The organism is Kitasatospora sp. NPDC004240 (genome assembly GCF_053603215.1).
Genome location: NZ_JBSGFD010000009.1, coordinates 1 through 88,550 on the forward strand (window position 1 = coordinate 1; position 88,550 = coordinate 88,550).

Genomic DNA, 88,550 nt, shown 5'->3' on the forward strand with positions numbered 1-88,550 from the left:
GGGCGGCGTCCCCCGCGGCCGCGGCGGCGCCGCTGAAGCGCTCCAGGCCGACCCGGCTGCGGATCGCGCAGATCGGGGTGGACGCGCCGTTCACCGAGCTGACGCTGGACGCGGCCGGGGCGCTCAACGCCCCGCCGCCGGACGACCGGAACCTGGTGGGCTGGTACCGCGACGGGGTCTCCCCGGGCGAGCGCGGCGCCGCCGTCCTGGCCGGTCACGTGGACACCCGTACGGGCCCGGCGGTGTTCCTGCTGCTGAGCCTGCTGGTGCCGGGGAACCGGGTCGAGGTGGTCCGGGCGGACGGCACGGTCGCGGTGTTCGCCGTGGACTCGGTGCAGACCTTCCGCAAGGACGCCTTCCCCGACCAGCAGGTGTACGGGAAGACCCCCGACGCGCAGCTGCGGCTGATCACCTGCGGCGGCACGTACGACAAGAAGCGCAAGGACTACCCGGACAACGTGGTGGTGTTCGCGCACCTGGAGTCCTCGCGCAAGGCCTGAGGCGTCCGGGAATCACGACAGGACCGCCGGCCCCTCCCGGGAGGGGCCGGCGGTCCTGTCGTGCCGCGGGGCTCAGCGCCGCACGGTGCTCTCGAAGGCGTGCAGGTACGGGTTGACCGGGCGGACGTCCGAGACGTCCAGGCCGGCCTCGGTCATCAGCCGGACCATGCTCTTCTCGGAGTGCTTGGCGCCGCCGACGTTGAGCATCAGCATCAGGTCCATCGCGGTGGTGAACCGCATCGAGGGGCTGTCGTCGACCAGGTTCTCCACGACCACCACGCGGGCGCCGGGGGGCGCGACGCGCACCACGTTGGCCAGGGTGCGGCGGGTGGAGTCGTCGTCCCACTCCAGGATGTTCTTGATGATGTAGAGGTCGGCGCGGACCGGGATGTCCACCCGGCAGTCGCCGGGCACCAGCCGGGCGCGGTCGGCGAAGGCGCCGCCCTCGCGCAGCCGGGGATCGGCGCCGGCGACCACCTTGGGCAGGTCCAGCAGGGTGCCGTGCAGCCCGGGGTGCTTCTCCAGCAGGCTGGCCAGGACGTGGCCCTGGCCGCCGCCGATGTCGACGACCGAGGCCACGCCGGTGAGGTCGAGGTAGTCGGCGAAGTCCCGGGCGGACTGCCGGCTGGAGGTGGTCATCGCCTTGTCGAAGACCTTGGCCGAGTCGCCGCCCTCGCTGTGCAGGTAGTCGAAGAACTCCTTGCCGAACAGCTCGGGGAAGACGTTGCGCCCGGAGCGCACGGCCTCGTCGAGCTTCGGCCAGGCCTCCCAGGTCCACGGCTCGGTGCACCAGAGGGAGATGTAGCGCAGCGAGTTGGGCGCGTCCTCGCGCAGCAGCCGGGACATCTCGGTGTGCTCGAAGCGGTCGCCGTCGAGTTCGTTGAAGATGCCGTAGCAGGTGAGGGCGCGCATCAGGCGGCGCAGTTGCTTGGGCTCGGTGCCGAGGGTGGCGGCGAGTTCGGTGACGTCGGCCGGGGTCTCGCCGAGCGCGTCGGCGACGCCGAGCCTGGCGGCCGCGCGGACGGCGGCGGCGCAGGCGGCGCCGAAGACGAGCTCCCGCAGGCGCATGGCGGCCTGTGGGGTGGTGGCTGGTGCGGTGGTCATGTGCGTCCTTCAGGGGTGGGGTCGCGGGTCGGGTGGGCGGTGGCGTCAGCAGTGGCCGGCCGGCTCGGAGACCGAGCAGTGGTTGCGGGCCCAGGTGTTGGTGGTGCCGGTGTCGCGGTCGGCGAGGTCGGCCGGCAGGTTGCCGTCCAGCTGGTTGCCGGTGACGGAGTTGTTGGCGTTGGGCACGCCGACCACGCTGCGGAAGAGCACGATGCCGCCGGACATCGTGGAGGCGCCGACGTTGTCGCGCACCTGGTTGCCGGTCACCTGGGTGTCCTCGGCGCCGGTGAGGAGGATGCCGGTGCCCTGGATGTGGTCGAGGCGGGGGGTGGGCGGGCAGTACTTGTTGTTGGCGATGACCCGGTTGCGGCTGACCGTGAGGGCGCCGGCCCGGGGCACGCTCTCGTCGCCGACGACGAAGACGCCGCCGCAGTTGCCGCTGATGGCGTTCTGGTCGACGCTCAGGGTGCGGGCGCGCCGGATGGTGACGCCGATCCGGTTCTCGGTGAGCCGGTTGCCGCTGATCACGGTGCCCTCGGTGTCGAGCGCGCCGCCCTCGTGGTTCACGGTGTTGGCGAGGAAGACGCCGGACTGGCCGTTGCGGGTGGCGGTGTTGCCGGTGATCACGGCGCGGACGGACTTCTCCTGGGCGATGCCCTGCTGGCCGTTGTCCCGGACGTGCACCGCGCGGACGGTCATCCCGGTGGTCTCGGTGGCGTCGACGCCGTTCTTGGGGAACCCGGCGACGGTGAGCGCCTCGATCCTGACGTCACTCAGCCGGTGGCCCTCGGTGCCGGCGACGCAGAGGCCGTGGCCGGCGGTGGCGCAGACGGCGTCCTCCTGTCCGGTGCCGTCCGTACGGGGGGTGATCACGGTGGTCGGTCCGGTGCCGCGCAGGGTGACGCCGGAGGTGGTGATGCGGACGCTGCCGGGGTAGGTGCCGGGGAGCAGCTGGACGGTGTCGCCGGGTCGGGCGGCGTCCAGGGCCTGCTGAATCGATTCTCCGGGCTGAACGAGGTGCAGCGTGCCGAGGGCGTGGGCCGCGGGGGCGGCGCCGAGGGTGGACAGGACGGTGGTCAGGGCGGCCGCGGTGGCCGCGGCGAGGTGGTGGACCCGTCGCGTGGACATGAGTGGTTGACCTGCTTTCTCGCCGCGCTCGCGGGGACCCCGGCGCGGTGACACGGTGTGCGCGATGGATGACGGCCCGTGTGGGGGTCGGCCGAACCGACGCTATGGGCGCCTGCCGGGGCCCGCCACCAGGGAGGGCTGCGGGGCTGACGGACCGTCGGCCGGTGGGGGGAACGAGGGGTCGCCGGGGTGTGGACGGGGCGGCCCGCCGGGCGTGGCATGCTCGGGGCATGAACGCCGCGCCGCCGCCCGCCCCCGTCCAACCCGGCATCCCCGCCCAGCCCGGCGTCCCCACCCGGCCCGGCGTCCCCGCCCAGCCCGGCGTCCCCGCCCAGCCCGGCGTCCGCGACCCGCTCGCCCCGCTGGGCAGCCGCGGCCCCGCCCCCGCGCAGGACCCGGCCGCGGCCCGCAACCCGGTGGGCGCGCACGTGCCGGTGGCCGCCCGGGGCCTGGCCGGCACCGGACTGGCGTACGCGCGGCGGGTCGGCGCCGAGGCGGTGCAGGTGTTCGTGGCGAACCCGCGCGGCTGGGCCACTCCCCCGGGCAACCCGGCGCAGGACGAGGCGTTCCGCACCGCCTGCGCGGAGCAGGGCGTCCCGGCGTACGTCCACGCGCCGTACCTGATCAACTTCGGCTCGGACAACCCGGCCACCCGGGAGCGCTCGGCCCTCTCGCTGCGGCACTCGCTGCTGCGCGGGCGGGCGATCGGGGCGCTGGGCGTGGTGCTGCACACCGGTTCGGCGGTGGGCACCGCGGCCGGCGGGGGTTCGCGCCGGGCCGAGGCGATGGCGCAGGTGCGCGAGGACGTCCGTCCCCTGCTGGACGAGCTGGACACGCTGGCGGACCTCGACCCGCTCGGCGGGCCGGCGCCCTGGCTGCTGCTGGAGCCCACGGCCGGTCAGGGCAGCTCGCTCTGCTCGCGGATGGCGGACCTGGCCGAGTACGTCGAGGCGCTGGACGGCCATCCGCGGGTCGGCGTCTGCCTGGACACCTGCCACGCCTTCGCGGCCGGCCACGACCTGGCGGAGCCCGGCGGCGTCCGGGCGGTACTGGACGAGCTGGTCGCGGCGGCCGGTCCCGGACGGCTGCGGCTGATCCACGCCAACGACTCCGAGGACACGGTCGGCGCGCGCAAGGACCGGCACGCCAGCATCGGGGCCGGGCACATCGGCGCGGAGCCGTTCCGCGAGCTGTTCGAGCACCCGGCGACGGCGGGCGTCCCGCTGATCGTGGAGACGCCGGACCGCAAGCACGGCGGTGACGGGACGGGGCACGCGATGGACATCGCCGTCCTCAAGGGGCTGCGCGAGCGCGCCGCCGTACCCGCCTGACCCCGCGCCGCGCCGTACCCGTGGCCGTACCGGGGTGCCCCCGGGCGGCGGTACCCGCGCGGGCCCGGGCTGCCGGGTGCGGCGTGCGGTGGCAGGCTGGGGACGAATCCGTCCCGGGCCCCCTGGGGGTTGATGATGAGTCCGACCCGCCGACTCGCGGCCCTGCCGTGCGGACGCCGCAGCAAGTGGGTGGTGCTGGCGCTCTGGCTGGTGCTGCTGGTGGTGGCCGGCCCGCTCGCCGGGAAGCTCGCCGGGGCCGAGGACAACCAGGCCTCCAGCTGGCTGCCCGGCAGCGCCGAGTCCACCATCGTGCTCAAGGAGCAGCGTGCCTTCCAGCCGGTGGACACCCTGCAGGCCGTGGTGGTGTACGAGCGGCCCGACGGGATCACCGAGGCCGACCGCGCGGAGGCCGCCCGGGACGCGGCCGCGTTCGCCGCCGCCCCGCACGTGCTGGGGCGGGTCATCGGCCCGGTGGTGTCGGAGGACGGCCGGGCGATGCAGACCATCGTGCCGGTCGACATCGGCACCGGCGGCTGGGAGGACCTGCGCCCGGCCGTGGACAGCATGCGCGCCACCGTCGCCGCGGACGACCTCGGCATGTCCACCCACGTCACCGGCCAGGCCGGGATCGGCGCCGACCAGGCGGAGGCCTTCGCCGGCATCGACGACACCCTGCTGTTCGCCACCGTGGCCGTGGTGATCATCCTGCTGCTGCTCACCTACCGCAGCCCGGTGCTGTGGCTGTTCCCGCTGCTGGCGGCGGCGGTCTCGCTGGCCGTCTCGCAGGCGGTGATCTACCTGCTGGCCGAGCACGCCGGGCTGACCGTGAACGCGCAGAGCGCCGGCATCCTGATCGTGCTGGTGCTGGGCGCGGGCACCGACTACGCGCTGCTGATCACGGCCCGCTACCGGGAGGAGCTGCGCCGCCACGAGGACCGGCACGAGGCGATGGCCTTCGCGCTGCACCGCGCCGGCCCGGCGATCCTGGCGAGCTCGGCGACGGTGGTCGCCTCGATGCTCTGCCTGCTGGTCGCCGAGATGAACTCCACCCGGGGCCTCGGCCCGGTCTGCGCGATCGGCGTGCTGGTGGCGCTGGCCGCGATGCTCACCCTGCTGCCGGCGATGCTGGTGATCGTCGGCCGCTGGGTGTTCTGGCCGGTGAAGCCCGGGTATGGGACGCCGGAGCCGACCACCTCCGGTCGCTGGGCCCATGTCGGCTCCTGGATCGGACGGCGTCCGCGCAAGGTCTGGGGGGTCACCACGCTGGCCCTGGCGGCCTGCTGCCTCGGGTTGATCTCGCTCAACGCGACCGGGCTGAGCACCGCCGGCAGCTTCACCGGCAAGCCGGACTCGGTGGACGGCCAGCAGGTGCTGGCCGCGCACTTCCCGGCCGGCACGGGCGCCCCGCTGACCGTCATCAGCACCGCCGCCACGGCCGGCGAGGTACGGGCGGTGGCGCAGTCGACGCCGGGCATCGCCTCGACCACGGTGCCGGTGGAGCACGACGGGCGGGCGCTGTTCCAGGCGACGCCGGCCGACCCGCCGGACAGCCAGGCCGCGGAGGACACCGTGGACCGGCTGCGCGCCGCGGTGCACGCCGTGCCGGACGCGGACGCCAGGGTGGGCGGCGGCACGGCGGTGGCGCTGGACGCCGGACGGGCCGCCGCGGACGACAACCGGGCGATCATCCCGCTGGTGCTCGGGGTGGTGCTGCTGATCCTGGGGCTGCTGCTGCGGGCGGTGACCGCGCCGCTGGTGCTGATCGGGACGGTGGTGCTGTCGTACGCGGCGGCGCTGGGGATCAGCGCCTTCGTGTTCGAGCACGCCTTCGGGTTCGAGGGCCAGGACCACGCGTTCCCGCTGTTCGTGTTCGTCTTCCTGGTGGCGCTGGGCATCGACTACAACATCTTCCTGATGACCCGGGTGCGGGAGGAGTCCGTGCACCGCGGCACGTTCCGGGGTGCGGTGGCCGGACTGGCCGCGACCGGCGGGGTGATCACCTCGGCCGGTCTGATCCTGGCGAGCACCTTCGCGGTGCTGGGCACGCTGCCGGTGGTGGCGTTCACCGAGATCGGCTTCGCGGTGGCGCTGGGGGTGCTGCTGGACACCCTGGTGGTGCGGTCGGTGCTGGTCACCGCGTTGACCATGGACATCGGCCGGCACATGTGGTGGCCGGGGAAGTTGTCCAGGCAGGTCGAACTCCAGGAGGACAAGTTGGCCAGACAGCTTTAAGTTACCTCTGAGTTCATATGGTTATCGTCTGACGTCTTGTCGGACGTGACCGACCCCGCGTTGACTGCGGCCATGTCAAACTCCACCCTCCGTCGGGGCCGCCGCCTCGCCGCGGTCTGCGCCGCCTCGGCCGCCCTGCTCGCCCCGCTGGCCGCCGCGCCCACCGCCGCCGCCGAGACCCCCGGGGCCGCCGCCCCCGCGACCGGCGGGGCCGCCACGGTCACGGTCCCCGCGCTCAAGGTCCTGACGTACAACGTCTTCCTGATGAGCAAGAGCCTCTACCCCAACTGGGGCCAGGACCACCGCGCCCGGGCCATCGCCGCCGCGGACTTCTTCCAGGGCCACGACGTGGTCGTCCTCCAGGAGGCCTTCGACAACGCCGCCTCCGACCTGCTCACCGCCCAGGCCTCCGCCGCGTACCCGTACCACACCCCCGTGGTCGGCCGCTCGACCGGCGGCTGGGACGCCACCGGCGGCAGCTACAGCTCCACCACGCCCGAGGACGGCGGGGTGACGCTGCTCAGCAAGTGGCCGATCCTGCGCAAGGAGCAGTACGTCTTCAAGGACGCCTGCGGGGCCGACTGGTGGTCCAACAAGGGCTTCGTCTACGCGGTGCTCGACGTCGACGGGCTGCGCACGCACGTGGTCGGCACCCACCTGCAGTCCACCGACGGCGGCTGCTCGGCCGGCCAGCCGGCCACCGTACGGGCGGCGCAGCTCAAGGCGATGAAGGCCTTCCTGGACGCCAAGAACATCCCGGCCGCCGAGCCGATCGTGGTCGCCGGCGACCTCAACGTCGACTCGCACGGCTCCGAGTACCCGTCGATGCTGGCCAACGGCGGCCTGGCGCCCGCCGACGGCCGGACCGGGTGGCCGAACTCCTTCGACACCGCCGACAACTCGATCGCCGCCTACCGCTACCCGGGCGAGCCGAACGAGGACCTCGACTACGTGCTCTACCGGGCCGACCACGCCCGCCCGGCCGGCTACGTCAACGATGTCCACCGCTTCCACAGCGCGCCCTGGACGGTGAGCAGTTGGGGCAGCAGCTACACCTACCAGGACCTCTCCGACCACTACCCGGTGACCGGCGGCTGAGCCGTCGGCGACCGCGCCGCCCCGGGCCCGGCCCCGGGGCGGCGCGCCCGTCTCACATACCGGGACCGCACTGGCAGTCCGGCGGCCGCTCCGGGCACGATCACTGCGGCACCGATCAGGGGGATCGGGCCACGGGGATCCCAGGGGGAACCATGAGTGAGACCAAGGACCCGAAGGTCGCGGCGATCGAGGCCTTCTTCGCGGCCTACGGCGCCGGGGACGTCGACGCGATGAGCGAGGTGCTGGCCGAGGGCATCGAGTGGACCATCCCGGGCCGGCACCCGCTGTCCGGCACCAAGCGCGGGGTGGCCGAGGTGCGGGCCTTCTTCGACCAGCTGGGCAAGGCCGGGTTCAAGGCGGAGCCGATCTTCTTCGGCGCCAACGAGGAGTACGTGGTGGACATCCACCGCGGCTGGACCACCGAGGGCACCGGCGGGGTCGACACCACCTGGGCGCTGGTCTGGCACTTCGACGCCGAGGGCAAGGTCGACCGGGTGGTCAACCTCTCCGGCGACCAGCACCAAATGGACACGTTCGTCTGGGCCAACTACGCGCTCGCCCCGCTGCCGGACCGTCTGGCCTGAGCCGGCGGGACGGCACGCGCGCGGCCGGTGCGCAGGACACCGCACCGGCCGCGTGCGCGTTCGGGTTGAGTATCCTTTCCTGACTGTTTGCTTCTGCTGCTTTCGGTCCGTCCGCACCGGGACGACGGGGAGGACGAGGACATGGCCGACACCGGCATGCTGGCCCACCAGCGGCAGGCGATGATCGCCGAGATGGTCCGCCGCGGCGGCGCCGTACGGGTCGCCGAGCTGGTCGAGCAGCTGGGCGTCTCCGACATGACCGTGCGCCGAGACCTGGACGCCCTGGAACGGGCGGGCCTGGTGAAGAAGGTGCACGGCGGCGCCGTCCCGGCCTCGGAGACCGCCATCGACGAGCCCGGCTTCGAGGCGAAGTCCGGGCTGGAGTCCGCCGCCAAGGCCGCCGTCGCGGACGCCGCGGCCGCGCTGGTGGAGCCGGGCAGCGTGATCGCGATCTCGGCGGGGACCACGGCGTACGCGGTCGCCTCGCGACTGCTGCGGGTGCCGCGGCTGACCGTCATCACCAACTCGCTGCCGGTCGCGGACCTCATCCGCTCGGCCGGGCAGGGGCAGGAGCAGGGGGCCCCGTCGCTGCTGCTGACCGGGGGCGCGCCCACCCCGTCCGCCGCGCTGGTCGGGCCGCTGGCCGACCAGTCGATCGGCTCGCTCCACGTCGACCTGCTGGTGCTGGGCGCCCACGGGGTCTCCGAGAAGGCCGGTCTGACCACCCCGAACCTCGCCGAGTCGCAGACCAACCGCACGCTGATCGCCTCCGCCCGCCGGGTCGTGGTGGTGGCCGACCACACCAAGTGGGGCGTGGTCGGGCTCAGCGGCTTCGCCGCGCTCGACGAGATCGACGTGTTCGTCACCGACTCCGGGCTGAACCCGCAGGCCCGGGGCGTCCTCGCGGAGGCGGTCGGGGAACTGGTCGTCGCGCAGGTCCCGGGCGGCTGAGGACCGGGCCCCGCACGTCCCCCGCGCGGGCACCGGGTCAGCCGCAGGGGACGCCCGCCGACCTCCAGCCGGCCGGGTCGACCATGGTGGTCCTCGCGAGGGTCTCCGCCGGCATCTCCTTGCCGTTCCTGAGCCTGTCGTACACGGTCTGGACGGCGAGCGCGCCGACGTCCTTGCCGTTGATGAACAGCGCCGCCCTCATCCCGGAGGGCTTGTTGCCGCTCCAGTCCTTGCAGGCGAGGTAGGCGCCGAGGCCGACGCCGATGACCCGGTCGGCGCCGATGCCGGCGTTCTGCAGGGCGGTGACGCCGCCCTGGACGTTCTCGTCGTTGCAGCCCCAGACCACCCAGTTCCTGACGCCCGGGTTGGCGGTGACGGTCGCGGCGACCCTGTCCAGGGCGCCGGCGGGGGTGTTGTCGGTGGCCACGTCGAGGTGGCGGACCCCGGGTGCGACGGCGCCGAAGGCCTCCTTGGCGGCCCGGACCCGGTCGCGGCAGACGGTGACGTCCTGCTTCCAGGCGGAGACGGCCCGGGTCTCGGTGGGGTTCCAGCCGGCCTTCCGGAACTCCTCGGCGGCCCGCCTGCCGACCTCGCCGCCCATCTGGGCGCCGCTGAAACCGACCCGCGGCACCAGGTCCGCCCTGGCGCAGACCACCGGGTCGGGACCGGTGGCGCAGATCTGGTCGTCGGAGGTCAGCAGGGCCACCTTGGCGTCCCGGGCGGCCCGCACGATCCGGGGGCCGACGGCGGGGTCCGGGACGACCACGATGATGCCGTCGGCCCCCCGGGCGATGGCCGCCTCGACCTCGTCGACCGTCCCGTCGGCATCGTTGCCCAGGTTGACCACCGTGAGGTCGACGCCGAGCTCGGCGGCCCTGGCCCTGGCGCCGGCGGCCTCCCCGACGAAGTACTCCTGGTCGCCCTGCTTCTGCAGGTAGGTGATCGAGATCCGCCCGCTCACCGGGGCCACCGCGGCGGAGTCCGCGCCGGACCCCTGGCCGGCGGAGCAGGCGGTGGCGGTCAGGCCCAGGGCGAGCAGCAGGGCGCCGGCGGCGAGGCCGCGGTTTCTCACGTGCATGGGGTGGGTGGCTCCAAGGCATCATAACTCAACACATTTAAACGTAATGTGAAATATCACACCTCGAATTGGCTCGGCGTCAAGACTGTCGACAGGCCGAGACCGATCCGTGATGCTCCATGACAGTACAGGCTTCACAGGGGTGATGACGGACAGTCAGGCTCCTGTCAAACCCCTTGAGTTTCCGTCCTGCCGATGACTATGGTGCGTTGCTTTCTGTTTGAAAAACGGACAGAAACCGATCCCCAACCCCAACTCCCCCACCAGCGCACCTTGGAGTGCCCATGCCCAGACGCGCGCCACGCCTGCTGTCCCGCGCCCTGCTGGCCCTGTCCCTGGCGGCCTCCGGCCTCGCCGCCGTCGCCCTCGACCCCACCGCACCCCCCGCGGCGGCCCTGGACGACGGCCTCGCCCTCACCCCGCCGATGGGGTGGAACTCGTGGAACACCATGGGCACCGCGATCACCCAGCAGGAGGTCGTCCAGACGATCGACTTCATGTCCTCGCGCGGACTGGTCGCCGCCGGCTACAACACCGTGACCATCGACGACGGCTGGTCCCTGGGCCACCGGGACGGCCAGACCACCGACCTGGTCAAGACCCCCGACGGCGCGATGCAGCTCTACGACGCCAACCGCAACCCGGTCAGCGGGACGGACGGCAACGGCTTCGACGTGACGACCGGCCACCTGATGCCCGACCCCACCCGGTTCCCCTCGCGCACGATCGACGGCCGGACGGTCAACGGCATCGAGTACCTGTCCCGGTACGCCCACAGCAAGGGCATGAAGTTCGGCCTGTACGCCACCAGCACGTACACCACCTGCCAGGGCCGGCCCGGCAGCCTGGGCCACGAGGCCGTCGACGCCGCCGACTTCGTCACCTGGGGCGTGGACTACGTCAAGTACGACGACTGCCCGTACGGCCCGGCGATCATCGGCCCCGACGGCCACAACTACGGCACCCAGGGCGTCGGCCGGGAGCTCACCCGGTCCATCTACGCCCGGGTCCAGGACTTCCATCGGGCCCTCGACGCCGCCTCCGCCGCGCAGGGACGGCCGAAGGTCACGCTCAGCGTCTCCGCCCAGCCCGTCCACACCGGCGTCCCCCACCTGCTGGCCGGCGACGACCCGGCCCGCACCGACCCGGCCGTGGTCGCGGCCGGGACCCCGCCCCGGGAGGCGCCCGGCTACGCCCCGACCGGGGTGTGGTGCGGCCGGGTCGCCCACCTGTGCCGGATCGGCGGCGACCGCGGGCCGGACCTGGAGGGCGTGCTGTACAACGGGCAGCTGCGGACCGCCCTGCGCTACCCGGGCAACGTCCGCCCGGGCAGCTGGAACGACATGGACATGATGTTCGCGGGCTGGCAGAACCCGTACGGCATCTACGGGGTGACGGACACTTGCGTCTGCCACAAGCCGATGACCGACACCGAGTCGCGCAGCGAGATGTCGGTCCTGGCGATGATGGCCTCGCCGCTCATCACCGGCGCCGACCTGCGCACCGCGGCCGACTCCCGGCGCACCAGGGACGGCTACACCTGGTCCACCGGGATCAGCGACTCCGCCCTGGAGATCTACAAGAACGCCGACGTCATCGCGATCGACCAGGACCCGCTGGCCAGGCCCGCCACCCTGGTCGGCAACCCGCCGAACGACGCCACCGCCCCGATCGTGCTCAAGCGCCAACTGGCCAACGGCGACACCGCGGTGCTGCTGGTCAACCAGGACCCGTACTACGCGAGGACCGTCTCCACCACCCTCGCGGAACTCGGCCTGACCGGGCCGGGCTACTCCGCCAAGGAGCTGTGGACCGGCTCCACCGGCAACGTCACCTCCACCGTCAGCGCCTCGGTGGCCCCGCACGGCGTCGCCCTGTACCGCCTCAAGCCGCTGCCGACCACCGTCCCCGCGGCCGTGATCGGTGACGGCCGTCACCACGGCCTCAGCGCGGGCGGCACCAACGGCCAGGCCCTGGAGGTCCGCGGCACCTGCAGCGCCCAGGACGGCTCGACCACCGACATCAACACCTGGTGGAGCACCCACACCTCGGAGCAGTGGCAGTTCACCGCCAACGCCGACGGCACCGTCCGCATCACCGACAACTGCAACACCCCGACCCAGGTCCACGGGACGCTGACCGGCGGTCACCCCGGCGGTCCGGCCTGGGTGCTCAACCAGTACGACCCCGACAGCCCGTACCAGAAGTGGCGCGTCACCCAGAACACCGCCACCGGCGCGCTGACCATCGTCAACGTCGCCACCGGGCTGGCCCTGGACGCCCCGCAGGCGGCCCCAACCTCCGCCGTGGTGCTCAACACGCCCGACGGCGCGGCGCCCGGACAGTCCTGGACGCTGCTGTCCTAGGGCGTGTCAGACGCGTCCTGACCCCCCTTGATCGCCCGGTGCGGGGCCGGCCTCCGGCCGCCCCGCACCGGTGCCGGCCGCACCCCGGTGCGGCGCACCACCGCGAAGCCAGCTGTCCCGCTCAACTCCGTTCGATTCCCTTCCTTCTGGAGGACTCTTGCGATTCCGCGGCGGAAAACCGGCTCACCGCATCACGGCGGCGCTGACCGCGCTCGCCCTCGCCACCGGTACGGGCGTCGCCCTGACCGGACTCCAACTCGCCTTCGCCCCACCGGCGATGGCGGCCGACAACGGTCTCGCCACGACCCCGCAGATGGGGTTCAACAACTGGAACTCCACCCACTGCGGTGCCCAGTTCGACGAGGCGATGATCAAGGGCATCGCCGACATCTTCGTCAGCAAGGGCCTCAAGGAGGCCGGCTACCGGTACGTCAACCTCGACGACTGCTGGGCCCTGCCGGAGCGGGACGCGGCCGGCAACCTCGTCCCCGACCCGGTCCGCTTCCCCCACGGGATCAAGGCGCTCGCCGACTACGTCCACGCCAAGGGACTGAAGTTCGGCATCTACTCCAGCGCCGGCGACCGCACCTGCGACGTCAAGGGCTTCCCCGGCGCCCTCGGCCACGAGCGGCAGGATGCCAATCTGTGGGCCTCCTGGGGCGTCGACTACCTCAAGTACGACAACTGCAACAACCGGGGCGTCGACGCGCAGGCCCGCTACAAGGCGATGGGCGACGCGCTGAAGGCCACCGGCCGCCCGATCCTCTACAGCATCTGCGAGTGGGGCAGCACCGGCCCCTGGAACTGGGCCTCCACGGTCGGCAACTCCTGGCGCACCACCGGCGACATCAGCGACACCTGGCAGAGCATGATCTCCATCGCCCAGACCAACCAGGGCCTCGCCAAGTACGCCAAGGCCGGCGCCTTCAACGACCCCGACATGCTGGAGGTCGGCAACGGCGGCATGACCGAGACCGAGTACCGCACCCACTTCAGCCTCTGGGCCCAGATGGCCGCCCCGCTGCTGATCGGCACCGACCTGCGGGTCGCACAGCAGCAGACCTTCGACATCCTCACCAACGCCGACGTGATCGCCGTCGACCAGGACCCGCTGGGCAAGCAGGGCTCGGTGGTCTCCCGCGAGAACGGGCTCGTGGTGATGTCCAAGCCGCTCGCCGACGGAAGCCGCTCCGTCACCCTCACCAACGAGGGCACGTACGAGACCACCATCACCACCACCGCGCAGGCCGTCGGCATCGGCGGCGCCGAGTCGTACAGGCTGAAGGACCTCTGGTCCAAGAAGACCGGCACCAGCGAGGACGGCACCATCAGCGCGAGCGTGCCCGGCCACGGCACGGTGATGTTCCGGGTCACCCCGACCTCGCCGGTGGCGCCGCCCGCCGGGGTGACCCAGCTGAGCGACCTGCCGTTCGCCTCCGCGGCCAACGCGTGGGGCCCGCCCGAGCGTGACCGCAGCAACGGCGACCACGCGGCCGGCGACGGACGCACGCTCGGCATCCGCGGCACCGCCTACGCCAAGGGCCTCGGCGTGCACGGGCCCAGCGACATCGGCTTCCACCTCGGCGGCGCCTGCCGCGGCCTGGTCGCCCGGGTCGGCGTCGACGACGAGGCCTACGGCAACGGCTCGGTGGTGTTCCAGGTCTGGAAGGACGGCGTCCTGGCCGCCGACAGCGGCCGGCTCACCGGGAAGGACCCGGCCAAGGCGCTGAGCGCCGACCTCACCGGCGCCACCGCCGTCCGGCTGGTCGTCACCGACGCCGGGGACGGCGGCGGCTGGGACCACGCCGACTGGGCGGACGTGAGGATCGCCTGCGGCGCGGGCCCGGCCGCCGGCACCCACCAGCTCTCCGACCTCGCCTGGTCCTCCGCCGGCAACGGCTGGGGCCCGGTCGAGAAGGACACCAGCAACGGCGACAACCTGGCCGGCGACGGCGGCCCCCTGACCATCGCCGGCACCGCGTACCCGAAGGGCCTGGGCGTCAACGCCTTCAGCGAGGTGGTCTACTACCTCGGCGGCGCCTGCACCTCGCTGACCACCCTGGTCGGCGTGGACGCCGAGGCGCAGGGCCGCGGTTCGGTGTCCTTCGAGATCTGGAAGGACGACACCAAGGTGGCCGACAGCGGCGTGGTGACCGCGGCGAGCGGCGCCAGGCGCCTGACCGCCGACCTCACCGGCGGCGACGAGCTGCGGCTGGTGGTCACCGACGGCGGCGACGGCAGCCACAGCGACCACGCCGACTGGGCGACGCCCGTGCTCACCTGCTGACCCGAAAGCCCCGTCCGACATGCGGCGCGCGTCCCCGGGACCTACGTTGCCGCTGGAGGGGGCTTGCGGGGGCGTACCCATTCGAGAGGTGAAATCTCCATGGCAGGAAAGTTCGAGCTCTACACCGACGAGAGCGGCATGCACCGGTTCCGGCTCAAGGCGAGCAACGGCTCCATCGTGGTGACCGGCGACCCGCAGGAGAACCGGGACGACTGCATCAAGAGCATCGAGTCGATCCGCAAGCTCGCACCCTACGCGGAGCTCAAGGAGGCCCCCGCCCCGGCCTGAGACCGGGAGGGCCCCGCCCCACCGCGGCCCGGCCGCACCGGGGCGCGGCCCTCATGAGCCCGACGGACCACCGCGGGTCGGCGACGCACAAATCGCCGACCCGCGTTCGTTCGCGCGACAGATCCCTGTGGCCGGGCGCACGCCGGGCGCGGACAGAACGATGGCATGCGTGTCGTCATCGTCACCGAGTCCTTCCCGCCCGAGGTCAACGGAGTCGCCCACAGCGTGCTGCGGACGGCCGAGCACCTGATCCGCCGGGGCCACCGGCCGCTGGTCGTCACCCCCGCCCCGGCCCGGGGCGCCCACTGCCCGCCGAACGGCTTCGGCGCCGCCGGTGCCGGCCCCGACGCCCCCGCCTTCCCCGGCCCCGACGTCCCCGGCCCCACCCGGCCCACCACCACCGACACCACGACCGGCGCGGCCCCCACCACCGCCGTGACCGGGGCCGCCACCGTGACCGGGGCCGCCGCCACGACCGAGGTCGCCGGCATCCCGGTGGTCCGCGTCCCCTCCGTCCCGCTGCCCGGCTACCCGCAGGTGCGGATCGCCCTGCCCAGCCGCCGGCTCGCCGCCGCCGTCGCCGGCCACCGGCCCGACCTGGTGCACCTGGCCAGCCCGTTCGTCCTCGGCGCGCGCGGGGCGCAGATCGCCGCCCGGCTCGACGTCCCCGCCGTCGCCGTCTACCAGACCGACCTGGCCGGCTACGCCCACGCCTACCGGGCCGGCCGGGGCCTCGGCGAGGCCGCCGCCTGGCACCGCATCCGCGCCGTCCACCGCGCCGCCGCCCGGACGCTGGCGCCGTCCACCCCCGCCGCGCAGGACCTCACCGCGCACGGCGTCCCCCGGGTCCGGCTGTGGCCGCGCGGGGTCGACTCCGTCCGCTTCCACCCGCGCCACCGCGACGAGGTCCTGCGCCGGGCGCTCGCCCCCGGCGGCGAGGTGCTGGTCGGGTACGTCGGCCGGCTCGCCCCCGAGAAGCGGGTCGACCTGCTCGCCGGCGCCGCCACCCTGCCCGGGGTACGGGTCGTGGTGATCGGTGACGGGCCGTCCGCCCCCGGGCTGAGGGCCGCCATGCCCGGCGCCGTCTTCCTCGGCCGCCGCACCGGCGAGGAACTCGCCCGCTGCTACGCCAGCCTGGACGTCTTCGTGCACACCGGGCCGCTGGAGACCTTCTGCCAGACCATCCAGGAGGCCATGGCCAGCGGCCTGCCGGTGGTCGGCCCGGCCGCCGGCGGACCGCTCGACCTGGTCGCCCACCACCGCACCGGACTGCTCGTCCCGCCCCGGGACGGCGCGGCGGTCACCCGGGCGGTCGCCGAGCTGGCCGCCGATCCGGACCGGCGGGCGGCGTACGGGCGGGCCGGGCGCGCGGAGGTCGCCGCCCGCACCTGGGAGGCGGTCGGGGACCAGCTGCTGCGGCACTACGCGGAGGTGCTCGCGGAGTCCGGGCGCCAGGCCGAGGGCCTACCGGCGCCCGGCGCGGCGCACCGCCCGGTACCCCCTCTGGTGCCGCCGCTGGTGGAGGAGCAGCCGGTATGAGCGCCGGTGCGGTGACCATCGTGCGGGTGGCCAACTTCGTCACCCCGGTCTCGGGCGGGCTGCGGACGGCCCTGCGTCACCTCGGCGCCGGCTACCGGGCCGCCGGCCACCGCCCGGTGCTGCTCGTGCCCGGGGCGCGGCACGCCGAGGAGGAGGACGAGCAGGGCCTGGTGGTCACCCTGCCCGGGCCCCTCCTGCCCGGCAGCGGCGGCTACCGGGTGCTCACCGACCGGCGGGCGGTCGCCCGCGAGCTGGCCCGGCTGGCCCCGGACCGGCTGGAGGTCTCCGACCGCACCACCCTGCGCTGGACCGGCGCCTGGGCCCGGCGGCACGGCGTCCGCTCGGTGATGGTCTCCCACGAGAGCGCGACCGGGCTGCTGCGCACCTGGGGCCTGCCCGGCGGCGCCGCCCGTACCGTGGCGGACCGGCTCAACTCCCGTACCGCGCGGGCCTACGACTCGGTGCTGTGCACCACCGACTGGGCTGCCGCCGAGTTCGTCCGGCTGGGCGTGCGGAACGTGGTCCGCGCGCCGCTCGGGGTCGACCTGACCGCCCTGCGCCCCCTGCCCGGGGCCGCCCGGGCCGCCGTACGGGCCCGCTACGCCGAACCCGGGCAGCCACTGCTGGTGCTGTGCTCCCGGCTGTCGGCCGAGAAGCGCCCGGGCCGTGCCCTGGACGCGCTGGCCGCACTGCGCGCGGACGGCGTGCCGGCCGTCCTGGCCGTGGCCGGCACCGGCCCGCTGCACGAGCGGCTCGCCGACTCGGCCGCCCGGCGCGGGCTGCCGGTGCGCCTCCTCGGCCACCTCTCCGGACGCGGGGCCGTGGCCGGGCTGCTCGGCTGCGCCGACGTGGTGCTCGCCCCCGGCCCGATCGAGACCTTCGGCCTCGCCGCGATGGAGGCCCTGGCCTGCGGGACGCCGGTGGTGGTCAGCCGCTCCTCGGCGCTGCCCGGCCTGGTGGGCCCCGCCGGGGTCGCGGCCGCCGACACCGCGGCGGGCTTCGCCGCGGCCGTCCGGCAGGTCCTGGCCCGGCCGGAACCCGAACGCCGCGCCACCGCCCGCGCCCGCGCCGCCGCGTACGGCTGGCCGGCGGCCGTGGACGCCTTCCTCCGCGCCCACGCCCTGCCCCCGGCCGGCGCGCGCGAGGCGTCGGACCGGCCGGCCTCCCAGGTGGCGGAAGGACGGGCGGCCCGGTGACCGGCGCGGTGACCGGCCCGTTGGTCGCGGAGCGGGAGGTGATCCGGTTCGTGGCGCTCGGGGACTCGCTCACGGAGGGGGTCGGCGATCCGGTGGCGGGCGGATGGCGGGGGTGGGCCGCGCTGCTGGCCGACTCGCTGGGGCCGGAGCCGGGGAGCGTCGAGTTCACCAACCTCGCCCGCAGCGGTGCGCTGAGCGCCGATCTGACCCTGCGACAGCTTCCCGCCGCACTGGCGCTGCGCCCCCGGGTGGCCTCCGTGGTGGTCGGTGGGAACGACACCCTGCGGGGCGGGTTCGACATCCGCCGCACCACCCGGGAGCTGGACACCGTGCTCGGCGAGCTGGGCGCCGCCGGGGCGCTGCCGCTCACCGCCTGCCTCCCGGATCCCGGCGTCCTGCTGCGTCTGCCCGGGCCCCTCGCCCGTCCGCTGGCCCGGCGGATGAGCGCGGTGAACACCGTGGTCCACGCCCTGTCGGCGCGCCACGACGCGGTCCACCTGCACCTGGCCGGGCTCCCGTGGACGGCCGACCGGCGGCTGCTGAGCGTGGACCGGCTCCACCCCAGCGCCGACGGGCACCAGCTGATCGCCCGTGGGTTCCACCGCCGGCTCGCCGAGCTGGGCCACCCGCTCGGCCCTCCCCCGCGCGCCGGGGCGGCCGGGCCCCCGCCGGCCCCGGCCGCCGACCTCTGGTGGATGGCCACCCGGGGCACCCGCTGGGTCGCCGAGCGCAGCACCGACCTGCTGCCCGGGCTGCTCGCCCTGGCCGCCGCCGAGGCGTACGGGCGGCTGCGCGGCGCGACCGCCCGCCTGGACGAGCGGATGGCCCGCGCCGCCGCGGCCGCGCTCGCCACCCCGGGACGCACCATCCCGGGCCGCACCGCCCCGGGAACCGTGCCGGCGGGCCGGGTGTCCTAGCGACTGTCGGGACAGCCGGTGCGGGAGGGGATCCGTCGAGTGACGTCAGCGCCCAGCGGTGGACGGGAACGGGAACGGGGCCGTGAGCTCCTGGCGGCGGCGGGGGTGCTGTTCCGCGACGAACGCGGGCGCGTCCTGGTGGTGCGGCTGCCGTACGACGACCGGCACCCGGTGGCCGTGCCCGGCGGCGGCTGGGAGCCGCAGGACCTCTCGCCGCGCCGGACGGCGGTCCGCGAGATCGCCGAGGAACTGGGCGTCGCCGTCCGCCTGGGCCCGCTCGCCTGCGTCGACTGGGCGCTGCTCCCCGAGCATCCGCCGATCGCCGCCCACCTGTACTGGGCGGAGCTGACCGCGGCCCAGCTGGCCGCGCTGGCGCCGGACGCCGAGGAGGTCGGCGGCTGGGCGCTGCTGACGCCGGAGCAGGCGGGGCACGCGCTGCCGCCCCGGCTCTCCCGGCGGGCCACGGCCTGCCTGCGGGCGCCGCGCACGGCCGGACCGCTGGAGCTGGAGGACGGGTTCCCGGTCGGCCACAGCCTGGAGCACCTGGAGGACGGGCCGGTGCCCGAGTACACCGGCCTGGCTGGGGTCACCCTCACCGGTGCCACCCCCGCCGGCCGGGGAGCGGCCGGCACGCCCGACCGGGCGGCCTTCCTCGCCTCGCTGCCGCGCGTCCGGGCGAAGGCCCGGACGGTGTTCACCGATGCCGAGGGCCGGGTGCTGCTGGTCCGTCTCGCCGCCGGCTCCGGCGACCACTGGGACCTCCCCGGCGGCAGCGTCGAGGCCGACCGTGAGGCGCCCCGGGCCGCCGCCCGCCGCGAGGTCCGCGAGGAGCTGGGCCGGGAACACCGGCCGGGCCGCCTGCTGGCGCTGGACTGGCAGCCGGGCCGCGCCCACGCCGGGCCCGGGCGGGAGGGCGCGTACAGCCGCTACGACCTGCCGGTGCTGCAGTACCTCTTCGACGGCGGGACGGTCACGGACGGCTGGCTCGCCGGGATCCGGCCCGCCGAGGACGAGCTGGCCGAGTGGCGGCTCTGCCCGCCGGAGGAGGCGCGGGCGCTGCTCACCGCGCCGGCCTGGGACCGTACCCGCGCGGCGCTCGCCCGCCGCAGGCGGCCCGGCGGTCCGGTCGAGCTGGTCGGCGGGCGGCCGGCCGACTGACCTGGGCCGGCCGGTCGGGGCCGACCGGACTACGGCCGGAGCACCGGACGGGGCCGGGCCGGCTGGGTCACACTGGGCCCATGCAGAACTCGATCGCGCAGGTGCTGACCGGTCGCCGGGTGACGGAGGTCAGCGGCGGCACCCGGTTGGAGGTCGTGCTCGACGGGCCGGTCACCGTGCGGGTGGGGCACGAGTTCCGGTTCGCCGCGCCGTCCGAGGTGGAGCAGTTCTACCCGGAGCTGACGTTCACCCCCACCGCCGGGCTGCTCGGCCTGGTGGGCGGTACGGTCGCCGCGGCGCGGGTCACCCTGGCCGGCGGGCTGGAACTGGCCTTCGACGGCGGCGAGTCGCTGTCGGTGCCGCCGCACGCGGTGGTGGCCCCGTGGAGCGTGTTCACGCCCGGAGGCGCGGTGTGCGAGGGCCTGGCGGGCGGCGAGGTGGTCTGGGCCGCACCCCGGTAGGACGCGGCCGGACCGCGCCGCCCGCACCTGCACCGCCCGGACCCGCGCCGCCCCGGCGGCGGCTCAGGCTCCGGCGGCGGTTCAGGCTTCAACCGCGGCTCAGGCTCCGGCGGCGGCCTCGTCCATCCAGAACACCTCCCAGAGGTGGCCGTCGAGGTCCTCGAAGCCGCGCCCGTACATGAAGTCCTCCTCGGAGGGCTGCGGCACGTCGCGGGCTCCGGCGGCGACGGCCTTGTCGACCAGTTCGTCGACCTCGGCGCGGCTGTCGGCGCTCAGCGCGATGATGGCCTGCGCGTGCGTCCTGGTGTCCGGGATCCCCTTCTTGGTGAAGGAGGTGAAGAACGGCTCCACCAGCAGCATCGCGTAGATGTCGTCGCTGATCACCAGGCACGCGGCGTTCTCGTCGGTGAACTTGGGGTTGACGGTGTAGCCGAGCGCGGTGAAGAACGTCACCGCGCGGTCGAGGTCCTTCACGGGCAGGTTGACGAAGATCTTGCTGGGCATGGGGGCTCCTCCGGGCACGCGGCCGGCCTGGGCGGCGGCGGTCGGCTGTCAGCCTGGCAGACGCCACCGGCGCCCGGGCCGGACCCCGCGCCGGGTGGCGCGGGGTCCGTAGCCCGTTCGGCGCAACGGCCCGCCGGAGGGGCGGGGCGGCGTCAGACCTCCATGTCGGCCTCGATCTTGGTGAGCTGGTGCCGGGCCATCGCCAGGTTGGCCCGCTGCTTGTCCAGCGCCAGGTAGAGGAACAGGCCCTTGCCGCTGCGTCCGGTGAGCGGCCGGATCAGGTGGTACTGACTGCTGAGGGTGATCAGGATGTCCTCGATCCCGTCCCCGAGGCCCAGCATGTCCATGGTGCGCATCTTGGCGCGCACCACGTCGGTGTTCCCGGCGGCGGCCACGTTGAGGTCCAGGCCACCGGGGCCGTCCAGGGTGGCCAGCGCCATTCCGCTGTTGTAGTCGACGAGTGCGGCCCCGAGGGCGCCCTCGATGGAGGTCATGGTCTGCTTGAGCGCGCCGGCGGCGTCGGTCATGTCGGTTACTCCGGTTCTTTCGGTGTGGGGTGACTGATGGGTGAGGTCGGTGGACGGGGGACGGTCGGGGATGGGTGGCCGGGACGGCGGTCAGCCCACCTCCTTGGGGGTGAGGGAGTCGCTGAGGAGCTCGGAGACGCGCTGGGCGGATCGGCGGGCCTCCAGGTGGAGCCGCCCGACGTTCACGTCCGGGTGCGCCAGCAGGGTCAGCACGCAGCTGCCGCCCGCCGCGTAGGTGGCGACGTAGCCGTGCTCGCCCCGGACCAGGGACTCCCGGAAGTCGCCCTGGCCGGTGGTGTCGGCGAGCCGCTGGGCCAGGCTGAGCGACGCCGCGGTCATCGCCGCCAGACCCGTGGGCTCGGTCCCGTGGGTGTCGTGCGCGACCAGCAGGCCGTCCACGCTGGCCACCAGGCCGCCCGCCAGGTGCGGCACCCGGTGCTTCAGGGCGCGGAGTTCGGCCAGCAGCTCGGTCTCCAAGGCGATCAGTTGTCTCCTTCCGACACGCTGCTTGAGCGCCCGCCTCATGGCCAGGAGAGCGGGGTCGCGGGCGGAGAGTTCAAAGTCGGGCCTCCAGAAGGGTTCGGACCCTGATCAGCAGGGCGATGTCCGGGTCGAGCACGGACGGCGGGTGGGCCGCCGCCGGGTCGGTCGGGCGCGGGCGGACGCTCGCCGGCGCGGCGGCCAGGGCTGCGCCGGGGACCCGCCGGTGCAGACCGGCGGAGGTCCGTCCCACCGGCCCGGCCTGCCGCGCCGGCCCGTCCGGCGGCGCGGGGTCGTGAGGGCCGGGTGGGTCGTGAAGGCCCGGGGGGACGGACCGGGCGGGCGGCACGGACCGGGCGGGCGGCACGCCGTCCACCGGGCGGACCGTCTCCGCCGGCCGTACGGTGTCGGCCCGCAGCGTCGCGCCGGGGACCGCCGCGTGCCGGGGGGTGGCGAGCAGCCCCGCGGCGGCGAGCCGGCGGATGTCGGCCGTGGTCGCGAAGGCCGAGCGGCCCAGCAGCCGGGCGAGCTCCGCCGGGGTTCTTCGGCCGTCGGCGTGGGCGAGCAGTTCGCGCTGGTGCCGGCTGGGGTGCCGCGGCCCGGTGCGGGCCGCCCGTCCCGGACCTCCGGGCTGCGGCGCCGGCCGTTCGGGCAGGGCGCTCGGCCCCCCGGCCGGCAGGGCCTGGAGCGGCTGGACGGCCGGCAGCGCCCGGGGCGGCGGCGCCGGCGGCAGCGCCGCCGCCCGTAGGGCCCGCACCGGCGCGGTGTCGACCTGCGGCCACGGCCAGATGCGTTCCAGCAGGGCGTGCCGGCGCGTCGTCTCGTGCCGCAGCCGGCGGGCGCCGACCGCCGACACCGGTCCGAGCCAGTGCCGGACACCGGGCTCGTAGGTGCAGAGCGTGCTGGTGCCGTCGAGGGCGAAGAACGCGGCGTCGTACAGGGCGTTGAGGTGGCAGATCTCCAACTCGCCCCGGGTGAGCCGCCCTTCCTCGACCAGCGCGCTGCCGACCCGGCGGGCCGGGCCGTGCACCCGGAGGATCTCCCGCCAGTCCTCGGGGCTGATCCGGCCGCAGCCGGTCAGCAGGGCCGCCAGGTCCGGGGCGAGCTCCGACTCCGCGTGGACGACCAGCCCGTCGGTGAGGTAGACGGTGCCCGCGTCACCGCGCAGCACGCCGGTGGCGCGTTCCGCGGCCAGCTGTTCGACGGTCTCGCCCGGGGACTGCCAGTAGCGGACGGTCCGGGCGGCCCCGGTGGTGCCGGTCATCCCAGCACCAGCTCCTCGGCGATGGCCTGGAGGCGGTAGCGGGCCGAGGCGAGGTTGCCCTCGGTGCGGTCCAGCCACAGGTGCAGGACGAGCCGGCTGTCGAAGACGGTATCGATGAAGCAAAGTAGGTGGTAACTGCGGCCCGCGGTGACGATGATGTCCTGCAGCGGGGCCCGCCGGTCCTCGTCCTCCGTGAAACTCTCGCTCTCCACGGCCGCCCGTATCAGGTCGGTCGCCTCCGCCGCCGCGGTGTCATGGTCTCCGCTGGGGCCGACGCCCGCGCTGCCGAGGGCGAGTCCGCTGCTCCAGTCGACCAGGCTCACGGAACGGGCGCCGGCGATCGTCATCGCCTCGGACAGGCATTCGTCGATACCCGGCACGCGGGCTCCTTACGGACGGATGGCGGAGGGTTGGGGCGGCCGAGGGGGCCCGGGCAGGGCGACGGCCGGCTCACCACGGGCAGTGGCGGCTTCGATACGGAAGGCTACTGCCGGATCTCGTACGACGAACATTCCAATGGCATATTCAGATGTTCGGGACTCTTTTTCGGCCAACATAGTTGACGAGACGTCAGCTCTTCGCGGCCGCGAATCCGCAGACCGCGCGCCCATCCGCCCGCATCCCCGCCGCACGGGCGTCGGCCACCTGGGACGGGACCTTGGCCGATTGTCCGCCCGTCCACGGCACCACGGCCGGGTTTAGGCCAGAATCTGGGCCATTTACCCACCCGCCGGGAACCCGTGGAGAGCCTCGTCGGGGGTGCGCGAGGAGCTCCGCCGGGGCGCGCGAGAGGTCCCGTCGGGGGGCGCGAGAGGTCCCGCCGGGGGGCGCGCGGAGCGCGTGGGGAGCGGAGCGGGAGCCGCCCCGGAGCACGGGGGGCGCATGAGCGGACGGCCCCGGGGTGCGGGCACGACGAAGCGGCCGCCCCGCACATGGCAGGACGACCGCTTCGGATGGAGCGCCAGGCCCGGGTCGAACGGACTCTCCCTACTGAAAGTAGGACGTGCTCCGGTAGCACCTCTGACGCCTGTCCGGGAGGGCTTCCCCTCTCGACAGGAAGAACATTAGCAGGTCATCACACCTGGTCAGAACACGGGGCCGCCGGCTCAGGCACCCTGGCGCGCGGCGCGGCGCTGCCGCTTGCCGAGGGCCGCCAGGGAGAGGTCCTCGGCCTGGGCGCGGAGGTTCTTGTGGCCGTAGCCGCGGTCGTCGAGCCAGCCGAGGGCGGCCCGCTCGGCGCGCTCGGTGGCGGCGAGGATGTCCTCCTCCGCCTCGCCCGAGTCCAGGAAACGGAAGGTGAAGGCGTCCCGGGCGGTGAGGTCGTAACTGAGGTGGCCCTCGGCGGTGAAGGCGGCGCGCAGCACGCTGTGCTCGTCGGCCCGGGCGAGGAGGTCGGCCCGCTGCTCGGCGGTCAGCCCGTCGAAGACGCCGCGGACCATGATGCGGAACGTGCGAGTGGTCATCCCCCGAACCTAGCCAGCGGGCCGGGGCGGTTCCACCGGTTTTCCCCCGCCCCGACCCGCTACTCGATCGCATGTTTGATTCGGGTGTACGCCGGCCCCTGCGCGCCGCCTTCCACCTCCAGCCCTCCTGTTCAACGCCGCGGACGGCGCCGGCGCGGCGCGGCGCGGCGCGGCCCGGCGCGGCGCAGGGAAGGCCGCGCACCGGGCCCGAACCGGTGGTCCGCCCCGCCATCGGGTGTCCCGGCCGGGGCGCCGTGGAATGCGTGGCCGCATGGACGCCACCGACACCGTCGACGCCCTGCCGGTCAGCAGCCCCATCGCGCTGACCGTCAACGGCCACCCGCACACCCGCACCGTCGACCACCGCCGCACCCTGCTGGACCTGCTGCGCGAGCACTTCGCGCTGACCGGCGCCAAGAAGGGCTGCGACCACGGCCAGTGCGGCGCCTGCACGGTCCTGCTCGACGGCCGCCGGGTGAACTCCTGCCTGTTGCTCGCCGTCGCCCAGGACGGCGCGGAGGTGACCACCGTCGAAGGGCTGGCCGGGCCGGACGGCGAGCCGCACCCGCTCCAGCGGGCCTTCGCCGAGCTGGACGCCTTCCAGTGCGGCTTCTGCACCTCCGGCCAGCTCTGCTCGGCGGTCGGGCTGCTCACCGAGTACGGCCGGAGCGGGCACGACCCGGGCGGGCAGGGCCTGAGCGAGCAGGGCCTGAGCGGGCACGACCCGGGCGAGGCCGCGGTCCGCGAGGGGATGAGCGGCAACCTCTGCCGCTGCGGCGCGTACGACGGCATCGTCGAGGCCGTCCGCCGCACGGCCGGAGCCGTGGGCACCACCGGAACAGCCGGCACCACCGGAACCACCGGGCCCGTCGGATGAGGCCGCTCGGCTACACCCGCCCGGGCGACCTGGCCACCGCGGTCGCCCTGCTGGAGGCCCGGCCGCGGGCCCGGGCCCTGGCCGGCGGCAGCAACCTGGTCGACCTGATGAAGCTCGGCGTCGAACGGCCCGCCCTGCTGGTCGACCTCACCCGGCTGCCGCTGGACCGGATCGAACGGACCGCGGACGGCGGCCTGCGGATCGGGGCGACGGTCCGGAACAGCGACCTGGCCGCCGACCCGCTGGTCCGGGCCGGCCACCCGGTGGTCGCCGAGGCCGTCCTGGCGGGCGCCTCCGGCCAGCTGCGCAACGTCGCCACCACGGCCGGCAACCTGCTGCAGCGCACCCGCTGCCTGTACTTCCAGGACGTCACCAAGCCCTGCAACAAGCGCCGCCCGGGCTCCGGCTGCCCGGCCCGCGAAGGCGTCCACCGCGACCTCGCCGTCCTCGGCACCTCGGAGCACTGCGTGGCGAGCCACCCCTCCGACCTGGCGGTGGCGCTGGTGGCGCTGGACGCCGTGCTGCACCTGACCGGGCCGGGTGGCGAGCGCACGCTGCCGCTGGAGGGCTTCCACCGACTGCCCGGCGACACGCCGGAGCGGGAGACCGAGCTGGCGCCCGCCGAACTGATCACCGCCGTGGAGCTGCCGCCGCCCCTTCCCGGGGTCCGCGCGACCTACCGCAAGGTCCGCGACCGGGCCTCCTTCGCCTTCGCCACCGCCTCGGTGGCCGCCCTGCTCGCCGTCGAGGACGGCCGGGTGGCGGCCGTCCGGCTGGCCCTCGGCGGGCTGGCGCCCCGGCCCTGGCGGGCGCGGACCGCCGAGGCCGCGCTGCTCGGCGGCCCGGCCGACGAGGAGGCGTACGGCAGGGCGATGGACGCCGAGCTGGCGTCCGCGCGGCCGCTGCGCGACAACGCGTTCAAGGTGCCGCTGGCGCGCCGGCTGGCCGTCCGGGTGCTGGCCTCGCTGACCGCGGAGGGGGCCCGGTGAACCCCGTACGGCTGGAGGGCTGGGCCAAGGTGACCGGCGCCGCGCGGTACGCCGCCGACCACCACCCGGACGGGCTGGTGCACGCCTGGCCCGTCCCGGCGGCCGTGGCGCGCGGCGACCTGACCGCCGTCCGCACCGAACGGGCGCTGGCCGACCCGGCGGTGCTCGCGGTGCTCACCCACCACAACGCGCCGGCGCTCGCCCTGCCCGAGGACGGCGATCCGACGCTGGCCCTGCTGCAGTCGCCGCGGGTCGCGCACCGCGGCCAGTACGTGGCGCTGGTGGTCGCCGGGACGCCGGAGGACGCCCGGGCGGCGGCGGAGGCGGTCGAGATCTCGTACGCGGCCGAGCCGCACGACGTCGTCCTCACCGCGGACCACCCCGGCATCTACACCCCGGAGAAGGCCAACGGCGGCTATCCGGCGGTGCGCGAGCGCGGCGACTTCGACAGCGCCTTCCGGGCGGCCGGGGTGCGGATCGACGCGTCCTACCGGACCGGCCCGCTGCACAACCACCCGATGGAGCCGCACGCGGCGACCGCCTGGTGGACCGACGGACGGCTGACCGTGCACGACTCCAGCCAGGGCACCGAGACCGTGCAGCAGACGCTCGCCGCACTGTTCGGGCTCGATCCGGAGGACGTGCTGGTGATCAGCGAGCACGTCGGCGGCGGCTTCGGCAGCAAGGGCACCACCCGGGCGCCCGCGGTGCTGGCCGCGATGGCCTCCCGGGTGGTCGGCCGGCCGGTCCGGCTCGCCCTCCCCCGGGCGCAGCTGGCCGCCGTGGTCGGCCACCGGGCGCCGACCCTGCACCGGGTGCGCCTCGGCGCCTCGGCGGACGGGCGGCTGGACGCGCTGGCGCACGAGGTGATCACCCGCTCCTCCACCGTGGCGGAGTTCGTGGAGCAGGCGGCGGTGCCGGCCCGGGTGATGTACGCGGCGCCGCACAGCCGCACCACGCACCGGGTGGTCCGCCAGGACGTGCCGACGCCCTCGTGGATGCGGGCGCCCGGCGAGGCCCCGGGCATGTTCGCGCTGGAGTGCGCGATGGACGAGCTGGCGCTGGCCTGCGGGCTGGACCCGGTCGAGCTGAGGGTGCGCAACGAGCCGGCCGTGGAGCCGGACACCGGCCGCCCGTTCAGCAGCCGGCACCTGGTGGAGTGCCTGCGCGAGGGGGCCCGGCGGTTCGGCTGGGAGGCCGCGCGGGAGCCGCGCCGGGACGGGCGGTGGCTGCTCGGCGCCGGCGTCGCGGCCTCCACCTACCCGGCCTACGCCGCGCCGTCCACCGCCGAGGCGACGGCGTTCCCGGACGGCACCTTCCTGCTGCGCACCAACGCCACCGACCTGGGGACCGGCGCCCGTACGGTGCTGGCGGGGCTGGCCGCGGAGACCCTGGGCGTACCGGTGGAGCGGGTCCGGGTGGAGATCGGGCGCAGCGATCTGCCGCGGGCACCGCTGGCCGGCGGTTCGGCCGGCACCGCCTCCTGGGGGTGGGCGGTGTTCCGGGCCTGCCGCGGGCTGCGGCGCGAACTCGACTCCTACGGTGGCAGGTTGCCGGTGGAGGGGGCGAGTTTCGAGGCGGACACCGCGGAGGAGGTCCGGGCGGCCGGACGGGCGTTCGCCCGGCACGCCTTCGGCGCGCAGTTCGCCGAGGTGGCGGTGGACGCGGACACCGGGGAGATCCGGCTGCGGCGTCTGCTGGGCGTGTTCGCGGCCGGGCGGATCCTCAACGAGCGCACCGCGCGCTCCCAGCTCACCGGCGGGATGATCATGGGCGTCTCCATGGCCCTGCTCGAACACAGCACGATGGACCCGGAGTTCGGCGACCACGCGGAGCGCGACCTGGCCTCGTACCACGTGGCGACCGCCGCCGACGCGCCCTCGGTCGAGGCGTACTGGATCGAGGAGCGGGACGAGCGGGTCAATCCGCTGGGGGTCAAGGGGATCGGCGAGATCGGGATCGTCGGGACGGCCGCCGCCGTGGCGAACGCCGTCCACCGGGCCACCGGCGTACGGGTGCGGGAGCTGCCGGTGCGGCCGGAGCACCTGCTGCCGTCACTGTGAACACAGCTGGGAGGATGGCGAGTTGCCGAAGGCGGGCAGGTTTCACGAAGGGGTGCCGTGCTGGGTCGACCTGGCGGTGGCGGACCCGGCGCGGGCCCGGCGGTTCTACCGGGCGCTGTTCGGCTGGGAGTTCGTGGAGCTCGGCGCCGACTACGCGGTGGCGACGCTGCGCGGCGCGGCGGTCGCGGCGATCGGCCCGTGGCTGCCGGGCGACCCGGGCGGCGGCGCGTGGCGCACGCACCTGGCCGTCCACGACGCCGACCGGGTGGGCGCGCTGGTCCGGGAGGCCGGGGGGCGGCTGGCGGCGGAGCCCGTCGAGACGCCGGACCTGGGGCGCGCCGCCGGGGCGGTGGACCCGCTGGGCGCGGCCTTCGGCATCCGGGAGGGCGGACCCAACCCGGGTGCCGCCCTGGTGAACGAGCCCGGCACGCTGACCTGGAACGAGCACCGCTCGGACGACCCCCCGGCGGCCCGGGAGTTCTACCGGCGGGTCTTCGGCTACACCTACGCCCCGGTGCCGTCGGCGCCGGAGGACTACACCCTGATCCGGGTGGACGGGCAGCCGGCGGGCGCGATCGGCGGACGGCCGGAGGCGGAGGGCGGCGAGGCGTACGGGTCGCGGGCGTACCCGACCGGGCCCGAGACGGCGTACGGGCCCGATCCCTACGGGTCCGGTCCGCACGGGACCGGGCCGGCGGCGTACTGGGCGACGACCTTCGGGGCCGCCGACGCGGAGCGGGCGGTGGAGCGGCTGCTGGGGCTGGACGGCGAGCTGCTGGCGGCCCCGCGGCCGACGCCGTTCGGGACGCTGGCGGTGGTCCGGGACGACGGGGGCGCGCCGTTCGGGCTGATCGGGGTGCCGGGCTGATCGGTGCTCCGCGGGGGCCGAGGTGCCGGCGGACCTCAGCGGCCCCGCAGGAAGGCCTCCAGTCGGGCGATGTCCTCGGCGTCCTTGGGACGGCGCGGGCGGCGCGGGTCCCAGACCGGCATCATCCGCTTGATCTCGATCTGCGCCTGCGCGCCGACGATCGGGCACTCGATCGCGCCGAGACGCCCGGGCGGGCCGTCCAGCATGCCGTCCGGCCAGGCGACCCCGGCGAAGGGGCCGCCGGCGACCAGGGCGCGGCCGGCCGTGTCCCGGTCGACCAGGGCGAAGCCGCTCTCCAACCCGTCCTTGAGGAAGTCGAGTTGCTGGTCCGGCGGCGGGCCGGGCAGGGCCCGGTGGCCGAGCGCGAGCAGTCCCTCGGCGAGCACGGGGGCGGTGGCGGCCGGGGTGAACCAGTCGATGTCCTCGTGGTCGCGGGTGAGGGTGCCGAGCAGGAAGTCCATCGCCCAGCCGCCGCGCAGCCAGACCGGGACGCCGAGACGGTGGGCGAGGTCCACCGTCCCGGCGATCAGGTCGAGTTGGCGCGCGGCGCGGGCGCGGTCCGCGGGGCCTTCGGGGGTCGCGCCGGTGGTTCCGTCCATGATCGTGGACGGTAGCCGGGCGATCCGGTGCGCGCGAGCGGGTTTCCGCGGCGCCGCGGGCGGGGCCGTACGGCCGGTCCTCGGCCGGATCCGTAAGGGCGGCCCCCCTCGGTCGGGTCCTCAGTCCTTGACCGCGCCGGCCAGGCCGGAGACCAGCCGGCGCTGGACGGCGATGAAGAAGATCAGCACCGGCACGGTCATCAGGGTCGAGGCCGCCATGATGCCGCCCCAGTCGTTCTCGTCCGGCTTGAAGAAGACCAGCAGGGCGGAGGGCAGGGTCTGGTTCTCGGTGGCGCTGATGATGAAGGTCTTGGCGAAGACGAAGTCGTTCCAGGCCGCGATGAAGGAGAACACGCTGGTCGCGGCGAGTCCGGGGGCGACCAGCGGGAGCAGGATCGTCCACAGGATGCGGGTGCGGCTCGCGCCGTCGATCTGGGCGGCCTCCTCGATGGAGACCGGGACGGCGGCGACGAAGCCGCGCATCATCCAGATGCCGAAGGGCAGCGAGAACGCCAACTGCACCAGGATCAGCGAGGCCAGGGTGTTCAGGCCGATCCCCGGGGCGATGCGGCCGGCGTCGCGGAACATGAAGAACAGCGGGATGGTCAGCGCCTCGACCGGGATCATCTGGGCGATCAGGAACATCACCATGACGGTGGTGCGGAACCGGAAGCGGAACCTGGTCACGGCGACCGCCGCGAGGAAGACCACGATCGCGGAGAGCGCCACCACCGACAGGGCGATGAACAGGCTGTTCAGGAAGTACCGCCCGAACCCGTCCACGCTCAGCACCTGGCGGAAGCTGTCCAGGGTCGGGTGCGCCGTCCACGGCCGGGGGTTCAGCGACTGCACCTCGCCCTTGGGCTTGAAGGCCGACAGCACCATCCAGAAGATCGGGAAGGCGGTGATCGCGCCGACCACGAGCGCGATGGTGTTGGCGGTGAACCGCCGGCGGCTGCGGGTGTTCACAGTTCGTTTCCCGTCCGTCGCAGGGAGCGGATGTAGAGGACCGTCGGGATCACCAGGATCAGCAGCATGATCACGCCGAGGGCCGCGCCGAGCCCGTACTGGGAGGAGGCGAACGCCTTCTGGTAGGCGTAGACGTTGAGGACCAGGTTCTGGCCGGCGATGCCACCGCCCTCGGTCATCACGTAGATCTGGGTGAAGACCTTGAAGTCCCAGATCACCGACTGGATCACCACGATGGTCAGGATGGGCCGCAGCATCGGCGCGGTGATCCGGCGGAAGGTGGTCCAGGTGCCGGCGCCGTCGAGGGCGGCGGCCTCCAGGATCTCCTCGGGGATGGCCTTGATGCCCGCGTAGAGGGTGACCATCACGAAGGGGAAGGAGTGCCAGACCACCACCGCGCCGACGATCAGGAACGCGGTCCACTTGTCGTAGAACCAGTTGTACTCGTGGAAGCCGCTCAGCCCCAGCCGGACCAGGGTGTCGTTGACCAGGCCGAGGTTGGTGTCGAACAGGAAGCTCCACACCGTCGAGCCGGTCATCGCCGGCGCCGCCCAGGCGGCCATCGCCGCGGTGGTCAGCACCAGCCGGGCCACCCGGCCGACCCGGGTCAGCAGCACCGCCAGGGTGGCACCCACCGCGAGGGTGGCCAGCACGCAGAAGGCGGCGAAGCCGATCGTCTGGCTGAGCACCGACCAGAACTGACGGTCACTCAGGACGGCGTCGTAGTTGTCGAATCCGACGAAGCGGGTCGGCACCCCGCCGGACGCCTGGGCCTGCCCGAACTCCAGCACCGACAGCAGACCGAGCTGGTAGATCGGGTAGGCCACCAGCGGGATCAGGATGACCGCGGCCGGCAGGAGCAGCAGGAAGGGGGGCCGGCGCCGGCCGCGCGGGGGCGCGGCCGGGCCGGTACCCCGGCGACGCCCGCTCGGGGAAGTCGGCGGCGCCGGGGCGGTCGTGGTGGTTGCGGACACGTACGGGACCTGCTCTCTGGGGGCCTGGGGTCGGGCGGGCCGGTCAGCGGGCGGGTGTCAGCGGGCCGCGAAGGCCGAGTCGATCTGGGTGGCGGCGTCCGAGGCGGCCTTCGCCACGTCCGCCTTGCCGGTCACGACCTGCTGGAGCATGGTCGGGATGACGGACTGCGCGTCGATCTGGGCCCATGCCTGGTCGAGCGGGACGAAGCGGGTGCCGGCCGCGATGGTGTCGGTGAACGGCTTGAGGAAGGCGTCCTTGGCCGCGACCTTGGCGTTGACCGACTTCAGGGTCGGCAGGTTGCCCATCGCGTCGTACATCTGCTCCTGGTAGGCCGGGCCCGCCAGCAGTTCGGCGAACTCCACCGCCAGGGTGCGGTGCTTGGCGGCCTTCATCACACCGAGGTTGTTGCCGCCGCCGAACGCCGGGGCGATGCTGCCGGCCTTGGCGCCGGGCAGCGGCACGACCGCGTACTTGCCCTTGGCCGCGCCCGCGTCGACCTTGCCGCGGCTGGAGTTGGGCAGGATCGCCATCGCCGCCTTGCCGGCCGCGAACAGGTCGACGGTCTTGCCACCGGTCAGGTCGGCGCACTGCTGCGCCGGGCAGCCGTCCGCGCCGAACAGGTCGGTGTAACGCTTGACGCCGGCCTGCGACTCGGCCGAGCTGATCGCGGCCTTGTACGTGGCACCGTTCTTGGCCGCGATGTCACCACCGGCGTCCCAGACGAACGGCAGCGCGCCGAAGGTGTACTTGCCGCCGACCGCGATGCCGAAGGTGTCGGGGTGCGCCGCGTGGATCTTCCCGGTGGCGGCGACCAGCTCGTCGTACGAGGTCGGGGCGGCCAGGCCGGCCTCGGTGAACAGGTCGGTGCGGTAGTAGAGGGCGCGCACGCCGACCCACCAGGGCAGGCCGTAGGTCTTGCCGTCCAGGACGGCGGTCCTGGCGATCGCGGGGTCGAGGTCGGCCTTGTCCTTCCACTTGTCCAGGTCGGCGCCGATCTCGGCGAGGCCCCCGGCGGCGACGTAGCCGGGCAGGTCGGTGTTGCCGAACTCGACCAGGTCCGGGGCGCTGTTCGGGTCGTTGAACGCGCCCTTCAGCTTGGCGGCGCGGGCGGCGGCGTCGGTGTCGATGTACGTGACCTTGACGGTCACGCCCTGGTGGGAGGCCTGGAACTCGGCGACGGCCTTGTCGACCACCGCCTGCTTGGGGGCGTTGCCGGCCTCGTTGTACAGCCACACCTGGAGCGTGCCGGTCTTCTCGTCGCCGGCCTTGTCGCCGGACGGGAGCGCGGTGCCGGGCGAGCAGGCGGCGGCCGCGAGGCAGGTGGCGGTGAGAACGGTGGCCGCGGCGGCCCGTCTGATGCGTCGCATGGGTGGAGACCTCCCCTCCGGACAGTCGCCGCCGGGACGTGCGCCGCTGGGGACGGGCACGTCGGGGCAGGCCCTGACCGGGGCCGATGGTGGGTGCGTGGGAACGCGTGATGTGGGGGTCCGGCAGGTCGTCGTCCGCCGGGTGGGAGGCGGGGCCTGCTCGATGCCAGGACGTTAGGCGTGGCCGCGCGCGGCCAACAAGAGGCCGTTCGGGAAGTTTTGCACTGCACAACACTGTGCCGAAGAATCGTTCATGCCGTCCCCGGGAGGGGTACGGTCCGATGACCGCGCCGCGCTCCGGGCGGCGGAACGAGAGGGGAACGCACCGATGACGGAGGCCCGCGGATGACGGAGAAGGAAGCCGCCACCGGCCGGAAGGCGGCCCCGGGCGAGCGCAACCAGTCGTCCTCGCTGCGCCGCGCCCTCGCCGTCCTCGGCTACGTGCGCGACCACGGCAACGGCGGCCGCGGCGTCCCGCTCAACCAGCTCTCCGACGCGCTCGGGCTCAACAAGAGCACCGTGCTCCGGCTGGCCGGTCCGCTCCTCGACGAGCACCTGCTCGACCGGGACCGCGAGACCGGCTGGTTCCGGCTCGGCCACGGCTCGCTGAGACTCGGCCAGGCCTACCTCTCCACCCTCGACCTGCGCAGCGTCGCCGCCGAACACCTGCGCCGGCTCCAGCGCGAGGCCGGCGAGACCGTCCACCTGACCGTCTGGCAGGGCAACGGCATCGTCTACCTGGACAAGGTGGAGGACGAGACCAACGTCCGGATGGCCTCCCGGGTCGGCAGCCGCGCACCCGCCTACTGCACCGCCACGGGCAAGGCGATCCTCGCCTGGCTGCCCGAGGAGAGCGTCGCCGAGGTGGTCGCCGCGGGGCTGCGCCCGGTCACCGCCTGGACCATCTCGGACGAGGCCCACCTGCGCGCCGACCTCGCCCGGATCCGGGCCCGCGGCTACTCCATCGACGACCGCGAGAACGAGCCCGAGGTGCGCTGCGTGGCCGCGCCGATCTTCGACCACACCGGGGAGGTGACCGCCGCGCTCTCCGTCTCCGGCCTCACCTCCCGGATGACGGCCGCCCGGGTCCGCTCGCTCGGACCGGTGGTGGCCCAGGTGGGCCTGCGGATCTCGCGGGAGCTCGGCTCGGACCGCCAGCCGGGGTGACCGGGGCGGTGCCACCGGGTGCGGCCGACCGGTCCGGGCATGCGGTCCGGGCGTCCCGTACGGCCGTTCGGGTCGATTGTCAGTGGTCAGGCCCATGATGACGGCATGACTTCGAGCGCACCCATCGCCGTCCTCGCCGACCACGACGCCTACGCCCGCGCGGTGGACTCGGCCGTGGGCGCGGCCGCCGCCTACTACGCCGGCACCGAGAGCCCGCTGGACGACGCCGCGTACGACGCGCTGCTGCGGGGCATCGAGGCGTACGAGCGGACCCACCCGGACTCCGTGCTGCCCGGCAGCCCGACCGGCAAGGTCGCCGCCGGCGCGGCGGACGGCGACGTCCCGCACAGCGCGCCGATGCTCAGCCTGGCCAACGTCTTCTCCCCCGAGGAGCTGGAGGGCTGGGCGGCCGGGGTCGAGCGCCGGATCGCGCGGCCGGTCGCAGGCTGGCACGTCAGCCCCAAGCTGGACGGCCTGGCGGTGGCCGCCCGCTACCGCGACGGCCGGCTGGAGCGGCTGGTCACCCGGGGCGACGGCACGGCCGGCGAGGACGTCTCGCACGCCACCGGCTCGATCGTCGGCCTGCCCGCCGAGCTGGACGGCGACGGCGCCGCCACCCTGGAGGTGCGCGGCGAGGTGCTGATGACCCACGGCCAGTTCGAACGGGCGGTCGCCGCCCGGATCGCGCACGGCGGGGCCGCGTTCGCCAACGCCCGCAACGCGGCGGCCGGCAGCCTCCGCGCCCGGGACCGCGCCTACCCGGTGGAGATGACCTTCTTCGCCTACGACGCGCTGCCCCTGCCGGGCAGCGGCGAGGAGGTCGCCCGGGCCGAGGCGGCGGGTCACACCGCGCTGATGGAGTACGTCGCCGGCCTCGGCGTGCGCACCACCGCGAGCACCGCCGTGCCGGGCGTCGCGGCCGCCACGGTGGCCGAGGCCCAGGAGCGGGTGGCGGAGATCGCCGCCCTCCGGGCCGACCTGCCGTTCGGCATCGACGGCGTGGTGATCCGCGCCGACGCCGCCGACGACCGGCTCTCGGCCGGGCTCGGCTCGCGCGCACCGCGCTGGGCCGTCGCGTACAAGCTGCCCGCCACCGAGAAGATCACCCGGCTGCTCGGCGTCGAGTGGTCGGTCGGCCGGACGGGCGTGATCGCACCGCGCGCGGTGCTGGAGCCCGTGCTGATCGACGGCTCGACCGTCTCGTACGCGACCCTGCACAACCCCGCCGACATCACCCGGCGCGACCTGCGCATCGGCGACCACGTCCTGGTCCACAAGGCGGGCGACATCATCCCCCGCGTCGAGGCGCCGGTGGTGCGGCTGCGGACCGGCGAGGAGCGGCCGATCGAGTTCCCGGCCGTCTGCCCGGAGTGCGGCGGGGCGATCGACACCTCCGAGCAGCGCTGGCGCTGCGAGCGCGGGCGCGCCTGCCGGCTGGTCGCCTCCCTCGGCTACGCCGCCGGGCGGGACCAGCTGGACATCGAGGGCCTCGGCGGCACCCGGGTGGTGCAACTGGTGGAGGCCGGTCTGGTCGGCGACCTCGCCGACGTCTTCGCGCTGACGAAGGAACAGCTGCTCACCCTGGAGCGGATGGGCGACGCCAGCTCCGAGAAGCTGCTGGCGGCCATCGCGACGGCCAAGGGGCGTCCGCTGTCCCGGGTGTTCTGCGCGCTGGGCGTCCGGGGCACCGGCCGGTCGATGTCGCGCCGGATCGCCCGCGCCTTCGGCACGATGGCGGCGATCCGGGCCGCCGACGCCGAGACGCTCCAGACGGTGGAGGGCATCGGCGTGGAGAAGGCCGCCCAGGTGGTCGCCGAGCTCGTGGAGCTGTCCGACCTGATCGACCGTCTGGCGGCGGCCGGGGTCAACATGACCGAGCCGGGGGTCGTCCCGGGCGGCCGGGCGACCGGCGCGGCTGACGGCGCGGCTGACCCGGCGACCGGCGCGGCGACGGGCGCGGTGAGCTCGGAGTCGGCGGATGAGGACGGCGCCGCGCTGCCGCTGGCCGGGCTCGCCGTGGTGGTCACCGGTGCGATGAGCGGCCCGCTGGAGGCGCTGAGCCGCAATGAGATGAACGCCCTGATCGAGCGGGCCGGCGGGCGCGCCTCCTCCAGTGTCTCGGCCCGCACCGGTCTGCTGGTGGCCGGCGAGCGGGCCGGCTCCAAGCGGGCCAAGGCCGAGCAGCTGGGCGTACGGATCGTCGACCCGGCCGAGTTCGCCGAGCTCCTGGGGGCGCTGGTGGAGCAGCCCTGACCGGGGGCGCCCGGGGCCCGGGGCGTGTGCCCCGGGCCCCGGCTGCGGGGCACACGGGCCGGTCCGCTCCGGGAACGGCCGAGGGCCGGTGCTGTGACAGCACCGGCCCTCAAAGTGGAGCGCCAGGCCCGGGTCGAACGGACTCTCCCTACTGAAAGTAGGACGTGCTCCGGTAGCACCTCTGACGCGTGTTCGGGAGGGTTGCTCCCCCTCTCGACAGGAAGAACACTACCAGGTCGCAAACCCTGTTCGAACCGGAGGGGCGGTCCGGATGACCGCCCGGGGACGGCCCCGGAACGGGCCGGACGCCGGGCGGGAGGGGCGGGCCCGAGGACGGGCGGGAGGGGAGAGCCCGAGGACGGGCGGGAGGGGAGGGCCGAACGGCGGGCCCGGATGACGGCCCGCCGGCTCGGCTGCCGGGGACGGCTCAGGCCCCGGAGGCTCCGGGGCCGCCGGGGGCGCCCGGGTCGGCCTCCCAGAGATCGGCGAACATCCGGTCCAGGTGCTCCTCACCGATCGGCGGCACCGGCAGCGGGTGGGTGGCCCGGACGCGGAAACCGTCCAGCAGCAGCGCGAGGTAGCGGCGCCAGAGGTCCGGCCGCAGCTCGGTGGTGGCGGGCAGGGCACGGCAGAGCGGGCCCAGCATGAACAGCAGGTCCATGGTCACCACATCGGCGCGCATGGTGCCCTGCTCCTGGGCGCGGGCGACCAGGGTGCCCACCGTGACGGCGTTCTGCCGGCTGATCTCCACCATCTGCGGGATGACCGGGATGGCCCGGGTGACCAGGTCGTTGATGCCGCGGTCGGCGGCCACCATCTCGAAGATCCGGCGGAAGTAGAGCTCGATGGCACCCCAGGCGTCCTCGGCCGCCAGCGCCTCGGCCGCGAAGTCGGCCAGCATCGCGGAGGCGTCCGCGAACACCTCGGCGACCAGCGCCTCCCGGGTCGGGAAGTGCCGGTAGAGGGTGGCATTGCCCAGGCCGGCCTCGCGGGCGATCTGGTCCAGCGGGACGTCCAGGCCCTGCCGGGAGAAGACCTCGCGGGCGGTGGCCAGCAGCAGGTCACGGTTGCGCCGCGCGTCGCGGCGCAACCGGCCGGGGGCGGGCTCTGAGCTGCTCGGTGCCATGCCCCGACCCTAGCAACCGGAGCGGCGGCTCCGGCCCGGGCAGGACGCTGCCGGGACCGGGCGGGACGCCGCCGGAACCGGGCGGCACGCCCCGTCGACGACGCGCTCGCGGTGAGGGTGTCGACCCGCTCACACCTTCACCGGCACGCCGGATCGCGGCCGGGCCGCTGCGTAGCCTGATCACGTGGATACCCGGGAACCGAACCAGAGGGCCCGCTCGGGCCGGAGCCGCCGTCCCACCGCCCGTGCGGTGGCCCCGTGAGCGCGGGCACGGCACTCACCGCGCGTCAGCTCATCGGCCTGCTGGTGGACCCCGGCACCTTCCGGAGCTGGGACGGGCCGCCGTCCCCCGGCGCCCTCGACGAGGGCTACCGCGCCTCCCTGGAACGCGCCCGCGAGCGGACCGGCCTGGACGAGGCGGTCACCACCGGGACCGGGCTGCTGGCCGGACGCCCGGTCGCCCTGGTCGCCTCGGAGTTCGGCTTCCTCGGCGGGTCGATCGGCGTCGCCACCGCCGAGCGGATCACCCGCGCCGTGGAGCGGGCCACCGCCGAGGGGCTGCCGCTGGTGGCGCTGCCGGTCTCCGGCGGCACCCGGATGCAGGAGGGCTCGGCGGCGTTCCTCTGCATGCTGCGGATCACCGCCGCCGTGCAGGCGCACCGGGCCGCCGGGCTGCCGTACCTCACCTACCTGCGCAATCCGACCATGGGCGGGGTGTTCGCCTCCTGGGGCACGCTCGGGCAGCTGGTGTTCGCCGAACCGGGCGCCCGGCTGGGGTTCCTCGGGCCGCGGGTGTACGAGGAGCTGCGCGGGGTGGAGCTGCCGCCGGACGTCCAGCGGGCCGAGACGCTGGCCGAGCGCGGCCTGGTGGACGCGGTGGTGGCGCCGGCCGACCTGCGGGAGGTGCTGCGGCGCTCGCTCGCGGTGCTGATGCCTGCGCGGACGGCGGGAACGGCGGGAACGGCGGGGGCGGCGGGAGCGGCGAGGACGGCGGGAGCGCCGGCAGGGCCGGCTGCCGCAGCCAGGCGTCGAACAGCGGCTCCAGCGACCCCGAGGCGTAGCGGGCCGCGTGCGCGGTGAAGTCGGCCGTGGAGACCACGCCGTGCCGGTTCAGGGTGGCCCAGTCCCGCAGCAGGCGGAAGAACGGCTCCTCGCCGACCGTCCGGCGCAGCGCGTGCAGCACCAGGCCCCCGCGCTGGTACAGCCGGTCGTCGAACATCAGCTTGCGGCCCGGGTCGGCCAGCCGCAGGTCCTGCGGCAGCCGCGACAGCAGGGCGTGCGCCCCGGCCGCGCGGGCCGCCGCGGTGGCGCCGCCGCTGCGCTCCGACCAGAGCCACTCCGCGTACTTGGCGAGGCCCTCGTTGAGCCAGATGTGCCGCCAGTCGGCGATCGTCAGGCTGTTGCCGAACCACTGGTGGGCCAGCTCGTGCGCGATCAGCCGCTCGTTCTCCCAGCCGCCGCCCAGGTGGTTGATCCCGAAGGTGGCCACCCCCTGCGCCTCCACCGGGACGTCCAGCTCCTCGTCCGCCACCACCACGGCGTACTCGCCGAACGGGTACGCGCCGAAGAGGTGCTCGAAGTACGCCATCATCTGCGGCTGCCGCCCGAAGTCGGCGGCGTCGCCCGCCAGCCGCTCCGGCAGGTACGCGGTCTGCGGCACCGCCGGCCGCTCGGCGAGCCGCACCGCCCGGTACGGGCCGATCGACACCGTGACCAGGTACGGCGAGGTCGGCGCCGGCTGCTCGTACACCCAGGTGGTGCTGGACGCCCGGGTGGTACGGGTGAGCAGCCGGCCGCCGACCACCACCGTGTACGGCGACGGCGTGGTGACCGCTATCTGGTAGGTCGCCTTGTCGGCCGGCCGGTCGTTGCACGGGAACCAGGACGGCGCGCCGACCGGCTGGCTGGCCACCAGCGCCCCGTCCGTGAGCTCCTCCCAGCCCAGGCCGCCCCAGGGGCTGCGCACCGGCTTCGGGTTGCCGGTGTAGTGCACCTCGACGGTGAAGGCCGCGCCGGCCGGCAGCGCCTTGACCGGGCGGATCCGCAGCTTGCCGGCCCGGTGGGTGTAGTGGGCGGCCTTGCCGTCGACCAGCACCCGGCCGATCCGGAACTCGGCGAGGTCCAGCGCGAACTCCGGCAGCGCCACCACGGCCACCGCGCTGAGCCGTGCGGTGCCGCCCAGCCGGTTGGGGCCGGGCCGGTAGTCGAGGGCCAGCTCGTAGCGGTGCACCCGGTAGCGGGGGTCACCGCTCTGGGGGAAGTACGGGTCCGGCGCGGCGGGGGCCGCCGGGGCGGCCTTGACCCGGGCCGGGTCGTGCTTGGGCTTCAACGGGTCGTGCGCTCCAGACGGCGTGGGGAGGGTCACGAGGTGGTCTGCCAGACCTCGATGGGGTTGCCCAGCCACCTCGTGTCCGCGGGGACGGACTCGGCGCGCATCACCAGCGAGGCCGGGCCCAGCGTGCTGCGCGCACCCACCGTACTGCCGGGCAGCACGATGCCGCCGGGCCCCAGGGTGGCGCCCTCGCGGAGGACGACAGTATCCATCCGCATGATCCGATCATGGAAGAGGTGGGTCTGCACGACACAGCCCCGGTTGACCGACACTCCGTCACCCAGCGTGACCAGATCGGCCTCCGGCAGCCAGTAGCTCTCGCACCAGACCCCGCGCCCGACCTTCGCCCCCAGCGCCCGCAGCCACAGGTTCAGCACCGGCGTGCCCGGCACCCGGCCGATCAGCCACGGCACCGCCAGCACCTCCACGAAGGTGTCCGCCAGCTCGTTGCGCCACACGAAGGAGCTCCACAGCGGGTGCTCCACCGCCCGGAACCGGCCCACCAGCAGCCACTTCGCGGCCACCGCGACCAGGCACGCCACCGCGCCCGCGGCCAGCAGCAGCGGCCCCGACAGCAGCGCCGCCGCCCAGACCGACCAGGTCACGGCCAGCCACGCCAGACCCGTCAGGGTCAGCAGCCCGAGCGCCGCCGAGGCCAGCACCGGGACGATCCGCGCCGCCTCCACCAGCCCGCGCGCCCACAGCAGCCGGGCCGGCGGGTCGTACGTGAGGCTCTGGTCCGCCTTGTCGGCCGAGCGCGGCAGCCGCACCGGCGGCATGCCCAGGTACGAACCGCCCTTCTTCGCCTTCTTCGGCGTCGCCGACAGCACCCCGACCAGGCCCCGGGCCGGGACCGCCCGCCCCGGCGCGGTCATCCCCGAGTTCCCGAGGAACGCCCGCTCGCCGACCTTCGCCTCGCCGAGCCGCACCCAGCCGCCGCCCAGCTCGTACGGGGCGATCAGGGTGTCGTCCGCCAGGAACGCCCCGTCGCCGACCGTGGTCAGGCTCGGCAGCGCCAGCACCGTGGACACCTCCGCGCCGCGGCCCACCCGCATCCCGAGCGCCCGCAGCCACAGCGGCGTGACCAGGCCCGCGTACAGCGGGAACAGCACCTCCCGGGCCCGGTCCATCAGCTGGGTGACCGTCCAGGCCTGCCAGCCGACCCGCCCGTGCAGCGGGTGCGTGCCCGGCGTCAGGCCCAGGCTCAGCAGCCGTACCGCGACCACCAGCTGCGCCGCGTACACCGCGCCGAAGGCCAGGGTGGCCGGCACCAGGCCGAGCAGGGCGCCGCCCAGGGTCGCGCCGAGGCTCCCGCCCGCGTCGACCGTCCGGGAGAGCACCGCCAGGGCGGCCAGCGCGGGCGGCACCGGCAGCAGGCTCAGCGCCGCGCCGCTCGCGCCGTACAGCGCGGCCCAGCGGGCCCGGCGACGCGGGCGTTCCTTGGGCCAGGACCGCTCGGCCCGGCCCAGCTTGACCGCCGGGGCGCCGCCCCAGCGCTGGCCGGTGGGCACCTGCCCGGTGACGCTGGAGCCGGGCACCACCTGGGCCCCCTTGCCGACCCGGGCCCCGGGCAGCAGGGTGGAGCGGGTGCCGACCACCGCGCCGGGGCCGACCTTGACCTGGCCGACCTCCAGCCGGTCGCCGTCCAGCCAGTAGCCGCAGAGGTCCACCTCGGCCTCCACCGCGCAGCCCCGGCCCAGCTTGAGCATGCCGGTCACCGGCGGCAGCGAGTGCAGGTCGACCTCCGGGCCGACCTTGCAGCCCAGCGCCCGCGCGTAGCGCACCAGCCAGGCCCCGGACAGCTCGGTGGCGCCGCTCAGCTCGGACAGCCGCTCGGCCGCCCACAGCCGCAGGTGCGTGGAGCCACCGCGAGGGTGGCTGCCCGGCCGCAGGCCGCGCAGCAGCAGCCGGGCGCCGCCGGCCGCGATCGCGAGGCGGCCCGCCGGGGTGTACAGCGCCAGCGCGCCCGCCCCGACCGCCCACCAGGACGCGGTCGGCGCCCAGTCGTACCCGCCGAACCGCGCGAGCAGGTTGCCGAGCGCCAGCACGGCCACCGTCCAGCGCAGCCCGACCACGGCGAACAGCGGCGGCAGCATGAGCAGCTGCAGCAGTTCGGCCCGGGTCGGCACCAGGGTGACCGTCCGCGCCTCGGCGGGGCCGCTCGCCGTCCGCTCCAGGTGGCGGGCGAGCTTGCGCAGTGTCGGCTGCTGGTAGATGTCCAGCACGGCGACGTTCGGGTAGCGGGTGCGCAGCAGCGTGGTGAGCCGGGCGGCGGCCAGGCTGCCGCCGCCGACCGCGAAGAAGTCGTCGCGCGGGCCGCTCACCGGCACGCCGAGGATCTCGTGCCACTGCTCGGCCAGCCAGGCCTCGGTGCCGTACAGCTCCTCGGCGGGGCCGGTGTTCTCCAGCTCCGGCAGCGGCCAGGGCAGCGCGGCCCGGTCCACCTTGCCGGAGGTCCGGGTGGGCAGGGTCTCCACGGTCGTCAGCAGCGGCACCAGCGCGGCCGGCAGCGCCTCGCGCAGCCGCTCCACGGACTGCTCGCGGTCCCAGCCGTCCTTGACCACCAGGTAGCCGACCAGCAGCTGGTTGCCGCCGCGGGCGGTGCGCACCGCGGCGGCCGCGCCGGCCACACCGGGCAGCGCCTGGAGCGCCGCGTCCACCTCGCCGAGTTCGATCCGGCGCCCGCCGAGCTTGATCTGCTCGTCGGTCCGGCCGAGGAACAGCAGGCCCTCGGGGTCGGCCTGGACCAGGTCGCCCGAGCGGTAGGCGCGCTCCCAGCCCAGCGACTCCAGCGGCGCGTACTTCTCGGCGTCCTTGACCGGGTCGAGGTAGCGGGCCAGGCCCACCCCGCCGATCACCAGCTGGCCGGTGCCGCCGGGCGCGACCGGACGGCCGGCCTCGTCGACCACGGCGAGGTCCCAGCCGTCCAGCGGCAGCCCGATCCGCACCGGGCCGTCCCCGGTCATCAGCGCGGCGCAGGCCACCACGGTCGCCTCGGTGGGCCCGTACGTGTTCCAGACCTCGCGGCCCTCGGTGACCAGCCGCTGCACCAGCTCGGGCGGGCAGGCCTCGCCGCCGAAGATCAGCAGCCGGACCTCGTTCAGCGCCTCGGCCGGCCACAGCGCGGCCAGCGTCGGCACGGTGGAGACCACGGTGATCTCCTGCTCGGCCAGCCAGGGGCCGAGGTCGGCGCCGCCGCGGACCTGGGAGCGGGGGACGGGCACCAGACAGGCGCCGTGGCGCCAGGCCAGCCACATCTCCTCGCAGGAGGCGTCGAAGGCGACCGAGAGTCCGGCCATCACCCGGTCACCGGGGCCGATCGGCTCGTCCTGGAGGAACAGCGCGGCCTCGGCGTCCACGAAGGCGGCGGCGTTGCGGTGGGTGACGGCCACGCCCTTGGGGCGGCCGGTGGAGCCGGAGGTGAAGATGATCCACGCGTCGTCGGCGGGCGTGGGGCGGCGCGCGGGCGCCGGCGCGTCCCGGTCGGCGGTGACGGTCAGCGCCAGGCCGGCGCCGAGCACGGCGGCCACCTCGGCCTCGCCGAAGACCAGCTCGGCGCGCTCGTCGGGGTCCTCCGCGTCGACGGGGACGTAGGCGGCGCCGGCCGCGAGCACGGCCAGGATCGCCACGTACAGGTCGTTGGTGCCGGAGGGGACGCGCACGCCCACCCGGTCGCCGGCGCCGATGCCGGCGGCGGCCAGCCGGCGGCGCAGCTGCTCGACCTCGGCGGCCAGCGCGCGGTAGCTGAGCCGGACGCGCCCGTCGTCGAGGGCGGGCTCGCCGGGGTGGGCGCGGACGGTGGCGTCCAGGACGTCGGCCAGGGTGCGCGGCGCGTGCGCGGGCCGGCCGGGGAACAGGGCGAGGTCACCGGGCCCGGTGGCCTGCGCGGGGCTCTGTACGGGGCTCTGCGCGGGGGCCTCGGGGGTCTTGGAGGCCTTGGGCGCCCCGGGGGCCTCAGGGGCGTCGGGGGCCTGCTCGGGGTCGCTGTGGGGTGGCGCTGCGGGCGCGGGGCCGCCGTGGGGCGGCTCACCGAGGGGTGGCTCACCGTGGGCCGGCCGTGGACGGTCGGCGACGGCCGCCGCCGGCCCGTCCGTGGTGCCCGGTGTCCCGATGATCTCCGGTGTGCCTGTCGTGCCCGGTGTCTCCGCCATGGCAGCCCGTGCGCTCCTGTTCCTCGCCCCGTCCCTTCCGGTTCTCCGGTCCCTGGGGCGGTGGGAGCACGCGCACGACGCCGGGCCGACTGGCCCGACCGGGTGACCCCACTCCGGGGCCGGAGCGGACAACCCGATCGATGGTAGTCCCGGCCCTGCCGGGGGAAATGCCCGACACTCCACCCAACTCGTTCTCGAATGACCGAATCTGACTACTTGTCAGGTGGTAACTGAGGGAGTTTCTGTCGGAAGTGACGGACCGTCAGTCGATTTGACGGACCGTCAGACCCGGATCGGGTCAGTGATCCACGCCACACCGAATACTACTCCCTCCGGGTGGCGAACCCCTCGTACGGGCCCGCCACCCGGGGTCTCGGGGATCAGCGGAAGCTCTCCCGGTGCTCGGCGAGGAAGGCCTCCAGGCCGCGCGGGGCCCGCCCGAGCAGCCGCTCCACCGTGTCGTCCGGCACCTCCGGCCGGATCACCGCGAGCCGCTGGATCTCCACCACGTGGGCCGCCAGCCAGTCCGGCATGCCCGCCCGCCGCACCAGGTGCGCGTGCAGCTCCTCCGGCGCAAGGTCGAGGTACCGGACCGGGCGCCCCAGCAGCTCCGTGAACAGCGCCGCGAGCTGCGGGTGGCTGTAGGCCCGCCCGCCGGTCAGCGGGTACGTCCCGCCCGCGACCTCGGCCCGGGTGAGCGCGGCCGCCGCGACGTCGCCGATGTCCCGGCAGTCGACGTAGTTGCACGGCGCGTCGCCCATCGCCCCGTGGATCAGGCCCGGCCCGGCGATCCCCGGCGCCAGCAGCAGCAGCTTCTGCATGAAGGCGTACGGGCGCAGCACGGTCGCCGTGACCCCGGACGAGCGCAGGTGCCGCTCCACCCGGTGGTGGCCGCGCGAGACGGCGACCGGCGAGTCCGGCTCGGCGGCCGGCGCGGAGACCTTCACGATGTGCTCGACCCCGCTGCGCACCGCCAGGTCGATCGCCCGGAGCTCGTGCTCCACCTGGTGCGGCCCGTTGGCCATGGTGAGGAACAGCTGCCGGGCCCCGGCGAAGGCGTCGACCAGCGAGGCGGGTACGGCCGCGTCGGCGGTCCCGACCTCGACCAGCGCCCGGGAGGGCCCGCCGGGCCGGTCGAGCGCGGCGGCCAGCCGGCCGGGGTCGCGGCTCAGCGCGCGGCAGGGCACGCCCAGCTCGGTCAGCCGGTTCAGCAGCGCGCTTCCGGTGGCGCCGGTCGCGCCCATGACGACGATCATCGTGTGCTCCTGGTGGTCTCGGGGAGGGTGGTCTCGGGGAGGGTGGTTCCGGGCGTGACGGCCTCGGGCGTCATGGCCGCCGGCGTGACGGCCTCCGGCGTTGTGGTCCCGGGGGCGGTGCGGTCCGGCGGGGTGTCCGACGGGAGGGTGTCCCCGGGGTGGTGGGTGCCGCGCCAGCGCAGGGTGATCAGGACGGTGGCGATCGTGGCGGAGAGCGGGAGGTCGATCGGCAGCCGGGTGGGCCAGGCGCTGTCGGCCAGGGCCGGCAGCAGGGGCAGCCACCGGCTCGCGGTCAGGCCCGCCGCCAGCGCGGTCGCGGCGGCCGGCAGGGCGAGCCCGACCGCCAGGACGGCCCGCGGCACCCGTCGGCTCCACGGCCGGCCGGCGGGACGTCGGCGCAGCCGGCCGCCGACGAGCGCGGCGACCACCGCGGAGGTGCCGCCGATGGAGGTGGCGGCGGCGATGGTCAGCTCCGGCTGCCGGGTGACCAGCCCGGCGGTGCCGGCCATCAGCGTCGGCATCACGTACGCGGCCGCGACCTCCCGCCACAGGGCGAACGGGGGAGGGGCGGTGCCGTCGCGGCGCCGCTTCCCGGACTTCTGGGCCATGGGGTTCCTCTCGGGTCAGTGATTAGCTGGCTAACTATCGGGGTGTGAAAAAGGCGGGCCGTCGGACGGCCCGCCGGGGCGCCGGGGCGCTCGGGGCGCGGGTCAGTCGGCGGTCAGGGCGTCCATGCCCGCGACCACCCGGGCCAGCAGGTCCAGGAAGACCCCGCGCTCCTCGACCGAGAGGCCGCCGACCATCGCCTGCAGCCGCTGGTAGTGCTCGGGCGCCATGTCCCGCAGTCGCTGCGCGCCGCGCGCGGTCAGGACGACCACATTGCCCCGGCCGTCCTCGGCCGACGGCCGCCGGGCGACCAGGCCGTCCCGCTCCAGGCCGTCGACCAGTCCGGTCACCGTGGCCCGCGACACGCCGAGGCTGGCGGCCAGCTGGGACGGCGCCTTCTCGCCGCCGTGGTCCTCCAGGTCGGCCAGCAGCCGGTAGCGCCCGGTGGACAGCCCGAACCGGGCGAAGTGCGTCTCCCCGGCCTGCCCCAGTCGGGCACCGGCCGCCATCAGCCGCACCGCGACCAGCACCGCCTGGGGGTCGGCGCTCAGGCCGTAGCGGTCGATCTGCCGCCGGGCCTGGTCGAGGCTGGGCGCGGTGGAGCCGGGGTCGGGGGTGGGGCGCTGGGTCATGGAAGTAATATGGCGCCTAACCACTCTCGCGGTCAAGTGGCGGGGCCGGGAGGGTGCGCGGCCGGGCCGGCGGGAGATCCGCGTCCCGCGTGAGAACGCGGGCCGCGACCTCGTGCGCGCCTCCCCGGCCGAGCGGGGCGTGCACGATCCTGAGGGGCGCACGCCGTCCCTGCTCGCCTGCGTTGACGGACTCGTCCTCGACCGGCCCGCCGGTGGCGGCGAGGTGCACACGGACGAGATCCACGGCCCGATCGCGGCGGCCCTCCGCGCTCCGGACCGGCGCCCCACCGACGCCCCCGGCGGGGCGCCGGGCGTGACGGGGGTGCCGCAGCGGCCGTGCGGGCGGTCGTACGGCAATATCGTTACCGTCCGAACGGGATGAGTAACACAATGACCGCGTCAGCGGCGCGGGCCGCTCACGGCGAACGGAGTTCACACAGGTGACCGAGGCAGCGGGCGTCATGCAGTCGATCACATTCGCGGCCTGGCGGGACGAGCCGCTGCGTCCCGGTGGACCGGCCCGTCGCAGATACGTCACCCTGGCCGAACTCCTCGTCCTGCTGGGCGGGTTCGGCCTCGGCCTCACCTGGCAGGTGCGCCAGTACGATCCACCGCCCGGGGTCGCTCCGGCCACCCCGCCCGACGGGCGGATCGCCACCCTCGACCTGCTGGCCACCTCCGCCGCCCATCTCCGGCACGTCGACGCCGACTTCCACGGCTACGCCGGGGACGAGCTGGTCGTGGTGTTCCAGGAGTTCGACAGCACCAGCTGGGACGTCCGAAGCCACGACGAACGGCTGTTGGAGCACATCCGCCACCACTACCCCGACGCGGGCCCCACGCCCCGTACGCCGAAGACCGGCTGAGCCACCGTCAGGATTTCACGGCAGGCGCGGCCTACGGCGGGCGTGGCCTTACGGCAGGCGCGGTGTCTCCTCGAAGATCAGGTCCCGCATCAGCTCGCTGGCGCCGGCGGCGATCGTGCCAGCCATCGCGTCGCGGTAAAGGCGGGCGGCGGTGGCGTCGTCCAGGTACCCGCGGGCGCCGTGGAACCGCAGACAGGTCTGCGCCGCCGTGACGGCGAGTTCGGTGGCCCGCAGCTTGAGGATCGCGGCCGTCCGGGTGTCCAGCCCGCCCCGGGCGTGCAGCCGGGCGGCGTGGTGGGCGTAGTGCCGGACCAGCTCCGCCTCGGCGGTGAGGTCCGCCAGCCGGTGGCGCACGGCCTGGCGGTCACCGAGCGGCGCGTCCCGGACGTGGTGCCCGTGGACGAAGCGGTGCAGCAGGTCCAGGCAGTGCCGCACCCCGCCGAGCGCCAGCAGCCCGGCCGCCAGCCGCTCGAAGTCCAGCGCCCGCATGAGCAGCGGGAACGCCTGGTGCGGGCGGCCGAGCACCCGGCCCGGCGGCACCGGGACGTCCTCCAGGGCGACCCGGCAGACGTCGGCGGCGCGCCAGCCCAGGGTGCCCAGCGGTTCCCGGGTCACCCCCGGCGCGCCGGCGTCCACCAGCAGCAGGCTCACCCCGCCCAGCCCACGGGCGGCGGCCGGCTCCTTCGTCCGGACCAGGGTCACCAGCAGGTCGGCCGCGGAGCCGTTGGCGATGTGCTGCTTGACGCCGTCCACCCGGTACCCGCCGTCGTCGGTGGCCCGCGCCCGGGTGGCGAGGTGGCGCAGATCGGTGCCGGCGCCGTCCTCGGTGATCGCCAGCGCGGCGATCCGCTCCCCGCTCAGCACCCCGGGCAGCAGGGCCGCCCGCTGCCCGTCGGTGGCGAACAGTTCCAGGTAGGAGCGGGCCATGTAGGCGTGCACGCCGACCGCGGCCCGGATCCCCGCGTAACCCGTGCGCCCCAGCTCCTCCAGCAGCACCGCGCTGCGCAGGAACCCCGGACCCGCGTGGTCGAGGGCCAGCAGGCCCCGCCGCCCCAGCTCCCGCCAGCCCTCGGCGGGGATCCGCCCGGCGCGCTCCCACTCCTCCGCGTGGGGGAGGACCGCGGCGGCCAGGTGCGCCCGCACCTCGGCGCGGAACCCGGGGTCGGGGTCGGCCTCACCGGGTGCGGGGCCGTGGGGCGCGGGCGCGTGGCCCGTCATGTGAGGGGGACCACCGTGTGCTCGGGCAGCAGTGCGGTGATCTCGCCGGGGATCCGGAACACCGCGTTGGGCGTGCCGGCGGCGGCCCAGGTCTCCTCGAAGGTCAGCAGGTCCTGGTCGACGAAGAGGGTCAGCTTCTCCTTGTGCCCGAGCGGCGGCACACCGCCGATGGTGAAGCCGGTGACCCGCTTGACGAACTCGGCGTCGGCCTTGGCGATCTCGCCGCCCACCAGTCGCCCGATGGCCTTCTCGTCGACCCGGTTGGGCCCGCTGGCCAGCACCATCACCGGCCGGTCGGTCTCGACCTGGCGGAACACCAGCGACTTCACGATCTGGGCCTTGCTGCAACCGAGCGCCTTGGCGGCGTCGTCGGCGGTCCGGGTGGAGTCGGGCAGCTCGACCACGGTGAGGTCGTGGTGGCCGTGCTCGTGGAGGATGTCCTGGAACTGCTGGGCGCGCTTGCTGATTCCGCTCACTGTGCGTCAGATCCGTTGTCTCGTAGGGAAGATAGCAGGGTTCGGCGGTCGACCTTACCGGTGGCGGAGAGCGGGAAGGCGGTACACAGGCGAATCTCCGCCGGAACGAGGTACCCGGGCAGCCGGGCCGCCAGGAACTCGCGTACTCCCTCCGGGCTGCAACTCCCGTCCAGCGGGACCACGAAGGCCACCAGTCGGCGCTCGCCCGCCGCGCCGTCGGTCGCGGTCACGTAGCCCTGCCGGACGGCCGGGTGCCGGTCGAGGTGGTGGGCGACCTCGCCGAGTTCGATCCGGTGGCCGTTGATCTTCACCTGGTCGTCCAGCCGCCCCTGGAACACCAGCCGCCCGCCCTCGTCCAGATACGCCCGGTCGCCGGTGCGGTACAGCCGCTCCGGCACCCCGTCGACCAGCCGGGTGAGGAAACGCTCCGCCGTGGCCCGCGGCAGGCCCAGGTAGCCCGGCGAGAGGCCGGGGCCGGCGAGCAGGACCTCCCCGGTCTCGCCCGGCTCGCAGAGCCGGCCGCCCTCGACCAGGTAGGCGCGGGTGTTCTGGATCGGCCGGCCGATCGGCAGCGCGGTCTCCTCCGGCCGCAGCTCGCGGACCGGGTGGTAGGTGGCGAAGGTGGTCGCCTCCGTCGGCCCGTAGACGCTGACCAGCCGGTCCGGGCCCAGACGGCGCAGCGCGGCGGCGATGTGCCGCAGCGAGTGGGCCTCGCCGCCGGTCAGCACGGTGGTGACCCCCGCGAGCGTCTCCGGGGCCTCGTCGATCACGGTGTTGAACAGGGCGGTGGTCAGGAACAGCACGGACACCCGGTGCTCCCGCAGCACCCGGCGCAGCTCGGAGAGCCGCACGAAGGCGGACGGGTGGAGCACACAGGTGCCGCCGTGCAGCAGCGCGCCCCACACCTCGAAGGTGGCGGCGTCGAAGTGCGCCGGGGCGAGCTGGAGCAGTACGGCGTCCGCGTCCAGCCGGGCGTAACGGGCGCCGAACACCAGGCGGGCGACGGAGCGGTGCTCGATGGGCACGCCCTTGGGGCGGCCGGTGGAGCCGGAAGTGAAGTTGACGTAGGCGATCGCGTCCGGCGGGACCGGGATGCCGGGGTTGCCGGCCGGCCCGTCACGGCCGGGCGCGTCGGCACCCGGTCCGTCCTCGCCCTCCGGGGGCAGTACCCGGCAGGGGGCGAGCCGGGCGCCGAGCTCGGCGGGCCGGTCACTCAGTGCCACCGTGGCACCGGTCCGCTCCAGCAGGTCGTTCAGCCGTCCGTCCGGCCAGGCCGGGTCGACCGGCAGGTACGCGGCCCCGCACTTGACCACCGCGAGCAGGGCCGTGATCAGCTCCGGTGAGCGGGCCACCGCCACGGCCACCGTGTCGCCGGGGCGTACCCCCTCGGCCAGCAGCCGGGCAGCCAACGCATTGGCGGCGCCGTTGAGTTCGCGGTACGTGATCCGCCGCTCGCGGTGCACCACGGCGATCCGCCCGGGGTGCCGCCCGGCGGCCCGCTCGAACAGCTCGCCGATGGAGGCCCGTTCGGGGTACGGCACCGTGGTGGCGTTGAGCACCCGGTGCGCGGCCAGCGCCCGTGGGCTCGCGGCCAGCGCCGCGGTACCCGCGCTTTCCGAGATCTTCGTTGTGGGCGTCATCTCCACTGTCCCAGCCGTGAGTTGAGCACGTCCAGCAGGTCCTGCCGGTGGGTCTCCAGGAAGAAGTGCCCGCCCGGCAGGCGGAGCACCTCGCTGCCCGGCCCGCCGACCTCCGCCCAGCCCAGGGTCGCGGCCTCGCCGTCGATCCGGTCCCGCTCGCCGTACATCGCGGTGATCGGCACCTCGGCCGGTGTGCCGTGCACGTCCTCCCAGAGCTCGGCGAGCCGGATCTCGCCGTGGATGACCGGAAGCAACAGCCGCATCAGGCCCGGGTGGTCGAGTATCTCCGGCGGGGTTCCGCCCATCCTGCGCAGCTCCTCCAGGAACCCCTCGCGAGGCAACTCGTGCATGAACGGCCGCAGTTGCGGCCACCGCGGGCTGCGGCAGCCGCTGACGAACAGCCGCCGGGTCAGCCCCGGGCGTTCCTCGGCGGCCAGCCGGGCCAGCTCGTAGCCCAGCCGGCCGCCGAAGCTGTGCCCGTAGAAGGCGTGCGGGCGGTCCAGGTACGGCGCGAGCGCCGCGAAGGCGTCCGCCACCAGCGTCTTCCAATCGTCGTACGGCCGTTCGGCGAGCCGCCTGCCCCGGCCGGGCAGACGGACGGCGAGCAGCTCGACACCGGGGTCCAGCAGGTCGCCCCAGGCCCGGAAGAGCTCCGGATTGCCGCCGGCGTAGGGGATGCAGAACAGCCGGACGCCCCCGGCCCCGGGCGGCTGTCCGAGCGTCATCACCCAGGGATCGTCAACGGGCTGCACGTGCTCTGGTCCCCCTCCGGTGCCGAACCGGTGCTGGGCCGTGTCTCATAATTCCCACCGGGCGCGCGACGCCGGGCATCCTCCCCCAGCCTCCGGCCGGGGGTACCCCCACCTGGACGCACCGGCGAATCGCCCGAGTACGACCAGTACGAGGACGATCCGCCGGCACGCCCAGCCGGGCGCCCAACGCCGCGCGCTGATCCGACGCGAATTATGAGACACGGCCTAACCGGCCGCGCTGTTGCGGACGATGCTCTCGGCGATCTCCCGCACGGTACTCCTGGCGAACAGGTCGTCCGGCGGCAGCGCGTCCTCACCGTACTGCTGATCGGCCCGGGCGATCAGCTTCATCGCGGCGAGCGAGTTGCCCCCCGACTCGAAGAAGTCGCTGCCGGCGTCGCCGACCCGCAGCCCGATGTCCCGGCAGGCGTCGAGCACCCACAGCTCCGCCGACTCCCGGCGGGTGTCGTCCGTCATCTCCGTCATCTCCCTGATCCTCCTAGCGCGAACGGAAGGGGTGGCCGTTGACCGTCCGGTCCACGAAACGGTTGTGCCCGAAGCCGTCCCGGCCGGCGACCAGCACGTTGCCGAACCGCTCCAGGCTGGCCGAGCCGCCGAACTCCTCCAGCGCGTCCGAGTACGGGTAGACCTTCACCGAGGTCGGCAGGTAGCGGGCCGCGAAGCCGAGCCGCATGTCCTGGGTGAGCCCGCTGTGCGGGTGCGAGGCGTGCATCAGCGTGGACCAGAACACGATGAACTGGCCCTGCCGCATCACCTGGGACTCCGCCCGGGACTCGTCCGGGCTCCAGTCCGGGTCCTTCTGCAACTGCCGGTAGTCGTAGCCGAAGAAGCCGCGCTTGACGCCGTTCTTCTCCAACGCGTTGATGCTGTCGGCGTCGTACACCATGCTCTTGGACTCGTCGTAGTTCATGGTCCGGTGCGAGCCGGGGATGAACTGCAGGCAGCCGTTGGCCACCGAGGCCTCGGTGAACGCCGTCCACACGGTGATGGTGCCGCCGAACTCGGCGTCCTCCGGCCAGACGATCTGCGGGTGCTTGGAGCCCGCGACGTTGGAGAAGTTGTCCGCCTGGTGCCAGTCGGTGCCCTCGTCGCCCGGGTACTTCGGGAAGAACTCGCTGCGCCAGCAGAGCACGTCCGGGCCGAGCAGGCTCGCCACCCGGTCGACGATCTCGGGGCGGGTGATGTGGTCGGCCAGGAAGTCGACGTCCAGGTGGCGGTCGTAGTTGGCCAGGTTGGTGATGCCGGAGGCCGCCCTGTCCTGGCTGTAGACGGACTTCTTGGTGTTGATGAGCTTCGGGCGCAGCGCCTTGAGGTTCGACGCCATCTCCTCGGGCTCGTACAGGTCGAACGGTCCGATGAAGCCGTTCTGGTGGAACTGTTCGATCTCCTGGGGGCTGAGCGAGAAGTCCTGGTCTGCCATGGTCCGGTGTTCCTCTCTTCCGGTCGTCTCTCTGGATCCGATGGAGCTGATGGAACTGATGGGCCGTCAATGGGTGGACGGTGAAGGGCGCTCGACGTAGGCGACGAGCGTGGGACGGCCGTCCGGCCCCTGGCGGGGGACCACGGCGGCGGCCCGGACGTCGGGCGAGGTGGACAGCGCCGCCTCGATCTCGTCGAGCTCGATCCGAACCCCGGAGACCTTCACCTGGCGGTCCAGGCGGCCGATGAACTCGACCACGCCGTCCGGGCGTTGCAGGGCGCGGTCACCGGTGCGGTACCAGCGCGGCCGGCCGGGCCCGTCGGAGGTGGGGAAACGCTCCCGGGTGAGCTCGGGCCGGTGGAGGTAGCCCTCGGCGACGCAGGGTCCGCCGACCCGGAGCTCGCCGGCCACGCCGGGCGGGACCTCGCGGCCCGCCTCGTCGACGATCCGCAGCCGGGCGTGGCCCAGCGCCCGCCCGATCGGGATCGTCGGGCGCCGGAGGTCCTCGGCGGTCAGCTCGTGCGCGGAGCACCAGACGGTCGCCTCGGTCGGCCCGTACATGTTCACGATCCGCACGCCGGGCAGGGCCCCCGCCAGTCGGCGGGCGAGCCCGGGCGGGAAGCTCTCGCCCCCGACCGCCAGCGCCCGCAGGGTCCGCAACGAGCGCAGCGCCTCCGGGTGGGCGGCGACCGCCGACAGCAGGGAGGGCGTGGCCTGCAGCAGGGTCGGCCGGTGGCGGGCCACCAGCGCCGGCAGGCCGTACTCGTCACCGGCGCCCAGCCGGTGCACCAGGCCCGCCGGGGCCACCGCGCTCAGCCCGCCCCGGGTCACCGGCCAGACCAGCTCCATCAGCGCGATGTCGAAGGACACGCTCGTGACGGCCAGGAACCGGTCACCGCCCTCGGGCACCCCGTACGCCGTGTCGAGCGCGTCGAGGAACGCGGCCACGTTCGCCTGGGTGACCACGACGCCCTTCGGTCGGCCGGTGGAGCCGGAGGTGTAGATGACGTACGCGGGGTCCTCCGGACGCGGCACGGGCAGCCGGGTGTCGCCGGGGGCGGGGTCGTCGGCGGGGCCGAGGACGGCGCCGGTGAGGGCGACGCCGGCGAGGTCGGCGGGGGTGAGTGGTAGGCCGATCCGGGGGCCGTCGTAGTCCGGTGCGCCGGCCGGCGGGCCCGCGGCGTCCGTCAGGAGGGCGGAGAGGCCCGCGTCCTCGACGACGGTCCGCAGCCGCCCGGCCGGGTACCCGGGGTCGAGCGGTACGTACGCCGCGCCCGCCGCGGACACCCCGAACAGGGCCACCACCAGCTCCACCCCGCGCTCCACCAGCACCCCGACCCGGTCGCCGGGCCCGATGCCGCGCGCCACCAGGTGGCGGCCCACGGCCTCGGCCCGCAGCGACAGCTCGGCTGCGGTGAGGGTGGCACCGGCGGCCGTCAGGGCCGGCCGGGAGGGCGAGCGCAGCGCCGCGGCGCGCAGCTGCCGGAAGATCGAGCGGGTCACGGCTGCCCTCCATCGTCGTGGCGGGCCGGGTCGGCGATGGCCGGTCCGTCGTGGGCCGCGGCGAGGGCGAGCAGCCCGGCGAACGCCGCCCGGTCGTTCAGCAGGGCGGCGTGGTCCCGGGCCGGCGAGATCGTGAGCCAGCAGGACCCGATCTCCCGTGCGGTGCGCAGCTGTTCACCCAGCGGGACGTACAGGTCGTCGACCACCGCCACGGCGTGCACGGGCACGGTGTTGTGCCGCAGCCGCTCGCGGTCGTACAGCTCGTTCCACCCGGTGTGGCGGGCGAGTTCCTCGGCCGCCGCCGCGAACGGCCGGAGCATCGCGATCTGTTCGAACATCCAGGGGAAGAACACCTCGCCGTAGAACAGGAACGGGCTCGCGTCTGGCCCGAAGTCCGGTGCCTGCGCGTACAGTTGCCGCGCCGTCCAGCCGGTGGCACGGCCGGGCGTGCCGTAGGTGTACTCCTGGAGGTGGAACAGCGCCGAGGTGGAGAACACGGTCGCCGCGGCCACCCGGCCGAGGAACCCCGCCGCCGGTTCCGTGCCGTCCCAGGCCGTACCGAGCAGCTCGTGGAGCTCCGCCATACCGCTCTCGAAGCCGAACTTCAGCCCCAGCAGCGCGAATCGCTCGGGGGTCAGCCGGTCCCCGGTGGGCAGCCGCACCTCGTGGGCCCGCAGGTGCGTGACGATCCGCTCGACGGCCGCGATGTCCTCGGGATACCGCTCGTAGTACTCGGCGTTCTTGCGCCGGCTCACCGCCAGCGTCTCGGTCAGCACGCTCCTCGCGTCGCCGAACGGGCCGTACAGCCCGCTGGAGATCAGCACCCGGTCCAGGTGCTCCGGGGCGGCGGACAGGTAGGCCAGGGCGATCGAGCCGCCGTAACTCTCGCCGAGCAGCGTCCAGTTCGGTACACCGAGGATCCGCTCGCGCAGGTGCTCGGCGTCCCGGACCACGGCGTCCGCCCGGAACCGGCGGATCCGGGCGGCGGCCTCGACGGGGGAGAGGCCGGCGATCGTCCCGGCGTCCACCGGCGAGCTGCGCCCGCCGCCGCGCTGGTCGAGCAGCACCACCCGGTAGTGGTCCAGCGCGACGTCCAGCCAGACCGGCATCCGCTCGCGCGGGTCGGGGCAGCGGCCGCCCGGGCCGCCCTGGAGGAACAGCAGATGGGGGAGGTCCGGGCCGGGCGAGGCGCCGCGCCGGACGGTCCGGGCGAAGACCTCGATGGTGGGCCCGTCCGGGTCGTCGTGGTCGAGCGGGACCTCGAAACGGTGGTCCCGTACGTCGAGGTCCGCCGTCCCGTCCGGGGAGGGCGGGGGAGCGGCTGTCGCACGGGTGGCGGTGGCACGGGTGGCCGTGGCACGGGCTCCGGCTCCGGCTCCGGCTCCGGCGAGGATGCTGCGGACGGTCGGCCGACCGGTGCGGCCCGCGCCGTCCAGGGGCCGGCCGGTGCGGGCGGTCCAGGCCGCGGAGACCTTGGCCAGCAGGACGGAGTTGAGCCCGAGCAGGGAGAGATCCTCGTCGGCGCCGATGTGCTCGCGGGCCAGCTCCGCGGCGAACAGCCCGGCGAGCAGCGTGGCGTCGTCGGGCGCTTCCTCGGTCGTCGCGGGCCGCGGGGCGGGGACGGCGGGGACGTCGTCGGTGAGCGAGGCCCGGTCGAGCTTGCCGTTGGGCAGGACCGGCAGCTCGTCGACGAGGACGAAGCGGGCCGGTACCGCCTCGGGCGGCAGCCGGCGGGCGAGGTGTTCGCGCAGGCGCGCGACCACCTCGGCGTCGGCCGCCGGGTCGGCCTCCCGGGGCGTGCGTACGGGCTCCCGCGCGGTGTCGTGGGACATCAGCGGTACCGGTCGCGCAGCGTCTCGACGGCGTCGTACTGCTTGCGGAAGAGCCCCCGGCCCTGCAGCAGCGGGACGACCTCGTCGACGAAGTCGGTCAGCCCCACCGGGAAGACGGCCGGCATGATGTTGAAGCCGTCGGCAGCCCCCCGCGACACCCACTCCTCGATCACGTCGGCCACCGCCTCCGGCGTGCCGGCCGCGACCAGGTGCCCGCGGCCGAAGCCCTGCTGGGCGAGCACGTCCCGGAGGGTGACCCCCGGCCGGCCCGCGATGCGGCCGATCAGCTCGAAGGTCGTCCGGTTGCCCCTGACGGTGTCGGGGGAGGGCAGGAGGTCCAGTGGGAACGGCGCGTCGACGTCGCAGCCGGTCAGGTCGACCCCCAGCATCATCGAGACGTGTTCCAGCGCGTAGTCGACCGCCTGCATCCGCATGAGCTGCCGCTTCTTCTCCTCGGCCTCGGCCGTGGTCGACCCGACGATCGGGATCAGGCCGGGGAGGATCTTGACCGTACGGCCGTGCGCCGCGGCCCGACGCCGCATCTCCGTCCGGAACTCGGCGGCCTTCGCCACCTTCTCCTGGACGGTGAAGACCGCGTCGGCGTGCCGGGCCGCGAAGGACCGGCCCGCCTCCGAGGCACCGGCCTGGACCAGCAGCGGCCGCACCTGCGGGGAACGCTGGATGTTCAGCGGCCCGCGGACGCTGAAGTGCTTGCCCCGGTGCCGCACCAGGTGGATGCGGTCGGGGTCGGTGTAGTGGCCGCTCGCGCGGTCCCGGACCACGGCGTCCTCGTCCCAGGACTCCCAGAGCCGCTTCGCCACCTCCAGGAACTCGTCGGCCCGTTCGTACCGCTCGTCGTGCGGGAGCATGTCCGGCAGACCGAAGTTGCGGGCCTCGTTGGGACTGTTGGAGACGACGATGTTCCAGCCGACCCGGCCGCGCGAGATGTGGTCCAGCGAGGCGAACTGGCGGGCGAGGTGGAAGGGTTGGTAGTAGGAGGTGGACGCCGTGCTGATCAGGCCGATGCGGCGGGTGGCGGTGGCCAGGCTCCCCAGCAGGGTCAACGGCTCCAGCCCGGCGCAGTAGTTGCTCCGCGGCTTGTGCCAGAGCGCGTCGGCGATGAACACCGAGTCGAGCAGGCCGCGTTCGGCGGTGCGGGCGAGTTCGATCGAGTAGTCGACGTCGGTCACCCGGGCCGACTCGCAGTCGGGGTGGAGCCAGGCGGAGTCGTGGTGCCCGGGCAGGAGCAGGAACAGATTGAGATGGATGCTCACGGGTGCCTCCTGTCCTTTCGCGAGCGGGGTGGGTCCTCCGGTGCCGGAGACCGGTCGGGCCGGGTCGAGGGGGCGGGGTCAGTCGACGCTCTTGCGCAGGTGCAGTTCCTCCACGAGCCGGACCGAGTCGTCGATCAGGCGGGTGGTGCGGTCGAGGTCCTCGCCCTCGATCAGGGCCCAGGCGACCGCGGTGGTGCTGGTGTTCATCCCGCGCATGGGCTGCCCGGGCAGCACCTTCATCCGGACGTGCCGGACCCCGGGCAGGGCCTCGATGTCCTGCTGGGTCACGCCGTTGCGGAACCCCGGCCGGACCGGCAGGCAGACGAAGCCGTGCACCGAGGGCGAGGGCGGTTCGGCGGTCACCGGTTCGCCCGCGTAGAGCAGCGCGTGCGCCGCCCAGAGGCTGACGCCCACGCTCTGCCGGGCGCACAGGCTCGCCAGCACCCCCGGCGGCCGCCAGGCGAGCTCGCCGGCGACGAACCGGCCCGGCGCCCCGAACACCTCGAAGTGGAACACGCCCCACCGGCCGCCCAGCGCGGCCCGCGCCGACTCGGCGAACTCCCTTGCCTCAGCGTACAGTTCGGGATAGTCCCGGACCGGCAGGCCGACCGAGCGGAGCGTGCTGCCGGACTTGGTCTCGATCAGCGGGGCGAGGTAGCGGGACACCATGAAGTGCTCGATGCGACCGTCCGCGATCGTGCCGTCGAAGTGCCACTCGTCGCCGGACTGCCGCTCCTCCACCATGAAGTGCTCCAACTCCGGGTTCTCCCGGAGCCGTTCCATCAGCTGCCCGGCCGAGTCGCAGGCGAAGACCAGGTGGGTGCCCCCGTCGGCGACCGGCTTGACCACATACGGCGGGGTGAGGTCCCCGAGGCCGTGCGCCAGCTCCTCCGCCGACTCGGGCCGCTCCGGGAACACCGTGAACCGGGCCGTCGGGACGCCGTGCCTGCGCCAGAGGCTCTTCTGCAGGGCCTTGTCCCGGCCGGCCAGCGCGACCTCGGGCTCCATCGGCACCCGCAGGCCCAGCGTACGGTTGAGCAACGCGGCCGTGGTGACAGCGAATTCATGGCCGGGGATGATCACGTCGACCTCGTCGACCACCCCGAGGTGGATCAGCGCGCCCCAGGCCGCCTCGGGCCGGTCGAAGGAGGGCAGATGGGCGCGGTGCTTGATCAGGTCGGCGCAGATCCGCATGACGGTCCGGTCGTGGTCGACGTAGAGCACCGTCAGGTCGTGCCCGAGCCGGGCCAGTTCCTCGATGGCCTCCTGCTCGGCACCTAGCAGCACGGCATGCACGTGGGGGATTCCTTCGCGTCGGACGGGAAGTCGGACCTGGTGCCCGCGGACGGCCTACGGCCCGCCCACGGAGGACGACCGCGCGCCGTCATCGGGTCCCGGGAATCGCGGACGGCGAATCCCGGGACCCGGGGCCGGAATTCGCGGTCCCGTCGGCGGAAGGGGGTCGCCGGAACGAGGACCGTCGACTCCGGGGTCGACGGAACGGCGTGCGGCCTTGCGATCGCGCCGGGCGGGCCGGGCGGTCCGCGCCGGCGGGCACGTCCCAGGGGCGCGGGTGAGGGGTGTACGGTCAGTCGACGTAGATCGGAAGAATGTCCAGGGAACGCACGGTCGCGGTGACGCGGCGCGTCGGCGGAGCCGCCGGCCGGAGTTTCCTGCCGTCCTCGGCGAGTACCCCGATCATCGCGGTGAGGCCGAGTTTTCCGAATTCCGAACCGAAACACGCGTGCGGTCCGGAACCGAATCCCAGATGCGGATTCGGCTGACGATCGAGCCGAATGGTGTCGGGTTCCTCGAAAACCTCGGGATCGCGATTCGCGGCCGCGAGAAGCGTGACGACGGAATCACCCCGGCGAATGTCGACCCCGGCCAGCGTGGTGTCCTCGGCGGCCACCCGGCTGGTGCCCTGGGCCGGCCCGTCGAATCGGACCAGCTCGTCCACGCCGGTGGCGGCCAGCAGTTTCGGGTCCGCGAGGTCCGCCAGGAGTTCCGGCCGGTCGGCCAGCAGCAGCGCGGCGTTGCCGGCCATGGCGAAGAGGGTGCCGTAGGCCGCGTTGTACATCATGGCGGCCGAGTTCCGGATCAGATGCCCGGCGGAGAATTCGGCGTCCGCCCGCTCCACGAGCCGCGCCACCAGGCCCTCGTCGCCCTCGGGCCGCGGGAACCAGCTCTCGCCCAACTCGTTCAGCCGCTGCCGCGCCGCGTCGCCGGCCGGAATGTTCTCCGGCGCCAGCCCGGCGTCCATCCGCAGGGCGATGCCGTGGGAGATGTCCGCGTAGTCCGCGCCGTCCGGCAGCGGGACGCCCATCAGCACCGAGGAAAGATGGAGTGCGAACGGCGCCGAGACGGCGGCCATCCAGTCGAAGGGCTCGCCCGGCTTCTGCCGGTCCAGCAGGGTGCGCATGAACGCGGTCGCCGAGGCCAGCTGCGCCTCCTTGGCCTGCGAGCGCATGGCGCCCACGAGCATCCGGCGCAGCGGGGCCTGTTCCGGGGGATCCATCATCTGGACGTTCTGCCGGAACTCCGGGACCTCCTCGCCGATGCGGCGCGGGTCCCGGGCGAAGGTCTGGTGCTCGCGCAGCACCCGGACGCAGTCGGCGTGCCGGACCACGACCCAGGAGCGCATTCTCTCGTGCCAGTGGACGGGCAGTTCGGTGAGCATGCGCGAATAGGTCGGATAGGGATCGTGGATCAATTCGGGACCGAGCGGCTCGTACCTGAAATCGGAGTCCATGCACAACCCCCGCCGTCGCTGAATGATAGGTGATGGGAGGCCAGAATTGGAGGGCGAGCGCGATGCCCGCCCCCCACCTTCTGGAATCAGTGGTTGTACGACATATCGCGCCTCCCTTCGGTTGCGGATCCGTGATTCACGGTAAGCCAGGTCCCGGCGGCTGTCTACAGACGGTTGGTGAGACGTTCGGTGCGGAAGGTTCCAGGTGGCGTTCGGCGGCCGTGCGTTCCACGGGTGATCGGTGGCGGATTCCCCCCGACTGTCCGATTCGCGGGGGCGCGGTGTGAAGAGGGCCGCTATGGCCCGGATGTTGGACCGGGTGCCGACCGGGGTATCGGAAAGCGAATCCACGGTTAATTCGGCATGATCGAAGAATGCGTCAGGCAAGATCGGGAAATGGGTGTTTAAAAGGGCTTGACATGGTCACGTCCGAGGTGGGGGCGGTGTGGCGGGCGCGCGGAGCGTCCTGTGGGCCGGTCGGTGGCCCTCGGGGTGCGGCCCTCCGGGTGCGGCCTCTGGGTGCGGCCGGTCGGGTGTGGCCGGTCGGGGGGCGGGGTGAGGGGTGTGGCGGGAGTGGGGAGTGTGGGAGCTGTGGCGGGGCGGGACCGCGATCCGGAGTGGCGGAAGGTCCGTGCCGTTCTCCATCATGCACTGGTGCGTGGCGGATTGACGATGCGTCAGTAAGCGGAGGGTTCCGTCCCGCCCCTACCGTCACTCCCGGGTCGTACCCGATACTTGACGCGTGACTGACACCGAGGCTCCCACCCCGACTCCCGTACGGCTCCTGCTGACCGGTCGCTTCGGGTGGTTCTTCGCCGGCAGAACGGTGGACCTGGCCGGCTCGTCCATGACGACCGTCGCCCTCGCCCTCGCGGTTCTCCAGGTCTCGGGCCGGACGGGCGACCTGGGTATCGTGCTGGCGGCGGACATCGTGCCGACGCTGGTACTCCTGCTGGTGGGCGGTGCGGTGGCCGACCGGATGAGCCGGCGGGTGCTGCTGATATCCGCCAACCTCGTCTCGGGCACCCTGATGGCGACCATGGCGATAACCCTGATCACGGACAACTACAGCCTGCCCGTCATCGCCTCACTCGCGTTTCTGAACGGAGCCGTGGGGGCCTTCAGCAATCCGGCCCTCCGTGGCATCGTGCCCGAACTCGTCGAACGCCACGACCTCCAGCGGGCCAACGCGCTGCTCGCCAGCACCCAGAACACCGTACGCATTCTGGGACCGGTCATCGCGAGCATCCTGGTCACCACCGTCGGCGGCGGTTGGGCCCTCGCCGTCGACGCGATCTCCTTCGGACTCGCCGCGCTGGCCTTCACCCGGATCCCCGGCACGAGCCGCCCGCCGGCCGCGGGCCAGCCGCTGTGGCGGGACCTCGTGGACGGCTGGACCGTGTTCCGCTCCCTGCACTGGGTCGTCGTCATGGCCCTCTCGTTCGCCATGATCAACGCGTTCAACGTCGGCCCCTGGAACGTCCTCGGGCCGGACGTCGTCTCGGACGAGGACGGTGCCCTCGGCTGGGGCGCCGTCCAGGCCGTCCGGGCCGCCGGACTGCTGGTCATGAGCATCGTCGCGGTCAAGATCGTGCTCCGTCGCCCGCTGCGCGACGGCAGGCTCTGGGGCACCCTGGCCGCCCTGCCGCTGCTCGCCCTCGGCCTGTCCGGCGACGCCTGGGTGGTGGCCGTCGCCGCCTTCGTCGGCGGACTCGGCTTCTCGGTGGCCGCGATCACCTGGGAGAGCACCCTCCAGGCGGCCGTCCCCCAGGAGAACCTGTCCCGCGTCGCCGCCTACGACGACCTGCTCTCCTACCTGGCCATCCCGCTCTCGCAGATCGCGGTCGGCCCGCTCGCCCGCGAGTACGGGGCCAAGGAGGTCTGTACCGTCTGCGGCATCGCCTACATCGCGGCCTGCCTGTTCCCGCTGCTGAACAAGCAGGTCCGCACCCTGAAGTCATGAGCGGCCCGGTGCCCCCGGTAGGACGTCGACGTTCTGTCCTACGGGTGGCGCTGCTCAGGAGGGGAGGGCACCACCTCCCCGGCGGTGGAGCTCGGCGCTGACGGTGAGCCGGATCTGGGCGTCGGCCCAGGCGGTGGTGGAGCCGGCCGCGCCGCCCGTCCGATGGGCGGCCAGGAAGGAGCGCAGCAGGGCTCCCGTGGCGGAGAGACCGACGCGTTCCAGGCCGGTGGCGGCGTCGTCGAGGCGGGTGAGGGCCGGGCGGTCCAGGTGGCGCAGGCCCCGGTGGGCGGCGTCGGCCAGCGCGGCAAGGGCGTCGTCCAGTGCTCCGCCGATCGGGTCCGGTGCCGGGGTGGCGGCGCCCGCCAGGACGGAGGTGCCCTCGCCCGGGGCGAGGTCCGGCACCAGCACACCCGTGCCGGTGAGCACCGCGATCGGCTCCAGCACCAGCCCGCCGCCGGATCGGCGCACCACCGCGCTGAGGTGGCTGACCCCGTCGGCCCCGCCCGTCCCCGGTGACCCGCCCGCCCCGAGCGCACCGGCCAGCGCGTCCAGGGCGCCCGGGCAGACCGGGTCGTACGCCGCCGAGACGGTCGCCGTGACGCCCGCCGCGTCCCGGACCGTGGCGTGCAGCCGCTGCTCGCCCGGGTGGTAGCCGACCTGCTCGACCCCGGCGATCTCCACCACGTGCACCGCCTCGGCGGTCACCCGGGGGCGGATCAGCCGGGGCGGAAGGGCGTCCAGCCGGGCCGCGTGCGCGGCGAAGTCCCGGACCAGCAGCGGCTCCGGGAGGTCCGCCCAGGAGGCGCCCACCGGCGTGACGCTGGTCCCGGCCACCCGGCCGCGCCCGATGAGCACCGTCCGGCCGGCCGTGCGCGAGGCGTTCTCACTGACCAGGTTCGCCGCGGCCAGCGACCGCAGCGTGCTGCCGAGCAGCCGTCGGCCCGCCAGTGCGGACCCGGTCGTGCCCGTCGGGGCGTCCTGCGCCACCTCCCACTCGCGGCGCAGGGTCAGCACCACCCCGGCGTCGGCGTGCGCCAGGTAGACCTCCGCCGTCCGGCGCTCGCCGGATCCGCGCACCCGGCAGCCCAGCGAGGTCAGCCTGACCCGCCTCAGCGGCGTCTCACCCGCCTCGCGGAAACCCAGCACCTCACCGCGCACGGCCGTGTCGCCCGAACCGGCCGCCCGGTCCCGGGCGTACAGCTCACCCAGCAGCAGGGCCAGCCGCTCCGCCCGGTACGCCGCGCCCCGGGCGGCGTGGTCGTCCAGCTGCTCGACGACCTCGGCCATCGCCCCGGCCGGCCAGTGCAGCGCGGCCGCCGCCAGCCCGTCGCGCCCGCGCCGCAGCGCACCGGTGAACACCGGCCCGGCGTGCGTCACACCCTCGCGCAGCAGCTCGTCGGCGAGCCCGACCGCTGCTGCCAGCTCCTGCTCACCGCGCCGGTCCCGGCCGTCCCGGTGCGGGCCGCCGACGTCCAGCTGCACGTACGGCCCGCGCAGGCCCCGTTCGTCGGCGGCCCGGAACGCCAGTACCGCCAGCGCCACCATCTCGCCCCGCCGGTCCGCCGCGGCCTCGGTGATCGCGTACCCCAGCTCGCCGGGCACCGGGAAGCGAACGGTGCAGGTCGGCAGCTCGGCCCGGACGGCACGGTCGTCGGTGGTCGCGCCCACGGGCCCGGTGCCCCCGGCCGGCACGCCGCCCTCGGCGGATCCGGCCGGCCCGGTGGAGGGGGCGGCGACGGCGGACGGGCGGTGGAGGCGGGCGGTGAAGCCCCGCTCCGCCATCCGCCGGGCCGTGGCCAGTGCCCGCGCCCCGACCGCGGCGATGAGCGCCCGGTCGTCGAGGGCCCCTGGCGACCAGTCCGGTGCTGGTGCTGGTGCCGGTGCCGGTGCTGCTGGTGCGGAGGCCCGGGCGGGCACCTCGGCGGACGGCTCCGGCGCGGTGCCGGGGGCCGCCGGTGCCGCATCCGCCGGTGCCGGGCCCGCCGGTGCCGTACCGGTCGCCGCAGCGTCGTTCCGCTGCCGCTGGTACGCCAGGACCAGCCCGATCCGGTGCCGGCAGACGCCCGCGGCGCCGCAGGCGCAGCTGCCCGTGTCGAGGGAGCCGCCCGGCGGCAGCGAGGTCGCGGTGCCGTCGGGGAAACGGCCGGTCAGGGTGGAATCGGGCGCGACGGACAGCTCCGGTACGACACCGGCGTCGAGCTCCTTGGTCGCCCGCTTGACCAGACCCCGGTTGGCGAGCGCGGCGAGGGTGCCGGCGTCCAGCGCCAGCAGATCGGTGCGGACGGTGCTCATCGGCCCAGCCTCTCGGCGACGAAGTCGGCCAGCTGACCGGGCGTCATGGCGCCCACCTGCGCCCCGACGTCGGCCAGTCGCTGGCCGAGCGCCCGGTCGTAGGCGGGGTTGGCCTCCTCGTCCAGCGCGGCCAGCCCCAGGACGACGGTGCCCTGCTCGACCAGCCGCCGTACGGAGCGCACCAGCCGGTACGGGTCGCCGCCCTCGTAGAAGTCGCTGATGACGGCGAATACGGTGCGGCGCGGGTTCTCGATCAGCCCGGCCCCGTAGTCGACCGCCCGCGCGATGTCGGTGCCGCCGCCGAGCTGGACCCGCATCAGCAGCTCGACCGGGTCGGTCACGTCGGCGGTGAGGTCCACCACGCCGGTGTCGAAGGCCACCAGATGGGTCTTCAGCCCCGGCAGGCCCCAGAGGCAGGCGGCGGTGACCGCCGAGTGGATCACCGAGTCGACCATCGAGCCGGACTGGTCCACCAGCAGCACCAACTGCCACTGGTCCAGGTGCCTGCGGGTGCGCGAGTGGAACCGCGGCTGCTCGATCAGCAGCCGCCGCTCGGCCGGCCGGTAGTGGCGGAGGTTGGCCCGGACGGTGCCGCGGAAGTCGAAGTCCCGGGCGAGCGGGAGCCGGCTCGGCCGGCGCGAGCGGGTGCCGGTGAAGGCCTGCCGGACCTGCGGGTTCAGCTGCTCCAGCAGCCGGCGGACCACGGCCTCCACGATCCGCCGGGCCAGCCGCAGCACCTCCGGGTTCATCAGGTGCTTGGTGCGCAGCACCGCGCGCAGCAGGGTCTGGTTCGGCTCGATCCGCTCCAGCACGGTCGGGTCGGTGACGATCTCGTGGATCTCGTACCGCTCGACGGCGTCCCGCTCCAGCCGCTCGACGGTCTCCTTCGGGAACAGCCGGTGGACGTCGTCGAGCCAGTCGACCGTGGTGATCACGGACGCGCCGTCGCTGCCGGCACGGCTGGTCGCGCCGCGCCGCACACCCCGGCGGGCCTGCTCGGGGTCACGGCCGTACAGCCAGTCGAGCGCGGCGTCGCGGGCCGAGGCCTCGGCGCCGAGCGGACCGGTGCACGACTCGGCGGGCGAGCCGAGGATCAGCCGCCACCGCTCCAGCCCCTGGTCGGGGCCCGCGGTGCCGCCGGACGTCGCGGCCGGGGTCCGGCCGGCCGGCGGCGGGCCAGCCGTGCGGTCGGTCGCCGGGGTCCGGGAGGTCGCCGGCGTGCGGTCGTCGGTGCTCATCGGCCGCCTCCCAGGCCGTAACGGGAGAGCAGGCGCTCCACGTCGTCCTCCAGGTGCTTGGCCCGCGCGATGAGCAGCGGGTCGGTGGTGGTGCGCAGCAGGGCCCGGGCCGAGCCGCGCAGGCCGCGCCGCTCGATCAGCAGCCGGGCGATCCGCTCGCGCTCGCGGGGCGGGAAGAAGGCGAAGGCCTGGCGCAGCGCGGGGAGCGCGGTCAGGAACCCGGCGTCGGTCATCTCCCCGACCAGCCCGTCCAGCAGGTCGATCAGGGACGAACCGCCGCCCGGCGGCGCCCCGGCCGGATCGAGCACCTCCTCGCGCGCCAGGGCGAACAGCCCGGCCAGCCAGTCGCCGAGGACCTCCGGCCGTGCGGCGGCCCGCACGGCGGCGTGGTCGACGGGCTCGCCCAGCGCGCGGCGCAGCCCGACGGCGCCGCCGCGCAGGTCGGGCGGCGCCTGCTCGTCCGCGGCGATCCGTCGGCAGACCTCCAGGGCCGCCCCGCGGGGCACGGACAGCAGCGGCTCCGCGTGGCGCAGCGCGTCGCGGACGGCGGCGAGCGCGCCCAGCCGCTCCAGGTCCGCGCCGCCGGAGCCGTGCAGCCCCTCCAGCAGCCAGAGCAGGCGCTCGACCGCGCGGTCGACGACGGCGCCGAGCAGCGGACCACGGGCGGCCCCGTACACCCGGTCGTGCCGCCAGAGGCCGAGCGCGGTCGCGAGCACCGTACCGAGCGGCCCGGGCTCGCGGAGCTCCCGCACCCCCTCGGCGAGCGCCGTGATCAGTCGCTCGGAGAGCCCGTCGGCGCCGCAGACCACCGCGTCGAACAGCAGCCCGGCGAGCGCGCCGGCGTCCTTGACCGCAGGCGCCCCGAGGGCCGGACCCGGGGTCCGGACGGCCTCCGGCCCGTGGTCGGCGGCGCCGCGGAGGCCGCGTGCGCGCAGGGCGAGGGCGACGGTCGCGGCCTCCTCCAGGGTCGCGCCGTAGCCGCCCGCCTCGATCAGCGCGGCCTCCCGGCCGGCTGCGGGCACGGCCTCCCAGCGTTCGGCGAACACGGGGTCGGTCCCGTGCGCGGGGCCCGCGGTGCGCTCGAACCCGGGCACCCCCAGCACCCGGAGCCGGTGCAGCAGCCGACTGCGCGTCAGGTCGTCCGGGTCGGTCAGCCGCAGGGTGACGGCCTGTCCCGCGGGCGCGTCCAGGCGGTGGGCGGCGAGCTGCGCCCGGACGTCGAGGACGAGCGGTGGCATCGGGGTGTCGGGGTGCAGCCGCCCGGTGCGCTCCCCGGAGCAGACGGCGACCAGCTCGACCACCACCGGATGGCTGCCGGGTGCGAGTGTGCCCCGGCCGGTCCACGGCAGCGGCCGGTCGAGGTCCTCGCTGATCAGCGCGCCCGCGAGACCGTCCAGGACGTCGAGCCGGGACGGCCGGGGGTGGCCGCGCAGCGCGGCGAGGCCCTCCGCCATGCTCCGTGCGGCGATCAGGTCGGCCGTGGAGACCGGGTGCCGCCGCTCCCGCAGACGCCGGGCCACGGCGCGGAACAGGCCCTCGGCGGCGGCCGGACCGCCGTGCTCCCAGACCTCCTGGTGGTAGCCGGGCGAGGGCATCCCGGACTGGTAGCCGGCGAAGGAGTCCAGCTGCCGGAAGGAATAGGGGACCAGGAAGCTCCCGCCGACCGAACCCTCCGGCGGGGCGGGAACCGCGGGGAGCCCGGGGACCGCGGGCAGGGCGGGGCCGCCGTCCGCGTCGCCGTGCGCGGCACCGGCCGGGCCGTCCGCCAGGTCGGCGGCCAGCAGCGCCCGCAACGCCGGCCGGTGGAACCCGCCGGTGACCACCAGCACGCCCCGCCCCGCCGCCTCGGCGACGGTCGCCCGCACCCAGTCGGCCATGTACCGCTCGCGCGCCCGGTCACCCGGGTCCGCCTCGGCGTCGCCCCGCAGCAGCTCGAAGTACGCGTCGAGGCGCTCCGCCAGCGGCGCCGGGCCCTCGGTCGCGGGGCCGCCGCCGGTCGCGGGGCCGCTGCCGGTCGTGGGGTCGCCGGTCGTCGGTCCGTCCTCGGCGACCGTCGGGCCCTCTCCGGCGGCGATCGGTCCCTCGGCCGCGGGCCCCTCGAAGAGCCGGTCCCACAACGCGTCCACCGAGTCCACCGCGAAGCGCGCGCAGAGCCGCGCGGTGACCTCGGCGTAGCGGGCCTCCGCGTCGGCGTAGCGGTTCGCCCGCTCCGCGAACGCCGGGTGCCAGGCGGGCAGGTCGATGAACCGCACCTGCGCGCCCGCGGCCCGCCCGGCCGTCAGCGCCACCCACTCGGGCGAGTAGTCGCACAGCGGCGTCCAGGACGTGGCCGCGCGCTCCTCGTCCCGGTAGTGGCTGAACACGGCGACCGGCAGCCGGTGGCCGAGCAGCAGCTCCTCCAGCCGGTCGTTCATGTCCACCGGCCCCTCCACCAGCACGAACGCGGGCCGCGTCCGCTCGATGGTCTCCGCGACCAGCCGCGCGCAGGCGGGGGAGTGGTGGCGCACCCCCAGGAAGCGGACGTTCCCGGGCAGCGGCCGCCCCTCGTACGGGGAACCGGCCTCGCGTGGGGAACCGGCCCCGCGCGGGGTACGCGCCGTGGGCAGCGGAACGGTCATCAGCCCCCCAGCAGGTGCCGGGCGGCGTGCAGGGCCTGCCACTGCGGGCCGCCGCGGTGCGCGACCCGCTGTTCCAGGTAGCGGCGCAGCCGGGCCAGGTCGTCCGGGTTGTCCTTGGCCGCCGTGCCGGCCAGGCAGGAGACCAGGTCGGCCGCGTCGCCGGGCTCGCGGCGCAGGAACCAGCCCCGGACGCCGACCGCGTGGGCCACCGACACCGCCTCGGCGGTGCTCATCACCGCCGAGAGCCGGTCGGTGCCGGCGCCCTCCCGGGTGGTGCCGGTGCGCAGCTCGCGGAAGGTGGTGACGAGCACCTCCAGCACGTCCCGGTCGGGCGGCGCCTCGACGCCGGAGCGGCGCAGCAGGGTGGCCGCCTCGGCCTCGACCAGCGCCAGCTCGGTGTCGAGGTCGGCGATCGGGAACACCGTCTCGAAGTTGAACCGGCGCTTGAGCGCGGCGCTCATCTCGTTGACGCCCCGGTCGCGGGTGTTGGCGGTGGCGATCACGTTGAAGCCGCGCCGGGCGAACACCATGCCGTCCGGCCCGTCCAGTTCGGGGATCGCCAGCACCCGCTCGGAGAGCAGGGAGAGCAGCGAGTCCTGCACCTCCAGGGGGCAGCGGGTGATCTCCTCGAAGCGGACGATCTGCCCCTGCGCCATGCCCTTGAGCATCGGCGCGGGGACCAGCGAACGCGGCGAGGGGCCCTCGGAGACCAGCAGCGCGTAGTTCCACGAGTACTTGATCTGGTCCTCGGTGGTGGACGCGCCGCCCTGGACGGTCAGCGTGGAGGTGCCGCTGACGGCCGCCGAGATCAGTTCGGAGAGCAGGGACTTGGCGGTGCCGGGCTCGCCGACCAGCATCAGGCCGCGGTTGGTCGCCAGGGTGACCAGGGCCCGTTCGACCAGCGCGGTGTCGCCGACGAACTTGCGGGCGACGCCCTGCTGCTCGTCGCCGACGATGAACCGGCGGGCCGCCCGCAGACTGAGCCGCCAGCCGGGCGGGCGCGGGTCGGTGTCCTCGGCGCGCAGCGCGGCCAGCTCCTCGGCGTACCGGACCTCGGCGGGCGGGCGCTGCAGGGCGTCCTCGTCGCCGAGGGCGTCGCCGCCGGGGACGGTGACGGTGGTCATCGGTGGGGTCCTCTCCTCTGTGGGGCCGGTTTCGTGGGGTGCGGGGGCTCGGGCTCCTCGGTGACGAGGACCCTCGGGCTCAGGCCTTGGCGCCGTCGGCGGGCGTGGTCAGCTCGGTCAGGTCGGCGAGTACCTCGGAGACGATCACCGGGTCGAGCCGGCCGAAGGTCAGCGTGTACTCGTTGCGCGACCAGTAGTCGCACGGCCGGGTGTCCAGCCAGACCGTCTCCAGCTCCTGGTCGGGGAACTCGTCGATCATGCCGACCGCGATGCCCTGGCCCAGCCCGATCACCAGGTGGCGGTCGCGCCCCAGCGGACGGGAGAACCAGCGCTCGACGCCGGCGTCCTGCGGCTCGCCGCGCTCCCAGCCCCGCCTCTGCAGGCCGAGCAGTCTGCCCGCCGGCACCGTGATCCCCTCGAAGCGGGTCAGCCGGTGGCTCGCCGCCTCCGCCTCCGTGGCCCGCAGGACCGGCCGGCCGAGCTGCGGGAAGGGCTGCAGGATCTCGTAGTCGGCGAACAGCTCCGACCAGGCGGCCAGCCGGTCACCGAGGTGCAGCGGGTGGGCGATCCGGACGGACGCGTCGTCGGCCAGGGTGAAGAGCTCGTCCTCGACATCGGCGAAGGTACGGTCCTCCGCGACCCGGAAGGCGATGACCTCGGTGCCGGCCGTACCCCCACCGCTCGTACCCCCACCGCTCGCGCCCTCGCCGCCCGTACCCTCGACGGGCGTCTCGGCGAGCCAGACCACCCGGCGCACCAGGTGCCAGAGCAGCGGGTGCGCCACGAACAGCGAGCGGAACTCCTCCGCCGTCCACGAGCGCTGCCCGACCATCGCCGCCTCCAGCCGGCGGACCTGGTCGGCGGCGACCGTGCGCACGTCCTTCTTCAGCGCCGCGAACCGCTTGCGCTCGGCGGGCGCCAGAACGGCGTCGTCCCGCACGCCGGGGACGGGCAGGTCCTTGCGGCGCTTGCCGTCCGCGTCCAGCACGTACGGGCGCAGCTGCTCGTCGAAGCCGACGGTGAAGCGGCGCGGGCCGTAGTCGACGACGGTGCTGCCGTCGGCGTCCAGCCCGAAGTCCGGCACCAGGCGGTCCGCCAGCTGCTCGCCGGTCAGGCCGAGACCGGCGGCGACCTCGGAGATCTTGTCCTGGGCGCGGGTCTTGAGCCCCTTGAAGCCCACCCGCTGGGCGATGCCGTGCAGGTGCAGCAGCGCCACGTCGGTGCCGATCTCGGCCAGTACCTCCAGGCCCTCCACCGCGCGCTGGTGGGCGCTCTCCCCGGGCCAGGCACGGATGACCGGGGTCAGCCGGCGGACCACCTCGTCGTCCCCGAGGACGCCCAGCGCCCGCAGCGCCCAGGCGTCCTTGGCCGGCATCCCGGCCAGCCGCCACCGTTCGAACAGCCCCCAGGCGAAGGCGGACGCGGACTCCGCCGTGCACAGCTCCGTCACCAGGCCGAGGCCCGGGTACACCGCGCCCGGCTTGGAGACGGCGAGCATGGTGACGACATGGCCCGCGGCGGTGTCCGGCAGCGCGCCGCCGGAGCGCAGCAGCAGCTGCGGCACCAGCAGCGGATCGGCCCAGTCGCCGACCGCCGGCATCCGGGTGGGCAGCGCGGCCTGGAGCGGGTCGGCCAAGAGCTGCGCGTCGATCGCCGCGAGCGCCTCGGGCCCGTACGCCTTCGCCGCCGCGCGGACCACCTCGGCGCCGGCGGACGCCGCGATCAGCCGTAGCGCCTCCTCGGCGTCCAGCCGGACGCGGCCGGCCGGACCGACCGCGTCCGGCACCAGCAGTTCGGCGGCCGCCGCGGCGTGCCGGACGAACCAGGCGCGCGCCGTGACGCGGACCGATTTGAGGCGGCGCAGCCAGTCGGCCATCGCCCGGGCGACGTCCAGCCCGACGAACGGCAGCAGCAGCGGGGCCAGCGACGACGGCTGGGCGGTGGCGGTGAACAGGGCGGGCCGCAGCGCGGCGACCCCGTGCCGGGCCACCACCCGCCGCATGGTGTCCAGCGCCTCGTACATGTACTCGGGCTCCAGCTGCCAGTTCGCCAGCAGCGGCTCCAGGAGCTCGGCCGGGCCCTCGACGAACAGCCGGGCCTGGTCGTAGCAGTTCAGCCGGCCCTGCCGGTAGGAGGCGGCCAGCTGCTCCCAGTTCTCCGAGGAGCCGCGGTCCAGGGGCCAGGGGGTGAGGGCGGACCACTCCTCCCGCTCGTGCGGACGCCAGACCACGTCGGTCCCGGCGGGGGTGGTGAGGCCCCTGACCACCTGCCCCTTGGCGGCCGTGCGGCGGCGCGTCCACGGTGGGCTGCTCAGCAGGGCGGGCAAGGTCTCGACAGGGACGGCGGCGACCCGGGCGGCCCGCTCGGTCAGGGGCGCGACCACCTCGGCGACCTGGGCGTCCAGCTCCGGCAGGGCGGCGAGGACCAGGTCGTGGTGGGCCTCCACGTGGCCGGTCAGCAGTCGGCGTGCCAGGGCGGCGTCCGCGTCGGTGCCGGTCGAGGCCGGTGCCAGCAGGCGCACCGCACGCAGCGGGTAGCGGCGCATCGCGGAGACGAGGGCGGGGCGGGAGCTCTTCTCGCCGATCCGCGCCAGGAGGATGGCGAAGGCCTCGTCCGAGGGAAGCTCGGCCGCCGCGTTGACGAGCACCTTGGCGGTGTCGGCGTCCAGCCAGCCGCTCAGTTCCTCCGCCAGCATCGGTGCGACGGCCGGGCCGATGCCCTCGGCGACGGTCGCGACCACCGCCGCCGACCAGCCCTGCCAGCCCAGGCGGGCCTGGCCGCCCAGCCGCTCGACCTGCTCGGCGGAGCCGAGCGAGCAGAACAGCATCGAGCGCAGCGTGGCCGTCGCGGGCCGGTTCGGCCCGCCCTCGGCGCAGCACTCGGTCACCCAGTCGGCCCGGTCCGGCGCGAGGTAGGCGGAGACGATCCGGCGGCGCAGCCCCGTACGGCGCTCGGCCAGGGCGGTGACGGCCGCGTGGTGGGTCGCGTCGTCGGCGACCGCCAGCAGGGCGCGGACCCGGTCGGCGGCGGGCCGGAAGCCCACCGGGTCGAAGCGGTCGCTGTCCTGCGGGGGCGTGCGCATCCAGGGGTTGCGCTGCCGTCCGCCGTGCCACTCGCTGCGGAAGTCCAGGTCGTACAGCTCGACCACGGCGCAGGCCGCGAACGGAAGGCCGTGGGTGGTCACCCAGGCATCGACGAACGGGCGCAGGTCGGTGTCCCACCGGTGCACCACGGCCGTCGTCACGGCGGCGCCCACGGGGTCCGCGGCGCCGTCGAGGTAGGCGCGGGCGGCCTCGGCGAGGTGCGCCTCGGTGCGCTTGTTGCCGAGGGCGGTGTCGATCCACGTCGCGTTGTCGGCGAGGAGCGCGCGGATCCGCTCGGCGGCGTCCCGCGCGGGGGCGGCGACCGAACGGCGGACCCCGCCGCGCCGCGGGTGCACCAGGCGGTGCCAGGCCTCGGGGAAGGTGAAGGAGGTCTCGTCGGGGCGGGCGACGGGCCCGGCCGGCGCGGGACGCGTGGGCTCCCCGGCGGGCGCGGCCTGCTCGGCGGGGGCGGCCCGGTCGACCGGAACAGGTGCTGCGGGTGCGGGCGCGGCGGTGACGGGGTCGGGGGCGCCCGGCCCGCCGGCGGGGCCCTCGGTGCCCACGGCCACGTACCCCTTGCCCTGCTTCTCCGCGATCACCTTGATGAGGTGCTTGAGCGCGGCCTGCGGGGAGTCGAGTTCCTTGAGCTGCTCACGGCCGGCCGTGCCGATGCGTCCGTAGCGCACGGTCACGGTGCTGCCGTCGACGGCCACCTCCCAGAACTTCGCCGAGCTGCCCTCGGTGTACTCAAAGCGGCGCACGCGCCCCTCCTCGCTCTTCGGATCGTCGCTTCGAACGGCCTTCCGACCGGACGCCGAGACAGTAACCGAGCCCACCGACAATCCCGGGGGCCGGGGGTCGCGAGGCTTGCCGAGCTGGGAATCCGCTGTCCCTGGAGAAGAACTCCAAAAGAACGTACTTTCACATTAATTCGCACAGGAATTCACTTCCTCGAATTCCGTGCTAGCGTTCGGCTGCCATCGTCCAGCCGAGTCGAGAGGGTGAGCCGTGACGAGTCAGGAAGTCTCCCGCCGTGGATTTCTGGGCAGTGCCGGAATGGCCGCCGCCGGGGCCTCCGCGAGCGCGTTGGGGCTGGCCGCGGCCGCCCCGGCGCGGGCCGACGGACCGGACACGTCCCCGGGTGGCGGCGGCCCACCGGCCGCCCGGGCCGCGGACGAAGCGGCGGAGGGGCGCACGGTCCTGCCCGGCGACCCGCGCTACCGGACGCTGAGTCAGGGGTTCAACCAGCGCTGGATCAGCACCCCCTCCTCCATCCGGCTGGTGGGGAACGAGAACGACGCCGTCCGGTCGCTGGTCGACGCCCTCTCGGAGCGCAAACGCCCGACCGTCCGCGGTGGAGGCCACTGCTACGAGAACTTCGTCGACAACGACGGCGGCGTGATCCTCGACCTCAGCACCATGAACGGCGTGTACGAGGGCCGGGACAAATTCGGCGGCGCCACCTATTGCGTCGAGGGGGGCGCCACCAACTGGGACGCCTACACCACCCTCTTCCGCACGTACGGCGTCACGATCCCGGCCGGCTCGTGCTACTCGGTCGGGGCCGGCGGCCACATCTGCGGCGGCGGGTACGGCCTGCTCTCCCGGCGCCACGGACTCACCGTCGACCACCTGGTCCAGGTCGACGTGGTGACCGTGCGGCGCGGCGAGGTCGCGGTGACCCGCGCCCACCGCCGCGACCCGGAGAAGTCCGCCGAACGCGACCTGTTCTGGGCCCACACCGGCGGGGGAGGCGGCAACTTCGGCGTCGTCCTGCGCTACCACTTCACCCGGGAACTGCCCCGGCCGCCGGCCCAGGTCTGGCTGTCCAGCGTCGCCTGGCAGTGGGCGGACCTCCTCAAGCACCCGGAGGACTTCCGCACCCTGCTGACCAACTACGGCACCTTCCTCGCCGCGCACAGCGGCCCGACCGAGACGATCTACCAGGGCCTGTTCAGCCTGCTGCACCTCTCCCACCACAGCAACGGCGAGGTCGTGCTGACCACCCAGTGGGACGGGGAGCGGCCCGGCCCGCTCGACGAGTTCCTTGCCGCCCTGGAGAAGGGGATGCAGTCCGAGTCCTCCGTCCAGACCCGCAGCGTCGGCCGGCTCCTGCTGCCCTACCCGGACAAGCGCCGCCGGATGCCCTGGTTCCAGGCGACCATGACGCTCAACGGGTCCGGCCCCAACCAGCGCGGCAAGTACAAATCGGCGTACCACCGCAAGCCCTTCACCGACGCCCACATCAACGCCTTCTGGAAGTGGCTCACCAGGGACGAGGGGACTCTCGACCTGACGCAGACCCTGGTCCAGATCGACTCCTACGGCTGCCGGATCAACACCCACGACCCGGCCGGGACGGCCGTGCCCCAGCGCGACTCGATCATGAAGCTCCAGTACCAGACCTACTGGACCGACCCCGCCCAGGACGACGGTCACCTCACCTACCTGCGCGAGTTCTACCGCGAGGTGTACGCCGCCACCAAGGGCATCCCCGAGGTGAACCCCAAGGGCAAGGACACCCACACCGACGGCGCCTACGTGAACTACCCCGACATCGACCTCGGCACCACCGCCGACCCGTCCCCCGCCTACCAGCGGCTCTACTACAAGGGCAACTACACCCGCCTGCAGCGCACCAAGAGGACCTGGGACCCCGAGAACGTCTTCCATCACGCCCAGTCGGTCACCCTGCCGTCCTGACCGATCACGCAGAGACATGTCGACCATTCGGTGAACGGATGATATCGGGATGAAACGGTTCAAGTAAAGGGTCTTGGCGGTCACTTGGCGTGAGCCAGGGTGGCCTGCCGACTGCCCTCGTGAGGGTGGCTCAGGGCCCGCGCGTAGCGGGTCGGGCTCTCAGGTGTGGAAACAGCCGGTGCCGGCGCGATCACACCGGCGGCTCCGGACGCCGTTGCGTGGGATTGCGTCTGCCGGGACCGGTGTTCCTTCCGGGCCGTACCGGGCCTGGCGCTACTTCGATCCGGCTGGTCTTGCGGAGACCCTCACCCGCCAGTACCAGGAGTTCAAGGACGCAGGCGACGCCCGCGGGGCCGGGCGGGCCCCGCTGCCGCCCCTCGGCAACCCGGAGCTGGCGCTGATCCTGGCCGGCGTGCCCGACGCGCTCGCCGAGAGCGGCGGCGACCTGTACGCGGTCATCCTCAACGTCGCGGCGAACGCCTGGATGGCCGGCCACATCCACGGGGAGGACGGCTGCAACGGGTGCCGGGGCAGCCGCGGTCCGGCCGGACACGACTGGGACGCCCGGATGAAGGCCATCACCGCGCAGGCCCCCGACATCGAGAAGTGGTTCGACCCGCAGGTGTGGACCCAGGCCCTGAACGACAGCGGCTTCGCCGTCACCCGCCGCTGATGTGGGTTCTCGGCTTCCGTGCCATACGGGCAACCATGCGGCCTGCGGCTTCATCTCCGCTCTCAACCGGGTGACGCGGCTTCGGATTCTCGGGGTCGTGACAGATCCGCGCGATCGCGATGCCGCCTCTCCAAGCGGTCGACCGGCGCTCGCAGGGCGGGTGAGATCAGTTCCAGGTCACGGTTGTCGCGCCCGGCAAGCATGTGGTCGAGCCAGCGTTCGTACCAGGCCAGGAAATCGGCGGCCGACGAGACATTGGGACCCCAGAAGCCGTCGGCCTTTCCGGTGACGACGCGGCCCGCCAGGGGACCGGTGATGCCAAGAAGCACCAGGTCGGAGCACCCCGCCTCGATGATGTGCAGGAACAGGTCACTTCGGTGAGACGGGCCGCCGGCGAACGTGAACCCCCGAGGGCGGCCGGGCTCGCCGCGGGGGTCCATCGTGAACAGCCGGCATGACCGCAACGGCAGCAGGCCGTAGAAGGGCGATGCGCCGCCCCCGCCCAGCGTGGTCAGGAAGCCGCGGTAGGGGTCGGGCAGTTCGATGTGGTGGTCGGCCTCGAACTCGGCGACTTTCGCGTCCGGCAACGGGGGTTCGAGGCGGAACGCGTGCTTCTCTTCACCGAAGGAGTAGCTTCGCAGCGCGGCGTAGGGCACCTTGGCGAGCTTGCGTCGGATGCGGGCGATCCGGGAGTCCATGCGAACTCTTCTCTTTGTCCCCCGCAGGCTACCTGCTCCGGACGGCTGCCTTGTCGCATCGAGCTTGTCTGTGGATCTCGCGACGAGCTGGTTGCCAGGTCGAGCACATCGCGTCCGCCTGGTTCGGGTTGGCGGCCAGTGCCTGCCGGTACTGGGCGTCGAGCTCGCGCCGGCTACGCCCGGATCGCGCGTGACGCCGCCCGGTCAGGCAGCCGTGGAAGACCCCCGGAAGCGTGACAGTTCCCCATGATCGCCGTCCGGCCCCGCATCCGTCGAGTGCACCGCCCTTCCCCGATCCTTGCGAGGCGTTCAGGCTGCGGCCCCCAGACATGCCCTCCGACGTGGCCTCGGCCGTGACGGCGGACGGACTCCGGACGGTGGGCAAGCGGCCGGAGAGGACAACGCGGTGGGCCCGGAGACCTCCCCGATCGGGGAGGTCTCCGGGCCCACTGTCCTCCGCGCGATCTACGCCTTGGCGCTGCAGGCCCGAACAGCCTCGAAGGCGTAGCGGACGATCTCGGCCCAGGCGGCCTCGTTGGACGACGGCTGCTGGGTCAGCCACGCCGCCCTGCGCCCGGTGATCACCTCGGCGACGGCCTGCGCCTGGCCGACCAGGTCCTGCTCCAAAGGGGCGATGTCACCCCCTGCGGACCCCGATGACCGAGCCGTGCAGGAAGTAGGAGGTGCCGATGTCGATACCGCGCCAGGCGCTAGCGAGCGCGGTGGCCACCAGATTCGGAGCCAGCCCGTCTTTCACGCCGTTGCCGTGCAGCCACATCAGCGCCCGGCGGTGGTGGACAGCGCGATCCGCGCTGCCGCTCAGGCGCGTCGAGATGGTCCTGCTGCGCAGCCCGGGCTCGTCGGGCAGCGGATCGTGTGGTCGGGGCTGATCAGGAGGGCACTGGCCGTGCTGTCGAATTCTCCCTGTCGAAGTAGGGCCTCCTGTCGGGGGTGCTCGTCGAGGGCGACCCGCAGCCGCGGCCGACGCGTCGTCACTCACCGCCCTCCACCGAGATCAGGATCGTGCCGGGGAGGGATTCGTCCCAGTCGCCCTCGACGCAGACGGGGGTCGTCAGGCTGAAGCCGAACGCGGAGTTGATGTTGTCCACCCAGACGCGCCCGCTCTCCAGGGCGCACCTGTGCTGGTGGGCGTTGAAGGACGCCGAGGGGCCCGGACCGTGTATGGAGTAGAGGTCGTAGTCCACTTCGTTGTCGTGGTGGTAGTGCGACATGAACACCACCACCGTGCCCGGGGGGCACTCCACCGCGGGGGAGCCCGACGCGGGGTAGAGCATCTCCGTTTCGGTGGAGGGGGTGCCCTGGACGAGCAGCTCGTAGGCCGTGTTGTTGGTCACGACCGTCACCAGGTTCTGGCACGACCCGTTGCTGATCCAGTCCTGCCACCAACCCTGCCCGCCGTACGGGTCCTTGACGATCGGTAGTTGGGCGGTCGACGACACCACCGGGGTGCCGGGCTGGTCCTGGCTGTTGAAGACCGAGAGGGCGTTGCCGTTCATCATGCTCCGGATGAAGCCGTCACCGCAGATCGCCCAATGCTGGTTGGCGGCGCCGGTGCGGGTGTTGATCTGGATCTCGGCTCCGTTACCGGGGTCCGATCCGCGGATCTCGGCGACCAGTCCGCTCTTCTGGTTCTGGAGGTAGAGGCCGTCCACGTAGGTCCACAGCTGGTCCTCGTTGTCGGTCGATTTGGACGGCCATATACAGAGCCCGGTTCCGGGCTCGGTGGACGCCCCGTAGACGGAGAGCACGAAGATCTCATCCTCGGTGAGCCAGCTGGTGATGAAGGACGTCTCCGTCGACACCGTCCGGGCTGATCGCCGCGCCGTCGGTGCCGGCCTCGCTGCTACGCTGCCACGTTCCGTCATTGCCTCGGTCCTCCTCCTCAGATGCGGGAGTCGCACGGGTGGAGTGTCGGTCGACCTGCGTCGCCCCCTGTGGTCGCCCCGCTTCTCAGCGTAGGGCGGGGCCTCGTTCGACCGCGAGTCGGCACGGCGGCCGCGGTCGGGGGCGGGGGCCGTGGGCCCCCACAAGCTCGACATCGACCACGTCGTCCCGCCTGCCGTGGCCTGGAGGGTGGGGGCGGACAGCTGGAGCGACGACCAGCGCAAGGCGCTGGCCCGTAGACGGCGCGGGTGTTCAGGTTTTCACCCGTTGCCGACAAGCCGCTCCCATGCCCCCCCGGCCATGTCCCGCTCCTTTTCCGTATCCGCATGTCGAACGGGCTGAACTGTAGACGAACCCCGTGACACGGAGGGTCCGGCGGTCAGCCGTCGGATGGGCGTTCCGGGCCGGGGTGTCCCGCCCGGGACGCCCTTCACGAGCAGTCGATGGGCTGGTCGGTAGAAACCCCCGACACGGTGGCAGGGGGCGGAGGGCCGGGCTGGCTCTCGCCAGGCCGTCTCAGTCCCACGGGCTGGTGGGCACGTCGCCCGGGGCGACGATCACCGCGATCTCGCCATCGCGGGCACGGCCTGCCCAGACCTGGCCCCAGCCTTCAGGGACGCCGAAGGTCAGCAGGTCGGCCCGGCGTTCCTCGTCGTGGGTGAGCTCGAAGCAGCCCTCGCAGAGGCCTTCGGTGTCCCGCCCGATCGGTGGGCCGCCGAAGCCGGCTCCGTCCACGTCCGTCAGGTACCGGTGGAAGGGTTCGGTCAGCGGTTGCCAGGCGGTGGCGTCGGCGAAGCAGCCCATGGCGTCCTCCGCCTCGAATCCCGCGCCGGCAGCACGCAGGGCCGGGTCTTCACCCACGCCGAGGGCGAGCTCCCACGTGACCACCGGCTCGTCGCGCACGCGCAGGCGCGTCGCGGCGCACTCCCGGAATTCGTTGTAGTAGCCGCCGGAGAGGTGGGGCCAGTTGGCCCAGGAGACGTCCACCGGGTACTCGCCGGGCGGGATGCGGAATGCGAGCTCGCGCGGCAGCCCGGTGATCCAGGGCGAGTCCACGACCAACCGGCCGCTCGGAAGCCGGATTGCGGCGACCTCCTGCACCTCGGCGATCTCGATCCAGCTGTACGGGGTGTGCGGATCGCCGCCGATCCGCAGGCCCGGTGTGAACAGTCCGTCGAGGTACTCGCGCGTCTCCGGCCTGACCTCGGCCATTCCCGCCCCTTCCTTCTCACTTCTGTGGCACCTGCTGGCTCGGACGATACACATCCCCGCAGACAACCCCGGTGCCGCAGCCTGCGCGTGGGGTGTCCGGGGCTGGCCGCAAGGCGTCCTTTCCAGCACGGGCCCTGGCAGCGAACGTCGCGTTGCGCCCGTGCTGGACGTGCCGGGGCTCGATCGGGGGGAAGGAGGACTCGAAGCTGGAGCTGCGGGAGAAGGCCCGGCCGGACCGGCTGGAGTGCCCCGAGTGCGTACAGGCCCGCGCCGCAAAGGACTTGGGCCCGCTGATGCTGCCGGTCCCGACCAGGCGCGAGCTGGTGGCCGCGCTGGTCCCTGCCCCGGACGATCCGTGGTGGGAGGACCGGGTATTGCACGCGAAGCTCTACCCGGGGAGGGGCCGCCGGGTGTGACCTGTTGGTGTTGTGGGGCGCCAAATTGTGGCGGGTCGGTGATCAGCTGAGCAGCCTTGTTTTCGGGCTGGGGGTTGATGGGTTGGTTGAGAGGGCGGTTCGTGAGTATTTGACCGGTTCTGCTGTCACCTGATGGTGTGGGCGCGGGCGGAGTCCGCTCGTCCGGGGCGGGTGGTCTGCTGGGGTGGCGGGGTGAGAGAACGCAAGCCGTACCCGAGCGACTTGTCCGACGAGCAGTGGTCGTTGATCGAGCCGGTGCTCACGGCGTGGAAGGGCCGGCACCGCTCGGTGAGCGGCCATCAGGGCGCCTACGCGATGCGAGAGATCGTGAACTCGATCCTCTACCAGGGCAGGACCGGCTGCCAGTGGGCCTACCTCCCGCACGATCTGCCGCCGAAGAGCGCGACGTACTACTACTTCGCCGCGTGGCGGGACGACGGAACCGACCAGGTCATCCATGAACTCCTGCGCTGCCAGGTCCGGGAGCGGGCCCGCCGATCAGAGGACCCGACCCTGGTGGTGCTGGACACGCAGAGTGTCCACGCGGCTGCCGGGGTGCCCGCCTCGACGACCGGCCGGGACCCGGCGAGCGGGTGCCGGGCCGTAAGCGGGGCCTGGCCGTGGACGTGCTGGGCCTGGTCATCGCCGTCATCGTCCTGGCCGTGGACACGCACGACAACGCCGCGGGCATCGCCCTGCTGGACCAGGTGGCAGTGCACGCCGGCGGCACCGTCCGCAAGGCCCTGGTCGACCAGGGCTTCAAGAAGCAGGTCGCCGCGCACGGCGCCCTCCTGGGCATCGACGTCGAGACCGTCGTACGTAACCCGCAGGACGGAGGGTTCGTCCCGCAGCCGAAACGGTGGAGGGTCGAGCAGACCTACGGGATCCTGATACCGCACCGGCGCCTGGTCCGCGACTACGAGCACCGCCCCACCTCCTCCGCCTCCCGCGTCCACTGGGCGATGACCCAGGTGATGGCCCGGCGCCTCACCGGCGCGAGCGCGCCCACCTGGCGCGACCCACAGGCGGTGAGCACGTGAACATCCGGCCCCGGCTCGACGCGCTCGACGTCCAAGAACACGCCGCACAGACTCTGGCCGACGACCTCCGCACGCAGATCGATGAAACTGCAGGGCCGGCTGCTGGAAGCGGAGACCCATCTCGCACACCTCGCGATCACCAGGAAGACCGTCACTGCTCTCGCCGACCGCATTCCGGCCCAGAGTTCCTCGTCCGACCTGCCGGAGCACCCGGACCACCCCCGCATCCTCGCCGTCCTCAACGAGGCCATCCACCCCCTGCGGGCCCGTGACGTCTGCGAAGCCCTCGACCACGAACTCCTGCCGAAGAACATCGAAGGCACCCGCGCCAAGCCGAAACGCCTCGTCAAGCTCGACGTCCTCACCGAAGTCGGTGCCGGCAGCTTCATCAGGAAGCAGCAGCCGACCGAAGTCGCGTGACCAGCAGCCCTGCCCCGACGCCACCTCGAAACGGACATAAGCTAACGAACCGCCCTCTTCAGGCCCTCGCCTCATCCTCGGCCCGGGGCGGGTCTGCTCCCGCCGCCACGGTGGCCGACCGCAGAGCACCCGCGCCGCGGCTCTCGTACTGCGCGGCGAAGGTCGCGTTCGTCCGGCGTGCCGGAGGCCGTGGCGGGTCCGGCTGGTCGGTTGCGGCGGGGCACCCCGAAGGAGACCGTTCGTGTAGCTACATTCGCGTCATGCGCGTTCCCGCCACCGGGAGCGCTTCTTCCCGGGAAGGATGTGGTCTTTCATGTCGGAGTTGCCCGCCACTGCCGAGGAGCGCTCGGGGCGCCTGAGCGCGATGCTGTCCGGGACCCGGGCGCAGACCCGCGCGGGCCGTCGGATGCAGATGAACCGCCCCGGGAACCTGCTGTTCGGGGTGCTGCTGCACGCAGCGGCCCGCCTGGACCGGGGCCTGCCTCTGACCGACCTGGAGCAGCGTCTGGTCGACACCGCGGGCAAGTACCTGCCCGCGGGGGAGCTGCCAGCCCTGGGCCGGGTGTACGGCGAGGCGTGTGCTCGCGGGCCCATCGCCGTGCTTCCCCGGGTGATCACGGACCTGCCGCTGGAGAAGGGCTTCGGCAGTGCCGACCTCGCCGCCGCTCTGCCCGCGCTGGCGCAGGAGATCACCGCCCAGCCCAACGTCCGCATCGTCGACGTCAGCCGGCTCGCCGAGGGCGAGTCGATCGACACCGATGAGGACATCGCGGCCATGGCCGACTACGGGCGCGCCATCACCATCCTCACCGCCCCGCCGCAGGACGCGAACCTCACGGGTCCGATCACCGTACGGGTGCGCATGCACAAGTTCCACGTGGTGGAGGAGTCCGCGGGGGAGGTGGGCGCCGACGAGATCTACTGGGGGCTGGGCGCGGGCAGCGACACCACGGCCAGGAAGTCGTTCGACACCAGGGAGTACGGATCCGTCCACACGGGCGAGGTGCACCACTTCGACTACGTCTACGGCAAGGAGACGTACCTGTTCAACGGCACGGTCGACAAGCACATGTCGGCCGAGATCCAGTGCTGGGAGGCCGACAACAGCCCTGACAGCTTCTACAACAAGCTGCGTGAGGCTCTGGCCGACTTCGCCGATCACGCCGCGGACACGTCCTCCGAGATCTCCCGGTTCTACGACAACGAGACGAGGAAGGCCGCCAGCTGGGCCGCCTTGCTCTCCCTCGGCGCCGGCCTGCTCAACGCGCTCCTGGGGCTGTTCGTCAACGACGACGACCTGGTGCACGAGCGTTCCTTCGGCTGGACCCGCGACTACCTGATCTTCATGAGCCGCCTGCCCAACGGGGAGAACTACTTCCACTTCAACGGCGGCGACGGCGGCTACCACAAGCTCTACCTGCGGCTCAACGACCTCGGCTGAACCACCCACGTCTACGATCGCTCGCCACCGGCGCGGGCGGCCTGGCGGGCCGCTGACCTGCGGTGGGGGATTCGCTCCGGGGCCGGTGAGCTTGCCTGCCCCGGGGCGGCCGCCGGGGTTCGGGTGCCGGCACAGGTCAGCGGTCGGTGAAACAGCGCCGAACGGTTCGGCCGGTGGCCGGGGTCCGGCGCAACGGCGGGGCGGGCAGCGCTTCCGGCATGACGGTGGTCGGCGCCTTCGGCGTCTCACGTGGTGGTCCCGCCGTCGGGGGCCGCCTGGGGTGTTGCTACGCCGTCGCTGCGGTCGTGTCCCTTGTTGTGGTGTAGCCGATCAACCAGGCGTCGTGTTGGTGGTGTTGGGTAGCACGGGGGCGCTTTCGGGGAGCTCGGTGGCGATCACAACGGCCCGGGACACGATCTGGTGGTTCACCCTCGCCTTGCAGTAGGTCGCATCGAGGTAGACGTAGGGGAACCGAGTGTGGTCCAGTGACCTGGTCCGGAACGCGACGAGCTGGCCGTCCAGGTCTTCGCAGATCCGTGAGACCTCGCTCTTGGAGATCCCGGTGTCCGCGCCGAGCGCCTTGACCAGGTCGTCGACCGAGCGCGTCGACACGCCGTGGACGTACGCCTCCATGATGACCGCGTACAGGGCTTGGTCGATCCGGCGCCGCCGTTCCAGCAACGCGGGGAAGAAGCTGCCCGACCGCAGCTTGGGGATCGCCAGGTCCAGGTCGCCGGCCTGGGTGGTCAGCGTCTTGTCCCGGTGTCCGTTGCGAAACGCGGTGCGGCTGTCGGTGTGCTCGTTCCACTCCGCGCCGATCCTGGCGGTGGCCTCGGCCTCGATCAGTTCCTGGAGCATTCGCTCGGCCACACCGCGGACGAGTTCGAGCCCGTCTGCCGAACGTAGTGACTCCAGCAGCCGGAGTAGGTCATGCTGAGACAGGGCCACCCTGCACCTCCCGCGTTGAACTGGCCGTTCACTTGGGAGAGTTGCATGGTGGCCCGCTCTACGGGCAGGGAGCAGAACCGAACTGGGCACACGCCCCAGGCGTACGCCCCAGCCGCGATCGCCTACACCACACCAAGGGACGTCATCCAGGAGGCCGCCCGCACCGTCCACCAGGCCTACCTGGAAGACCTCTGACGGCTGCGGCGGGCGTGATGTGGTTGCGGATGAGGCGGGCGGGCAGGCCGAGGCAGTTTCCTGACCTTCAGCCGGGGCGGTTGATGGTGATGCAGGGCAGCGCCGTTGCTATCCGGGGTCCTCGGGAGCCGTAAGGCAAAAGGGAAGTGGCCCTGGATCGGACGTGCCTTTGCTCGGCGCGGGCCAAGACGTTCCACTGGTTTCGTCGCGCACCTGGTGCTCGATCGCGGCGTCCAGGCGGTTCCGCAGCGGGCGAGGGCGCGCTGAGCGGCGTCCAACGGGCGCTCATCGTGAGCGTGCGACCGGGGTGTCGTGGCGAGGAACGTTGGCGCTCTGGGTAGCGGAGGCCGGCTATGCGACAGCAGACGGCCGGCTCTTGTATCGGGCTGCTGTCTGCCCCGCCGGGGCGGGGCAGACAGGCGGGCTGTCAGGCGGTTGTGCCGCTTTGCCCGGCGTCCTGGGTGATGGTGAAGTGGACGAACTCGGCGGCGCGCACGGGTGCGATGCCGATGTCGCAGATGACCTTGCCGTTGTTGATGGTCTCGGGCTTGTTGTTGGTGTCGTCGCAGATCACGTAGAACGCCGCGTCGGTTGTGTGTCCCGTGAGGGCGCCCTGGCGCCACTGGTCGGTGAGGAACGAGGTGACGGCGTGCCGCAACGTCGCCCGCAGCCGCTCGTCGTTGGGCTCGAACACCGCCCACGTCGTCGACTGGTGGATGGAGTCGGAGAGGTAGGAGACCAGGCGGCGGACGTTGAGGTAGCGCCAGTCGCGGGTGGCCGACCTGGTGCGGGCGCCCCACACGAGCAGGCCCCTGTCCGGGAAGACGCGCAGGCAGTTGACGCCCTTCGCGTTCAGCTCACCGTTCTCGTCATTCGTGAGGACGTTCTGGAGCCTGAGGGCGCCGCGGAGGTTCTGGTTGGCAGGGGCCTTGAAGACGCCGCGTTCGGCGTCGGTGCGGGCCCAGACGCCGGCCACGTGGCCGCAGGGCGGCACGGTGCGCTCGACGGTGTCGACACCGGGCACCGTGATCCACGGGTAGTACAGGGTGGTGAAGGCGGCGGCGTCGGAGTCGGTCGAGTCGAGTGTGTCGGCGAAGGCACCGACCTGGGCCGGGGTCTGGCCGGGCGGCGGGTCGAGGATTGCCAGCCGGTTGCGCTGCTCGGTGCAGTGCTTCACGACCTCGGCCATCCTGCTGATGCCCGCGGCGTGGTCGGGCGCGGGTGCCTCCTTCTCGGAGGAGACGTCCGCGGTCATGTCCCAGAGGCTGGGCACGGCGACCATGGTGACCTCGGGAACGCTCCCCAGGCCGGCGAGGCCGGTGCGGGCCTCGGTGTCTCCCATGAGGTCCTTGGGCGAGACGGCGTTCTGCGGGCCGGTGAAACCCACCACGTAGCAGGTGCCCCCACCGTTGGCGAAGAACCCGTAGACCGCCTCGGCCAGGGGCAGGCACCGTTGCAGCGTGTGAATGGCGGCCGGGTCGGTCGCGTCCGCGAGGTCCTTGGCGATCCCCTCGATGCTGTAGCGGGCGGCGAACTCCCGCCAGCTGTGGATCTTCTGCGGGATGGCGCGCTCGGCGTCGGTGAACGGCTTGGGGGTCGCGTCCGGGGCGTCGTGGGCGGAGGCCTTCGTGTAGCCGAGGAACGCCGGGACCGACATGCTCGCCCCGGTGATCACGCGTACTCCGCTGGGGAGCTCCTCCACGAAGACCCCGGGCGGGTTCTGGCTGGACATCCACACTCCTGGAGGTGAGAGGGCCGCTGCTTGTACGAACGGCGAATACGAACGGCGAAGCCGTACCCACCCCAGCGCAGTGCGTCGCCCGACCACCCGTCTGAGAGGACAAACCACCCCTTCGGGGGAAACTTCCGTCTCTGTGGCCGCCGCCGACCTTGCGGGCCGGCTCGCCGCCTACTGGCCGACGGCCTGACGGGCCTGTACGGCGGCCCGACCGGGGTGATCCCGGTCACGGACAAACCGGGAGGACAAGGCCCAGGACCGGGGCATTCCGGGCGGGACAACGTGCTGGTCAAGGGGTCGGACAACGTGCTGGTCAAGGGGTCGGACAAGGGGTGGGGTCAGGCCGCGGACAAGGGGTGGGTGTGCAGTGTCGGCGGCATCCGGGCGAGCGCCTGGACGCCGGGGCCGGCCACCGTGCCGCTCCCGGCCTCCCGCTGACGGAAGGCCACCCGATGACCGCCACCGCGCTTGCCGCACCCGACCCCGACGACGACCGGGCCGCCGGCCACCACCGGCCGGAGCTCCCGGGCGAGGCCTCGAGGCGTTCTCCACCGAGGTCGAGCACGCGCTGCCCGGTCGCCGCAGCCTCTTCGCCTGGTGCTCCGCGACCCGGGCACCGACCTGCCACTACTGCTGTGCCCCGGACTGGGGCTGTGTCCGCCGCTGCTCGGACGCCTGCCGCTGCGCCCTGATGACGCCGACAGTCACCGGAGGGTGGTCGGATCGTTGATCGGGGTGAGGCGCCGGGCAAGGAAGGGCTTGCCCATGGGCTACGTAGCGGTGGCAGCGCCCGGTCGTCTGAGGTGACAAGTTCTCCGACTCCATCGAGAAGGGCAGAGACATGACGGCGTTTGACAAGGCATTCGAGGTGACGGTGGCGCGGGAGGGTGGCTACTCGAACCATGCCGCGGATCAAGGCGGCGCAACCAACTACGGCATCACCGAGGCCGTGGCCCGGGAGAACGGGTACATGGGGCCGATGGAGGATCTGCCCCTGGAGAAGGCCAAGGAGATCTACCAGCGCCGCTACTGGAAGGTGCTTCGCCTGGACAGCATCGCCGAGGTCTCGGAGCCGGTCGCCCAGAAGCTGTTCGACGTGGCCGTCAACATGGGCACTGGGACGGCGGGGAAGTTCCTGCAGCGTGTTCTCAACGTTCTGAACCGGCAGCAGGCCGACTATCCCGACATGACCGTGGACGGTGCGATCGGACCGAAGACGGTCGCGGCATTCACGGTCTTCGTGGACAAGCGGAAGGCGTCGGGCGAGATGGCCCTGCTCAAGGCACTCACCAGCTTGCAGGGCGCGCGATACATCGAGTTGGCCGAGAACCGGGAGCAGAACGAGGCGTTCGTCTTCGGCTGGCTCGTGAACCGAGTGTGACGGAAGTGCCGGACTGACGCCTCCGTGAGCGGATCCGGCCCGTGCGGAGGCGGGGCCGCGTGAAGACCCGGGGCGATCCCTCACCGGTGGAGCCGTCGTGGCGGCCTTCGCCTGCGGGCCGCACGTCGGGTAGCTGTCGGACACGGTACGGGCAAGCGCGGTGGCCGGCCGCCGGTCATCGCCGCCGGGACGCTCCATGCCGTCGTGCGGCGCCGCCCGCGCGGCGAGGTCGTCGAGCAGATCCATACGGGTGGGTCCCGTTCGGCAGTAGCCGGGCGGGCCGTGTGGGAGCAGGCGGACACCGTGGTCCGCCGGGTCGCGCCGCTGCAGATGCTGGTCGTGGTGTGTGTGTCGGCCGGCTCCGACCGGCGCCGCTTGACGGCCGCAGGGCAGGGCCGTTGCAAAGTCCGGTGATCTTGTGAGCGTGCCTGGTCAGGCGATGCCGAGGAGGTCGAGCGGGCGGGTGAAGGGCTCGTAGGAGGCGTGCCGGAGGCCGGCGGCGATGTTGCGGTGCCCGGCAGTGCGGAGGGCGTTGATCGCCAGGTTGCGTAGGGACGCCATGTTCTCGGGGCCATGGCCGGTGCGGATCTTCGAGGCGTCTTCGGCGAAGGTGGTGTCGCGGACGAAGTGGAGCCGGTTCTCGATGGTCCACTGCGACCTGGCAAGTTGGCCGAGGCGCTGGGGCGAGGCCTGTTGCGAGCTCAGGTCGGTGATCGCGTAGACGGTCTGGCGGCTGACGGTGCCGGTCTTGAGGTGGGTGCGATGGCGCAGGATGCGGGCGGCCGGCCGCTGCCGGGTCAGGACGGCCGGCACGCCCTGCTCCTGACCCGGGCTCTACCCTACGGCTTCGCCGCTTCAGGCAGGTTGGAGGTTCGCGGCTGCGTCGTGCCCGGCCCGTGCTCCGGCGGCCGTCCCGGGGCCGCTCGCGTCACTGGCCGCCCTGGCCGGCGCTTCCCATCGGGCCGATCTTCACCGGGGTGCCGCTGCCGTCGGTGACGGGCAGCGAGCCGGTGCCGGGCCAG

69 protein-coding genes and 5 pseudogenes are annotated in these 88,550 nt (G+C 73.9%); 31 read left to right on the top strand and 43 right to left on the bottom strand.

What is annotated here, in order from left to right:
• A partial coding sequence (locus ACWEQL_RS04305) for a class F sortase (protein ID WP_452148628.1) occupies nt 1-500 on the top strand: 500 nt, incomplete at its 5' end.
• A gap of 72 nt (nt 501-572) precedes the next feature.
• Here the strand turns inward: ACWEQL_RS04305 and ACWEQL_RS04310 are convergent.
• Nucleotides 573-1,604, bottom strand: coding sequence for a methyltransferase (locus ACWEQL_RS04310; RefSeq protein WP_452148629.1), 1,032 nt, complete (start codon nt 1,602-1,604; stop codon nt 573-575).
• 45 nt (nt 1,605-1,649) lie between these two features.
• The gene (locus tag ACWEQL_RS04315; protein ID WP_452148630.1) at nt 1,650-2,732 is read right to left on the bottom strand and encodes a right-handed parallel beta-helix repeat-containing protein; all 1,083 of its coding nucleotides are present in this window, start codon (nt 2,730-2,732) and stop codon (nt 1,650-1,652) included.
• Between the two features lie 362 nt (nt 2,733-3,094).
• On the opposite strand from ACWEQL_RS04315, the gene ACWEQL_RS04320 reads away from it, so the two are divergent.
• The 5 genes from ACWEQL_RS04320 to ACWEQL_RS04340 all read left to right on the top strand — a co-directional run bounded on the left by ACWEQL_RS04320 (nt 3,095) and on the right by ACWEQL_RS04340 (nt 8,928).
• Nucleotides 3,095-4,063, top strand: coding sequence for a deoxyribonuclease IV (locus tag ACWEQL_RS04320; protein ID WP_452148693.1), 969 nt, complete (start codon nt 3,095-3,097; stop codon nt 4,061-4,063).
• A 135-nt stretch (nt 4,064-4,198) separates the two neighbouring features.
• The gene (locus tag ACWEQL_RS04325; protein ID WP_452148694.1) at nt 4,199-6,295 is read left to right on the top strand and encodes an MMPL family transporter; all 2,097 of its coding nucleotides are present in this window, start codon (nt 4,199-4,201) and stop codon (nt 6,293-6,295) included.
• Between the two features lie 72 nt (nt 6,296-6,367).
• Complete coding sequence (gene sph, locus ACWEQL_RS04330) at nt 6,368-7,393, top strand: sphingomyelin phosphodiesterase (protein WP_452148631.1); 1,026 nt, start codon at nt 6,368-6,370, stop codon at nt 7,391-7,393.
• 152 nt (nt 7,394-7,545) lie between these two features.
• Nucleotides 7,546-7,977, top strand: coding sequence for a nuclear transport factor 2 family protein (locus tag ACWEQL_RS04335; protein WP_452148632.1), 432 nt, complete (start codon nt 7,546-7,548; stop codon nt 7,975-7,977).
• Nucleotides 7,978-8,118: 141 nt separating this feature from the next.
• On the top strand, nt 8,119-8,928 hold the full coding sequence (locus ACWEQL_RS04340) for a DeoR/GlpR family DNA-binding transcription regulator (protein WP_452148695.1): 810 nt from the start codon (nt 8,119-8,121) through the stop codon (nt 8,926-8,928).
• Between the two features lie 37 nt (nt 8,929-8,965).
• Here the strand turns inward: ACWEQL_RS04340 and ACWEQL_RS04345 are convergent, their stop codons facing one another.
• Complete coding sequence (locus ACWEQL_RS04345) at nt 8,966-10,006, bottom strand: substrate-binding domain-containing protein (RefSeq protein WP_452148633.1); 1,041 nt, start codon at nt 10,004-10,006, stop codon at nt 8,966-8,968.
• Between the two features lie 284 nt (nt 10,007-10,290).
• Between ACWEQL_RS04345 and ACWEQL_RS04350 the strand changes: the two genes are divergently transcribed.
• From ACWEQL_RS04350 to ACWEQL_RS04385, 8 genes are all read left to right on the top strand, one after another.
• Nucleotides 10,291-12,372: an alpha-galactosidase gene (locus ACWEQL_RS04350; RefSeq protein ID WP_452148634.1), complete on the top strand. Its 2,082-nt coding sequence runs from the start codon at nt 10,291-10,293 to the stop codon at nt 12,370-12,372.
• Between the two features lie 157 nt (nt 12,373-12,529).
• The gene (locus ACWEQL_RS04355; protein WP_452148635.1) at nt 12,530-14,659 is read left to right on the top strand and encodes an NPCBM/NEW2 domain-containing protein; all 2,130 of its coding nucleotides are present in this window, start codon (nt 12,530-12,532) and stop codon (nt 14,657-14,659) included.
• A 99-nt stretch (nt 14,660-14,758) separates the two neighbouring features.
• Nucleotides 14,759-14,947 carry a YegP family protein gene (locus ACWEQL_RS04360; RefSeq protein WP_452148636.1) on the top strand — a complete coding sequence of 63 codons (189 nt, stop codon included), beginning with the start codon at nt 14,759-14,761 and terminating at the stop codon, nt 14,945-14,947.
• A gap of 165 nt (nt 14,948-15,112) precedes the next feature.
• Nucleotides 15,113-16,486 (top strand): glycosyltransferase family 4 protein, encoded by a 1,374-nt coding sequence (locus ACWEQL_RS04365; protein WP_452148637.1) that lies wholly within the window; start codon nt 15,113-15,115, stop codon nt 16,484-16,486.
• Nucleotides 16,483-17,682, top strand: a complete 1,200-nt coding sequence (locus tag ACWEQL_RS04370; RefSeq protein WP_452148638.1) for a glycosyltransferase — start codon at nt 16,483-16,485, stop codon at nt 17,680-17,682. Before ACWEQL_RS04365 ends, ACWEQL_RS04370 begins: the two co-directional genes overlap by 4 nt.
• On the top strand, nt 17,679-18,599 hold the full coding sequence (locus ACWEQL_RS04375; protein ID WP_452148639.1) for an SGNH/GDSL hydrolase family protein: 921 nt from the start codon (nt 17,679-17,681) through the stop codon (nt 18,597-18,599). Before ACWEQL_RS04370 ends, ACWEQL_RS04375 begins: the two co-directional genes overlap by 4 nt.
• A gap of 39 nt (nt 18,600-18,638) precedes the next feature.
• The gene (locus ACWEQL_RS04380; RefSeq protein WP_452148640.1) at nt 18,639-19,757 is read left to right on the top strand and encodes an NUDIX domain-containing protein; all 1,119 of its coding nucleotides are present in this window, start codon (nt 18,639-18,641) and stop codon (nt 19,755-19,757) included.
• Nucleotides 19,758-19,837: 80 nt separating this feature from the next.
• On the top strand, nt 19,838-20,218 hold the full coding sequence (locus ACWEQL_RS04385) for a DUF6188 family protein (protein ID WP_452148641.1): 381 nt from the start codon (nt 19,838-19,840) through the stop codon (nt 20,216-20,218).
• A gap of 99 nt (nt 20,219-20,317) precedes the next feature.
• Here ACWEQL_RS04385 and ACWEQL_RS04390 read toward each other — a convergent pair whose 3' ends face one another.
• The 6 genes from ACWEQL_RS04390 to ACWEQL_RS04415 all read right to left on the bottom strand — a co-directional run bounded on the left by ACWEQL_RS04390 (nt 20,318) and on the right by ACWEQL_RS04415 (nt 24,456).
• A complete protein-coding gene (locus tag ACWEQL_RS04390; RefSeq protein ID WP_452148642.1) occupies nt 20,318-20,722 on the bottom strand; it encodes a VOC family protein in 405 nt (134 codons plus the stop codon).
• 152 nt (nt 20,723-20,874) lie between these two features.
• Complete coding sequence (locus ACWEQL_RS04395; protein WP_452148643.1) at nt 20,875-21,249, bottom strand: hypothetical protein; 375 nt, start codon at nt 21,247-21,249, stop codon at nt 20,875-20,877.
• A 90-nt stretch (nt 21,250-21,339) separates the two neighbouring features.
• A complete protein-coding gene (locus tag ACWEQL_RS04400) occupies nt 21,340-21,726 on the bottom strand; it encodes a roadblock/LC7 domain-containing protein (RefSeq protein WP_452148644.1) in 387 nt (128 codons plus the stop codon).
• A 79-nt stretch (nt 21,727-21,805) separates the two neighbouring features.
• On the bottom strand, nt 21,806-22,993 hold the full coding sequence (locus ACWEQL_RS04405; RefSeq protein WP_452148645.1) for a hypothetical protein: 1,188 nt from the start codon (nt 22,991-22,993) through the stop codon (nt 21,806-21,808).
• The gene (locus ACWEQL_RS04410) at nt 22,990-23,373 is read right to left on the bottom strand and encodes a hypothetical protein (RefSeq protein ID WP_452148646.1); all 384 of its coding nucleotides are present in this window, start codon (nt 23,371-23,373) and stop codon (nt 22,990-22,992) included. Before ACWEQL_RS04410 ends, ACWEQL_RS04405 begins: the two co-directional genes overlap by 4 nt.
• 726 nt (nt 23,374-24,099) lie before the next feature.
• The gene (locus ACWEQL_RS04415) at nt 24,100-24,456 is read right to left on the bottom strand and encodes a DUF6204 family protein (RefSeq protein WP_452148647.1); all 357 of its coding nucleotides are present in this window, start codon (nt 24,454-24,456) and stop codon (nt 24,100-24,102) included.
• 271 nt (nt 24,457-24,727) lie between these two features.
• Between ACWEQL_RS04415 and ACWEQL_RS04420 the strand changes: the two genes are divergently transcribed.
• The 4 genes from ACWEQL_RS04420 to ACWEQL_RS04435 are packed head-to-tail and all read left to right on the top strand — an operon-like array spanning nt 24,728 to nt 29,253.
• Nucleotides 24,728-25,333, top strand: a complete 606-nt coding sequence (locus tag ACWEQL_RS04420) for a (2Fe-2S)-binding protein (RefSeq protein WP_452148648.1) — start codon at nt 24,728-24,730, stop codon at nt 25,331-25,333.
• Nucleotides 25,330-26,322, top strand: a complete 993-nt coding sequence (locus tag ACWEQL_RS04425) for an FAD binding domain-containing protein (RefSeq protein ID WP_452148649.1) — start codon at nt 25,330-25,332, stop codon at nt 26,320-26,322. The genes ACWEQL_RS04420 and ACWEQL_RS04425 overlap by 4 nt, the downstream gene beginning before the upstream one ends.
• Entirely contained in the window at nt 26,319-28,385 is a 2,067-nt protein-coding gene (locus ACWEQL_RS04430) for a xanthine dehydrogenase family protein molybdopterin-binding subunit (protein WP_452148650.1), read from the top strand. Before ACWEQL_RS04425 ends, ACWEQL_RS04430 begins: the two co-directional genes overlap by 4 nt.
• Nucleotides 28,386-28,437: 52 nt before the next feature.
• A complete protein-coding gene (locus tag ACWEQL_RS04435; RefSeq protein WP_452148651.1) occupies nt 28,438-29,253 on the top strand; it encodes a VOC family protein in 816 nt (271 codons plus the stop codon).
• A 35-nt stretch (nt 29,254-29,288) separates the two neighbouring features.
• On the opposite strand, the gene ACWEQL_RS04440 is transcribed toward ACWEQL_RS04435, so the two are convergent.
• The 4 genes from ACWEQL_RS04440 to ACWEQL_RS04455 all read right to left on the bottom strand — a co-directional run bounded on the left by ACWEQL_RS04440 (nt 29,289) and on the right by ACWEQL_RS04455 (nt 33,163).
• Entirely contained in the window at nt 29,289-29,852 is a 564-nt protein-coding gene (locus tag ACWEQL_RS04440) for a nucleotidyltransferase domain-containing protein (protein ID WP_452148652.1), read from the bottom strand.
• 120 nt (nt 29,853-29,972) lie between these two features.
• Complete coding sequence (locus ACWEQL_RS04445) at nt 29,973-30,821, bottom strand: carbohydrate ABC transporter permease (protein ID WP_452148653.1); 849 nt, start codon at nt 30,819-30,821, stop codon at nt 29,973-29,975.
• A complete protein-coding gene (locus tag ACWEQL_RS04450; protein ID WP_452148654.1) occupies nt 30,818-31,795 on the bottom strand; it encodes a carbohydrate ABC transporter permease in 978 nt (325 codons plus the stop codon). The genes ACWEQL_RS04445 and ACWEQL_RS04450 overlap by 4 nt, the downstream gene beginning before the upstream one ends.
• 57 nt (nt 31,796-31,852) lie before the next feature.
• The gene (locus ACWEQL_RS04455; protein WP_452148655.1) at nt 31,853-33,163 is read right to left on the bottom strand and encodes an extracellular solute-binding protein; all 1,311 of its coding nucleotides are present in this window, start codon (nt 33,161-33,163) and stop codon (nt 31,853-31,855) included.
• Nucleotides 33,164-33,508: 345 nt separating this feature from the next.
• On the opposite strand from ACWEQL_RS04455, the gene ACWEQL_RS04460 reads away from it, so the two are divergent.
• Both ACWEQL_RS04460 and ligA read left to right on the top strand, forming a co-directional pair.
• Entirely contained in the window at nt 33,509-34,330 is an 822-nt protein-coding gene (locus tag ACWEQL_RS04460; protein WP_452148656.1) for an IclR family transcriptional regulator, read from the top strand.
• A gap of 105 nt (nt 34,331-34,435) precedes the next feature.
• Nucleotides 34,436-36,583 carry an NAD-dependent DNA ligase LigA gene (ligA, locus tag ACWEQL_RS04465; RefSeq protein ID WP_452148657.1) on the top strand — a complete coding sequence of 716 codons (2,148 nt, stop codon included), beginning with the start codon at nt 34,436-34,438 and terminating at the stop codon, nt 36,581-36,583.
• Between the two features lie 427 nt (nt 36,584-37,010).
• Here ligA and ACWEQL_RS04470 read toward each other — a convergent pair whose 3' ends face one another.
• Complete coding sequence (locus ACWEQL_RS04470; protein ID WP_452148658.1) at nt 37,011-37,709, bottom strand: TetR/AcrR family transcriptional regulator; 699 nt, start codon at nt 37,707-37,709, stop codon at nt 37,011-37,013.
• Nucleotides 37,710-38,015: 306 nt separating this feature from the next.
• Between ACWEQL_RS04470 and ACWEQL_RS04475 the strand changes: the two are divergent.
• A pseudogene (locus tag ACWEQL_RS04475) lies at nt 38,016-38,465 on the top strand (carboxyl transferase domain-containing protein); the annotation flags it as partial.
• A 196-nt stretch (nt 38,466-38,661) separates the two neighbouring features.
• On the opposite strand, the pseudogene ACWEQL_RS04480 reads toward ACWEQL_RS04475, so the two are convergent.
• The 5 genes and pseudogenes from ACWEQL_RS04480 to ACWEQL_RS04500 form a co-directional block, all read right to left on the bottom strand.
• Nucleotides 38,662-40,038: pseudogene (locus ACWEQL_RS04480) on the bottom strand (M1 family metallopeptidase); the annotation flags it as partial.
• Between the two features lie 32 nt (nt 40,039-40,070).
• On the bottom strand, nt 40,071-44,192 hold the full coding sequence (locus ACWEQL_RS04485) for a Pls/PosA family non-ribosomal peptide synthetase (protein WP_452148659.1): 4,122 nt from the start codon (nt 44,190-44,192) through the stop codon (nt 40,071-40,073).
• Nucleotides 44,193-44,572: 380 nt separating this feature from the next.
• On the bottom strand, nt 44,573-45,448 hold the full coding sequence (locus ACWEQL_RS04490; RefSeq protein WP_452148660.1) for an NmrA family NAD(P)-binding protein: 876 nt from the start codon (nt 45,446-45,448) through the stop codon (nt 44,573-44,575).
• A complete protein-coding gene (locus tag ACWEQL_RS04495; RefSeq protein WP_452148661.1) occupies nt 45,445-46,056 on the bottom strand; it encodes a hypothetical protein in 612 nt (203 codons plus the stop codon). Before ACWEQL_RS04495 ends, ACWEQL_RS04490 begins: the two co-directional genes overlap by 4 nt.
• 102 nt (nt 46,057-46,158) lie before the next feature.
• Nucleotides 46,159-46,686 carry a MarR family winged helix-turn-helix transcriptional regulator gene (locus tag ACWEQL_RS04500; protein ID WP_452148662.1) on the bottom strand — a complete coding sequence of 176 codons (528 nt, stop codon included), beginning with the start codon at nt 46,684-46,686 and terminating at the stop codon, nt 46,159-46,161.
• Between the two features lie 440 nt (nt 46,687-47,126).
• Here ACWEQL_RS04500 and ACWEQL_RS04505 point away from each other — a divergent pair, with 440 nt between their 5' ends.
• Nucleotides 47,127-47,552 carry a hypothetical protein gene (locus tag ACWEQL_RS04505; protein WP_452148663.1) on the top strand — a complete coding sequence of 142 codons (426 nt, stop codon included), beginning with the start codon at nt 47,127-47,129 and terminating at the stop codon, nt 47,550-47,552.
• Between the two features lie 48 nt (nt 47,553-47,600).
• On the opposite strand, the gene ACWEQL_RS04510 is transcribed toward ACWEQL_RS04505, so the two are convergent.
• From ACWEQL_RS04510 to ACWEQL_RS04560, 11 genes are all read right to left on the bottom strand, one after another.
• Nucleotides 47,601-48,770, bottom strand: coding sequence for an acyl-CoA dehydrogenase family protein (locus ACWEQL_RS04510; RefSeq protein ID WP_452148664.1), 1,170 nt, complete (start codon nt 48,768-48,770; stop codon nt 47,601-47,603).
• Complete coding sequence (locus ACWEQL_RS04515) at nt 48,767-49,246, bottom strand: YbaK/EbsC family protein (protein WP_452148665.1); 480 nt, start codon at nt 49,244-49,246, stop codon at nt 48,767-48,769. Before ACWEQL_RS04515 ends, ACWEQL_RS04510 begins: the two co-directional genes overlap by 4 nt.
• A complete protein-coding gene (locus ACWEQL_RS04520) occupies nt 49,243-50,886 on the bottom strand; it encodes an amino acid adenylation domain-containing protein (protein WP_452148666.1) in 1,644 nt (547 codons plus the stop codon). The genes ACWEQL_RS04515 and ACWEQL_RS04520 overlap by 4 nt, the downstream gene beginning before the upstream one ends.
• On the bottom strand, nt 50,883-51,611 hold the full coding sequence (locus tag ACWEQL_RS04525) for a thioesterase II family protein (RefSeq protein ID WP_452148696.1): 729 nt from the start codon (nt 51,609-51,611) through the stop codon (nt 50,883-50,885). The genes ACWEQL_RS04520 and ACWEQL_RS04525 overlap by 4 nt, the downstream gene beginning before the upstream one ends.
• 252 nt (nt 51,612-51,863) lie before the next feature.
• On the bottom strand, nt 51,864-52,124 hold the full coding sequence (locus ACWEQL_RS04530) for a phosphopantetheine-binding protein (RefSeq protein ID WP_452148667.1): 261 nt from the start codon (nt 52,122-52,124) through the stop codon (nt 51,864-51,866).
• Nucleotides 52,125-52,137: 13 nt separating this feature from the next.
• Nucleotides 52,138-53,079, bottom strand: coding sequence for a chlorinating enzyme (locus ACWEQL_RS04535; RefSeq protein ID WP_452148668.1), 942 nt, complete (start codon nt 53,077-53,079; stop codon nt 52,138-52,140).
• 66 nt (nt 53,080-53,145) lie between these two features.
• Nucleotides 53,146-54,582, bottom strand: a complete 1,437-nt coding sequence (locus ACWEQL_RS04540) for an amino acid adenylation domain-containing protein (protein WP_452148669.1) — start codon at nt 54,580-54,582, stop codon at nt 53,146-53,148.
• Nucleotides 54,579-56,414, bottom strand: a complete 1,836-nt coding sequence (locus tag ACWEQL_RS04545) for an alpha/beta fold hydrolase (RefSeq protein WP_452148670.1) — start codon at nt 56,412-56,414, stop codon at nt 54,579-54,581. Before ACWEQL_RS04545 ends, ACWEQL_RS04540 begins: the two co-directional genes overlap by 4 nt.
• On the bottom strand, nt 56,414-57,688 hold the full coding sequence (locus tag ACWEQL_RS04550; protein WP_452148671.1) for an LLM class flavin-dependent oxidoreductase: 1,275 nt from the start codon (nt 57,686-57,688) through the stop codon (nt 56,414-56,416). Before ACWEQL_RS04550 ends, ACWEQL_RS04545 begins: the two co-directional genes overlap by 1 nt.
• A 78-nt stretch (nt 57,689-57,766) precedes the next feature.
• The gene (locus ACWEQL_RS04555) at nt 57,767-58,984 is read right to left on the bottom strand and encodes an ATP-grasp domain-containing protein (RefSeq protein WP_452148672.1); all 1,218 of its coding nucleotides are present in this window, start codon (nt 58,982-58,984) and stop codon (nt 57,767-57,769) included.
• A 292-nt stretch (nt 58,985-59,276) separates the two neighbouring features.
• Complete coding sequence (locus ACWEQL_RS04560) at nt 59,277-60,440, bottom strand: cytochrome P450 (protein ID WP_452148673.1); 1,164 nt, start codon at nt 60,438-60,440, stop codon at nt 59,277-59,279.
• A gap of 742 nt (nt 60,441-61,182) precedes the next feature.
• Here ACWEQL_RS04560 and ACWEQL_RS04565 point away from each other — a divergent pair.
• Nucleotides 61,183-62,403 (top strand): MFS transporter, encoded by a 1,221-nt coding sequence (locus tag ACWEQL_RS04565; RefSeq protein ID WP_452148674.1) that lies wholly within the window; start codon nt 61,183-61,185, stop codon nt 62,401-62,403.
• 54 nt (nt 62,404-62,457) lie between these two features.
• Here ACWEQL_RS04565 and ACWEQL_RS04570 read toward each other — a convergent pair whose 3' ends face one another.
• From ACWEQL_RS04570 to ACWEQL_RS04590, 5 genes are all read right to left on the bottom strand, one after another.
• Nucleotides 62,458-64,695, bottom strand: coding sequence for a hypothetical protein (locus ACWEQL_RS04570; RefSeq protein WP_452148675.1), 2,238 nt, complete (start codon nt 64,693-64,695; stop codon nt 62,458-62,460).
• The gene (locus tag ACWEQL_RS04575; RefSeq protein ID WP_452148676.1) at nt 64,692-65,933 is read right to left on the bottom strand and encodes a VWA domain-containing protein; all 1,242 of its coding nucleotides are present in this window, start codon (nt 65,931-65,933) and stop codon (nt 64,692-64,694) included. Before ACWEQL_RS04575 ends, ACWEQL_RS04570 begins: the two co-directional genes overlap by 4 nt.
• A complete protein-coding gene (locus tag ACWEQL_RS04580; RefSeq protein WP_452148677.1) occupies nt 65,930-68,551 on the bottom strand; it encodes a DUF5682 family protein in 2,622 nt (873 codons plus the stop codon). The genes ACWEQL_RS04575 and ACWEQL_RS04580 overlap by 4 nt, the downstream gene beginning before the upstream one ends.
• Nucleotides 68,551-69,675, bottom strand: a complete 1,125-nt coding sequence (locus tag ACWEQL_RS04585; protein ID WP_452148678.1) for an AAA family ATPase — start codon at nt 69,673-69,675, stop codon at nt 68,551-68,553. The genes ACWEQL_RS04580 and ACWEQL_RS04585 overlap by 1 nt, the downstream gene beginning before the upstream one ends.
• Nucleotides 69,676-69,754: 79 nt before the next feature.
• Nucleotides 69,755-73,519, bottom strand: a complete 3,765-nt coding sequence (locus ACWEQL_RS04590; protein WP_452148679.1) for a DUF4132 domain-containing protein — start codon at nt 73,517-73,519, stop codon at nt 69,755-69,757.
• 247 nt (nt 73,520-73,766) lie between these two features.
• On the opposite strand from ACWEQL_RS04590, the gene ACWEQL_RS04595 reads away from it, so the two are divergent.
• Both ACWEQL_RS04595 and ACWEQL_RS04600 read left to right on the top strand, forming a co-directional pair.
• On the top strand, nt 73,767-75,461 hold the full coding sequence (locus tag ACWEQL_RS04595; RefSeq protein WP_452148680.1) for an FAD-binding oxidoreductase: 1,695 nt from the start codon (nt 73,767-73,769) through the stop codon (nt 75,459-75,461).
• Nucleotides 75,462-75,675: 214 nt separating this feature from the next.
• Nucleotides 75,676-76,134, top strand: coding sequence for a hypothetical protein (locus ACWEQL_RS04600; protein ID WP_452148681.1), 459 nt, complete (start codon nt 75,676-75,678; stop codon nt 76,132-76,134).
• A gap of 62 nt (nt 76,135-76,196) precedes the next feature.
• Here the strand turns inward: ACWEQL_RS04600 and ACWEQL_RS04605 are convergent, their stop codons facing one another.
• From ACWEQL_RS04605 to ACWEQL_RS04620, 4 genes are all read right to left on the bottom strand, one after another.
• Nucleotides 76,197-76,832: an SMI1/KNR4 family protein gene (locus tag ACWEQL_RS04605; RefSeq protein WP_452148682.1), complete on the bottom strand. Its 636-nt coding sequence runs from the start codon at nt 76,830-76,832 to the stop codon at nt 76,197-76,199.
• A gap of 465 nt (nt 76,833-77,297) precedes the next feature.
• Nucleotides 77,298-77,459 (bottom strand): hypothetical protein, encoded by a 162-nt coding sequence (locus ACWEQL_RS04610; protein ID WP_452148683.1) that lies wholly within the window; start codon nt 77,457-77,459, stop codon nt 77,298-77,300.
• 365 nt (nt 77,460-77,824) lie between these two features.
• On the bottom strand, nt 77,825-78,655 hold the full coding sequence (locus tag ACWEQL_RS04615) for an RICIN domain-containing protein (RefSeq protein WP_452148684.1): 831 nt from the start codon (nt 78,653-78,655) through the stop codon (nt 77,825-77,827).
• A gap of 598 nt (nt 78,656-79,253) precedes the next feature.
• Nucleotides 79,254-79,949 (bottom strand): DUF4241 domain-containing protein, encoded by a 696-nt coding sequence (locus tag ACWEQL_RS04620; RefSeq protein ID WP_452148685.1) that lies wholly within the window; start codon nt 79,947-79,949, stop codon nt 79,254-79,256.
• Nucleotides 79,950-80,041: 92 nt separating this feature from the next.
• Between ACWEQL_RS04620 and ACWEQL_RS04625 the strand changes: the two genes are divergently transcribed.
• The 4 genes and pseudogenes from ACWEQL_RS04625 to ACWEQL_RS04640 all read left to right on the top strand — a co-directional run bounded on the left by ACWEQL_RS04625 (nt 80,042) and on the right by ACWEQL_RS04640 (nt 83,266).
• Nucleotides 80,042-80,365: a hypothetical protein gene (locus ACWEQL_RS04625; RefSeq protein ID WP_452148686.1), complete on the top strand. Its 324-nt coding sequence runs from the start codon at nt 80,042-80,044 to the stop codon at nt 80,363-80,365.
• A 192-nt stretch (nt 80,366-80,557) separates the two neighbouring features.
• Nucleotides 80,558-81,405, top strand: a pseudogene (locus ACWEQL_RS04630) (IS5 family transposase).
• 81 nt (nt 81,406-81,486) lie between these two features.
• Nucleotides 81,487-81,825, top strand: a complete 339-nt coding sequence (locus tag ACWEQL_RS04635) for a hypothetical protein (protein WP_452148687.1) — start codon at nt 81,487-81,489, stop codon at nt 81,823-81,825.
• Between the two features lie 313 nt (nt 81,826-82,138).
• Nucleotides 82,139-83,266 carry a hypothetical protein gene (locus ACWEQL_RS04640; RefSeq protein ID WP_452148688.1) on the top strand — a complete coding sequence of 376 codons (1,128 nt, stop codon included), beginning with the start codon at nt 82,139-82,141 and terminating at the stop codon, nt 83,264-83,266.
• 387 nt (nt 83,267-83,653) lie between these two features.
• Here the strand turns inward: ACWEQL_RS04640 and ACWEQL_RS04645 are convergent.
• Nucleotides 83,654-84,214 (bottom strand): annotated as a pseudogene (locus ACWEQL_RS04645) (transposase); the annotation flags it as partial.
• A 45-nt stretch (nt 84,215-84,259) separates the two neighbouring features.
• On the opposite strand from ACWEQL_RS04645, the gene ACWEQL_RS04650 reads away from it, so the two are divergent.
• Nucleotides 84,260-84,409, top strand: a complete 150-nt coding sequence (locus tag ACWEQL_RS04650) for a hypothetical protein (RefSeq protein WP_452148689.1) — start codon at nt 84,260-84,262, stop codon at nt 84,407-84,409.
• A 427-nt stretch (nt 84,410-84,836) separates the two neighbouring features.
• Here ACWEQL_RS04650 and ACWEQL_RS04655 read toward each other — a convergent pair whose 3' ends face one another.
• On the bottom strand, nt 84,837-86,141 hold the full coding sequence (locus ACWEQL_RS04655) for a phage tail sheath family protein (RefSeq protein WP_452148690.1): 1,305 nt from the start codon (nt 86,139-86,141) through the stop codon (nt 84,837-84,839).
• An 847-nt stretch (nt 86,142-86,988) separates the two neighbouring features.
• On the opposite strand from ACWEQL_RS04655, the gene ACWEQL_RS04660 reads away from it, so the two are divergent.
• Nucleotides 86,989-87,528 (top strand): glycoside hydrolase family 108 protein, encoded by a 540-nt coding sequence (locus tag ACWEQL_RS04660; protein ID WP_452148691.1) that lies wholly within the window; start codon nt 86,989-86,991, stop codon nt 87,526-87,528.
• A gap of 432 nt (nt 87,529-87,960) precedes the next feature.
• Here ACWEQL_RS04660 and ACWEQL_RS04665 read toward each other — a convergent pair whose 3' ends face one another.
• The gene (locus tag ACWEQL_RS04665; RefSeq protein ID WP_452148692.1) at nt 87,961-88,341 is read right to left on the bottom strand and encodes a transposase; all 381 of its coding nucleotides are present in this window, start codon (nt 88,339-88,341) and stop codon (nt 87,961-87,963) included.
• A gap of 115 nt (nt 88,342-88,456) precedes the next feature.
• Nucleotides 88,457-88,550, bottom strand: a pseudogene (locus ACWEQL_RS04670) (DUF4232 domain-containing protein); the annotation flags it as partial.

Coding starts and splice junctions, on each gene's coding strand:
- ACWEQL_RS04310 (WP_452148629.1), bottom strand. CDS start 1,604: ATGACCACCGCACCAGCCACCACCCCACAGGCCGCCATGCGCCTGCGG.
- ACWEQL_RS04315 (WP_452148630.1), bottom strand. CDS start 2,732: ATGTCCACGCGACGGGTCCACCACCTCGCCGCGGCCACCGCGGCCGCC.
- ACWEQL_RS04325 (WP_452148694.1), top strand. CDS start 4,199: ATGAGTCCGACCCGCCGACTCGCGGCCCTGCCGTGCGGACGCCGCAGC.
- sph (WP_452148631.1), top strand. CDS start 6,368: ATGTCAAACTCCACCCTCCGTCGGGGCCGCCGCCTCGCCGCGGTCTGC.
- ACWEQL_RS04335 (WP_452148632.1), top strand. CDS start 7,546: ATGAGTGAGACCAAGGACCCGAAGGTCGCGGCGATCGAGGCCTTCTTC.
- ACWEQL_RS04340 (WP_452148695.1), top strand. CDS start 8,119: ATGGCCGACACCGGCATGCTGGCCCACCAGCGGCAGGCGATGATCGCC.
- ACWEQL_RS04345 (WP_452148633.1), bottom strand. CDS start 10,006: ATGCACGTGAGAAACCGCGGCCTCGCCGCCGGCGCCCTGCTGCTCGCC.
- ACWEQL_RS04350 (WP_452148634.1), top strand. CDS start 10,291: ATGCCCAGACGCGCGCCACGCCTGCTGTCCCGCGCCCTGCTGGCCCTG.
- ACWEQL_RS04360 (WP_452148636.1), top strand. CDS start 14,759: ATGGCAGGAAAGTTCGAGCTCTACACCGACGAGAGCGGCATGCACCGG.
- ACWEQL_RS04365 (WP_452148637.1), top strand. CDS start 15,113: ATGCGTGTCGTCATCGTCACCGAGTCCTTCCCGCCCGAGGTCAACGGA.
- ACWEQL_RS04370 (WP_452148638.1), top strand. CDS start 16,483: ATGAGCGCCGGTGCGGTGACCATCGTGCGGGTGGCCAACTTCGTCACC.
- ACWEQL_RS04385 (WP_452148641.1), top strand. CDS start 19,838: ATGCAGAACTCGATCGCGCAGGTGCTGACCGGTCGCCGGGTGACGGAG.
- ACWEQL_RS04390 (WP_452148642.1), bottom strand. CDS start 20,722: ATGCCCAGCAAGATCTTCGTCAACCTGCCCGTGAAGGACCTCGACCGC.
- ACWEQL_RS04395 (WP_452148643.1), bottom strand. CDS start 21,249: ATGACCGACGCCGCCGGCGCGCTCAAGCAGACCATGACCTCCATCGAG.
- ACWEQL_RS04405 (WP_452148645.1), bottom strand. CDS start 22,993: ATGACCGGCACCACCGGGGCCGCCCGGACCGTCCGCTACTGGCAGTCC.
- ACWEQL_RS04415 (WP_452148647.1), bottom strand. CDS start 24,456: ATGACCACTCGCACGTTCCGCATCATGGTCCGCGGCGTCTTCGACGGG.
- ACWEQL_RS04420 (WP_452148648.1), top strand. CDS start 24,728: ATGGACGCCACCGACACCGTCGACGCCCTGCCGGTCAGCAGCCCCATC.
- ACWEQL_RS04425 (WP_452148649.1), top strand. CDS start 25,330: ATGAGGCCGCTCGGCTACACCCGCCCGGGCGACCTGGCCACCGCGGTC.
- ACWEQL_RS04440 (WP_452148652.1), bottom strand. CDS start 29,852: ATGGACGGAACCACCGGCGCGACCCCCGAAGGCCCCGCGGACCGCGCC.
- ACWEQL_RS04455 (WP_452148655.1), bottom strand. CDS start 33,163: ATGCGACGCATCAGACGGGCCGCCGCGGCCACCGTTCTCACCGCCACC.
- ACWEQL_RS04460 (WP_452148656.1), top strand. CDS start 33,509: ATGACGGAGAAGGAAGCCGCCACCGGCCGGAAGGCGGCCCCGGGCGAG.
- ligA (WP_452148657.1), top strand. CDS start 34,436: ATGACTTCGAGCGCACCCATCGCCGTCCTCGCCGACCACGACGCCTAC.
- ACWEQL_RS04470 (WP_452148658.1), bottom strand. CDS start 37,709: ATGGCACCGAGCAGCTCAGAGCCCGCCCCCGGCCGGTTGCGCCGCGAC.
- ACWEQL_RS04485 (WP_452148659.1), bottom strand. CDS start 44,192: ATGGCGGAGACACCGGGCACGACAGGCACACCGGAGATCATCGGGACA.
- ACWEQL_RS04490 (WP_452148660.1), bottom strand. CDS start 45,448: ATGATCGTCGTCATGGGCGCGACCGGCGCCACCGGAAGCGCGCTGCTG.
- ACWEQL_RS04495 (WP_452148661.1), bottom strand. CDS start 46,056: ATGGCCCAGAAGTCCGGGAAGCGGCGCCGCGACGGCACCGCCCCTCCC.
- ACWEQL_RS04500 (WP_452148662.1), bottom strand. CDS start 46,686: ATGACCCAGCGCCCCACCCCCGACCCCGGCTCCACCGCGCCCAGCCTC.
- ACWEQL_RS04510 (WP_452148664.1), bottom strand. CDS start 48,770: ATGACGGGCCACGCGCCCGCGCCCCACGGCCCCGCACCCGGTGAGGCC.
- ACWEQL_RS04520 (WP_452148666.1), bottom strand. CDS start 50,886: ATGACGCCCACAACGAAGATCTCGGAAAGCGCGGGTACCGCGGCGCTG.
- ACWEQL_RS04525 (WP_452148696.1), bottom strand. CDS start 51,611: ATGACGCTCGGACAGCCGCCCGGGGCCGGGGGCGTCCGGCTGTTCTGC.
- ACWEQL_RS04530 (WP_452148667.1), bottom strand. CDS start 52,124: ATGACGGAGATGACGGACGACACCCGCCGGGAGTCGGCGGAGCTGTGG.
- ACWEQL_RS04535 (WP_452148668.1), bottom strand. CDS start 53,079: ATGGCAGACCAGGACTTCTCGCTCAGCCCCCAGGAGATCGAACAGTTC.
- ACWEQL_RS04545 (WP_452148670.1), bottom strand. CDS start 56,414: ATGTCCCACGACACCGCGCGGGAGCCCGTACGCACGCCCCGGGAGGCC.
- ACWEQL_RS04560 (WP_452148673.1), bottom strand. CDS start 60,440: ATGGACTCCGATTTCAGGTACGAGCCGCTCGGTCCCGAATTGATCCAC.
- ACWEQL_RS04570 (WP_452148675.1), bottom strand. CDS start 64,695: ATGAGCACCGTCCGCACCGATCTGCTGGCGCTGGACGCCGGCACCCTC.
- ACWEQL_RS04575 (WP_452148676.1), bottom strand. CDS start 65,933: ATGAGCACCGACGACCGCACGCCGGCGACCTCCCGGACCCCGGCGACC.
- ACWEQL_RS04580 (WP_452148677.1), bottom strand. CDS start 68,551: ATGACCGTTCCGCTGCCCACGGCGCGTACCCCGCGCGGGGCCGGTTCC.
- ACWEQL_RS04585 (WP_452148678.1), bottom strand. CDS start 69,675: ATGACCACCGTCACCGTCCCCGGCGGCGACGCCCTCGGCGACGAGGAC.
- ACWEQL_RS04605 (WP_452148682.1), bottom strand. CDS start 76,832: ATGGACTCCCGGATCGCCCGCATCCGACGCAAGCTCGCCAAGGTGCCC.
- ACWEQL_RS04620 (WP_452148685.1), bottom strand. CDS start 79,949: ATGGCCGAGGTCAGGCCGGAGACGCGCGAGTACCTCGACGGACTGTTC.
- ACWEQL_RS04635 (WP_452148687.1), top strand. CDS start 81,487: ATGAAACTGCAGGGCCGGCTGCTGGAAGCGGAGACCCATCTCGCACAC.
- ACWEQL_RS04640 (WP_452148688.1), top strand. CDS start 82,139: ATGTCGGAGTTGCCCGCCACTGCCGAGGAGCGCTCGGGGCGCCTGAGC.
- ACWEQL_RS04650 (WP_452148689.1), top strand. CDS start 84,260: ATGGTGGCCCGCTCTACGGGCAGGGAGCAGAACCGAACTGGGCACACG.
- ACWEQL_RS04655 (WP_452148690.1), bottom strand. CDS start 86,141: ATGTCCAGCCAGAACCCGCCCGGGGTCTTCGTGGAGGAGCTCCCCAGC.
- ACWEQL_RS04660 (WP_452148691.1), top strand. CDS start 86,989: ATGACGGCGTTTGACAAGGCATTCGAGGTGACGGTGGCGCGGGAGGGT.